The sequence below is a fragment of the Pseudomonas sp. GD04158 genome, assembly GCF_029834875.1.
GTDB lineage: Bacteria > Pseudomonadota > Gammaproteobacteria > Pseudomonadales > Pseudomonadaceae > Aquipseudomonas > Aquipseudomonas hydrolytica.
The window spans coordinates 1-93,483 of the sequence record NZ_JAODYT010000010.1 but is presented as its reverse complement, the minus strand read 5'-3'; the positions used below and the strand labels follow the sequence as shown (position 1 = coordinate 93,483).

The following is a 93,483-nucleotide window of genomic DNA, read 5'->3' as shown; positions in this document are numbered from 1 at the left end:
GGGCCGACCGTGCGAGTGGCATCGGCCGCCGGCTGGCAGCGGCAACGTGCTGCTCTACCTGCATGGCGGGGCCTTCATGATCGGCGGGCCGGAGACCCATCGTGGCATCTGTGCCAGCCTGGCCAAGCGTGCCGGCATCGATGTCTGTGCGCTGGATTATCGACTGGCGCCGGAGCACCCCTATCCGGCCGCACGCGATGACGTGGTGGCGGCCTATCGGGCGCTGCTGGACGCGGGCTACCGGGCCGAGCAGATCGCCATTGGCGGCGACTCGGCCGGCGGCAATCTGAGCCTGGTCGGCAGCCTGCGCATTCGTGAACTGGGCCTGCCGACACCAGCGGCACTGGTGTGCTTTTCCCCGGCCACCGATTTTACCGGCGAGCAGATGCACCAGCCGCCGGCTGGCGATCCGCTGATCCACCCCTGCTGGATCGAGCAGGCCGCCGAGCTGTATTGCCCGGCCGACCTGCCGCGTGATGACCCGGGTCTCTCTCCCGTATTCGCCGACCTCAGCCAGCTACCGCCAACGCTGATCCAGGTCGGTGAGGACGAGCTGCTGCTGAACGACAGCCTGCGTCTGGCCGAGCGCGCCCAGGCCGCCGGCGCCAGCGTGCGCCTGGAGCGCTATCCCGGGCTGTGGCACGTGTTCCAGGCCCATGTCGGCATGCTGCGCGCGGCAGACTATGCCATCGCGCGGGTAGCGGCCTTTCTCCGTGAACGGGGGTTGTGATGGACAACATCCTCATCAGCGGCGCGGCCTCGGGGATCGGCGCGGCCACCGCGCGCCTGTTTCATGCCCGCGGTTGGCGCGTCGGCCTGCTCGACATCGATGCTTCGGCCCTGCGCGCGCTGGCCGACGAGCTCGGCGGCGTCTGGCATGCGCGGCTGGACGTGACCGACGCGCAGGCGGTGCAGGCGGCCCTGGCCGAGTTCTGCGGCCTGCACGACGGCCAGCTGCGCCTGCTGTTCAACGGAGCCGGCATCCTGCGTACCGGTGACTTCGAGTCGATCGAGCTGGAGCAGCACGCGCGGCTGGTGCAGATCAACGTGCTGGGCGTGCTCAATCTCTGCCACGCCGCCTTTCCCTATCTGCGGGTAACCGCTGGCGCGCAGGTGATCAACATGGGGTCGGCGTCGGCCGTCTACGGTGTGCCGCAGCTGGCCAGCTACTCGGCCAGCAAATTTGCCGTGCGCGGCCTGACCGAGGCGTTGGAGCTGGAGTGGCGCCGTCAAGGCATTCGTGTCGGCGACCTGATGCCGCCGTTCGTCAACACGCCGATGGTCGCCAGCCAGGCCGAGCCACCGCCGGTGATGCGCCGCCTCGGCGTGCATCTGCAGGCCGAACAGATCGCCGCAGCCGCCTGGCAGCAGGCGCAGGGCGCTGCGCTACATCGCCCGGTAGGTCTGCAGTTCGGCCTGCTGTATGCCTTGGGACAGGTCACGCCCGGCTGGATCAACAGGCTGCTGATGAACTGGCTGAGCCGGCCGTAGCGGCCTTGCTGGCAATGGCCGCTGGTCGTCGCCTTTGTCACAAAGGCTTTCCAGGCCGGGCGAATTCTCCCGCCAGCGGCTAACCTGCAAGGGACGGTTTTCAGTTCGGCGTTCTGCCGGATAGTCGTCGATGCGCTTGAAGTAGACACATCAAGCATCTGCTTGATTCTCGGGGCGGCGCCTTCGGGGGCCGCGACGCCGCCAGTTTCTGGCGGCCGCAATGGGAAAGCGGTCAATCCATCCATCGCCTGAGAGGAGGTCGTTTATGAGCACAGCCTTCCACGAAGATTCCAGCACCTCGGTGCTGCGCCGGATGAAAGAAGGGGGCTTCGACTTCGCCCAGTTCCACCCGATCGAGTTCTACGCCATCTTCCCCGATGAGGAGCGGGCCCGAATGGCGGCCAGAAATTTTCGCGGCGAGTCGCTCAACGCTCAGGTATCCGCCCGCGAGGACGGGGCCTGGCACCTGCAAATCAGCAAAGTGATGTACGCCACCCATGCCGGTATCGGCGCCTTCGAACATGACCTCGAGTCCATCGTCGTCCCGCTGGGCGGCATTCTGGATGGCTGGGGGGTCACCCAGGAGGTAAAGGCGTCGGTCGCTCGGTAGAGCCTTTCTGCATCGCCCATCGACCGGCCTGCTGGCCGGCCGATGGCGCCAAGCGTCGGCGCATCTCGACTTGCCCGACTGCCTCGCGCAGACTGCGCGGCATGAGCGATGTCCTGATTCTGACCCATATCGATTACTGTCCGCCCGCGCACCTGGCGCAGGTGCTGCAGGCACATGGCTGCCGCTTCGATGTGCTGCGGGCCGATCTCGGCGAGCTGAGTGGCTACGACCTGGAGCGTCCCCGGGCGGTCGCGCTGATGGGCGGGCCAATGAGCGTGAACGACCCCTTGCCCTGGATCGCCGAGGAAGTGGCGGCGCTGCAGCGTTTCATCGCCCGCGACCTTCCCATCATCGGCCATTGCCTGGGTGGTCAGTTGCTCGCCAGGGCTCTGGGGGCCGATGTGCGCCGCATGCCTTATACCGAGGCCGGCTGGCAGCCCATGCAGCGTTGCAGTGGCGCGGCCGCCAGTCCATGGCTGGCGCATTTGCCGGAAGCGTTCAGCATCTTCCAGTGGCACGGCGACACCTTCGCGCTGCCCGAAGGCGCCCAGCCCCTGCTGAGCAGCCGCTGGTGCGACAACCAGGCCTTCGCCTGGGGCGACAAGGTGCTGGCGCTGCAGGGCCATCCGGAGATGACCGAAGAGCTGATCGCGCTCTGGCTAGACGACTGGGCGCATCTGCTCGATGCCAGCCAACCCAGCCAGCAGAGCCTCGCCGAAATGCGCGAGAGGTTGGGCGAGAAGGTCAGGTTACTGAATCAGGTGGCCGAGGGTTTCTACGCGCACTGGCTGAAACTGGCGGGCCTTTGAACCTGGAGAAGGGCGAGGCGCCATCGGCGCCTGGTCGCTGATCAAAGCTCGTCAGGGATCAGCGCCAGCAGATCGGTCACACCCACATCCACACCCGCCTGGGTTAGTAGCGTCGTAGCCTGACCGCGGTGATGCGTCTGGTGGTTGAACAGGTGCATCAGCAGGGCGAAGAAGTGCTTTTGCGCGGCCACACCCTTCATGTTGCGGTAGATCAGTGGCTGATCCAGCTGCTCTTCGCCCATCTCGGCGGCCAGGGCCTCGATGCAACTGTCCAGCAGTTTGCGTAGCGCAGCCAGTTCGCGGATATCTGCCGCCATCGGCTGATCCAGGCGCGTCGGCACTTCCAGCCCTGCGAGCGCTTGCAATGCCTGAAAGTTTGCCGGATGCGCGGTGTAGCGCCCCAGCCAGATACGGTCAGCCACCAGCAGATGGTTGAGCGTGCCGAGGATCGAACCGAAGAACGCGCCACGCTCGGCGCTCAACGCCTCGTCGGACAAGCTGGACGCGGCTGTGTAGAGCCGTTCGTTCATCCAGCTGTTGTAGCGCGCCATCAGGCGGATATGGTCGATTCTCTGCATGGTTACACCTTTCGTTCACGACTCATCAGTGATCATGTCTGCTGCGCCACTCTTCGCTCAGCAGCCCGAAGAGTGCCGAGTCCGACACCTGTCCGTCGATGATCCAACGCTGACGTAGCAATCCTTCCTGGCTGAAGCCCAGGCGCTCCAGAGCACGACCGGAGGCGCTGTTGGTTGGGTCGATTTCAGCCTCGACACGATTCAGCCCCAGAGCTTCGAAACCATGGCGCAGTAGCTCGCCAGCCGCTTCCTGAACGTAACCCTTGCCCCAGGCAGACGACGCAATGCCAAAACCGATCTCCGCACGACGCGACTCCGGCTCATAGTTGAACAGCAGGCATTTGCCGATCAGCTCGGCGCTTTCCCTGTCGACGATGGCCAGGGTCAGGCGTTGGCCATCGTGCATGGCCTGTTGCTCGGCGCGGATGAAATCCTGCGCTACGACTTCTGAGTTCCAGGGTGGCGTGTTCCAGTACTGCATGACCTGCGGATCGGAAAAAATCGCGAACAGCGCCGCCGCATCCGCTGCTTGTAGAGGGCGCAGTACAAGACGTGGCGTCGTCAGAGTGACGGAAAGATCGGGCATCGTATTTCCTCGCGTGCTCAGGTGTTCAAAAGCGCTCGTCGGCGATGGCCGGTAGCACCAGCTCACGCACGTAACTGGCATCGGACAGGCTCAGCAGCGTTCGTACCAGGGCGACGACATCGTGCAACGGGATCAGCTGACCTTCGCCATTTCGCGCCGCCTGCTCAACCGGTGTTTGCAGGCCATCCTGGGTATTGAGGTAGCCCAGTTGCAGGCAGGTGACGGCCAGGCGCTGATCGCGAAAGCCTTCCCGCAGGCTGTCGGCGATGCCCTTGAGGGCAAACTTGCTGGCGCCAAACGTCACCTCCGGGCGCCCGCTCTGCGGTAAGCCCGAGGTCGAGCCGGTGAGAAGCACCTGCGGCTTGGCGGCGCCCAGCATGCGCGGCAGCAGGCGCTTGAGCAGCAGCAGGGTGGCTGCGACGTTGACGTTGATCATCTGGAGAATCTGCGCGTCGCTGTCTTCGAGAAAGCTGTAGCCGTCCTCGAAGGCGCGCGTTTCCCAGATGCCCAGATTGTAGAGAACCGCATCCAGGTGTTGCGGGGCCTGACGTTCGATGACCTCAACGGCTCGTAGCGGCTCGCTCATATCCGCCTCGATCCAGTGAACGTGCTGATCGAGATCGCTGGGGCGGCTACGCGACACGCCGATCAGTTCATTGCCCTCGGACAGACCATCGACCAGCGCGCGTCCCAGCCCCTTGCTGGCGCCTATGACCATGATGCGCATTCGCTTCTCTCCCTGACCGCCTGCCGGCGGATCTCCGTGATTAGGTGACATTGCCTGGTTCGCACAGACAGGCTGGACGCTAGGGTCGCAGAGGGACCGCGTCAACCGCCCGGGTGGTAAGGCGATATGTCAGAGGGGAGGGCGAGCAGCGGATGACTACAGATGAAATCTGTTTGCATGCCTTGGCGCACTGGCAGTGCTTGGCCTGGCGCTCGTTTTCATGGCGAGCCAAGGATGTCGACGCCTTTATGGTCCTGTGCAACACCTTCGACCAGAAAGACCTCGCCGACGCTGTGCTCGGTGCGTAGCGGTCGAATGGCGCGGTAGGCGGCCGACTCGTACCAATCCCTGGCCAACTGCATGGAAGGAAACTCGATCATGATCAGGTCCGCGGACCAGGCACCCTCCAGCGGGACGTAGGGGCCGCCGTGGATGCGGTACACGCCGGAAAAAGGGGCAAGCGTCGCATCGATACGTTGCAGATATTCCCTTATCTCCGGGCCGAATTGCGTCTCTCGAACGATGGCAACGGCATATGCGGTCATGCTCAGGTTCGTCCTGCATCAGTGGATGAGTCGAGGATCAGGCGGCGAGGAGCGCCAGATCATTCACCCGTGACACAGTAGCGGGTGAGGAGGGGCGGTCAAGGGAGCCGGTGGCGAGGCGCGAAGCGGTTCGCTTGTGAAGAGCGCGAGGGGAGATGGGGCAGGGCGCAGCGGCTGAACCGCTGCGCCCTTTGCTTCAGCGGTTGAAGCGCTCGACCAGGGCGTATTGGCCCTGTGCGGTGGTGGTGAGCGCCTCGCTGAGCTTGGCGGTGCTTTTGGCTTCGCCTGCGGTCTGGTCGGCCAGTTGGGCGATGGTGGTGATGTTCTGGTTGATCTCGTCGGCCACGGCGCTCTGCTCTTCGGCCGCGGCCGCGATCTGGTTGGCCATGTCGGCGATGTTGGCCACCGAGTCGCTGATGCCGGCCAGGGCCTGGTCGGCCTTGAGCACTCGCTCCACGCCTTCGTCGGCCTGCTTGCGGCCGATTTCCATGGTCATCACGGCCTCTTCGGCGGTGCGCTGCAGTTTGGCGATCAGGGTGTGGATCTGTTCGGTGGATTCCGCGGTGCGCTGGGCCAGGGAGCGAACCTCGTCGGCCACCACGGCGAAGCCGCGGCCCATTTCGCCGGCACGCGCGGCTTCGATGGCGGCGTTGAGGGCCAGCAGGTTGGTCTGGTCGGCGATGCCCTTGATCACGTCGACCACGCCGCCGATCTCATTGCTGTCCTGGGCCAGGCGGGTGACGGTCTCGCCGGTGTCGCCCACCGATTGCGACAGGCGCTGGATGGCTTCGCGGGTTTCCGCGGCAATGCTGCGCCCTTCGCTGGTCAGACGGTTGGCTTCCTGAGTGGCGATGGCGGTACGGGCGACGTTGCTGGCGACTTCCAGAGTGGTGGCGGCCATCTCGTTGACGGCGGTGGCGACCTGTTCGGTCTCGCTGCGCTGGCGCTCGAGACCGGCCGAGCTGTTGTGCGCCAGCTTGTCGGCTTCACGCGCCTGCTGGGTGAGCTGTTCGGCGGTGTCCTGCAGGCGGGTCAGGCAGGTTTTCAGGCGCGCATCCTGGCTGAGCATGGCCATTTCCAGGCGCGCTTCGGCGCCGCGGCTGTCGGTGTACATCTGCGCGATCAGCGGGTCGGAGGTGGTCTGATCGGCGATGCGCAGTAGGCGCTTGATGCCACGGGTCTGCCAGGCGATGCCGGCCAGGCCCAGAGGAACGGAGAGCAGGGCGGCGAGGATGAACCCCCAGTTGCTGCCGATCCAGTGGCCGATCAGAAAACCGATCTGGCTGACCAGAATGAAGGGCATCCAGGCCTGTACGATGGGCAGCCACTGGTTACTGGCGGGGACGGCCGATTTGCCGGCGTTGACCCGCGCATACAGCGCTTCGGCGCGGCGTACCTGTTCGGCAGTGGGTTTGACCCGTACCGATTCGTAACCGACGACCTGGTTGTTCTCGGTCATCGGGGTGACGTAGGCGTTGACCCAGTAATGGTCGCCATTCTTGCTGCGGTTCTTGACGATGCCCATCCACGGCCGGCCCTTCTTCAGGGTCGTCCACATGTGGTCGAACACCGCTGGCGGCACGTCCGGGTGACGCACGATGTTGTGCGGCGCGCGCAGCAGTTCCTCGCGGGAGAAACCGCTGATCTCGACGAAGGCATCGTTGCAGTAGGTGATCTGGCCCTTGAGGTCGGTGGTGGAAATCAGGCGCTGCTGAGCGGGGAAGGTGCGTTCGCGCTGAGTGACCGGCTGGTTGTTACGCATGGCAGGTATCCGTCGTTGTAATGCCCTGTCATCGGCCGCGAAGCGGCAAAGTTGAGGGCTGAATCCGTTTTGGCGAGTGTAATCGCTTTATGACTGACGTCACATTTCTGTCGTGACATTGGCCATCCGTGACCCGACGGGAAAGCCCTGCCGCCTGGGGCGGCAGGGCTGCTGCATCAGCTGGCGATCATCTGGCGCAGCACGTAGTGCAGAATGCCGCCAGCCTTGAAGTACTCGACCTCGTTGAGGGTGTCGATGCGGCACAGCACTTCGACTTCCTCATGCGCGCCGTCTTCACGGGTGATGATCAGCGTCAGTGGCATCTGCGGGCGCAGTTCCACGCCTTCCAGCCCTTCGATAGCCAGTACTTCCTTGCCGGTCAGTTTGAGGCTGTTGCGGTCGGTGCCGGGCTTGAACTGCAGTGGCAGCACGCCCATGCCCACCAGGTTGGAGCGGTGGATGCGCTCGAAGCTTTCCGCGATCACCGCCTTGACCCCCAGCAGGTTGGTGCCCTTGGCCGCCCAGTCGCGGCTGGAGCCGGTGCCGTATTCCTTGCCGGCGATGATCAGCAGCGGCGTGCCCTCGGCCTGGTAGCGCATGGCCGCGTCATAGATCGCCAGCTTCTCGCCGCTGGGCACGTGCAGGGTGTTGCCGCCTTCCTCGCCGCCGAGCATTTCGTTGCGGATGCGGATATTGGCGAAGGTGCCGCGCATCATCACTTCGTGGTTGCCGCGGCGCGAGCCATAGGAGTTGAAGTCGGCCTTGTCCACGCCATGCTCGCGCAGATAGCGCCCGGCCGGGCTGTCGGCCTTGATGTTGCCGGCCGGCGAGATGTGGTCGGTGGTCACCGAATCGCCGAGCAGGGCGAGGATGCGCGCCTGGCGGATATCGGTGATACGTGGCGGATCGCCAGCGATGTCCTCGAAGAACGGCGGATGCTGGATGTAGGTGGAGTCGCCCTGCCAGGCGTAAGTGTCGGCCTTGGGCACGTCGATGGCCTGCCATTTCTCGTCGCCGGCGAAGACCTCTGCGTATTCCTTGCGGAACATGGCGGTGTCGACCTGGGCGATGGCCTGGGTGATCTCGGCCTGGGTCGGCCAGATGTCCTTGAGGTAGACCGGCTGGCCGTCCTTGCCGGTGCCGAGGGCGTCGCGGGTCAGGTCGAGGCGCACGCTGCCGGCCAGGGCATAGGCCACCACCAGGGGTGGCGAGGCCAGCCAGTTGGTTTTCACCAGCGGGTGCACGCGGCCCTCGAAGTTGCGGTTGCCGGAGAGCACCGAGGCGACGGTCAGGTCGGCCTGGGTGATGGCCTTCTCGATGGGCTCGCGCAGCGGGCCGGAGTTGCCGATGCAGGTGGTGCAGCCGTAGCCCACCAGGTCGAAACCGAGCTTCTCCAGATAGGGCGTCAGGCCGGCGGCATTGAAGTACTCGGTGACCACCTTGGAGCCGGGGGCCAGCGAGCTCTTCACCCAGGGCTGACGCTGCAGGCCTTTTTCCACCGCCTTCTTGGCCAGCAGGCCGGCGGCCATCATCACGCTGGGGTTGGAGGTGTTGGTGCAGGAGGTGATGGCTGCGATCACCACCGCGCCGTCTTTCAGGCGATGGGTATGGCCCTCGTCCTCATAGTCGATTTCGCCGCTCTGCTTGTCGCCGCCGACGGCGGTACCGCCGCCGCCTTCGCTGAGCAGGCGGCCCTCTTCCTTGGCGCTCGGCTTGAGCTGCAGGCCGACGAAGTCGTCGAAGGCCTGGCTGACCTGGCCCAGCGAGACGCGATCCTGCGGGCGCTTGGGTCCGGCCAGGCTGGCTTCGACGCTGCCCAGGTCCAGGCTCAGGCTGTCGGTGAACAGCGGCTCGGCGCCTGGCTCGCGCCACAGGCCCTGGGCCTTGCTGTAGGCCTCGACCAGTTGCACGGTGGCATCCGGGCGGCCGGACAGACGCAGGTAGCCGAGGGTGATCTCGTCCACCGGGAAGAAACCGCAGGTGGCGCCGTATTCCGGGGCCATGTTGGCGATGGTGGCGCGGTCGGCCAGCGGCAGGTCGGCCAGGCCGTCGCCGTAGAACTCGACGAATTTGCCCACCACGCCCTTCTTGCGCAGCATCTGGGTGACGGTGAGCACCAGGTCGGTGGCGGTGATGCCTTCCTTGAGCTTGCCGCTGAGCTTGAAGCCGATGACTTCCGGAATCAGCATCGACACCGGCTGGCCGAGCATGGCCGCTTCCGCCTCGATGCCGCCGACGCCCCAGCCGAGCACGCCGAGACCGTTGATCATGGTGGTGTGTGAGTCGGTGCCGACCAGGGTGTCGGGGAAGGCGAGGGTGACGCCGTCTTCTTCCTTCGTCCACACGGTGCGCGCCAGGTATTCGAGATTGACTTGGTGACAGATGCCGGTGCCCGGCGGCACCACGCTGAAGTTGTCGAAGGCGTGCTGGCCCCAGCGCAGGAAGGCGTAGCGCTCGCCGTTGCGCTGCATTTCCAGTTCGACGTTGTCGTGGAAGGCGCTGGAGGAGGCGTAGCGGTCGACCATCACCGAGTGGTCGATGACCAGATCCACCGGCGACAGCGGGTTGATGCGCTGCGGGTCGCCGCCGGCCTTGGCCATGGCGTCGCGCATGGCGGCCAGGTCGACCACCGCCGGCACGCCGGTGAAGTCCTGCATCAGCACGCGCGCGGGGCGGTACTGGATCTCGCGGTCGGAGGCGCGCTGGTCGAGCCAGTCGACCATGGCCTGCAGGTCCTGCGGCTGTACGGTCTTGCCGTCTTCGTTGCGCAGCAGGTTTTCCAACAGCACCTTGAGCGACTTGGGCAGGCGGTCGATGTTGCCGAGGCGCTGGGCGGCTTCGGGCAGGCTGAAGTAGTGGTAGGTGGCGTCGCCGACTTTCAGTTCGCGGCGGCAGTTCAGGCTATCGAGGGAGGGCATTGCACATCTCCTTGGGCCCGCACGGTTCGGGCTGTGTCTGATGGCGGCAGACCTTCAAGCTAGTTCGGCTTGGGCGGTCTGGCTAGCGCATATCCTTTCGGTTGCTATGCGCTGCCTGTCTGTTGCGACGAGGCGGGGCGGCCAGCTTGCCGGTCCGTAGCTGCAGACAGCGCATAAGTAGCTGGACAGGTTTACCGGCTCGGGGTTCCGGTCTCGGGTATCATGCGCGCCTCAAGGAGACCCGTTGATGAATATCCTGTTTCTGCATTGCCGCCCCGGTTTCGAGGGGGAGGTTTGCGCCGAGATCACCGACCTTGCGGCGCGTCTGGATGTGCCGGGCTACTCCAGGGCCAAGCCCGGTAGCGCGTGCGCCGAGTTCGTCTGCAGCGAAGCGGCCGATGGCGAACGCATGATGCGCAGTGTGCGCTTCAACAGCCTGATTTTCCCCAGGCAATGGGCACGCGGTGGTTTCGTAATGTTGCCGGAGAGCGATCGCATCAGTGTGCTGCTCGAGGCTCTGGCCGACTATCCGGTGTGCGGCAGCCTGTGGCTGGAAGTGGTGGATACCAACGACGGCAAGGAGCTCTCGACCTTCTGCAAGAAGTTCGAGGCGCCGCTGCGCAAGGCGCTGCTCAAGGCCGGCAAGCTGGTGGACGACGCCAGGAAGCCGCGCCTGCTGCTGACCTTCAAGAGCGGCCGCGAGGTGTTCGCCGGCATCGCCGAGGCGGACAACCAGGCGATGTGGCCCATGGGCATTCCACGTCTGAAGTTTCCCCGCGAGGCGCCAAGCCGTTCCACGCTTAAGCTGGAGGAGGCCTGGCACCATTTCATTCCGCGCGAGCAGTGGGATCAGCGCCTGGCGCCGGGCATGACCGCCGTCGACCTGGGCGCGGCCCCCGGTGGCTGGACCTGGCAGCTGGTCAATCGGGAGATTCGCGTCACCGCCGTGGACAACGGGCCGATGGCCGAAAGCCTGATGTATTCCGGCTTCGTCGTGCACCAGCGCGCCGATGGCTTTACCTTCCGCCCGCGCCATCCGGTGCACTGGATGGTCTGCGACATCGTCGAGAAGCCGGCGCGCACGGCGGCGATGATCGAGACCTGGCTGGGTGAAGGGCTGTGCCGCGAGGCGGTGGTCAACCTGAAGCTGCCGATGAAGCAGCGTTACGCCGAAGTGCGGCGCCTGCTCGATCGCATCGAGTCGGGGCTGGCGGAGCGGGGGCTGAAGGTCAGCATTGGCTGCAAGCAGCTGTATCACGACCGTGAGGAGGTGACCTGCCATCTGCGCCGTCACGGCAAATGATGATGTGAACCGGACGCGGGCCGGTCAGGCCCGGCCCGGACTCCCGCGTCGCCCCGGGCTCCACCCGAAGCTGGCGTGCGTGCCATCCATGACCCGCCAGAGCGCAGGCACTTTGCCGCAGTCGGCAGGCATGCGCTGCCCATCCAAGGTTGTGCGCGCAGGGTGACCTGGAGGTCAGCTTTGCGCGACAATGCGCGCCTGCCTGTGGAGCCTCCTATGTCCGAAGCCCTGACCCTCAACCACGATGACCTGCTCGACGCCAGCGGCCTGAATTGCCCCGAGCCGGTGATGATGCTGCACAACAAGGTGCGCGACCTGTCGCCGGGCGGCTTGCTCAAGGTGATCGCCACCGACCCCTCGACCCGCCGTGACATTCCCAAGTTCTGCGTGTTTCTCGGCCACGAGCTGCTCGGTCAGGCCGAGGAAGACGGTACCTATCTGTACTGGATTCGCAAGAAGGCCGATTAGGCTGGGGTTGAACGTGCGGCCCCTTAAGGCTCCACGTCGCGTTCCGCGCTATTCCATCCCGCCTGTCCCGGCGCCAGACCGCAACTGTTCAGGAGCTTCTGCCAGGCCCTGACGTGACGCGCCGTGGCCGCGCGGAAATCCTGCCATAACGAATCCTGCTCGCCAGCCAGCCGCTGCAGATGTTCGCCGGTAGCTGGCGGAATGCCTTCTAGACGCTGCAGTTGCAGCAGCACCGCCTGCCATTGCTGGCCGCGCTGGTCGACCTGTGCCAGATAAGGCTGCAGGCCGCCGGCGTAGAACTTGATGAAGATGTTCTGCAGGATGCGCCCGCGCGGGGTCGCCTGGCCCAGTGGGCAAAGCGGGCGATTTTGTTGGCGTTGCTCGAGCATTTCGCTGCCGGCGTCGAGCGTGTGGCGCAGGCTGGCCAGGCTGGTGATCAACTGGCTGCCCTGTTCGCTGGCATAGAGGGCGAAGAACAGTGGTTCCAACTCCCCGGCGCTCGGTGGTAGCTGTGCCGGTATGCCGGCGCCGATGCTGGCCAGCCGCTGCAATGCGTCCAGTGCCGCGCTGTCTTCCTGGCTGTCGACCGGCAATGCCTGGTCGGCAAAGCGCAGGTAGTTCTCGAACTCCGGGCTGCCGTTCAGGGCATTCCAGAACACCGCTGGCAGTTGCTGGCGCTTGTCGCTGGCCAGGCGCTGCAGAGTGGCCTTGAGGCTGGAGTCGTCCTGCAGATGCGGCAGGCAGTCATCGATGGCGCGCAGCAGGTCGCCTTCGTAGCCCAGGCGCTGGCTGGGCATCAGCTGCTTGCCCAGGCTGCTGTTGCGCTGGCTGATCAACTGCTGCAGATGCGGACAGCGCCGCGCATCGATGACCAGATCGAGCAGGCCGATGCGCAGTTCCGGCAATGCCAGCAGGCGCTCGCGGCGTGGCGGTAAACGAAATTGGCTGGCGCTGCGGCTGTCGAAAGTGGGTACGTCGGCCGCATCGAGCGAGCGCTGCAGACGTGCGAGGTAATCGTTCTGCAGGGCCAGGCCGTCATTGGCCGGGCCGCAGCCAGCGATCAGAAGGAAGCAGAGGAGCAGGGCAGGTCGGATCATCTGCTCAGTCTAGAGAGGATGCCCGACCTATCCAATCTCAACCGGCCCGGCGAATGCGCTTGCGCGCGCTGCGTGCCAGGCGCACGGTGAGCATCGCTGCGGCGCAGGTCAGGCCCACCACCAAACCTTGCCACAGGCCGCTGGGGCCGCTCGGCTCGCCCAGCCAGTCGGACAGCCCGAGCGCATAGCCCACCGGCAGACCGATGCCCCAGTAGGCGAACAGGGTCAGCAGCATGGTGATGCGGGTGTCCTGGTAGCCGCGCAGGGCGCCGGCGGCGGTGACCTGGATGGCGTCGGAGAACTGGAACAGGGCCGAGTACACGATCAACGTCGCTGCCACCGTGATTACCGCCTGGTCCGGGGTATAGATCTGCGCGATCTGCTCGCGCAGCAGGAGCATCAGGCTGGCCGATATGCAGGCATAACCCAGTGCCACGCCCATGCTCACCCCGGCGGCGAAGCGCGCCTCGCGCGGCTGGCCGCGGCCCAGTGCCTGGCCGACGCGCACCGTCGCGGCCATGGCCAGCGAGTAGGGAATCATGAACACCATGGAACTGAAGTTCAGGGCGATCTGATGCCCGGCGACCACGGTGGCGCCGAGGCCGCCGATCAGCAGGGCGATCACCGAGAAGATGCTCGATTCGGCGAATACCGCGATGCCGATCGGTACGCCAATGCTCAGCAGGCGCTTGATCACCGGCCACTGTGGCCACTCGAAATGGGTGAACAACGCGCTGGCACGGTAGTAGGGCGCCCACTTCACCCAGACCAGCATGCCGATCAGCATGAAGCCCATCACCAACGCCGTTGCCCAGCCGCAGCCGACACCGCCCATGGCCGGCAGGCCGAACTTGCCGTAGATGAAGATGTAGTTGGCCGGAATGTTGAGCAACAGGCCGAGGATGCCCAGCACCATGGCCGGACGGGTATGGCCGAGGCCATCGCTGAAGCAGCGCAGCACGTGATACAGCGCCACCGCCGGGAAGCCGCAGGCCACGGCGCGCAGGTAGCCCATGGCCGGGGTGATCAGCGCCGGGTCGACGTTCATGATGCGCAGGATGAACTCGGCGTTCCACAGCAGCGTCGCCGCGCCGCCGCCCACGGTCAGAGCCAGCCACAGGGCCTGACGCACCAGCGGGCCGATGTCTGCCTCTTCGCCGGCACCGAAGCGCTGCGCCACCTTGGGGGTGGTGGCCAGCAGGATGCCGGTCATCAGCAGGAACACCGGTACCCAGATCGAGTTGCCCAACGCCACGGCGGCCAGGTCCTGCGGGCTGACGCGCCCGGCCATCAGCGTATCGACGAAGCCCATGGCGGTATGCGCCAGCTGGGCGATGATGATGGGCGTGGCCAGGATGAGCAGGCTGCGCAGTTCCGTGCGCACGCGGCCAAGGCGAGTGTCGGTGGACATTTCGATTCTTCGGGAAGGCAGAAAACCGCGTAGTCTACGCCTTGACGTATCGGTCAGGAAAGCACGATCTGCCGCTCTGCCTGGCGGCTCACGGGGCGACGCTGGCGCTCGTGCTGGCTTAGAATGGCCGCCTGTTCGATGGAGCCCGCCATGCACATAGTCGCCGACGAAAACATTCCCCTGCTCGATGAGTTCTTCGCCGCGTTCGGCAGCATCCGCCGTCTGCCGGGGCGGGGCATCAGCGCAGCTGACGTGCGCGACGCCGATCTCTTGCTGGTGCGTTCGGTGACTCAGGTGAACCGGGCATTGCTCGAAAGCAGCCGCGTGCGTTTCGTCGGCACCTGCACCATTGGCACCGATCACCTGGATCTCGATTACTTCGCCGAGGCCGGCATCGCCTGGAGCAGCGCGCCGGGCTGCAACGCCCGGGGCGTGGTGGATTACGTGCTGGGCAGCGTGCTGACCCTGGCCGAGCGCGAGGGCGTCGACCCGGCTGCGCGCGTCTATGGCGTGGTCGGCGCAGGGCAGGTCGGCGGGCGTCTGGTCCATCTGCTGCGCGGCCTTGGCTGGCAGGTGCGGGTGTGCGACCCGCCACGGCAGGCCGCCGAGGGCGGCGATTTCGTCAGCCTGGAGCGGATCATCGAAGAATGCGACGTGATCAGCCTGCACACGCCGCTGGACGCCTCGACGCGCCATCTGTTCGATGCGACTCGCCTGGCGGCATTGCAGCCGGGCGCCTGGCTGATCAATGCCAGTCGTGGCGCCGTGGTGGACAACGCCGCGCTGCGCACGTTACTGCCGCAGCGCCCCGACCTGAAAGCGGTGCTGGACGTCTGGGAAGGCGAGCCGCAGGCCGATGTCGAACTGGCCGCCCTGTGCCAGTTGGCCACACCGCATATCGCCGGTTACAGCCTGGACGGCAAGCTGCGCGGCACCGCGCAGATCTACCAGGCCTGCTGCCGCGTGCTGGGCGTTGCCGAACAGGTGAGTCTGGACGATCTGCTGCCGGCCCCTTGGCTCAGCGAGATGAACATCGACGGCCGCGCGGACCCGGCCTGGGTCCTGGCCAGTCTGTGCCGCGCGGTATACGACCCACGCCGCGACGATGCGGATTTCCGCCGTAGCCTGGTCGGCGACGCCGACGCCCGTCGTGCGGCGTTCGACCGCTTGCGCAAGCACTACCCGATGCGCCGCGAGATCGATGGCTTGCGCGTACGAATCCAGGGCGATGCGCCACAGTTGGCAGCGCTGGTCCGGGCGTTGGGCGCCAAACTGCTGGACTGACCCTACCGCGGCTGTCATTGCTCCTACCTAGGAAGGCCTAACCCAATACTCAAGTAGCATGGGGCGCGGGCCGCTCGCTTCGTAGAATTTCCCCATATCCAGCAGGTGTATTGGGGCGTCTTATGGCCTTGGAACAGTCGGAGGGCGTGCTCAGCGCCGTTTCCAGCACGAAGGACGTGGAACAGGCCGCCCAGGAGCTGGCGCGCCAGCTGATCCATCCTTATCTCGGCTTCGTGCTGTTCTTCTGCTCGGCCGAGTACGACCTCGAAGCCCTCGGCCGGGCCCTGGAGCAGCATTTCGGCGGCGTCAGCCTGGTTGGCTGTACCAGCGCCGGCGAGATCACCCCGCAGGGCTACGGCCGCGGCTGCGTGGTGGCGCTGGGCTTCGACCTGCGCTGCTTCTCCATCGCCAGCGCGCTGATCGACGAGATGGAGCGCTTTAACCTGCTCGATGCGCAGCAGCTGGTGGATGGCCTGGTGCGCGACTGTCGCAGCAACGAGCTGGCCTCGATCAAGGGTCACAGCTTCGCCCTGACCCTGCTCGACGGCCTGTCCAGCCGCGAGGAGCTGGTGCTCGGCGCGCTCAGCGCGGCGCTGGGCAGCATCCCGCATTTCGGCGGTTCGGCCGGCGACGACAACCACCTGACCCACACCCACGTCTACCACGGCGGGCGCTTTCACAGCGGCGCGGCGGTGGTGGTGCTGTTCAATACCTGGCTCGACTTCGAGGTCTTCAGCACTCACCACATCCAGCCCAGCGGCGAGAAACTGGTGGTGACCCGCGCCGACAGCTCCAGCCGCCGCGTCTACGAGCTCAACGCCGCGCCGGCCGCGCAGGAATACGCCGAGCTGATCGGCGTGCCGCTCGATGCCCTGGACCACCGGGTGTTCGCCGCCTATCCGCTGGCGGTGCGCATCAGCGATCACTACTACGTGCGCTCGATCCAGCAGGTGCACGACGACCTCAGCCTGAGCTTCTACTGCGCGGTGGAGAACGGCATCGTTCTCACCGCGATGCGTCCCGGGCCGCTGCTGCCGAATCTCGCGCAGCTGTTCGCCGGCCTCGAGCAGCGCCTCGGTCCGTTGCTGCTGACCATCGGCTGCGACTGTTTCCTGCGCCGCCTGGAGATCGAGAACGACGGCGGCAGCCTGCCGGTGTCGGCCTTCCTGCGTCAGCAGCGGGTGATCGGCTTCAATTCCTACGGGGAGCAGTTCAATGGCATGCACATCAACCAGACCTTCACCGGAGTCGCCATTGGCCGCCCTGGTCGCGGCTGATGGCGCCGAGCTGCAGGCGCGCCTGGCCGCGCTGGAAGGCGAGAACGCCAAGCTCAAGCGGATCAACGCCGCGCTGATCGAGCGGGTGGAGTCGATCCACTCGCGTGGTGACGATGCCTACGCCGCCTTCCAGCACTCGGTGGTACTGGCCGAGCAGGTGCGCGAGCGCACCGACGCGCTGAACCAGGCGATGGCCGAACTGAAATCCAGCAACCAGCTGCTCAGTGATGCGCGGCTGCGTGCCGAGACCGCCCACCAGCACCTGATCGACGCCATCGAGAGCATCTCCGACGCCTTCGTGCTGTTCGACGATCGCCAGCGCATCGTCCTGTTCAACAGCCGCTTCAAGGCGCTGTGGGCGCGCAGCAGGGCGCGCATCGGCACCGGTACGCGCCTGGAGGAGATCAGGCGCCTGAGTCGCAGCACCGGCCTGGTGGTGGAGGCGCAGCTGGGCAAGGAGGGCGAGCCGAGCCTGTTCCGCCTGCAGGATGGGCGCTGGGTGCAGGTCAGCGAGCGGCCGACCAGTGAGGGTGGGCTGGTGATCCTTTACACCGACATCACCGAGGTCAAGCAGAGCGAAGCACTGCGCCGTGAGCAGGCGCTGGCGCAGAAATCGCGGCTGCTGCAGCGTGCGGTGGACAACCTGTCCCAGGGCATGGCCATGGTCAACGCCGAGGGCGCACTGGAGCTGTGGAACCACCGCTTCCTCGAACTCTGCGGCCTGGCGCCGATCAGCGCGCATCGGCCCTTCGCCGAGGTGATGGCCGAAAGCGAGCTGGAGCCGCTGACCCCGGCCAGCCGCGACATCGCCGGCAAGCCGCTACGCCAGGTGGAGGTGCGCCTGTTCGACGGGCGCATGCTCGAAGTGCGTACGCATCCGCTGCCCACCGGCGGCTTCGTCAACACCTTCACCGACATCACCGAGCGCCATCGCCAGGCCCAGGCGCTGAGCGACAGCGAGCGCTGGATCCGCCTGATCACCGACCATGTGCCGGCGCTGATCGCCTACCTGTCGGCCGATCTGGTCTACGAGTTCACCAACAAGGTCTACGAGGAGTGGTACTGCTGGCCGCGTGGCGCCATGCTCGGCCAGAGCCTGCGCGAGGTGCACAGCGAGGAGCACTGCCGGCGTCTGGAGCCCTACGTCGAGCGGGCGCTGTCCGGCGAAAGCGTGACCTTCGAGTTCGCCGAGACCAACCACAGCGGCCAGGAGCGCTACATGCTGCGTTCCTACGTGCCCAACCGCCAGGCCAGCGGCGAGGTGGTCGGCATCTTCGTGCTGATCCGCGATATCACCGAGCGCCGGCGCACCGCCGAGGCGCTGCACCAGGCCTACCAGCATCTGGAGCAGCGCGTGCGCGAGCGCACCGCCGAGCTGACCACGGTCAACGAGCAGCTGCGCCGCGAGATCGACGAGCGCACGCAGATGGAGGCGCGCCTGCGCGAGGCCAAGGGCGAGGCGGAGCAGGCCAACCTGTCCAAGACCAAGTTCCTCGCCGCCGTCAGCCACGATCTGCTGCAGCCGCTCAACGCCGCGCGGCTGTTCACCAGCGCGCTGCTGGAGAAGAAGGACCTGTCCGGCTGCGCGCCGCTGGTGCGCAACGTCAGCAACTCGCTGGAGGACGTCGAGAGCCTGCTCGGCACCCTGGTGGACATCTCCAAGCTCGACGCCGGGGTGATCAAGCCGGATATCGCGCCGTTCGCCGTCAGCGAGCTGCTGGAGAACCTTGCCGCCGAGTACCACCAGATCGCTGGTAGCGAAGGCCTGCGCCTGGACTACCTGCCCAGCTCGGCGCTGGTACGCAGCGACGTGCAGCTGCTGGCGCGGATCCTGCGCAACTTCTTGAGCAACGCCATTCGCTACACCGCCAGCGGGCGCATTCTGCTGGGCTGTCGGCGGCGCGGCCACAGCCTGTCCATCGAGGTCTGGGACACCGGCATCGGCATCGCCCAGGACAAGCTGGTGGAGATTTTCCAGGAGTTCAAACGCGGCGATAACGTGCAGCGCAAGCAGGATCGCGGCCTCGGCCTGGGTCTGGCCATCGTCGACAAGATCGCGCGCATGCTCGGCCACCGCATTCGTGTGGCGTCGCAGCCGGGCAGGGGCTCGATGTTCGCCGTGGAGGTGCCGCTGACCCGTCGCGCGCCCAGAGCGCGGGCGCTGCAGGACAGCCCGGATCAGTTGCTCGAACGCCTTGCCGGTGCGCGGGTATGGGTGCTGGACAACGACGCGGCGATCTGCGCCGGCATGCGCACCCTGCTCGAAGGCTGGGGCTGCCGCGTGGTCACGGCATTGAGCGAAGAAGACCTGGCGCGACAGGTGGACAACTACCACGCCGAGGCCGACCTGCTGATCGCCGACTATCACCTCGACGACGAGCGCAATGGCGTCGATGCCGTGGCGCAGATCAACGCCCGACGCAGCGCGCCGCTGCCGGCGCTGATGATCACCGCCAACTACAGCAACGAACTCAAGCTGCAGATGCGCGAGCTGGGCCACAGCCTGCTGCACAAGCCGGTGCGGCCGATGAAGCTGAAGACGGCGATGAGCCACCTGATGGAGCGTGGGGCGGGGTGTGAAACCAGCTCCTCTGCGGGTGCATAAAGAAAAGGCGACCCGAAGGTCGCCTTTTCTTTGTGTGGACGATCAGCCCAGGCGGCGCAGCGCCTCGATGCGGTCTTCCAGGGGCGGGTGGGTCATCAGCAGGCCGGCCAGGCCGTTCTTCAGGCCACCGTTGATGCCGAAGGCAGTCAGGCTGTCGGGCATCTGCACCGGCACGCCCTGTTCGGCGCGCAGGCGCTGCAGCGCGGCGATCATCGCGCCGGTGCCGGCCAGGCGGGCGCCGGCTTCGTCGGCCTTGAACTCGCGTTTGCGCGAGAACCACATGACGATAATGCTGGCCAGGATGCCCAGCACCAGCTCGGCGAAGATGGTGGCGATGAAGTAGCCGATGCCGTGGCCGTCCTCGTTCTTGAAGATGGCCTTGTCGACGAAACTGCCGAAGATGCGGGCGAAGAACATCACGAAGGTGTTCACCACGCCCTGGATCAGCGCCAGGGTGACCATGTCGCCGTTGGCCACGTGGCCGATTTCGTGGGCCAGTACCGCGCGCACCTCATCCGGCGAGAAGCGCTCCAGCAGCCCCTGGCTGACGGCTACCAGTGCGTCGTTCTTGTTCCAGCCGGTGGCGAAGGCATTGGACTCGTAAGCCGGGAAAATGCCCACTTCCGGCATCTTGATACCGGCCTCGCGCGACAGCTCCTCGACGGTCTGCAGCAGCCACTGCTCATGGCGGGTGCGCGGCTGGGTGATGATCTGGGTGCCGGTGCTCATCTTCGCCATCCACTTGGAGATGAACAGCGAAACCAGCGAGCCGGCGAAACCGAACACGGCGCAGAAGATCAGCAGGCTGCCATGGTTCTGGCCGGTGAAGCGATCGACCCCCAGCAGTTTGAGGGTGATGCTGGCGATGATCAGCACCGCCAGGTTGGTGGCCAGGAACAACATAATGCGCATCATGGTGTGAACGGACTCCTCAAGGGAAAGACGTACGAGTAATGCGGGCTATATAAGGGCGCGCCCCTGGGGGTTTCAACCAGCGACTATTTCAAACTATGTCCCCTGGAACAGACAGGCTGCTTTCGAACAGCAGGCGGGTCAGGCGAGCGGTGCGTTCGCCGTGCTGCTGGGCCAGCGCCTCGCGCAGCTGGAAGGCCAGCGTGGCGTGGACGCGGCGCACGCTCGGCGGCAGTACTTCGCCTTCGCGCAGGGCATGGGGAATGGCCCGTGACAGGCGCAGAAAACCCTTTTCGGTCAGCACGGCCTGATCCAGCGCGTCATAGGCGATGGTCGATTCGAAACGCAGATAGCCTTCCTCGGCCAGCCACAGCAGGGCGCCGAGGCAGGCCTGGTGGCGCTTGCTGGGCAGGCCGAATTCGTCGGGCTCCTCGCGGCCGATCAGGTCTTCCACGTACAAGGCCATCTTGCGCGGGAAGGCCTGGTAAAGCATCAGAAGGCCGCTGGCCGCATCCTTGTAGAAGTCGTCGATCTGCAGGTCCATATAGGCTTACTGGCTGTAGCCCTTGAGGAAGTTGCCGATGCGGCCGATGGCCTGCTCCAGGTCGTCGACGCGGGGCAGGGTGACCACGCGGAAGTGATCCGGCCACGGCCAGTTGAAGGCGGTGCCCTGGACGATCAGCAGTTTCTCCGACAGCAGCAGGTCGAGGACGAACTTCTCGTCGTTGTGGATCGGGCAGACCTTCGGGTCGATCCGCGGAAAGGCGTACAGCGCGCCCATGGGCTTGACGCAGCTCACTCCGGGGATGTCGTTGAGCAGCTCCCAGGCGCGGTTGCGCTGCTCCAGCAGGCGGCCGTTGGGCAGTACCAGGTCGTTGATGCTCTGGTAGCCGCCCAGCGCGGTCTGGATCGCGTGCTGGCTCGGCACGTTGGCGCACAGGCGCATGTTGGCCAGGATATCCAGGCCTTCGATGTAGCTCTGCGCCTTGTGTTTGGGCCCGGAAATGGCCACCCAGCCGGAACGGAAGCCGGCCACGCGGTAGCTCTTGGACAGGCCGTTGAAGGTCAGGCAGAGCACGTCCGGCGCCAGCGAGGCGGTGCTGATGTGCACGGCTTCGTCGTAGAGGATCTTGTCGTAGATCTCGTCGGAGAAGATCACCAGGTTGTGCTGGCGCGCCAGTTCGACGATGTCCTGCAGTACTTCCTTGGAATACACCGCCCCAGTGGGGTTGTTCGGGTTGATCAGTACCAGCGCCTTGGTGTTCGGCGTGATCTTGGCGCGCATGTCGGCGATGTCGGGGAACCAGCCGGCCTGCTCGTCGCACAGGTAGTGCACCGGCTTGCCGCCGGACAACGCCACGGCAGCGGTCCACAGCGGATAGTCGGGCGCCGGGATGAGCACCTCGTCACCGTTGTTGAGCAGCGCCTGCATGGCCATGACGATCAGTTCGGACACGCCGTTGCCGAGGTAGATATCCTCGATGGTGACGCCTTCGACCTGCTTCTGCTGGTAGTACTGCATCACCGCCTTGCGCGCGCTGAACAGCCCCTTGGAGTCACTGTAACCCTGGGCGGTAGGCAGGTTGCGGATTACGTCCTGAAGAATTTCTTCCGGTGCCTCGAAACCGAACGGCGCCGGATTGCCGATGTTCAGCTTGAGGATGCGATGGCCTTCCTCCTCCAGACGCTTGGCGTGCTTGAGCACCGGCCCGCGAATGTCGTAGCAGACGTTGGCGAGCTTGTTCGATTTGCTGACCTGCATGTAAGGAATCCCGAGCTAAGGAAAACCCACTGAAGCACGCTGCAAAATTCTCCCGACGGGGAATCTTGGCAGCCCGTAACGTGGGTGACAGACTGGGGTCGAATCATACGTGGCGACCTGGGCGCGGCAAAGGTGCCAGCCCTGCTTTTTTCTGGCCTGCCACGCGCCGCACACTCATGCCGCGGCCCGGAAACTTCTCAGTCGAGGCTTCCGCGGTCGAATGCGCGAAACCCCGTGCTGCCCACTACCGAGGAGGAAACCCGCTCGTGGACAAAGTCGACAAGTCGTTGGACACCTGGCGTGAAGAGCTGACCGACGAGCAGTTCCATGTCTGTCGCCTGGGAGGGACGGAGCGACCATTCACCGGTGCCTACCACGACAGCAAGACCCCAGGCATCTACCACTGCGCCTGCTGTGGCGAAGCCCTGTTCGATTCGGACGCCAAGTACGATTCCGGCAGCGGCTGGCCAAGCTATTTCCAGCCGATCAACGACGAGGTGATCGCCAGCCTCGACGATTACAGCCATGGCATGCATCGCATCGAGGTCAAATGCGCCAAGTGCGATGCCCATCTGGGGCACGTGTTCCCGGATGGCCCGCGGCCAACCGGGCTGCGTTACTGCATCAATTCGCTGTCGCTGAAACTTGTGCCGCGAGATTGATCAGGACGCGCCAGGCGCCTTGCGTGCCTGGCGCCCAAGGTTCAGCCCTGCTGATGCGCGCGCTGGCGGCTTTCTTCCAGGGCGTTGCAGGCCTGCTGGATCATGTCTTCGGTAATCGGCACTTCGCGGCCCTGGCCATCGATGATAAAACCGCCCACCGGCATCTGCGGCTGCTTGACCGGGGTGTTGGGGCGTTGGGCGACATTGTCTTGCAAGCTCATGGCCTGTCTCCTCATCAGTGATGCGCGCCAGTCTAGGGGGGCTAGATGAAGGCGCGGTGACAACAAGAAACCTGCTCAAAGTCTGCTGCGCGTCGGCCATGCTGCGTTGAAATCGGGCTCAGAATGCTCATTTACAATTCGTAAACTGCGCTTCTTCGCCCGCTTTCGCCTTGCCTGGCTCTAGCTCGCGATACTTTAAACAGATTCCATGACGGCGGAACTCCGTCACAAAACACATTGCGAAAGTCGTATTGCAGGCTGCGTGCCAGCCTGTGTGAAACGAGGATTACATGGCGCGTTTTCATATCGGTCTGATCATCAATCCGCTGGCCGGGCTGGGTGGCCCAGCTGCCTTCAAGGGCAGCGACGGCATGGCCGAGCAGGCGTTGGCCCTGGGCGTCGAGGCAAAAGCCGCGCAGCGCACACGCACTGCCCTGGAACAGCTGCTGGCTCTGCGCGAGCGCATCGAATTCGTCGGCTACCCGGGGGCGATGGGTGGCGAGCTATTGGCGCAGATGGGCTTCGAGCATCGTTTGCTGGGTGAGTTGGGTGAGGGCGCGACCACCGCCGAAGATACCCGCCGTGCGGTGCGGCAACTGCAGGACGCCGGTGTGGCGTTGATTCTGTTCGCTGGCGGTGACGGCACGGCACGCGACGTGTGCGCCGTGGTCAGGGAAGGGCAGCCGGTTCTGGGCATTCCGGCCGGGGTGAAGATCCAGTCCGGCGTCTATGCCATCAGCCCGCGGGCGGCGGGCGAGCTCACCGCGCGCCTGGTCGAGGGCGGCCTGGTGCGTCTGGCCAGCGGCGAGGTGCGCGACATCGACGAGGCGGCCCTGCGCGAAGGCCGCGTGACCGCGCGCTGGTACGGCGAGCTGTGCGTGCCGCAGGAGGGCGGCTACGTGCAGGCGGTCAAGCAGGGTGGAATGGAGTCCGAAGAGCTGGTGCTGGCCGATCTGGCCGCCTGGCTGGAGGGCGATTGGGAGCCGGGCGTTCGCTACGTGTTCGGTCCCGGCTCGACTTTGCACGGCCTGGCGCAGAATCTGGGGCTGGAGACCACCTTGCTCGGTGTCGACGTGATCGAGGACGGCCAGGTGATCGCTCGCGACGTCAATGAAGCCGAGCTGTTCGCTCTCGTCGATGGGCATCCGACTTACCTGCTGGTCACCGCCATTGGCGGCCAGGGGCATATCATCGGCCGCGGCAATCAGCAGATCAGCCCGCGGGTGTTGCGCGCCGTCGGCCTGGAGCGCCTGCGGGTGGTGGCGACCAAGCGCAAGCTGGCGACGCTGGAAGGGCGGCCGCTGCTGGTGGACAGTGGCGACGTGACGCTGGACGATGCCTTTCCCGATGCCGTGCGGGTCTGGGCAGGTTACAAGGAAGAGTTGCTGTATCCCTTGGCTCGATAGGAGATCGCAATGCGGATGCTGGTTGTACTGCTGGCCTGGGCGCTGGCCCTGGCTGCGCAGGCCATCGAGGCTGACAGGCTGGTGCTGGATGCGCGCAAGCAGGTCGGCGTGACCCTGAGCTATGACCCGGCCTACCGCCAGTTGAGCTATCCGGGCGGCGACGTGCCCATGGCCACCGGTGTGTGCACCGACGTGGTGATCCGCGCGCTGCGCCAGCAGGGGCTGGACCTGCAGGAGGCGGTGCATCGCGACATGCGCGGCAATTTTGCCCTTTACCCCAGAAACTGGGGCCTGAGCCGGCCGGACAGCAATATCGACCACCGTCGTGTGCCCAATCTGATGACCTGGTTCAAGCGTCAGGGCTGGTCGCTGCCGATCAGTCAGGACCCTGCGGCTTACCAGGCCGGCGATATCGTCACCTGGGATCTGGGACGCGGCCTGACTCATATCGGCATCGTCAGCGATCGCCGGGCGTCAGATGGTGCGCCGCTGATCCTGCATAACATCGGCCGCGGCACGCAGGAGGAAGACATCCTCTTCGCCTACCGCATCACTGGGCACTATCGCCCGCTCACCCAGCAGGCGAGTGCCAGTCAATGACTGAAGCCAGGTTGCCGCCCGGTCTCGCGGCTGGCGAGCGCGTCGTGCTGTTCGACGGCGTCTGCAAACTGTGCAACGGCTGGGCGAAGTTTCTTATCCGCCATGACCCTGCGCGGCAGTTTCGCCTGGCGTCCGTGCAGTCCGCCCAGGGCCAGGCATTGCTGGCCTGGTATGGGCTGCCGACCGATCGTTTCGACACCATGGCGCTGATCGACGAGGCGGGGCTGCATGTGCGCTCCACGGCGCTGCTGCGCATTCTCTCGCGCTTGCCGCAACCCTGGCGTGCGCTGCGATTGCTGCGCCTGCTGCCCCGGCCGCTGCGGGATTGGTGTTATGACCGCATTGCGCTGAATCGCTATCGCCTGTTCGGCCGGCATGCCGTCTGCCTGCTGCCCACGGCCGACCACGCCGAGCGCTTTCTGCATGACTGAACGCCGGCTGGCGCAGATCGCCTGGCTCGCCCGGCTGGCATTGGCGGCGGTATTCGTCTGGCATGGTCTGGCGCCGAAGATTCTCTGGCTGAGCCCTGACGAGGTGGCGATGATCGGTGCGCACGGCTTGCCCGATCACGCGTTGTTCGCGCCGGAGCTGATCGCTCGTATCGGCGGCGTTGCCGAGGTATTGCTAGGCATTGCGCTGCTGACCATTCGCCGCCAGCGCTGGCCGTTGCTGGTGGCCGCTGCGGTCTTGCTGGTGCTGCTGCTTGATGTTGCGCTACTGAGCCCCCATCTGTTGATTCAGGCGTTCAATCCGCTGTCCACCAACCTGGCGGCGCTAGCCCTCTGCGCGGTGGCCTGGCTGGCCGAAGCGCCTGCCACCGCCAACTCCTGAGGCCCCTCATGACTTCTCTGCTTTCCTCCCGCCAGCGTGGTGCAATACGCCTGGCCTGGCGCTTTATCGCGCCTTATCGCGGGCGGGTGCTGGGCGCCTTGCTGGCGCTGCTGTTTACCGCCGCCATTACCCTGTCCATGGGCCAGGGCATCAAGCTGCTGGTGGATCAGGGCCTGGCCACGCAATCGCCGGCTGCGCTGCGTCAGTCCCTGCTGCTGTTTTTCGTGCTGGTGCTGGCTTTGGCGTTCGGCACCTACACGCGCTTCTACCTGGTCTCCTGGCTGGGCGAGCGGGTGGTGGCCGATATTCGCCGGCGGGTGTTCGATCACCTGATCGAGCTGCATCCCGGCTTCTATGAAAGCAATCGCAGCTCGGAGATCCAGTCGCGGCTGACCGCCGATACCACCTTGCTGCAGTCGGTGATCGGTTCGTCGCTATCCATGGCCCTGCGCAATCTGATCATGCTGGTCGGCGGTAGTGTGCTGCTGGTGGTCACCAACCCCAAATTGAGCGGTATCGTGCTGGCCGCGCTGCCGCTGGTGGTGGCGCCGATCCTGCTGTTCGGCCGCCGTGTGCGGGCGCTGTCGCGGCAGAGCCAGGACCGTGTGGCCGACGTGGGCAGCTATGTCGGCGAGGTGCTGGGGCAGGTCAAGACGGTGCAGGCCTACAACCATCAGGACGAGGACAAGCGCCGTTTCGGGCTGTCCGCCGAGGCGGCGTTTGCCGTCGCGCGCAAGCGTGTCGCCCAGCGTGCCTGGCTGATCACCGTGGTCATCGTGCTGGTGCTCGGGGCGGTGGGCGTGATGCTCTGGGTCGGCGGCATGGACGTGATCGCCGGGCGCATTTCCGGCGGCGAGCTGGCGGCCTTCGTCTTCTACGCCCTGATCGTCGGCTCGTCGTTCGGTACCCTGAGCGAGGTGATCGGTGAGCTGCAGCGCGCAGCCGGGGCGGCCGAGCGCATTGGCGAACTGTTACGGGCGCGCAGTCAGATCGTCGCCCCCGCACAGCCGCAGCATCTGGCGCAGCCGGTGCGTGGGCGTATCGAGTTGCAGGGTGTGCGCTTCGCCTACCCGTCGCGGCCCGACAGCTATGCCATCGATGGTATCGATCTGCAGGTGGCAGCGGGCGAGACCCTGGCGCTGGTCGGGCCATCGGGGGCGGGCAAGTCGACGCTGTTCGATCTGCTGCTGCGCTTTTTCGACCCGCAGGCCGGGCGCATCCTCATTGACGGCGTGCCGATCGATCAGCTCGATCCGCGCGAGCTGCGCGCCTGCTTCGCTCTGGTGTCGCAGAATCCGGCGCTGTTCTTCGGCACGGTGGAGGACAACATTCGCTACGGCCGGCTCGACGCCAGCCAGACCGAGGTGGAGGCTGCCGCGCGTGCGGCGCATGCCCATGAGTTCATCGAGCGTCTGCCGCAGGGTTATCAGACCCATCTCGGTGAGGCGGGGCTGGGGCTTTCCGGCGGGCAGCGTCAGCGTCTGGCCATCGCCCGCGCCCTGCTGGCCGATGCGCCGATCCTGCTGCTCGACGAGGCCACCAGCGCCCTGGATGCCGAAAGCGAGCACCTGATCCAGCAGGCGCTTCCTGCGCTGATGAGCGGGCGTACCACGCTGGTGATCGCGCACCGGCTGGCCACCGTCAAGCAGGCTGAACGCATCGCGGTGATCGAGCGCGGTCGTCTGGCGGCCATCGGCAGCCATGCCCAGTTGCTCGCCGGCAGCCCGCTCTATGCGCGCCTGGCGCAGCTGCAATTCGGCGAGGCCGGCTAACTCTTGGGCCGGATCGTCGCCGCCGCTCCGGCCGAGGCGAGAATGATCGCGCCAATGGCCAGCCACTGGTTCCAGCTCAGCTTCTCGCTGAGGAACAATAGGCCGGAGAGCGCGGCGATGGCCGGCTCCAGGCTCATCAGGATGCTGAAGGTGCGCGCCGGCAGACGGGTCAGGGCGACCATTTCCAGGCTGTAGGGCAGCGCCGAGGAGAGCACCGCCACGCCCAGGGCGATGGGCAGCAGATCGACCGAGAACAGGCTGCCTCCGGCCTGCCACAGGCCGATGGGCAGCACCAGCAGTGCGGCAACCCAGGTGCCCAGGGCCACGGTCTGGCGGCCATGGGCGGCGCCGGCTTTCTGTCCGAAGACGATGTACAGCGCCCAGCACAGGCCGGCAGCGAGCGCCAAGGCCATGCCCAGCGGGTCGAGCTGGGTCTGCGCCAGGCCGCTGGGCAGCAGCAGCCACAGGCCGAAGACGGCCAGGGCGACCCAGACGAAATCCAGCAGGCGCCGCGACGACAGCAGCGCCAGGCCCAGCGGGCCGGTGAACTCCAGGGCCACGGCAATGCCCAGGGGGATGCTCTGCAGCGACATGTAGAACAGCAGGTTCATCCCGCCGAGGGCCAGGCCATAGGCCAGCAGCGAGCGATAGGCGGCCAGGTTCAGGCGCGTGCGCCAGGGCTGCATCACCAGCGACAGTATGCTCGCGCCCAGCACCAGGCGCAGCGCCGTGGTGCCTTCGGCGCCCACCAGCGGGAACAGGCTCTTGGCCAGCGAGGCGCCGCTCTGGATCGAGATCATGGCCACCAGCAGCAGGCCGATGGGGGCGAGTAGGGCGGTGCGTGGCATGGGGCTGTCCTGGCCTGGGGATCAAAGAAAAAACCGGCCGCGAGGGCCGGTTCTTCGGAGCGCGCGTCTGCTTAGCGATATTCGCAGAGGTAGGCGGTATCCACCGCGACCTTCAGCTGGAACTTGCTGTTGGCCGGTACGGTGAAGTTGCTGCCGGCTTCGAAGGTGCTCCAGCTGTCGCTGCCCGGCAGTTTCACGGTCAGGGCGCCGGCCACCACGTGCATCACTTCCAGCTGGCTGGTGCCGAACTCGTATTCGCCCGGGGCCATCACGCCGATGGTGGCAGGGCCTTCGGCCATGGCGAAGCCGATGGATTTGACGGTGCCGTCGAAGTACTCGTTGACCTTGAACATCTGCGATTCCTCGGGAAGGGTTACAAAAGGGGGCGCCAGTATGCCCAAGCGCCTTTTTTTCGTCATCAGTCTTTGAGCGGCAGCACCAGCGGCAGCAGGCGAGCGGTGTTGCGGGCGTCGGTCAGGGCGCGATGTTGCGCGCCCTGAAATTGCAGGCCGGCCAGTTGCAATGCACTGTGCAGGCCGACTGGGCGTGGCAGCTGGCGGGCCTTGGCGAAAGCCTGCTTGAGGTTGAGATGAGGTGTCCCTTGCAGCAGGCTGGTCAACTGGTGCTGACGCCACTCCTGCTCCAGCTGGCGGCGATCGTAATCGCCCCAGCTGCTCCAGCCGACCAGGCGCGGGGCGTGTTGCTCCAGCCAGCGCTCGAGCTGTGCCCAGACCTGCGGCAGAGACCCGGCACCGTCGACGTCGGCCTGGGCGATATGGGTCAGTTCCCGGCAGAAATCGGTCAGGCAGGGGCGCCGCTGCGGTTTGACGAAACGCTGGAAGTGGTCGCGCTCGTGGCCATCGGCCCCCACCAGGCTGGCGCCGATCTCGATGATTTCCATTTCTTCCAGTGGCCAGCCGCCTTCGTCGGTGGTGGCTTCCAGGTCGATGACCAACCAATGCCCCATGGGCGCTCCTTTGCATGAGGGCCAGGCTTGCGAGACCTGGCCTGAACGGGTCCGCCCGCAGTATGGAAGGCCTTTTCGGCCAGGGCAAACCCCTGATGCGAGGTTGTGCGGCGGCGATTTCTGCTGTCCTGGTGCCGCCGAGCGCTGCATGAGAGGCGAGTCTGTTGCAAAAGCTTTGATGATTCGCGGCATGCCCGTTAGGCTCTGCCGCCTGTGTCTGGAGGAGCTTGCTATGGCAAAGGTCGCGTTTATCGGTTTGGGTGTGATGGGTTATCCGATGGCCGGGCATCTGGCCCGTAATGGCCATCAGGTGACGGTATACAACCGCTCGCCGGGCAAAGCCGAGCAGTGGATGGGCGAGTACGCCGGCGCCAGCGCGCCGACGCCGCGCGAGGCGGTGCAGGGTGCCGAGCTGGTGATGTGCTGCGTGGGCAACGACGATGACCTGCGCAGCGTGATACTGGGCGAGCAGGGCGCGTTCGCCGGCATGGCGCCGGGCGCCATTCTGGTCGACCACACCACGGCCTCCGCCGACGTCGCGCGCGAGCTGGCGGCCATTGCTGCCGAGCGTGGTCTGGGGTTTCTCGACGCGCCGGTGTCCGGCGGCCAGGCTGGTGCGGTCAATGGCGTGCTGACGGTCATGGTGGGCGGCGAGCAGGCGGCCTATGCCGCGGCCGAGCCGGTGATCCAGAGCTACGCGCGGATGATCCGCCTGATGGGGCCGGCCGGCAGCGGCCAGCTGAGCAAGATGGTCAACCAGATCTGCATTGCCGGCCTGGTCCAGGGCCTGGCCGAGGGGCTCAACTTCGCCCAGCACGCCGGCCTGGACGCTCATGCCGTCGTCGATGTGATCAGCAAGGGCGCGGCCCAGTCCTGGCAGATGGAAAACCGCTACAAGACCATGCTGGCCGGCGAATTCGACTTCGGTTTCGCCGTCGACTGGATGCGCAAGGACCTTTCCATTCTGCTCGAAGAGGCGCGGCGCAACGGCGCGCAGCTGCCGGTGACGGCGCTGGTCGACCAGTTCTACGCCGACGTGCAGGCCATGGGCGGCGGGCGCTGGGATACGTCCAGCCTGCTGGCGCGTTTGCAGCGTAACCGCTGAGCGGAAGGCCTCGACTGGCGAGGCGCGCGTCATTAGGATCGCCGCCGTTCGTTTCGCTTCGTTGAGGTCGCCCATGGAGTGTCGTGCCGGGTGCGGTGCCTGCTGCATCGCGCCTTCCATCAGTTCGCCGATTCCCGGCATGCCTGAAGGCAAGCCGGCCGGCGTGCGCTGTATCCATCTGTCCGCTGAGTTTCTTTGCGCATTGTTCGGGCGCGCCGAGCGTCCGGCAGTCTGCGTCGGTTTCAAGGCCGACGAACAGGTTTGCGGGAATGACCGGGAAAGCGCGATTCGCTTGCTTGGCTGGCTGGAGCAGGCGACGGCCTGACCGGCTGAACCCGCCTCGCCCGGACGCGGTCGAAGCTTCAGTGGTTCTCGGGAGTAGCTCGATGCAGATAGTGCGTTTTTCCGCTTTGCTCATGACGCTCTGTGCGGTCAGCGTCCAGGCGGCCGACAGGCAATGGCAGCTGGCGCGCGAGGAGGACGGTATACGGGTGTATCTGGCCGATGTGCCGGGCTCCAAGTACAAGGCCTACCGTGGCGTGGTCACGGTGAAGAGCGATCTGCCCGGTTTGCTGGCCGTGCAGGAAGACGTCGCCGGGTCCTGCGCCTGGATCTACAGCTGCCAGCAGCAGCGGCTTTTGAAAAGCGAGGGCGAGGTCAGCGAGCTGTACACCCGTTTCGAGATGCCCTGGCCGGTCAAGGCGCGGGATTCGATAATCGAAGTCACCACCCATACCGAATCCGATGGCAGCGTCACGCGCCAGCTCAAGGCCGTGCCAGGGCGCTTGCCGGAGGAGGGCGGCTTCGTGCGGGTGCAGCGCGTCGATGGCCAGTGGCGTCTTAAGCCGCTGGAGGGTGATCGCGTGGAAGTCACCTACGAGGCGCATACCGAGCCGGGCGGCAGCGTGCCTTCATGGCTGGCCAACAGTTTTGTCGTCGATGCCCCGCTGCAGACCCTCAAGGGGTTGCGTGCGCAGGTCGAGGGTGGCTGAGCGGCGGTTAAAACGCGGGAATCATCGAGCGCAAACGAAAAAAAGGCTGCCAGTTGGCAGCCTTTTGCGTAGTGCGCGAGGACCTCAGCCGCGGTCGGCCGGCAGGTCACGCTGCTCGTAGCCGGTGTACAGCTGGCGCGGACGGCCGATCTTGTACGGGCCGGAGAGCATTTCCTTCCAGTGCGAGATCCAGCCCACGGTGCGTGCCAGGGCGAAGATCACGGTGAACATCGAGGTCGGAATGCCGATGGCCTTGAGGATGATGCCCGAGTAGAAGTCCACGTTCGGGTAGAGGTTGCGCTCCTTGAAGTAAGGATCGTTGCGCGCGATCTCTTCCAGCTTCATCGCCAGTTCCAGCTGCGGGTCGTTGATGCCCAGCTCGGCCAGTACCTCGTCGCAGGTCTGCTTCATCACCTTGGCGCGCGGGTCGAAGTTCTTGTACACGCGGTGGCCGAAGCCCATCAGCTTGAACGGATCGTTCTTGTCCTTGGCCTTGGCCACGTACTTGTCGATGTTGTCCACGCTACCGATCTCGTCGAGCATGGTCAGCACCGCTTCGTTGGCGCCGCCGTGCGCCGGGCCCCAGAGGGCGGCGATGCCGGCTGCGATGCAGGCGAACGGGTTGGCGCCCGAAGAGCCAGCCAGACGTACGGTGGAGGTGGAGGCGTTCTGCTCGTGGTCGGCGTGGAGGATGAAGATCTTGTCCATCGCCTTGGCCAGTACCGGGCTGATCGGTTTGATCTCGCACGGGGTGTTGAACATCATGTGCAGGAAGTTTTCCGCGTAGTTCAGGTCGTTACGCGGGTACATCATGGGCTGGCCCATGGAGTACTTGTAGGTCATGGCGGCGATGGTCGGCATCTTGGCCACCAGGCGCATGGCCGAGACTTCGCGGTGCTGCGGGTTATTGATGTCCAGCGAGTCGTGATAGAAGGCGGACAGGGCGCCGACCACGCCACACATGATGGCCATCGGGTGGGCGTCACGGCGGAAGCCGTTGAAGAAGGTCTTCAGCTGCTCGTGAACCATGGTGTGGTTCTTGATGGTGCTGACGAACTTGGCCTTCTCTTCCTTGCTCGGCAGTTCGCCATTGAGCAGCAGGTAGCAGGTTTCCAGGTAGTCGGATTGCTCGGCGAGCTGCTCGATGGGGTAGCCGCGGTGAAGCAGGATGCCCTTGTCGCCGTCGATATAGGTGATCTTCGACTCGCAAGAGGCGGTCGACATGAAACCAGGATCAAAGGTGAACCGACCCGTGGCGGTCAGGCTCCGCACATCTATTACATCGGGACCAACAGTGCCGGTCAGAACGGGCAGTTCGACGGGGGCATTGCCCTCGATGATCAACTGCGCTTTTTTGTCAGCCATATGTGGCCTCCTAGTTATGCTTGAAATCATCAGACAGCCCCCCACGCAGGGCCCGCACCACTATAGTGGGATAAATCCGAAAGTCAATTTGCGAGAACCCAGGCAGCAGAAGGGTTTGGGCGGGATTTTCAACGAAAAAAGGCCGCTATTTACGCCATTTATTTGAAGGCTGCAATGCGCTTTTTGGGGGAGGGCATTGCATTGTCATTAGTCTGCTAACTGTCTATACTCTGCGCCCGACCGCCAGGGGCTTTGCGGCCATATCATGGCGGTCGTCACTCCTTGGGTGATGGGTACCTGACCAGTGCACTTCCCAACAACTTTGCCCTGATAGTTAGGGGCTCTCAGTGTGATAAAAGCCGTGAATAGCCAACGACCTGTAAACCTAGACCTTAGGACTATCAAGCTCCCGATCACCGCTTACACGTCCATTCTTCACCGTATCTCCGGTGTCATCCTCTTTGTCGGTATCGCCATCCTGCTGTTCGGCCTCGACAAGTCGCTGACCTCCGAAGAGGGCTTCGCCCAGGTGAAGGAATGCCTGACCAGCCCGCTGGCCAAGTTCGTGATCTGGGGTCTGCTGTCCGCTCTGCTGTACCACCTGGTGGCCGGTGTGCGCCATCTGATCATGGACATGGGCATCGGTGAGACGCTGGAAGGCGGCAAGCTGGGCTCGAAAATCGTCATCGCCGTCGCGGCGATCGTGATCGTGCTGCTGGGGGTGTGGATATGGTAACTAATGTCACGAATTTCTCGCGTTCGGGCCTCTATGACTGGATGGCGCAACGCGTTTCTGCGGTCGTTCTCGCGGCTTACACGCTGTTTCTGCTGGGCTATGTGATCTGCAATCCGGGTATGGGTTATGCCGAATGGCACGGCCTGTTCTCCAATACCGCGATGCGCATCTTCAGCCTGCTGGCACTGGTAGCACTGAGCGTGCACGCCTGGGTCGGCATGTGGACCATCTCCACCGACTACCTGACGCCGATGGCGCTGGGCAAGTGGGCGACTGGTGTGCGTTTCCTGTTCCAGGCCGTGTGCGGCATCGCGATGTTCGCGATGTTCGTCTGGGGCGTGCAGATTCTGTGGGGTTTCTGATTCATGGCTAGCATCCGTACTCTTTCCTATGACGCCATCATCGTAGGTGGCGGCGGCGCCGGCATGCGTGCTGCGCTGCAACTGGCCCAGGGCGGCCACAAGACTGCCGTGGTCACCAAGGTGTTCCCGACTCGTTCGCACACCGTTTCCGCTCAGGGTGGCATCACCTGCGCCATCGCTTCGGCCGACCCGAACGACGATTGGCGCTGGCACATGTACGATACCGTCAAGGGTTCCGACTACATCGGCGACCAGGACGCTATCGAATACATGTGTTCCGTCGGCCCGGAGGCCGTGTTCGAGCTCGAGCACATGGGGCTGCCGTTCTCCCGTACCGAGCAGGGCCGCATCTATCAGCGCCCGTTCGGCGGCCAGTCCAAGGGTCCGGACAATCCGACCCAGGCTGCCCGTACCTGCGCCGCTGCCGACCGTACCGGTCACGCGCTGCTGCACACCCTGTACCAGGCGAACCTGAAGGCTGGCACCTCGTTCCTCAACGAGTGGTATGCCGTTGACCTGGTGAAGAACCAGGACGGCGCCATCGTCGGCATCATCGCCATCTGCATCGAGACTGGCGAAACCGTCTACATCCGTTCCAAGGCCGTGGTGCTGGCCACTGGCGGTGCCGGTCGTATCTACGCCTCCACCACCAACGCCCTGATCAACACCGGCGACGGCGTGGGCATGGCCCTGCGTGCCGGCGTGCCGGTGCAGGACATCGAAATGTGGCAGTTCCACCCGACCGGTATCGCCGGCGCCGGTGTTCTGGTTACCGAAGGCTGCCGTGGCGAGGGTGGTTACCTGATCAACGCCCATGGCGAGCGCTTCATGGAGCGTTACGCCCCTAACGCCAAAGACCTGGCCGGCCGCGACGTGGTCGCCCGCTCCATGGTCAAGGAAGTGATCGCCGGCAACGGCTGTGGCCCGAACAAGGACCACGTACTGCTCAAGCTCGATCACCTCGGCGAAGAAGTGCTGCACAGCCGCCTGCCGGGCATCTGCGAACTGTCCAAGACCTTTGCCCACGTCGACCCTGTGGTCGCGCCGGTTCCGGTCATCCCGACCTGCCACTACATGATGGGCGGCGTTGCCACCAATATTCATGGTCAGGCCATCACCCAGGACGCCAACGGCAACGACAAGATCATCGAAGGTCTGTTCGCCGTGGGTGAAGTCGCCTGCGTATCGGTGCACGGTGCCAACCGTCTGGGCGGCAACTCGCTGCTGGACCTAGTGGTATTCGGCCGCGCTGCCGGTCTGCACCTGGAAAAAGCGCTCAAGGAAGGTGTCGAGGTGCGTGGCGCCAGCGAAACCGACATCGAGCAGTCGCTGGCCCGCCTGGCTGGCGTCAACGAGCGCAGCACCGGCGAAGAAGTCGCGCCGCTCAAGCGCGAGCTGCAACAGTGCATGCAGAACTACTTCGGTGTATTCCGTACCGGCGAATACATGCAGAAGGGCATCCAACAACTGGCCGACCTGCGCGAGCGTATCGCCAAGGTGAAGATCTCCGACAAGAGCCAGGCGTTCAACACTGCGCGTATCGAAGCGCTGGAACTGCAAAACCTGCTCGAAGTCGCCGAAGCGACCGCGGTCGCGGCCGAGGCTCGTAAAGAGTCCCGTGGCGCCCACGCTCGTGAAGACTTCGAAGAGCGCGATGACCAGAACTGGCTGTGCCACTCCCTGTACTTCCCAGGCGAGAAGCGCGTGGCCAAGCGTGCTGTCAACTTCGCGCCGAAGACCGTTCCGGCGTTTGAACCCAAGGTTCGGACTTATTAAGGGTGACTGATATGTTGCAAGTCAGTGTTTATCGCTACAACCCGGAGAAGGACGCGGCTCCGTTCATGCAGGACTTCCAGATCGACACCGGCGGCAAGGACATCATGGTCCTGGACGTGCTGGCGCTGATCAAGGAGCAGGACGAAGGTTTCTCCTATCGTCGCTCCTGCCGCGAGGGCGTATGCGGCTCCGACGGCATGAACATCAACGGCAAGAACGGCCTGGCCTGCATCACCCCGCTGTCTGCAGCGGGGCTGAAAGGTGGCAAGCTGGTGATTCGTCCGCTGCCGGGTCTGCCGGTCATTCGTGACCTGGTCGTCGACATGAGCATCTTCTACAAGCAGTACGAGAAGGTGCAGCCGTTCCTGCAGAACGACACGCCGGCTCCGGCCATCGAGCGTCTGCAGTCGCCGGAAGAGCGCGAGAAGCTCGACGGTCTGTACGAGTGCATCCTGTGCGCCTGCTGCTCGACCAGCTGCCCGTCGTTCTGGTGGAACCCGGACAAGTTCCTCGGTCCCGCTGCGCTGCTGCAGGCCTATCGTTTCCTGGCCGACAGCCGCGACACCAAGACCGCCGAGCGTCTGGCTTCGCTGGACGATCCGTTCAGCGTGTTCCGCTGCCGCGGCATCATGAACTGCGTCAACGTGTGCCCGAAGGGTCTGAACCCGACCAAGGCAATCGGCCACGTGCGCAACATGCTGCTGCAGAGCGGTACCTGATTCGCAAGTTGCTGTACCCGTAACACCTGCATTGCCGGCTCCGGCCGGTAATGCAGCAAAAGCCAGAGCCGCAGCCCACAAAGCCGCGGCTCATACTCGAAAAATATGACGACCAGCAGGGGCATCCGGGCTGGTACCCGGACTATCTGCGGGAACCCAAGTGGCTTGATCCGAGTCGCAGCAAGATGACTTTGATTGGAGCCATGCGGTATTCACGCCGGTGGTGTCCCCTTACCGAGGGTGACCAAGCATGCAAGAAAGCGTGATGCAGCGCATGTGGGACAGTGCCCACCTATCCGGTGGCAACGCTGCCTACGTGGAAGAGCTCTACGAGCTCTACCTGCACGATCCCAACGCTGTGCCAGAAGAATGGCGCACTTACTTCCAGAAGTTGCCGACCGACGGCAGCGCTGCAACGGACGTATCGCATTCGACCATTCGCGATCATTTCGTCCTGCTCGCCAAGAATTCGCGTCGTGCCCAGCCGGTTTCCGCCGGGGCCGTCAGCAGCGAGCACGAAAAGAAGCAGGTGGAAGTGCTGCGCCTGATCCAGGCCTACCGCATGCGTGGCCATCAGGCCGCCCAGCTCGACCCTCTGGGTCTGTGGGTGCGCACTGCGCCGTCTGATCTGTCGATCAATCACTACGGCCTGACCGACGCAGACCTGGACACCACGTTCCGTACCGGCGAGCTGTACATCGGCAAGGAAGAGGCAACGCTACGTGAAATCCGCGACGCGCTGCAGCAGACATATTGTCGCACCATCGGCGCCGAGTTCACCCACATCGTCGACTCCGGCCAGCGCAACTGGTTCGCCCAGCGCCTGGAGAGCGTGCGCGGTCGTCCGCAGTTCTCTCCCGAGGTGCGCGCCCACATCCTCGAGCGCGTCACCGCTGCCGAAGGCCTGGAGAAGTACCTGGGCACCAAGTACCCGGGCACCAAGCGTTTCGGTCTGGAAGGTGGCGAGAGTCTGATCCCGCTGCTGGACGAGATCATCCAGCGCTCGGGTTCCTACGGCACCAAGGAAGTGGTCATCGGCATGGCCCACCGCGGCCGTCTGAACGTTCTGGTCAACACCTTCGGCAAGAACCCGCGCGACCTGTTCGACGAGTTCGAAGGCAAGAAGACCGAAGGCCTGTCGTCCGGCGACGTGAAGTACCACCAGGGCTTCTCCTCCAACGTCATGACCCCGGGTGGCGAAGTGCACCTGGCGCTGGCGTTCAACCCCTCGCACCTGGAAATCGTTTCCCCGGTGGTCGAGGGTTCCGTGCGTGCCCGTCAGGATCGTCGCAACGACGCCACCGGCGACAAGGTGCTGCCGATTTCCATCCACGGTGACGCGGCATTCGCCGGTCAGGGCGTGGTCATGGAAACCTTCCAGATGTCGCAGACCCGTGGCTACAAGACGGGCGGCACCATCCACATCGTGATCAACAACCAGGTTGGCTTCACCACCAGCCGTCCGGAAGATGCGCGCTCGACCGAATACGCCACCGACGTGGCGAAGATGATCCAGGCGCCGATCTTCCACGTGAATGGCGATGATCCGGAAGCCGTGCTGTTCGTCACCCAGCTGGCCGTCGACTACCGCATGCAGTACAAGCGCGACGTGGTCATCGACCTGGTCTGCTACCGCCGCCGCGGCCACAACGAGGCCGACGAGCCGAACGGCACCCAGCCGCTGATGTATCAGCAGATCGCCAAGCAGCGCACCACCCGTGAGCTCTACGCCGACGCCCTGGTTGCCGCTGGCGTGCAGAGCAGCGACGACGTGCAGGCCAAGATCGACGACTACCGTACCGCGCTGGACAACGGCCAGCACGTGGTCAAGAGCCTGGTCAAGGAGCCGAACAAGGAGCTGTTCGTCGACTGGCGTCCGTATCTGGGCCACGCCTGGACCGCGCGTCACGACACCCGTTTCGATCTGAAGACCCTGCAGGATCTGTCCGCCAAGCTGCTGGAAATTCCGGAAGGCTTCCTGGTTCAGCGTCAGGTCGCGAAGATCCTCGAAGACCGTCAGAAGATGGGCGCGGGCGGCTTGCCGATCAACTGGGGCTTCGCCGAGACCATGGCTTACGCCACGCTGCTGGTCGAAGGTCACCCGATCCGCATGACCGGTCAGGACATCGGCCGCGGTACCTTCTCGCACCGTCATGCGGTGCTGCACAACCAGAAGGACGCCTCCACCTACGTTCCGCTGAAGAACCTGTACGAAGGTCAGCCGAAGTTCGAGCTGTACGATTCGTACCTCTCCGAGGAAGCGGTTCTGGCCTTCGAATACGGCTATGCCACCACCACGCCGAACGCGCTGGTGATCTGGGAAGCTCAGTTCGGCGACTTCGCCAACGGCGCCCAGGTGGTATTCGACCAGTTCATCTCCAGTGGCGAGCACAAGTGGGGCCGTCTCTGCGGTCTGACCGTTCTGCTGCCGCACGGCTATGAAGGGCAGGGGCCTGAGCACAGCTCGGCACGTCTGGAGCGCTATCTGCAGCTGTGCGCCGAGCACAACATGCAGGTCTGCGTACCGACCACGCCGGCGCAGGTCTACCACATGCTGCGTCGTCAGGTGATCCGTCCGCTGCGCAAGCCGCTGGTGGTGCTGACGCCGAAGTCGCTGCTGCGTCACAAGCTGGCCATCTCGACCCTGGAAGATCTGGCCGAAGGCTCCTTCCAGACCGTCATCGGCGAGATCGATTCGCTGGACCCGAAAAAGGTCGAGCGCATGATCCTGTGCAGCGGCAAGGTCTACTACGACCTGCTGGAGAAGCGTCGTGCCGAGGGTCGCGAGGACATCGCCATCATCCGTATCGAGCAGCTCTATCCGTTCCCGGAAGAGGATCTGGCCGAGGCACTGGCGCCGTACAAGAACCTCAAGCACATCGTCTGGTGTCAGGAAGAGCCGATGAACCAGGGCGCCTGGTACTGCAGTCAGCATCACATGCGTCGCGTCGCCACTGCGCACAAGAAGGGCCTGTTCCTCGAATACGCGGGCCGTGAGGCTTCGGCTGCGCCGGCTTGCGGTTATGCCTCGATGCATGCCGAGCAGCAGGAAAAACTGCTGCAGGACGCCTTTACTGTTTAACGCCTTCATCCGCCAGGTGGCAGGTGCCACCTGGCGGTAAAACCGAATTTAAGGAAACGCATACAATGGCTATCGAGATCAAAGCCCCAACCTTCCCGGAATCGGTTGCCGACGGCACCGTCGCTACCTGGCACAAGAAGCCGGGCGAAGCGGTCAAGCGCGATGAGCTGATCGTCGACATCGAAACCGACAAGGTGGTGATCGAAGTCCTGGCCGAGGCCGACGGCGTCCTGGCTGAAATCATCAAGAACGAAGGCGACACCGTTCTTTCCAACGAACTGCTGGGCAAGCTGACCGAAGGTGGCGCTGCCGCCGCTGCTCCGGCTGCCGCTCCGGCCGCTGCCGCCGCCCCGGCTCAGGCTGCTGCTCCGGCCGCCGCCGCTGGTGACGACGCCATCCTCTCGCCGGCCGCGCGCAAGCTGGCCGAAGAGAACGGCATCGACCCGAACAGCATCGCCGGCACCGGCAAGGGCGGCCGTGTGACCAAGGAAGACGTGGTCGCTGCCGTCGAAGCCAAGAAGAACGCTCCGGCTGCCGCACCGGCCAAGCCGGCCGCTGCTCCTGCCGCCGAAGCTCCGGTAATCGCCACCGGCGACCGTACCGAGAAGCGCGTGCCGATGACCCGCCTGCGCGCCAAGATCGCCGAGCGTCTGGTCGAGGCGCAGTCCTCCATGGCCATGCTGACCACCTTCAACGAAGTGGACATGACCGAAGTCATGGCCCTGCGCTCGAAGTACAAGGACCTGTTCGAGAAGTCCCACAATGGCGTGCGCCTGGGCTTCATGTCGTTCTTCGTCAAGGCCGCTACCGAGGCGCTGAAGCGCTTCCCGGCAGTCAACGCCTCGATCGACGGCAACGACATCGTTTACCACGGCTACGCCGACATCGGTGTTGCCGTGTCCAGCGACCGTGGCCTGGTGGTTCCGGTGCTGCGCAACGCCGAGCTGATGAGCCTGGCTGAAATCGAGAGCGGCATTGCCACCTTCGGCAAGAAGGCGCGCGACGGCAAGCTGTCGATCGAAGAAATGACTGGCGGTACCTTCACCATTACCAACGGCGGTACTTTCGGTTCGATGATGTCGACCCCGATCGTCAACCCGCCGCAGGCCGCGATCCTGGGTATGCACAACATCATCCAGCGCCCGATGGCGATCAATGGTCAGGTGGTGATCCGTCCGATGATGTATCTGGCGCTGTCTTACGACCACCGCCTGATCGATGGTAAGGAAGCCGTGACCTTCCTGGTGACCATCAAGAACTTGCTTGAAGATCCGGCTCGCCTGCTGCTGGAAATCTAAAAGCCAGTCTCCTCCACGGCGGCCCTGTTCACAGGGCCGTCCGGTTTATTCGAGAAGGAATACGTTATGACCCAGAAATTCGACGTGGTAGTCATCGGTGCCGGCCCTGGTGGCTACGTAGCCGCCATCAAAGCAGCGCAACTCGGTCTGAAGACTGCCTGCATCGAGAAGTACCAGGGCAAGGACGGCAAGATCGCCCTCGGCGGTACCTGCCTGAACGTCGGTTGCATTCCCTCCAAGGCGCTGCTGGACAGCTCCTGGAAGTACCATGAAGCGAAAGAAGGCTTCGCCGTACACGGTATCGAAGCCAAGGGCGTGACCATCGACGTGCCGGCGATGATCGGTCGCAAGGCCAACATCGTTAAGAACCTGACCGGCGGCATCGGCGCGCTGTTCAAGGCCAACGGTGTGACCCTGCTGGAAGGCCACGGCAAGCTGCTGGCCGGCAAGCAGGTTGAAGTCACCGGTATCGACGGCAAGACCCAGGTGGTCGAAGGCGCTCATGTGATCATCGCCTCCGGCTCCAAGCCGGTCGAGATCCCGCCGGCACCGGTCGATCAGGACGTGATCGTCGACTCCACCGGCGCCCTGGAATTCCAGAGCGTACCGAAGAAGCTGGGCGTCATCGGCGCGGGCGTGATCGGTCTGGAACTGGGCTCGGTATGGGCTCGCCTGGGCTCGGAAGTGACCGTGCTGGAAGCCATGGACAAGTTCCTTGCCGCTGCCGATGAGCAGATCGCCAAGGAAGCCCAGAAGACCCTGACCAAGCAGGGCCTGGACATCCGCCTGGGCGCGCGCGTCACCGCCAGCGAAGTCAAGAAGAAGCAGGTTACCGTCACCTTCACCGACGCCAATGGCGAGCAGAAGATGACCTTCGACAAGCTGATCGTGGCCGTTGGCCGTCGCCCGGTGACCACCGATCTGCTGGCTGCCGACAGCGGCGTGGATCTGGACGAGCGTGGCTTCATCTTCGTCAACGACCAGTGCGAAACCAGCGTTCCGGGCGTATACGCCATCGGTGACGTGGTTCGCGGCGCCATGCTCGCGCACAAGGCCTCGGAAGAGGGCGTGATGGTTGCCGAGCGCATCGCCGGCCACAAGGCGCAGATGAACTACGACCTGATCCCGTCCGTGATCTACACCCACCCGGAAATCGCATGGGTCGGCAAGACCGAGCAGCAACTGAAGGCCGAAGGCGTTGCCGTCAACGTCGGTACCTTCCCGTTCGCCGCCAGCGGCCGCGCCATGGCTGCCAACGACACCGGTGGTCTGGTCAAGGTCATCGCTGACGCCAACACCGACCGCGTACTGGGCGTTCACGTGATCGGCCCAAGCGCTGCCGAACTGGTGCAGCAGGGCGCGATCGGCATGGAATTCGGCACCAGCGCCGAAGACCTGGGCATGATGGTCTTCTCCCACCCGACCCTGTCCGAGGCGCTGCACGAAGCGGCCCTGGCGGTCAACGGTGGCGCGATCCACATCGCCAACCGCAAGAAGCGCTAAGCGTCACAAGTGGCCGCCTCGTGCGGCCACGCAAATTGTTGTAAGCCGCCGGGTAGGCGGGGCGTCGTGCAATCGCCCCATCGCTGCGGCGGTGTTTGCAAGCAGAACCACGTCGGATGGCCCGCGTCGAGTTCGTCTCGCGGCGGAAAGCCCGACGGACTGCTTCGGCAGTCACAGGTGGCGCGGTATCACAAGTACAGCGCCGAATGCGCAATACCTAAACGAAGACGGTAGACAAGCATGAATCTTCACGAGTATCAGGGTAAGCAGCTGTTCGCTGAATACGGCCTGCCCGTATCCAAGGGCTTCGCGGTAGACACCCCCGAAGAAGCCGCAGAAGCCTGCGAAAAAATCGGCGGCAGCGAGTGGGTCGTCAAGGCTCAGGTCCACGCTGGTGGCCGCGGCAAAGCCGGTGGCGTAAAGCTGGTCAAGAGCAAAGAAGACGCCAAGGCCTTCGCCGCCAACTGGCTGGGCAAGCGTCTGGTGACCTACCAGACTGACGCCAACGGTCAGCCGGTCAGCAAAATCCTGGTCGAATCCTGCACCGACATCGCCAAGGAGCTGTACCTGGGCGCCGTCGTGGACCGCTCCAGCCGTCGCATCGTGTTCATGGCTTCCACCGAAGGTGGCGTGGACATCGAGAAAGTGGCCCACGAAACCCCTGAGAAGATCCTCAAGGCCACCATCGATCCGCTGGTCGGCGCTCAGCCGTACCAGGGCCGCGAGCTGGCTTTCCAGCTGGGTCTGGAAGGCGATCAGGTCAAGCAGTTCACCCACATCTTCGTTGGCCTGGCCAAGCTGTTCCAGGACTACGACCTGGCTCTGCTGGAAGTGAACCCGCTGGTGATCAAGGCTGACGGCAACCTGCACTGCCTGGACGCCAAGATCAACATCGACTCCAACGCCATGTACCGTCAGCCCAAGCTGCGCGCCATGCACGACCCGTCCCAGGACGATCCGCGTGAAGCCCATGCGCAGAAGTGGGAACTGAACTACGTCGCGCTGGAAGGCAACATCGGTTGCATGGTCAACGGTGCCGGCCTGGCCATGGGCACCATGGACATCGTCAACCTGCACGGCGGTCAGCCGGCCAACTTCCTCGACGTAGGTGGTGGCGCGACCAAAGAGCGCGTGACCGAAGCGTTCAAGATCATCCTCTCCGATGACAACGTCAAAGCCGTTCTGGTGAACATCTTCGGCGGTATCGTTCGTTGCGACATGATTGCCGAAGGCATCATCGGCGCCGTGAAGGAAGTCGGCGTGAAGATCCCGGTGGTCGTCCGCCTGGAAGGTAACAACGCCGAGCTGGGCGCCAAGGTCCTGGCTGACAGCGGTCTGAACATCATCGCGGCAACCAGCCTGACCGACGCTGCCCAGCAGGTCGTCAAGGCCGCGGAGGGTAAGTAATGAGCATCCTGATCAACAAAGACACCAAGGTCATCTGCCAGGGCTTCACCGGCTCGCAGGGCACCTTCCACAGCGAACAAGCCATCGCCTACGGCACCAAGATGGTCGGCGGCGTGACTCCGGGCAAGGGTGGTAGCACTCACCTGGGCCTGCCGGTGTTCAACACCGTCAAGGAAGCCGTGGAAGCCACTGGCGCTGAAGCGTCGGTGATCTACGTTCCGGCTCCGTTCTGCAAGGACTCGATCCTGGAAGCGGCCAACGGCGGCATCAAGCTGATCGTCTGCATCACCGAAGGCATCCCGACCATCGACATGCTGGAAGCCAAGGTCAAGTGCGACGAGCTGGGCGTACGCCTGATCGGCCCGAACTGCCCGGGCGTGATCACTCCCGGCGAGTGCAAGATCGGCATCATGCCGGGTCACATCCACCTGCCGGGCAAAGTAGGCATCGTGTCGCGTTCCGGCACCCTGACCTATGAAGCCGTGAAGCAGACCACCGACGCCGGCTTCGGCCAGTCCACCTGCGTGGGCATCGGCGGTGACCCCATCCCGGGCTCCAACTTCATCGATATCCTGAAGCTGTTCCAGGAAGATCCGAAGACCGAAGCGATCGTCATGATCGGTGAGATCGGCGGTTCGGCCGAGGAAGAAGCGGCTGCCTTCATCAAGGCCAACGTCACCAAGCCGGTGGTTTCCTACATCGCTGGTGTGACCGCTCCTCCCGGCAAGCGCATGGGCCACGCTGGCGCCATCATCTCCGGCGGCAAGGGCACTGCAGACGAGAAGTTCGCTGCGCTGCAGGACGCCGGTGTGAAAACCGTGCGTTCCCTGGCTGACATCGGCAAGGCCCTGGCCGAGCTGACCGGTTGGGAAGTCAAGAACGCCTAAGCGTTTCTGACCCTCGCAAAAAGGCCACCTTCGGGTGGCCTTTTTGTTTGTCTGCAGAGCAGTTGCCGCGTTACCTGTACCGACGGTCCGTAGGGTGCGCTGTGCGCACCAGATGGCATATGCAAAGGGACCGAGCCCCCTACAGGCTGGATCTATCAGCATATGCGTAAGCCCGGGGCGGGCAGGGCAGTTGCTGCCAAAGCCGCGTGACTGTCGAGCATGCGACAGCCAGTTGCGCCAGTTCGACAGCTCGTCCGCCAACTGTGCTGCTGACCGGCAGTTTTCGTTAGTATCCGCGCCTTACCGTGTCCGTGGCGTCACAAGCGCCTGGCGATGCCTTTAGTGGTTCGAGCCAAACGCTCGGGCGACGTTTCCCCGATCCCTCAAGGAAACCCCGCAACTCTTCGATTTCCTGTTCGTGGTATTTCCCTTTATGACTCGTTTGCAAGGCTCGGACCTCCTGGCCCTCGGCTTCATGACTTTTGCGCTGTTCCTCGGCGCCGGCAACATCATCTTCCCGCCCAGCGCGGGCCTGGCGGCGGGGGATAACCTGCTGCCGGCGGCACTGGGCTTTCTCCTGACCGGCGTCGGCCTGCCGTTGCTGACGGTGGTCGCCCTGGCTCGTGTCGGTGGCGGTATGGATCTGCTCACCGCGCCGCTGGGCAAGATCGCCGGCGCAACCCTGGCGGTGGCGGTGTACCTGGCCATCGGCCCGCTGTTCGCCACCCCGCGTACCGCCGTGGTGTCGTTCGAGATGGGCATCGCGCCATTCACCGGTAACGAAGGCGCGCCGCTGCTGATCTACACCCTGGTGTATTTCGCGGCCGTGCTGTTCCTTTCGCTCAATCCGGGACAACTGGTCGATCGCATCGGCAAGTTCATCACCCCGGTACTGCTGGCGGCGCTGCTGGTGCTGGGCGGCGCGGCCCTGTTCGCACCGGCCGGCGAGATCGGCACGGCTGCCGAGAGCTATCGCGAGACGCCGCTGGTGCAAGGCTTCCTGCAGGGCTACCTGACCATGGATACCCTGGGCGCGCTGGTCTTCGGTATCGTCATCGCCAGTGCCATTCGTGACCGCGGTGTCAGCGACGCCGGCCTGGTGACCCGTTATTCGGTGATCGCCGGCATCATCGCCGCCATCGGCCTGTCGCTGGTGTACCTGGCGCTGTTCTACCTCGGCGCCACCAGCCAGGGCATCGCGGGCGATGCGCAGAACGGCGTGCAGGTGCTGACCACCTACGTACAGCACACCTTCGGCACCACCGGCAGCCTGTTGCTGGCCGTGGTCATCACCCTGGCGTGCCTGACCACGGCGGTAGGCCTGTTGACCGCTTGCGGCGAGTTCTTCAGCAAGCTGCTGCCGGTTTCCTATCGCAGCGTGGTGATCGCCTTCGGTCTGTTCAGTCTGGTGGTGGCCAACCAGGGCCTGACCCAGCTGATCAGCTTCTCCATCCCGGTGCTGGTCGGTCTGTATCCGCTGGCCATCGTGCTGGTCGCCCTGAGCCTGGCCAATCGCCTGTGGGTTTCCCAGTCGCTGGTCTTCGTGCCGGTGATGGCCGTTACGCTGATCTTCGGTGTGGCTGACGGTGTTGCCGCGACCCCCTGGGCCGACAAGGTTCCCGCCTGGTTCGGGCAGCTGCCGCTGGCCGGTCAGAGCCTGGGCTGGCTGCTGCCGGTGGCGGTGACGCTGGTGCTGGTCGTGGCGCTGGATCGCATCCTCGCGCTGCGTCAGAGCGCAACCGCCTGAGTCGCGCTTCCAACACAAGGGCCGCCCACAAGGCGGCCTTTTTTGTCGACCCCGAAGCAAGGTGCCTGGCTATAATTCGCGGCAGTCCTACAAGGAGTTGGCATGCCCATCAGCGATCAATACCTGCCGCATTTTCTGGCCGCACTCTGGTTCATCTTCTGCTGGGGCGGCTATACCCGCTACGCCTCCTGGAAGGGGCAAACCACACCCTGTCTGGCCAGCGTCCTGCATCTGTACCGTGAGGACTGGATGCGCCGCATGCTGCTGCGCGACAACCGCATCGCCGACGCCAACGTGATCGGCAACCTCGAGCGCAACGCGTCCTTCTTCGCCTCCAGCACCCTGATCATCCTGGCCGGTATCCTCACCGTCCTGGGCGCCTCCGACCGCGCCCTGTCGCTGCTGGCCGACATTCCGTTCGTGCAGCAGGCCAGTCGCGGACTGTCGGAAATCAAGCTCCTGTGCCTGGGCATCATCTTCGTCTACGCCTTCTTCACCTTCAGCTGGTGCATGCGCCAGTACAACTTCGCCGCCGTGCTGGTGGGCTCGGCGCCGATGGTGGGCGAGCGGCATGTCACCGAGCAGGAACGCAAGGCCTTCGCCGAGCGCACCGCGCGGGTGATCTCGATGGCCGCCAACCAGTTCAACTTCGGCCTGCGCGCCTACTATTTCGGCATGGCGACCCTGGCCTGGTTCATCAACCCCTGGTTCTTCATGCTGGTCACCGCCGGTGTGGTCGTGGTGCTGTATCGCCGTGAGTTCCACTCGGACGTTCTGGAAGTAATGGTCTATACCCCAACGCCGGCCGCCGAGGTGGCCAAGGAGAAGAGTGAATGAGCATTCCGTTCTGGTGCGTCTTCATCAGCGCCTTGCTGATCTTCATCGCCAAGGCGCCGGTGGCCAAGGCCATGGCCGAGGAGGGCGGCGGTCGTTACGACAATCACCATCCACGCGCGCAACAGGCACGCCTGACCGGCTTCGGTGCCCGTGCGCTGGCCGCGCATCTGAACAGCATCGAAGCGTTTCCCCTATTCGCCGTCGGCGTGCTGATGGCGCATGTCACCCAGACCTACGGCTTTCTGATCGACCTGCTGGCCATCGTCTTCGTGGTCAGCCGGGTGCTGTATCTGCTGTTCTACTGGTACGACCTGCACTGGCAGCGCAGCCTGGTCTGGGTTGTCGGCCTGCTCTGCAGCCTCTTGCTGATGCTCAGCCCGGCGCTGTGATGCGACAAGGCCCGCGCTAGGCGGGCCTTGTCGTTTGCTCGGGTGCTGAACCTTTATTGGTTCTGCTCGGGCTGACCTTCCGGGGAGCTCAGCGGAGCGTTGGCGCCCGGCTCGTCGGTGCCCGGCATGTCGTCCTGCGGGACCGGCTCATTGGTTTCCGGCAGCGGCGGTTCCGGGGCGGGGGCGGGAGCTGCTGGCTGCGCTTCCGTCGCGGGCGCCGCTGGAGCCTGAGATCTCTCCTCTTCCTTCTTGTCGCAAGCGGCGAGTCCGAGGCCTGCAACCAGGAGCAGGGCGAACGGCAGAGTCTTTTTCATCGTTGAGCCTCCATGTATGGCTTTCGTCATTCATAGGGCTTTGAACTTCAGGTTTTACATTAAGTTCAACTGCACCTGCAGGCGCGACAGGCTGCACGCTGGGCCACGCCGGGGCTGAAGCGCGGCCTGGCGCAAGGTATCATGCGCGGCCTTATCGCATTTACCCCCGTCCAGGTCGCCGTCATGTCGGAAAACACCATCCTCGAGCGCGCCCAGCGCTTTCTTTCTGCCCTGCGCCATTGCCAGGTGCTGGGCATGAGCGTGCAGGGGGCCGACAGTCGCGGCCTGACCCTGCGTCTGCCCTATGCCGCGCACATCGTCGGCAACCCGGACACCGGGGTGATCCACGGTGGCGCCATCACCACGCTGATGGACACCACCTGCGGCATCTCCACCGTCTGCGTGCTGCCGGAGTTCGAGATCTGCCCGACCCTGGATCTGCGCATCGACTACATGCACCCGGCCGAGCCCGGCAAGGATGTGTTCGGCTTTGCCGAGTGCTACCGCGTCACCCCCAACGTGATCTTCACCCGCGGCTATGCCTATCAGGACGATCCCGAGCAGCCGATCGCCCATGTGGTTGGGACCTTCATGCGCATGGGCAAGGCAGCGCAGGGCGCCGGTGGGCTCAAGCAGAACATTCAGCAGGGCGGTGCGGCATGAGCGAACTGAATCTGGAACAACTGGTGGCGCGCGCGCACCAGCAGAACGACTACGACCCGCTGATCAACCTGATCCCCTACGCCAAGCTGCTGGGCATCGAATGCCTGCGCCTGGGCGATGACATGGTCTTTCGCCTGCCGGCCAACCGCGACTGCATCGGCAACCCGGTGCTGCCGGCCCTGCACGGCGGGGTGATCGCCGGTTTCATGGAGCATGCGGCCATGCTTCATCTGCTGATGTTCATGGGCATTCCACATTTGCCGAAAATCATCGACTTCTCGATAGATTACCTGCGCGCCGGCCATTATCGTGACACCTACGCGCAATGCCAGGTCTGGCGCCAGGGGCGACGCGTCGCCAACGTGGCGATCACCGCCTGGCAGACCACCCAGACCGAACCTATCGCCACCGCTCGCGCCCACTTCAAGGTCGATGAGCCTTAAGCAGGCCGGTGGGCCGGGCAGCGCGCGGCAATAATCACAAGGAAACTCTGGATGGATGCGTTGCTGATAATCGGTGGCCTGCTGTTGATGCTGGCCGGGCTGGTCTGGCTGGTCATGCGGGCCTTCGGTACCAGCCTGCTGTGGGGCTGGGGCAGTCTGATTCCACCGATCACCCTGATCTATATCCTGCGTCACTGGGCGCGGGCACGCAGCGCGATGATGCTGGTGGGGCTGGGGGTGATCCCCCTAGTGGTGGGTCTGACCCTGCTGGCCAGCAAGGACGCCGAGCGTCTGGCGGCCATCGTGCGTCTCGACTGGCTCAAGCCCGAGGTGCAGGAGCCGGCCGAGCTGGCCATCGAGCTTTCCGGCCAGCTCAACGGGCAGCCCTTCCGTCCGCAGCAGGGCGAGTTGATCGATGGCGTGCTGAGCCTGCGTGAAGGCCTGGATTTCTTCGCCCAGCGCGAACTGAGCATTCGTCTGCCGCAGCCGGCAAGCGGTGCGGTGCGCGTCGACGTGTTGCCGCAGGACGAAGGCCAGTTGCCGGAGGTGGAACTGAGCTGGCTGCTGCCGGAGCAGGATCTGCCCGAGGCACGGCGCCTGAGCCGCGGCTATACCCTGCATCTGGATCTGCGGCCGCAGGCGCCCAATCGTCTGGTGGGCGACTTCCATCTGGTCCTGCCGCCGCGGTTCAAGACCAGCCTGAGCGGCCGTGTGGAGCTGTACAGCGATCGGCTGCGTTATGTGGGCGACGACGTGGATCGCAGTTTCGACTCGCGCGACACCATCGCCCACGTGCTGCAGGACTACCTGCAGAGGCGCTTCGCCAGCCGTGACGTGCGTGAGCTGAAAGTGCCACCGTTCACCTTCGAAGGCGACAGTCTGGAGCTGCAGGTCGAAGCGCTGATCGACCAGCGCAGTGAACGCCTGCCGATTCGTCTGCACAAGCGCCCGGCACAGGGCTGGGCGGTCGAGGGCGATCGCTTCGCGCCGCTGCCGGCCGTGGCCGAGGCGCCGCCTGCGTCGCAGATTGAAGCTGCGCCTGCAGAGGAGCGCGTCAGTCGCCCGGCAGACCGACGCCAGCGCTTCAGCCTGGCGCGTCTGCAACGCAATCCCGAGCAGTACCGTAACCTCAGCATGCGCCTGAGCCGCGCCAGTGGCGGCACCGTTGAGGGGCGTTTCGTCGGCATCGATGCCGACGGCAGCATTCGTCTGGCCCAGCAGATGGGCAGTGGCGGCGGGCAGGCCAGCTTCAGTTTCCAACCGGAAGAAATCGGCCGTCTGGAGCTGCTCGAACCCTAAGCCCTTGAAATTGATCGTACTGCCCCCATCTGCAGGACATCCGCCGCTCGCGCGGCATAGTCCTGCATGTGGAGTTAGACGACCATGAGTGTGGAAACTCAAAAAGAGACCCTGGGCTTCCAGACCGAGGTGAAGCAGCTGCTGCACCTGATGATCCATTCGCTGTACTCGAACAAGGAAATCTTCCTGCGCGAGTTGATCTCCAACGCCTCCGACGCCGCCGACAAGCTGCGTTTCGAGGCGCTGGCCAAGCCCGAGCTGCTCGAAGGCGGCGCCGAGCTGAAAATTCGCCTGAGCTTCGACAAGGACGCCAAGACCGTCACCCTCGAAGACAACGGCATCGGCATGAGCCGCGATGAAGTCATCGCGCATCTGGGCACCATCGCCAAGTCCGGTACCGCCGACTTCCTCAAGAACCTCTCCGGCGATCAGAAGAAGGATTCGCACCTTATCGGTCAGTTCGGTGTGGGCTTCTACTCGGCCTTTATCGTCGCCGACAAGGTGGACGTCTTCACCCGTCGTGCCGGCCTGTCGGCCGCCGAGGGCGTGCACTGGGCGTCGCAAGGCGAGGGCGAGTTCGAGGTCGCCACCGTCGACAAGGCCGAGCGCGGTACTCGCATCGTCCTGCACCTGAAAGCTGGCGAAGAAGAGTTCGCCGACGGCTGGCGCCTGCGCAACATCGTCAAGAAGTACTCCGACCATATCGCGCTGCCCATCGAACTGCCGAAAGAGCACTACGGTGAGGAGAAGGACAAGCCGGCCGAGGTCGAGTGGGAAACCGTCAACCGCGCCAGTGCCCTGTGGACCCGCCCGCGTGCCGAGGTCAAGGACGAGGAATACCAGGAGTTCTACAAGCACGTCGCCCATGACTTCGAGAACCCGCTGACCTGGAGCCACAACAAGGTCGAGGGCAAGCTGGAATACACCTCGCTGCTCTATGTGCCGAGTCGCGCTCCGTTCGATCTGTACCATCGCGAAGCGCCCAAGGGCCTCAAGCTCTACGTGCAGCGCGTGTTCATCATGGACCAGGCCGACGAGTTCCTGCCGCTGTACCTGCGCTTCATCAAGGGCGTGGTGGATTCCAACGACCTGTCGCTGAACGTTTCCCGCGAGATCCTGCAGAAGGACCCGGTGATCGACTCGATGAAGTCGGCGCTGACCAAGCGCGTACTGGACATGCTGGAGAAGCTGGCCAAGGACAAGCCCGAAGAATACAAGGCGTTCTGGAAGGCCTTCGGCCAGGTGCTCAAGGAAGGCCCGGCGGAAGACTTCGCCAACAAGGAGAAGATCGCCGGTCTCTTGCGCTTCGCCTCCACCGCCGGCGAGGGCGACGAGCAGTCGGTGTCGCTGGCCGACTACCTGGGCCGGGTCAAGGACGGTCAGGACAAGATCTACTACCTCACCGGCGAATCCTACGCGCAGATCAAGAACAGCCCGCACCTGGAAGTCTTCCGCAAGAAGGGCATCGAAGTGCTGCTGCTCACCGACCGCATCGACGAGTGGCTGATGAGCTACCTGACCGAGTTCGACGGCAAGCAGTTCGTCGACGTGGCCCGTGGCGACCTGGACCTGGGAAAGCTGGACTCGGAAGAGGACAAGAAGGCCCAGGAAGAGGTGGCCAAGGCCAAGGAAGGGTTGATCGAGCGTCTTAAAGGCGCGCTGGGTGAACAGGTCAAGGAGGTGCGCGTGTCGCATCGCCTGACCGATTCGCCGGCGATCCTCGCCATCGGCGATCAGGACCTGGGTCTGCAGATGCGCCAGATTCTCGAGGCCAGCGGACAGAAGGTGCCCGAGTCCAAGCCGATCTTCGAGTTCAACCCGAGCCACCCGCTGATCGAGCGACTGGATGCCGAGGCCGACGAAGACCGTTTCGTCGACCTGACACACATCCTCTTCGATCAGGCCGCGCTGGCCGCCGGCGACAGCTTGAAGGACCCGGCCGCTTATGTGCAGCGCTTGAACAAACTGCTGGTGGAACTGTCCGCCTGACTGGCCACGCTGTAGAAAAGCCCGCTTCGGCGGGCTTTTTTATGGCTCTGCGCACTCTTGCAGGACAAACGAGCCAGTGCCGCAGATGGCGCAAGCGTTCGCCAGGCGCTTGCCCTGGCTAGTGCGGAAATACACTGGACCGGGCTTGGGGGTACTCTGACACGTCCTGTGTCAAACCCGTGCCCCCGCGGCTTGGTCATCGCCGGTTGCAGGGCTATGTTTAGGGGCCAACCCTTGCGAAGGAAGGCCTCTCCATGCAGAAGAAGACACTGGTTCCCCTGTTATGCGCCGCATTCGCCGGTCTTGCCGACGCGGCTGTCGTGACCAAGACGATTGCCTACGAGATCGAGGGCGAAGCTTTCGAAGGCGTGCTGGTATACGACGACTCGGTGACCACGCCGCGCCCGGGGCTGCTCGCCGTGCCCAACTGGATGGGGGTGAACGAGGACACCGTGGCCAAGGCTGCCCGTGCGGCGGGCGACAAGTACGTGGTGTTCGTCGCCGACATGTACGGCAAGTCGATTCGTCCGAGCAACGCCGAAGAAGCGGGGGCCGCGGCCACTGCCGTGCGCGCCGATCGTCCGCTGATGCGCAAGCGTGCTCAGGCGGCGGTCGAGGTGCTCAAGGCGCAGAGCGGCGAGGTGGCGCTGGATCTCGACAGGCTCGGCGCCATCGGCTTCTGCTTCGGCGGCGGCACGGTGCTGGAACTCGCGCGTTCAGGCGCGCCGCTCAAGGGCTTCGTGTCCTTCCACGGCAATCTGGACACGCCCAACCCGAGTGATGCGAAGAACATTCAGGCGCCGGTGCTGGTGCTGCACGGTGCCGATGATCCGGCCGTGCCGCAGGAGCAGGTCGACGGCTTCATCGCCGAAATGAAGGCGGCCAAGACCGACTGGCAACTGGTCAGCTACGGCGGCGCGGTGCACTCGTTCACCAACCCCAAGGCCAACGTGCCGGGGCGCAACGAATACCACCCGGTGGTGGCCGCGCGGGCCTTCAAGGCGATGAACGATCTGTTCGACGAGGTCTTCGCCAAGCAGTGAGGGCGGGTTGCAGCCAGGGCCTGAACGAAAGGCTGCGCTCATCGGGCGCAGCCTTTTTTCATGCTCACTGCGCCGGCAGTACGGCGATGTCGATGATGCCGTCCGGCAGCTCGGCCACCTCTCCCAGGGTGGTGGGCTTGCCGCTGGCCAGATCGAGCTGATGCAGGGTCTTGCCGGTCAGCACGTAGGCGGTGTTGCCACCCTTGCCATCGCTGGCGATATCCATGGCGGCCGCCTCTAGGCCATCGGCGACCTTGCCGACCAGTTGCTGCACGCCGTCGTTTGGCGGGTTCTGCAGCATCAGGCCGGCGCTGGCCAGGTCGATGTTGTACAGCGCGGTGCTTTGCGTGCCGGCATAGGCATTGGTGTAGGCGCCGGCGACCACCTTGGGCTGCTGACCGGCGTAAGGGCCGTCGGCGGCGTAGGCGAGCTTGCCGTCCACGGCCACTTCACCGGTATCGACATTCACCCGCAGGCTGGTGCCGTCCGGGCCGAGCAGGCGCAGGCGGTCGGCCACCGGGTTGAAGTCGACCACGGCCTGGCCGCTGCCTGACAGCGCGGTTTGCAGTTTGCTGCCTGCGGTCGCCTGACCGCTGGCGGCGTCGAGGGTGTAGAGCTGATCGGTGCCGCTCAGGGCATAGAGCTGACCGTTGGCGGGGCGCACATCCAGGCCGCGCAGGTCGCTGGCGCCGCTGACCGCCATGCTGGCAGTGACCTTGAGGCTGGCGACATCGACCTTGTACAGCGTGCCATCGGCGCTCAGTGCGAGCAGTTCGGTGGCGCCGGCGGCACCTGCGCCCAGAGTCAGCAGGCCGGCGGTGCAGAGGGAAGTGATGCGTTTCATGTGGGTTCCTCGTGAAGATTTCAGCATCGAGACGAAGCCGGCTGGCCGGTTTCGCAGGTGCCTCGACGAAACACCTGTGAGCTATACCCGCGAGGAATGGAGCTGGATGTCGGCGGCTGAAAATTTTTTCAAGCGGCTTGCCGGCCGAGCGGCCGGCAAGCGCTATCAATTGGCGCTGGCCAGCACGGCTCGACCGATATAGAGCACCGGGCCACTGGGGCGGTCGTAGGGCGAGCCACCGGCCGGCTCCAGCGTCAGCTCGAACAGCTGGCCCGCCTGCACCGCGCCGATCTGCTCGGCAGGCAGGCGCAGCGGCTTGCCGGCCTCGACCAGGCCCAGCGAGCGCGGGCCTTCGGCCGGATCGACCAGCGTCCAGAACTGCAGGGCGCGGCCTTCCGGCACCTGGTCGGCGACCAGCGGATCGAGCAGCAGCGTGCCATCGCTGCCAACCTGGATGACCCAGCCTGGCTGGGCCGCCTCGCCGGGCTGCTGCAGCACCACGGTGTAGCGTTCGCCCACGCTGTCCGGGCTGCGCAGGATCGGCAGCAGCACGGCGACCAGCAGGGCAACGGCCAGTGTGGCGGCGGTCAGGCGCCAGGCCGGCAGGCTGTTCCACCAGTTGGCCAGGGCGCCCGGGCGTGGCTCATCCTGCAGGCCCAGGCTGCGGCGGATTCGCATCCAGAGTGCCGGGGAGGGGGCCTGTGCCGGCAACCGGTCGCTCAGTTCGAGAAAGTGGCGCTCCCAATCCAGGGCCATGCGGGCGGCCTTCTCATCCTCTTCGAGCAACTGGCGCACCTCGGCGGCTTCAGGTTCGTCGAGCAGGCCGAGCAGGTATTCGCCGATCAGGGCGCGGCGTTCTTCGGGGTCATGCGGAATCATGCTTGCAGACACTCCTGCAGCGCGCGCAGGCCGGCGCGGATACGGCCCTTGATGGTGCCCAGCGGTGTGCTCAGGCGGCGGGCGATCTGCTCGTGGGTCAGGCCACGGTAGAAGGCCAGCAGAATCGGATGGCGGCGCGGCCTTTCCAGGCGCTGCAGGCAACTGCGCAGCAGGCGCTGCTCGGATTGCTGCAGCGCCTGTGCCTCGGCCTGCGGGCTGTCGTCCAGCATGCGCTCGATGAAGTCATCGTCCACCTCGATCTGATGCCCGCCGCTGCGCAGGGCGTTGAGCACGCGGTAGCGCAGGATGCTGTGCACCCAGGCGCGACCGCTGCCCAGATCGCGTCGATAGCGCGCGGCGTGCTGCCAGATGCGTACGAACGCGTCGTGCAGACAATCCTCGGCCATATCGCGGCGGCCCAGCATGCTGATGGCCAGGCCGAGCAGTTGCCCGGCCTCCTGCCGGTAGAGCGCCTGGAAGGCGCGCTCGTCGCCACGCGCGCAGGCTTCCAGGGTGCTTTCGTAATCGAAGTCGCGATCTGCCATGGGTCATCCGTTGGCCTGAGAAATCCGCCTGCAGCTTATACCCGCGAGCGGGCGTGCTGGATCACGCAGGCGTAACAAAAAACGGCGGAGATGATGGCCGTTCAGGGACGCGCCAGCCCATAAGCCTCATCGAGAGAAACCCAGCGCTGCAGCGGCCCCTTGCGCGAGGCGTAGCGGATCAGCAGCCAGTTTCCTTGCTGCTCCAGCACCTCGCAGACGTCACCCTCGATCAGGTAGGCCCTGGTCCGGCTCGCCGAGGAGGGGCGATACGAAAGCAAGTTTGTGACAGGCGCCGCCTGGCGCCTGTGTTCGATGGTCGGTTCAGCGCGGCAGTTCGATGCGCGTGGTTTCGCCGGGGACCTGCGGCCAGTCGCCTGCGGCCCAGCGCTGGCGGGCCTGGTCGATCAGTTCGGGGGTGCTGGCGACGAAGTTCCAGTTCATTCGCCGTGGGCCGATGGGTTCGCCGCCGATCAGCGCCAGGTGGCATTCGCCGCAGGCGCTGAGCAGTGGCGTTTCACCCGCCGGGATCACCGCCATGGTGTGGCGGGGCAGGGTTTCGCCATCGAGCTCGGCTTCGCCGTCGATCAGATACAGGGCGCGTTCGCTGTGCTCGGCCGGGATCAGCAGGCTGGCGCCGGCGCTCAGGCGCAGCTCGGCGTAGAGCGTCGGCGAACGTACCGGTACCGGCGACTCGAGACAGAAGCCACTGCCGGCGATCAGGGTGATCTGCACGCCCATGGCATCGCTGCGTGGCAGCGACGCGGCAGGGTGGTAGCTGTAGGCCGGATCGCACTGTTCTTCGGCCTCCGGCAGCGCCAGCCAGACCTGCAGACCGTGGGCCCGCTTGTTCTGCCCGAGCTGTTCGGGCGGCGTGCGCTCGACATGGGCCACCGCGCGCCCTGCGGTCATCCAGCTGACGTCGCCGGGGCCGACCAGCTGATCGGAGCCCAGGCTGTCCTTGTGCTGCAGCTGGCCTTCGAACAGGTAGGTGAGGGTGGACAGGCCGATATGCGGATGCTGGGCGATGTTCAAGCCGCTGCCGGCGGGGTAGTCCTGCTCCAGCATGTGATCGAAGAACACGAAGGGGCCGATGCTGCGAAAGCGTGCCGAGGGCAGGGGGCGCAGGATCGGTTGGCCGGAAATGTCCTCGGCGCGCGGGCGGATCAGCTGCAGCTCGCTCATGCCGGGGCTCCCGCCAGGCGGGTTTCGACCTGGATGTCGGTGGTGGTCATCAGCTTGTGAATCGGGCATTTGTCCGCCACGCGCAACAGTTGCTGGCGCTGCGTCTCGTCCAGTGGCCCCTGGAGCGCCAGGTCGACGACCAGACGGTAGTTGCCCTGGCGCTCCTCGCTGTCGTCACGCTCGATCTGCACGTCGATGCCCTCCAGCGGCAGGCCGCGCTGGCGTGCATACAGCAGCAGGGTCAGGGCCTTGCAGGTGCCGAGGGCAGCGTCGAACAGATCGTGCGGCTCCGGGCCGGCGCCATCCCCGCCCAGCTCGGGCGAGACGTCGCCGATGAGCTGGTGCGAGCCGATTTCGATCTGCTGCTGCAGGCCCTTGTTGTTGTGAATGCGGATCATGGCGCTTCCCTTGAGGTGTGACGAATCGACAATGGCCAGCCTAGCCCAGCCGGCACCGATCACACCAGCGCCGAGAGCCTCACGTCCGCTCCGAGTACACGCAGCAGTTGCCCGCGCTCATCGACGATGGGCACCGAGACGGTAAAGCAGAAATCGTCTGTGGCCGAGGATCGGTAGACTTCGGTGATATGACTTTCCATGCGCTCTGCCACGGCGCGGAACCAGGGCCGCTGGCTCCAGTCGCGGCCGCGGCAGCTGGTGCTTTCGATTTGCGCCACATCGGCGGCGAACAGGTTCTCGGAAAGCTGCACGCCGCGCTTGTCCACCAGATAGAACAGCTCGAAGCGGCCGTCACGGGAAAGGGCGTTTGTCAGCAGGCGTTCGGCTGCCGGCACGTCTTCCTTCAGCGCCGGCTGGTTGGCCAGTTGCTCGACACTGCTGCGCACGGCGCGGTGAATCTCCAGGCGGAAATCTCCCAGCCCGGCGAGCAGACGATCGCCGTCTTCGCGCACCGCCTTGCTGTGGTGCAGCACTTGCCCGGCCTTGCCCAGCAGCTCGCCGGCGACCTGGGCGATGCTTTGCACGTCCCCGTTGATCGAGCGCACGGCCTGGCCGATCTGCTCGGTGCCGGCGGCGATCTGGCCGACCTGGGCGTCGAGGCGATCCATGGCCTGGCGCGTGCTGTCCAGCCCGTCGCTGACGGCAAGGATGCCGCTGCGGCCGTCGGCCACCGCCTGGTTCATCTGCAGACCGGCAGCACCCAGCTGCTGCATGCCTTCGCGAAAGCGCTCGATGATGCTGCCGACCTGGCCGGTGGCGTCGGTGGTATGGCCGGCCAGCCGCCGCACCTCCTCGGCGACCACGGCGAAGCCGCGACCATGCTCCCCGGCGCGTGCGGCCTCGATGGCGGCATTGAGCGCGAGCAGATTGGTCTGCTGGGAAATGCTGGCGATCACGCCGATGACCTTGCTCACTTCATCGAGCTGCCCAACCAGCTGTTCGATGACCTGTGCCAGTTGGGCTTCACTGAGGTCGATCACCTCGACCTGGCGCAAGACGGCCTGACCGCTGGCGTGGCACTGAGCGAGGGTGGCGGAGACCTCGGCGGACAGGCGTGCCACTTCTCCGGCACCGGGTACCAGCTCGGCATCCAGCGTGGTGGTGACCTGTTCGCTGGCGCTGGCGATGAGTTCCGAGGATTGCGCCAGGGTCTGGCCGCTCTGCTGGTTGGCGGCAGCGATTCTTGCCAGCTGCGGCGCGTGGGCCGCGATGCCGACGGCAGCCCCGAGGCTGGCGCGGATGCGCTGTTGTAGCACGGCGCTGAAATCGTTCAGGCGCGCCATCCATTGATAGTGCTCCGGCAGGCGGGTGGTCAGATCGTGGTCGTTGAACAGGGCCTCCAATGCAGCCTCTTCCTGGGCTTTGCGGGCTGGCTTGCGCAGCATCTGCAACATGGTGATTCTCCTCGATGATGTGCATCGAGTGTTGCAAGCCAAGTGCCATCATTGGCTCGACGATTTCGCTGCGCCGCGTCTGCGCATGCCCGGCGGCGGTGAGCGAACCTGGTGCAGGGGCGATCGCTCCGTTCCACGACGAGGCGCTGCAAGCGTCCGAACTTGCGCGCCTGGCTTGCGGTCTATGCTGCTCGTACCGTCAGGAGGACTCGTCTTGCCCATTCGCCGCCCAATGCCCTGGCTGCTGGCCTTAAGCGCAATGCTCGCCTGCAGCGTGCAGGCCCGTGAGTACCGCTACAGCGACGCCCATCTGCACTACGTCGACTTCTTTCAGGAAAGCGCCGGCATGGACGAGTTGCTGGAAAAGATGGCGCAGAACAATGTCGACCACGTGATGTTCTCCGGCATCCCGGTGGCCAAGAAGTGGGACGAGGACGAGCCCAAGCGCCCGCGCTACTACGCAGGCGATGACGCCAATGCCTACTGGTACAGCGCCACCGATGTGTTCATCGCCGCCGCCTACAAGCGTTTGCCGGCCGAGCAGCGCAAACGTTTTCATCCCTTTCTTTCCGGCTTCAACCCCAACGACAAGAACGCCGATGCGCATATCCGCCGCATGCTGGAGCTCGATCCTGGCCTGTGGCAGGGCATCGGCGAGGTCTTCACCCGTCACGATGACCTTACCGCGCTGATCCACGGCAGTGCGCCGCGCGCCAACAACGAAGCCCTGGCGCGGGTCTTTCATCTGGCTGCCGAGTACGACCTGCCGGTGATGCTGCATTCCAACATCACCTCCAAGCGTGAGCGCGAGCCGATCTATCTGCAGGAAATCGAGGCGCCGCTGCGCAATCATCCCCACGTACGTTTCATCTGGGCCCACGCCGGCACCAGTGCGGAAATTCATCGCCATCAGGAGAAGCTCGACTATCTGCTGGCGACCGTGGAGCGCATGCTCGGCCAGTACCCCAACCTCTACATCGACCTGTCCTGGACCATGCTGCGTCCCTATCTGCTGGATCAGGACGGCAAGCCCGATCCTGACTGGGTGCAGCTGGTCAGCAGTTACCCGGAACGTTTCATGATCGGCTCGGACGTGGTGGGGCGCTTTGGCAGCCTGGGCGATTACATGAAAGGCTTCGACCCCTTCCTCGACGCCTTGCCGGAAGCGGTCGCGCACAAGGTGGCACGGGACAATTTCCTCTCCGTGCTGCCGCGTCGGGTGCAGGCCGAGCTGGATCGCTAGCAGGACTGTCATCAGCCTGTCATTCGCGCGTCATAGGCTCGCGCTCATCTCAACGAGGAGCGCACCATGCATTACACCCGAGTGGCCGTGATGGCCGGTCTTTTCGCCTTTGCCGGCCTGACCCAGGCCGACGTCCGTGTGGAAGGGCCGGTGGAATACGGCATCTTCAGCAGCCAGTATCAGGACTACCAGCCCGGCGAGCGCGTGCTGACCCGCAGCAATCAGGAAATTCAGCGTACCGAACAGATTCCCGCCAAGCTGGGTACCAAGTTCGGCCTGCGCTACAGCCTCGCCGGCAAGCGCGAGGGTGATGCGCCGCTGACCCTGCTTTACCTCACTCCAGGCGTGGTCACGCCGGACGGCCAGCGCCACGACAAGTTCGAGGTGCAGCAGAAGCTGGTGGTCGGCGCGCCGCAGGACGTGATGGCCTTCGAATTCACCGAACACCACGAGGTGGTGCCCGGCGAATGGCACTTCATCGTCTATCAGGGCGACCGCAAGCTGGCCGAACAGCGTTTCACGGTGCGCTGATCAAAGCAGGATGATCGCCCAGGTCAGGGCGATCATCAGCAGCGCGACCATCTGCGCCGCGCTGCCCATGTCCTTGGCCTGCTTGGACAGCGGGTGCAGGTTCAGCGAGATGCGGTCGACCACCGCCTCGATGGCGGAATTGAGCAGCTCCACCACCAGTGCCACCAGCGGCGCGAGCACCAGCAACGCACGCTCGGCGCGGCTGACATCGACCAGTCCGGCCAGCGGCAGCAGCACCAGGTTCAGCCAGACCAGTTGACGAAAGGCCGCTTCGCCCTGATAGGCCGCACGTAGCCCGGCCAGCGAATAGCCGGTGGCATCGAGGATGCGCGCCAGGCCGCGGCGCCCCTTGAAGGACAGAGCGTCCAGATCGGAACTGTCATTCATCGCGGAAACCCGCCCCAGGGATCGTTCAGTGCCTGCTGGTAAACCTGGCGCAGGTAAGCCATGTCGGCGTCGGGCATGGCGCCACGGTGTCGATCCAGCTGGCCCAGGTCGCGCCGCGAGGCGCTGGCGACGCGCCAACGTCGCCGGCTCTTCTCCAGATCCAGCAGGGCGATGTCCACGTCGCCATCGCTACGGGCTTTGACGAACAGGTGCTTGGCATAGCAGCAGCCGTGCTGCCAACCGCCCAGGTGCAGGCGCGCCAGGGTCTGCGCCAAGCGCTGCAGCATGACCTGATTGAGCTGTGGCGCATGTGGCTCGCTGTACCATTGCTCCAGGCTGACGAAGCCCGGCAACGCTTCGGTGACCAGCAAGGCTTGCCAGTGCCCGCCTTGTTTGCGGGCTGCGCAGTAGACGATGTTCGGTGTACCAATGCTGAGGCGGGCGAGGGCACGATAGGCCTGCAGCTCACGCAGAATCGTCGGCCGACCCAATGGATGGCGCAGCGAGCGATAGGTGTGTCCGTTCTGGCGTTTGCAGTAGAGGTGCGGCGTGCTGCCGTCCCAGTGCTGCAGCAGGCGTACGCCGCTCTCGCCGCCGCGCCGCTGGTTGGCCGGCTCGACCCATTGACCAGGGCTGTGCCACCAGCGATCGAACTCGGTCGAGGGCAGAGCGGTCAGTGCTTGTTCGCTGAGAACCCCCATTTCAGGCCACCTTGCGCAGTACGTAGGTACGCCACATGGCGTAGCCGGGCAGGAAGCCCAGGTGGCCGAGTACGGCGAAGCCGGCTTGGTGGAACTCATCCTCCACGGTCTTGCGGGGAACGACGAAGCGGTTCTGGTTCTGCGCCGCACGGCCCTGAGCGGCACGCCTGGCCTCCAGGCGCCGACGCTTCCAGGCCTTGTAGTTGCCGTCGACCCACAGCGAGACGATCACCGTGTCGCGGCTGACGCGGTGGAACTCGCGAAGGATGGCCAGACGGTGCTCGGCCGACTCGATGTGATGCAGCAGGCGAATGCAGAAGATGCAGTCCACTGCATTGGCACTCAGGTCGATAGCGAAGGCCGAGGTGCGAAAGCTGTTGACCCTCGCCACCACCTCGGGCGCCTGCGCGGCACGCGCGGTGGCAAGCATGTCGGCGGAGTTGTCGGCGGCGAAGATCACCCGGTTTGGCTGTTCGCAGAGCATCGGCCAGAAGCGGCCGGCGCCGCAGGGCAGGTCGAGTACCAGGTTCGGCTGATCGGCCAGCTGCAGCGCGCGGCGCGCCACCTGCACGTCGCGCCAGTGGGACAGGCGCCGAAACAGGCCGTCCTGGTGCTTGTGGAGGTATTGCTGGGCGTGCTCGAAATCGTACTTGCGGGAAAAATCCAGTTCGATGGGGCTTGGCTTGGGCATGACGAACGTCCCTTGATGGTTACGTTCGCCACCTTAGAGAGCCGCGCATCAAGGTCCCGTCAAAGGGACGTGAAAATTTCGTCAAGCGCCATTGTTGAGTGTCACGCGAAAGCGCGTATGGCCCGGCTCACTCTCCAGGCTGACCTGCCAGCCCTGTTTGGCGCAGATGCGCTTGACCAGCGACAGGCCAAGGCCGAGGCCCTCGCCGCGGGCCTGGGCACCGCGTACGAATGGCTGGAAGATCCGCTCGTGCTGCTCGGCAGGAATGCCGGCACCACTGTCCTCGATGCGAAAGGCGCCGGATTCGAGAATCAGACGCACCTCGCCGTGCTCGGTGTAGTGCAGGGCGTTGCGCAGCAGGTTGCTCATCACCGTGGCGAGAAAGGTGGCGTTGTACAGACCAGCGTCCTGGCCTTCATCGATCATCCGGAAATCCAGCCCCTTTTCCTTGATCAGGTCGCCCCAGCGGCTGGCTTGTTCATTGGCGATGGCGGCCAGGCTGCGGTCGCCAACGAATGCCGCTTCGTTGCTCTTGTCCCGCGCCAGCTGCAGGAAGGTCTGTACCAGCTCACGCATCTCCTCGCTGGCGCGGGCAATGCGTGCCACCTGTTCCCTCTCGCGCGGGCCCAATGGCGCCTCGGCGAGCAGCTCGCAGGAGGTGGCGATGACCATCAGCGGCGTGCGCAGCTCATGGCTGACATCGCTGGTGAACAGGCGCTCGCGTTCCAGGGACTGGCGCACCTGGCCCAAGGTGCTGTCGAAGGCAGCTGCCAGCTGGCCGATCTCGTCGTTGGGGTAGTCCGGGGCCAAGGGCGGCGCCAGCGGGTGCAGCTGGTCGCGGTGGCGCACCTGCTGGGCCAGGCGGCTGACAGGGGCCATGACCTTGCGTGCGGTGATCAGGCCCAGGCCCCAGGCCGCTATCACGGTGAGCAGAAAACCAGCCAGGACCACACTGAAAAGAGCGCTCTCCCTGGCTTCGAACTCCTGTTGATCCTCCACCAGGAGGTAGGTTTCGCCATTGATGTTCTCCACGTACACGTAGAACGCCTGTTCGCCGCTGACCACCTCGTTGAATCCTTCCGACAACCCCTGATAGTCAGGCGGGATCGCATAGTCCGGGTATGCCGAGGAAAAGAAACGGGTGCTGCTGTCGAGCCGTGGCGAGCGCCCCTGACGGATATCCTCGTTCAATGTTTCGTGCAGCTCGCGGCTCAGCTCCTGCGATACCAGGTGTTCCTCGATGAAATGCACCACCGCGACGATGCTCAGGGAAAACAGCCCGCTGACCACCGTGGTCATCAGCACGAAGGCGATCAGGATGCGCCGCTCGAACGGCTGCTTAGACAGCATCGGTGCTCTCCGCGAGGCGATAACCGACGCCGTGAATGGTATGCAGCAGGGGCGTGGGGAAGGGTTTGTCGAGCACCTGGCGCAACTGGTGAATGTGGCTGCGCAGGCTGTCGCTGTCCGGGCAGTCGTCGCCCCACAGCGCTTCTTCCAGCGCCTCACGGCGCACCACGGCCGGGCTGCGCTGCATGAGAATGGCCAGCAGCTTGAGGCCCAGCGGGTTGAGTTTGAGCGCTTGGCCGGCGCGGCTGACGTGCAGGGTGTCGAGGTCGTAGTTGAGGTCGGCGACCTGCAGCTGGCGTTTGCGGCTGCCGCGGCTGCGGCGCAGGATCGCCTCGATGCGCGCCACCAGTTCGGACAGGGCGAAGGGCTTGATCAGGTAATCGTCGGCACCGGCATTGAGTCCTTTCAGGCGATCATCCAGGGCATCTCGCGCAGTGAGCATCAGGATCGGCACTTCGCTGCGACCATCCTCGCGCAGGCGCTTGCATACCTGATAGCCGTCGATGCCGGGCAGCATGATGTCCAGCACGATCAGGTCGTAATGACCGCTGCTGGCCAGGTGCAGGCCGCTCAGGCCGTCTTGCGCGCAGTCCACGGAGAAGCCCTTGAGCTGCAGATAGTCGAGCACGTTGGCGAGAATGTCTCGGTTGTCTTCGATGACCAGAATGCGCATCGCGGTTTATTCCTGGGTTTGACGATTTTTTCACACGGCTTTGACGAGAGGCTCACGGTGCGCCTCGCAGACTGCGGCTCGTTCATCCTGGAAGGATCATACGATGCCACGGCTTCATTACGCGCAACTTCGTTATCTGTCGATCATTCTGCTGGCCTGGCTGGCAGTGTTTTTCCTCACCCGCAGCGTATTGCTGCTCGGGCACCTGGGCGATGCCGGCGTGACGCTGGCGGGGCTGCTTGGCCTGTATGGTGTCGGCCTGGTGTACGACCTCAGCTTCCTGGTGTACGCCGCGCTGCCGCTGGCCCTGTACCTGATGCTCTGTCCGGCCTGGTTATGGCGCCGTCGCTGGCATCAGCGCCTGCTGGTCGCCCTGGTGGCCGTCAGCCTGTTCGCCATGCTCTTCACCGCAGTGGCCGAATGGCTGTTCTGGGACGAGTTCGGCGTGCGCTTCAACTTCATCGCCGTCGACTACCTCGTTTACTCCAAGGAGGTGGTGGACAACATCCTTGAGTCCTATCCGATCTATCCGTTGCTGGCCCTGCTGGCTGCCCTGGCCATAGGCCTGACGCTGGCGCTGCGACGGCCGCTGCGGGCCGCACTGGAGGCACCGCGCCTGCCTGCGCTGCAGGCTGTCAGTACGCTGGTCATGCTGGCGTTGCTGGCAGGCCTGTGCAGTGGCCTGGTCGGGCAGGACGCGCCGCGTGGCCTGGGTGGCAACACCTACCAGCGGGAGCTGGCCAGCAACGGCCCCTACCAGTTCTTCGCCGCATTCCGTAACAACGAACTGGATTATCAGCAGTTCTATGCCACCTTGCCTGATACGCTGGTGGCTGCGCAGCTGCGCGCTGAGGTGGCCGAGCCCAATGCCCGTTTCATCGGCAGCGATCCGCAGGACATCCGCCGGCTGATCGACAACCCCGGCTCGCCGCGCAAGCTCAATGTGGTGCTGGTGACCATCGAGAGCCTGAGTGCCAAGTATCTGGGCAGTTTCGGCGACACCCGCGGGCTGACCCCGAACCTTGACGAGCTGCGCAAGCACGCCCTGATTTTCACCAACTTCTACGCCACCGGCACGCGCACCGACCGCGGCCTTGAAGCGCTGACCCTGTCGGTACCGCCGACACCAGGGCGCTCCATCGTCAAGCGCATCGGCCGTGAGTCCGGTTACGCCAGCCTGGGCCAGCAACTGAGCGCCCAGGGCTACGACAGTGTCTTCGTCTACGGCGGCCGCGGCTACTTCGACAACATGAACGCCTTCTTCGGCGGCAACGGTTATCGCGTTGTCGACCAGAGCAGCGTCGACGAGGCCGAGATGAGCTTCCAGAACGCCTGGGGCATGGCCGACGAGGATCTCTATCGCCAGGCGATCAAGGTGGCCGACGCTGATCATGCCGCCGGCAAGCCGTTCCTCCTGCAACTGATGACTACCTCCAACCACCGTCCCTACACCTACCCGGACGGGCGCATCGACATTGCCGCCGGCGACGGTCGTGAAGGAGCGGTGAAGTACACCGATTACGCCATCGGCCAGTTCCTCGCCGAGGCGCGCAGCAAGCCCTGGTTCGATCAGACGCTATTCGTCTTCGTCGCCGACCATACCGCCGGCAGTGCCGGGCGTGAGGATCTGCCGGTGGCCAACTACCACATCCCCTTATTCATCTATGCCCCCAGCTACATCGAGCCGGGCGAGTACAGCGATGTGGCCAGCCAGATCGACGTGGCGCCGACGCTGCTCGGCCTGCTCAATCTGGATTACGTCTCCACCTTCTTCGGCCGCAACCTGCTCCGCGCGGATCATCCAGCAGGCCGCGCGCTGCTGGGCAACTACCAGCATCTTGGACTGTTCGACGGCAAGGACCTGGCGATTCTCAGCCCGCGTCGGGGCATGCGCCGCCATGACGACGCCCTGGGGCTGAGCCATGAGTCGCGCAGCGATGGCGACGATCCGCTGCTGCGTCGCGACATCGCTTACTACCAGGGCGCCAGCCATGCCTTCAGTAAACATCTGATGGCCTGGCATCCAGATAGCCAATCCAGCCAGCAACTCAGTGAGCGCTAAGGAGTGGAAATGTCGTCCCGTTATTTCGACTTTCGTCTGGCGCTCGGCATACCGCTGCTGCTCATGGCGCTGCTGCTGGCGTTCGATCCCAGTCCGGTGGATTTCGCCCTGGCGCGGCTGTTCTACGAACCCGGACAAGGTTTCATCGGGCGTAGCAGCTTCTGGCTCGAGGACATCCTGCATGACCGCGCCAAGCAGGCGCTGATCCTGCTCGGTGTGCTGGCTATCGCAGGCTTTGCGCTCAGCCTGCTGCCCACGCGACTACGCCACTGGCGCCGACAGCTTGGCTATCTGGTGCTGGCGCTGGGGCTGTCGACTTCGCTGGTCACCCCGTTGAAAACGCTCACCGGCATGCACTGTCCCTGGAGCCTGAGCGAGTTCGGCGGCCAGGAGCAATTCACGCCGCTGCTGGCCGAGCGCGCACCGACCGCCAATCCCGGCCGCTGCTGGCCGGGCGGTCACGCCTCGGCGGGGTTCTCGCTGCTGGCACTGTTCTTCGTCCTGCGTGACCGCAGACCGCGGATGGCACGTATTGCGCTGGTGGCGGCACTTGGGCTCGGCTCGCTGTTTTCCCTGGGGCGCATGCTGCAAGGGGCGCACTTTCTCTCGCACAACCTGTGGACGCTGCTGATCGATTGGACAATCTGCGTGCTGACCTACCGCTGGCTGCTCTATCGCCAACCTGTCGAACAGCCATCGCGCAACTCGCTTGAATGGGGAGAAACCTGCCGATGAACAGATTTCTACAGGGCCTGCGTCTGGCGTTGGCCTCGCTGGTGTTTTTGGGCGCGCTGTTGGCGCTGCCGTTGAGCATGGCCTGGGCTGCCACTACTGCGCCGGTACCCGGGCAGAGCACGCGTCCGGTCAACTGGGCGCAACCGCTGGACAGCCGCATCAATCTCTATCGCATGGCGCCTGATCTCTATCGCAGCGCCTTGCCGAGTGCCGGGGACTTGCCACAGCTGCAGGCCCTGGGCATCGCCACGGTGATCAACTTCTATCAGCGCGGCGATGAGCAGTGGCTGAAGGATCCCAAGGTTGTTCAGGTGCATCTGCCGCTGCGTACCGACCGTATCGACGATGCCGACGTCATCGAAGTGCTACGCAGCATTCGCCAGGCGCAAAGCCGTGGCCGCGTTCTGATTCACTGCAAGCACGGGCAGAATCGTACGGGGCTCATTGCCGCCATGTACCGGGTGATCTACCAGAACTGGAGCAAGGAGCAGGCGCTGGCGGAAATGCGTGGCGGTGGCTTTGGTGGCCAGGAGCGCATGGACGACGCCGAGCGTTACCTGCGCGAGTCCGACATACCGACGTTGCGTTCGGCCTTGGCTAATGGCGCCTGCAGCACCAGCCCCTGGGCGCTGTGCGCGCTCAAGGATCGTCTACTGGGCTCGGTCGAAGGCGCATGAAGCCATGCGCCTCGCACGCTTGCTGATCTGCGCTTTTGCGCTACTGAACCTGTTCGGTTGCCAAAGCCTTCGCGAGCAAATGTTGGCGGTGAATTATCCGCCGGCCTTCGTCGAGGGCTTCGAGGCCGGTTGCAGCAGCGGGCGCTCGGTGGCGGGACCACTGGGCCAGTTCGACAAGAACGTGCCGCGCTATATGTCAGAGCCGCTGTATGCCCAGGGCTGGGAGGACGGTTTCCGCCAGTGTCAGGGTGGGCAGCGCCTCGATGACTGGCAGGCTCGTCAGAGGGACCACTGGCGCGATGAAGAGTGGCGCCATCATGTCGGGCAGGCGATGGCCAAGGCACTACGTCGTTAGTATGTTCCTTTCTGCGATAGGTAATACGGAACCAGCACCGCACCGAGGCTGATGGACTCTGCTCAGAGTGGACTCCGTATCCACCTTCTCCGCTTGCGATCACGCTCTGTCCTGTAGACGCTGCGCGCGTCGCACCAAATCCTGATTTGCCGCCCTGGATCTTCTGGTATCGCTTGAGGATTCACCCGCCACTCGCCGTTTCTCTCAACTTCTCGTTAATTCTAATCAAGGCGATTTTGTCGCACTTTCTTATCTCGTATTCCTGAACGAGACGTATATGGACGCTTGCGCGCATCCGAACGCGCCTACCTGGAAGAACGTTCGCAAGTGCTTGAGCCAGCTCAGCGAGGTGATTTTGACGCGGCGTTGCAGCGCTTCCATACGGGGGCTTTGAATCGGCATTCCGACGATATATCGACGGCACTCGTCGAACTGACCGAAATCAACCGCAAGGGCGTCGACCAGGCCTCGGCCGAAATCGAAGGGGCCAATGTCAGTGCCCGCAACGGCATCTTCATTGCGGTAGCGTTGGCCATCCTTACCACCATCGGCCTGGCCGTGCTGCTGACGCGCAGTATCGTCGGCCCGCTGAACGAGGCGGTGCGGGTGGCCGAGGTGGTGGCGGGTGGAGACCTCACCCAGGAGATCCATATCGACGGCACCGACGAGCCTGCGCGTTTGCTGACTGCCCTGAAAAGCATGCAGCAGAGCTTGCGTACCACCATTCAGAGCATTTCCGACTCGTCCAATCAGCTGGCTTCCGCCTCCGAAGAGCTGCACGCGGTGACCGAGGATTCGACTCGCGGCCTGCATCAGCAGAACACCGAGATCGAACAGGCCGCAACGGCGGTCAACCAGATGACCGCGGCGGTTGAGGAAGTGGCGCGCAACGCCGTCAGCACCTCCGAGGCATCGCGCGAATCCAATGCCACGGCCCTGCAGGGGCGCGAGCAGGTGCGTCAGACCGTCAGCTCGATCAGCCAGCTGGCCGATGATGTCAACGGCACGGCAGGGGAGGTCGAGCAACTGGCCAACCGCGTGCGCGAGATCAGCAAGGTGCTCGACGTGATCCGCTCCATCGCCGAGCAGACCAATCTGCTGGCACTCAACGCCGCCATCGAGGCGGCTCGTGCCGGCGACGCGGGACGTGGCTTTGCCGTGGTGGCGGATGAGGTGCGGGCCCTGGCCCACCGTACCCAGCAGTCCACGCAGGAGATCGAGCAGATGATCGGCGCCATCCAGAGCGGTACCGATCAGGCCGTCGGCTCCATGCAGAGCAGCAACAGCCGGGCTCGCTCCACGCTGGAGGTGGCGCAGGCGGCCGGTTCGGCGCTGGAGCTGATCACCCAGGCGATTGCCTCGATCAACGAGCGCAACCTGGTGATAGCCAGCGCGTCGGAGGAACAGGCACAGGTGGCGCGCGAGGTGGATCGCAATCTGATGAACATTCGCGATCTGTCGCTGCAGACCTCGGCTGGTGCCAATCAGACCAGCGCAGCCAGCCAGGAGCTGTCGCGTCTGGCCGTGGACCTGAACAATCTGGTGGCACGCTTCAAGGTATGACGACGCGTGGAGGGCCGCATATGGTGCGGCCTTGATCGGCAAATGAAAACGGCGCCCGAAGGCGCCGTTCTCGTTACTGCGGCGTAGCGATCACTTGCCGGTCCAGCGCTTGAGCACCAGGGTGGCGTTGGTGCCGCCGAAGCCGAAGCTGTTGCTCATCACGGTGTCGAGCTTGGCGTTCTCCACGGTCTTGAGCTGGATCGGCAGATCGGCGACGTCCGGGTCGACTTCGTCGATGTTGGCCGAGGCGGCGATGAAGTTGCCTTCCATCATCAGCATGCAGTAGATCGCTTCCTGCACGCCGGCAGCGCCCAGGCTGTGGCCGGAGAGGCTCTTGGTCGAGCTGATGGCCGGCATCTTGTCGCCGAACACTTCACGTACCGCGCGGCTCTCGGCAACGTCGCCGACCGGGGTGGAGGTGCCGTGGGTGTTGAGGTAGTCGATCGGCGTGTCGACGGTGGCCAGGGCCTGCTGCATGCAGCGCACCGCACCTTCGCCGCTCGGCGCGACCATGTCGTAGCCATCGCTGGTGGCGCCGTAGCCGACGATTTCAGCGTAGATCTTGGCGCCGCGGGCCAGGGCGTGCTCCAGCTCCTCGACCACCACCATGCCGCCGCCACCGGCGATGACGAAACCGTCACGCTTGGCGTCGTAGGCGCGCGAGGCCTTGTCCGGGGTTTCGTTGTACTGGGTGGAGAGGGCGCCCATGGCATCGAACAGGAAGCTCTGGCTCCAGTGTTCTTCTTCACCGCCGCCGGCGAAGACCATGTCCTGCTTGCCCATCTGGATCTGCTCCATGGCGTGGCCGATGCAATGAGCACTGGTGGCGCAGGCCGAGGAGATCGAGTAGTTCACGCCCTTGATCTTGAACGGCGTGGCCAGGCAGGCGGACACGGTGCTGCCCATGGTACGCGGTACGCGGTACGGGCCGACACGCTTGACGCCTTTCTCGCGCAGGGTATCGAGGGCTTCCATCTGGTTGAAGGTGGAGGCGCCGCCGCTGCCGGCGATCAGGCCGGTGCGCGGGTTGGAAACCTGCTCTTCGCTGAGGCCGGCATCCTTGATCGCCTGCTCCATGGACAGGTAGGCAAAGGCGGCGGCGTCGCCCATGAAACGGTAGACCTTGCGGTCGATCAGCTCTTCCAGGTTCAGGTCGACCGAGCCGGAGACCTGGCTGCGCAGGCCCATCTCGGCATAGGACGGGTTGAAGCGGATGCCCGACTTGCCGGCGCGCAGGCTGGCGGCTACGGCTTCTTTGTCAGTGCCCAGGCAGGAAACGATGCCCAGACCGGTGATCACTACACGACGCATGTGCAAGTCCTTCAGAAACTGTCGGTGGAGGTGAACAGGCCCACGCGCAGGCCTTCGGCGCTATAGATCTCGCGGCCGTCGACGCTGACGCTGCCGTCGGCGATGCCGAGGATCAGCGAGCGGTTGATGGTGCGCTTGATGTGGATGTTGTAGGTGACCTTCTTGGCGGTCGGCAGGACCTGGCCGAAGAATTTCACCTCACCGCTGCCCAGGGCGCGGCCGCGGCCCGGGTTGCCCTGCCAGCCGAGGTAGAAACCGACCAGCTGCCACATGGCGTCGAGGCCGAGGCAGCCGGGCATGACCGGGTCGCCTTCGAAATGGCAGCCGAAGAACCACAGGTCCGGATTGATATCGAGCTCAGCGACGATTTCGCCCTTGCCGTGCTTGCCGCCGGTCTCGCTGATGTGAACGATGCGATCGATCATCAGCATGTTCGGGGCGGGCAGTTGCGCGTTCCCCGGACCGAACAGTTCGCCGCGGCTGCAGGCGAGCAGGTCTTCCCGGGTGTAGGCGTTTTGTCTTGTCATGCGAGCTCCTCAATTGTCCCCACGCTTCTAAGGCTGGGCGAATCGTCCTGGCCGGCCACACCTGGGTAGGCGTCTGCCGGCAGCCTAGTCATAGACTGTTGCGTTGTGGTGAAAGTCACAGCGCAGTGAGTACAGTTGTACTCTGCTGTACTGGCATTGTCACAGCCACAGCAGTTTCTCCTTGTAACCCTGCACCGTCACGGAAGCCACTCGCCTATGGTCGGGCTGGCAGCCAGCGCTCCAGGATGCGTTGCAGGTCTGCTCTTTTGAATGGTTTGGCCAGGTAATCGTTCATTCCCGCCGCCAGGCAGGCCTCCCGGTCGCCCTGCAGGGCATTGGCGGTGAGGGCGATGATGGGTATCTGCTGGCCGCCGGCCTGCTGGCGGATGCGCCGCGTCGCTTCATAGCCGTCCATCAGCGGCAGGCGGCAATCCATGAGAATGGCTGCATAGGCATGCTGGGCGACGCTCTGCAGCGCCTGCTGGCCGTCGCCGACCAGGCTGACCTGATAGCCCAGGCTGCGCAACATGGCCTCGATCACGGTCTGGTTGACCGGGTTGTCCTCCACCAGCAGCACGGCCTGGCCGTCACCGCTGGCGGGGGCGGGGTGGGCGCCGCTCTGCACCTGTCTGCTTTGCTCGCAGAACGGTAGCGGAATCTCCAGGGTGAACACCGAGCCCTTGCCCAGCTGGCTTTCCGCCTGCAGGGTGCCCCCCATGCGTTCGGCCAGCGTGCGAGCGATGGGCAGGCCGAGACCGGTGCCGCCATAGCGACGCGAAATCGAGGTGTCGGCCTGCTGGAAGGCGTCGAACATGTGCTCCAGGCGCTCGGCATCGATGCCGATGCCGCTGTCGTGCACGGCGCAGGTGAACCACAGCACCTGGTCGTCCAGTGGTTGCCAGCGGGTCTCGACGCGAATCTGTCCTTCCTCGGTGAACTTCAGCGCATTGCCGATCAGGTTGACCAGGATCTGGCGGATGCGGGTGGGGTCGCCGCGCACTTCGAGCTGCTGCAGGCCCGGCTGGGTTTCCAGCAGCAGTTGCAGGCCCCGCTGCTGGGCGCTGTGCTGGAACACCTGCACCGAGCCCTGCAGCAGCTCCAGCAGGTTGAAGGGGATGGCTTCGAGCTCCAGCGCGCCGCGTTCAATGCGCGAGAAGTCGAGGATGTCGTTGATAACCTTGAGCAGATGCTCGGTGGATTCGGTGGCCAGGGCGGCGTACTCGGTCTGCTCGTCGTTGAGGCTGGTGGTTTCCAGCAACTGCAGCATGCCCAGCACGCCGTTCATCGGTGTGCGCAGTTCGTGGCTCATCATCGCCAGAAAGTCGGACTTGGCACGGTTGGCCTGTTCCGATTCCTCGCGGGCCTGGATCAGTTCGGCAATCGCCTGTTGCTGCTCGCGGCCGCTCTGCTCCAGGGCGCAGGCGAGGTTGTTGATATGCCGGGCGAGATCGGTCAGCTCGTCGTTGCCGCGTTCGATCAGCGAGGGCCGGTAATCGCCGCTCTGGATGCGCTCCAGCGCCTGGCCCATGGCGCTCAGGGGCTGCGCCAGGCGCCGGGCCAGGCGTCTGGCGAGAAGAAAGGTCAGCAGCAGGGCGAACAGCGACAGAACCCCGGCCTTGAGCAGGATTTCCTGCTGGCGGGTGCTGAAGGTGTCATTGGATATGCCTACGATCACCCGACCCAGGTAGCCGTCGCCGAGTGACCTGCCCGGCGGCAATGGCCATTCACGGCCTGGCGGACCTTGCAAGTGAATCGGTGCCTGAAATACCTCCACCTGCGCTGTGCTGTGCCCCTGCTCCTTGGGGCGTTCGACGTAGACCAGGATGTTGTCGTCGCGGTCGCGCACCTCGGCAAAGCGCACGTCGGGAGTGCTCAAGGTGGCCCGTAGCAGGTTTTCCAGGGTGTTCAGATTGTCATTGAGCACGCCGTACTGGGTGGCGGGCGCGAGCTGGTTGGCAATCAATTGACCGGTATGACCCTGTTCCAGGCGCAGATCCTGCAGGCGGGTGAAGGTGAGAAAACCGGTCAGCAGCAGCGTCAGCAGCAGGGCGGGGCCCACGCTGATCAACTGGGTGCGGGTGTGAATGTTCCAGCCGCGACGCTGGTTCATGGTTGTACCGTCCCTGGAAAGTGGCGCTACTGCCTGGCGAGAGGCGCAGGGCGGGGGCAAGGGGCTGCCTGTGGGCACGAATCGTCCTTGGCAATTGACGTCAGGCTGGCATGTTAACCGACCCGCCATTGTTTGCCAGCTTCCGGCGCTTGCAGTCTGCGGTAATTCGCGTTTGCCGTCCGGCACGCTGAACTTTTGCCCTGGCCGGTCACTCTCGGCTCCGTATAATGCCTGCAGACCGCCATCGCGCATGGCTTCATTCGGAAGAGATATGACAGAGCTCCAACCCATTGCCGTACTCGGCGGCGGCAGCTTCGGCACCGCCCTGGCCAATCTGCTGGCGGAAAACGGCCAGCGCGTCCTGCAATGGATGCGCGACCCCGAGCAGGCCGAGCAGATGCGCCGCAGTGGCGAGAATCCGCGCTACCTCAAGGGCGTCAAGCTGCATCCGGGCATCGAGCCGACCAGCGACCTTGGCGCCGCGCTGCAGCAGGCCGAGCTGGTTTTTGTCGCGCTGCCGTCCAGCGCGTTGCGCGATGCCTTGCAGCCGGTGGCGGCGCAGCTGTCCGGCAAGATGCTGGTCAGCACCACCAAGGGCATCGAAGCCAGGACCTTCAAGCTGATGAGCGAGATTCTCGAGGAGATCGCTCCCGATGCCCGCATTGGTGTGCTGTCCGGGCCGAACCTGGCCAAGGAGGTGGCCGACCATGCGCTGACCGCCACGGTGATCGCCAGCGAGGACGAAGAGCTGTGCCTGTGTGTCCAGCAGGCGCTGCATGGGCGAACCTTCCGCGTCTATGCCAGTGCCGACCGCTTTGGCGTCGAGCTCGGCGGCGCGCTGAAGAATGTCTACGCCATCATGTCCGGCATGGCCGCGGCGCTCGGCATGGGCGAGAACACCAAGAGCATGCTGATCACCCGTGCGCTGGCGGAGATGACCCGCTTCGCCGTCAAGCTGGGCGCCAACCCCATGACCTTCCTCGGCCTGGCCGGCGTGGGCGATCTGATCGTTACCTGTTCTTCGCCGAAAAGCCGCAACTATCAGGTCGGCTTCGCCCTGGGCGAGGGGCTGAGCCTGGACGAGGCGGTGCAACGCCTCGGCGAGGTCGCCGAAGGGGTCAATACTCTGAAGGTCCTCAAGGCGCGTGCCGAGGAACTGGAGGTGTACATGCCGCTGGTCGCGGGGCTGCATGCCGTGCTGTTCGAGGGGCGTACGCTGGCTCAGGTGATCGAGCTGCTGATGCGCGGCGAGCCCAAGACCGATGTCGATTTCATCCCCACAGCCGGTTTCTGAACCGGCAGCCAATCAAGGAGAGTGAGTCATGAGCGATGAAAAGCGGGAACTGGAACGCGAGTCGATTCTGCTGCGCATTCTGTGGATGGTGATCTTCGTCATCGTCTGGCAGCTGGCCGAGCTGCTGCTCGGTGCCGTGGTTCTGCTGCAGCTGGGCTACCGCCTGTTCTACGGCGCACCGAATGCCGGTCTGCTGGGCTTTGGCGACAGCCTCAGCCAGTACCTGGCGCAGATCGGTCGTTTCGGTACCTTCAACACCGATGAAAAACCCTGGCCGTTCGCCGACTGGCCGATGCCTCGCGCTCCGGAAGGCGAGGCCGCGCACAGCGTTCCCCCGGCGCCGCATCCGGTGCGTGACGAGGAGCCGAAGCTGTGAGGCTTTGGCTGCTGCGTCACGGCCAGGCCGAGCCGCAGGCAGCCAGCGACGCGGCGCGCGAGCTCACTGCCCATGGCCGCGAGGAGGTGCGCCAGGCCGCCGCCCAGTTGGCCGGGCGCCCCCTCACGGCGATTCTTGCCAGCCCCTACGTACGCGCTCAGCAAACCGCCGAACTGGTGCGGGGCGCGCTGGGCTTTGCCGGCAAGGTGGGCACCGTGGCCTGGCTGACGCCGGACAGCGACCCGCGCGAAGTGCTCAAGTACCTCGACGAGCGTGCCGGTGCCGAGGTGCTGCTGGTCAGCCATCAACCCCTGATCGGCGCCCTCGGTGGTTTGCTGGTGCACGGTCACCGCCAGGATCCGTTGCCGATGCGCACCGCCAGCCTGGCCGAGCTGGAGGGTGACATACCCGCCGCCGGGCTGATGGAGCTGCTGGCGTTGATTCATCCGCGCTGAGCGCGCTGCCTGCGGCTTTGGCCGGAAAACCGGGCTGCCGAGGAAACATTTCTTAACTTGCACCTCCCCTGTCTGCGTGGAATAGTCGACCAAGCAAGTGCTTGGTCGATTCCTACAAAAACAACAAAGGAGGAAGCCCTGTGGCTGATGCAATCCGTTTGCCGCTCGAGCTGTTCTACGAACGTGAAGCAAGGCACCCGAACAAACGCTACATGGTGCAACCCCTGGGCGGCGGAAAGCTGCTGGAGCTGAGCTGGGGCGATGTGGGGGAGCAGGCGCGCCGAGCCGCCAACTGGCTGCGTAGCCGCGAATTGCCGCAGGGCAGCCGTATCGCCATCGTCTCGAAGAACTGCGCGCACTGGATCATCGCCGACCTGGCGATCTGGATGGCCGGCCACGTATCGGTGCCGCTCTATCCCAACCTGACCGCCGACTCCATGCGGCAGGTGCTGGAGCATTCCGAGGCGGCGCTGGCATTCATCGGCAAGCTCGACGACTGGCAGGCCATGGCCCCGGGGCTGCCACAAGGGCTGCCGACCGTCAGCCTGCCGCTGCATCCTCAGGGCCAGTTCGACTTCAGCTGGGACGATCTGCAGCGCTGCGCGCCGATCCAGGACGACCCCAAGCCCGCGGCCGATCAGCTGGCCACCATCATCTACACCTCCGGCACCACCGGTGCGCCGAAAGGGGTGATGCACAACTTCTCCAACTTCGGCTTCGCCGCCAGCAACGCCATCGCGCTGTTCGGCGTGGGCGAGGATGACCGCCTGATCTCGTATCTGCCGTTGTGCCACGTGGCCGAGCGCATGTTCGTCGAGCTGGCGTCGCTGTATGCCGGGCAGACGATCTTTTTCGCCGAAAGCCTGGACACCTTCCTCGACGACCTCAAGCGTGCCCGGCCGACGGTCATGTTCGGCGTGCCGCGGATCTGGACCAAGTTCCAGATGGGGGTGTACGGCAAGATGCCGGCGCACAAGCTCGACCGTCTGCTCAAGCTGCCGATCATCGGCCGCATCGTCGGGCGCAAGGTGCTGGCCGGCCTCGGGCTGGACGCCATTCGCTATGCGCTGTCCGGCGCCGCCCCGGTGCCCGAGGCGTTGCTTAACTGGTACCGGCGCCTGGGCATGGAGATCCAGGAGGTCTATGGCATGACCGAGAACTGCGGTTACTCCCATGTCTGCCGGCCCGGCAAGTTCAAGCAGGGCTGGATCGGCCAGAACAACCCCGGTGTCGAGGTGCGTATCGCCGAGGATGGCGAGGTGCAGGTGCGCAGTGGCGCCACCATGCAGGGCTACTACAAGGACCCGGTCAAGACCGCCGAGGCGCTGACCGCCGACGGCTTCCTGCGCACCGGCGACAAGGGCGAGCAGGACGCCGAAGGCAATCTGCGTCTGACCGGACGGATCAAGGAAATCTTCAAGACCAGCAAGGGCAAGTACGTGGCGCCGGCGCCGATCGAGAACCGCATCGGCGAGCATTCGCGCATCGAGCAGGTCTGCGTGGTGGGCGACGGCTTGCCCCAGCCGATCGCGCTGTGCGTGCTGTCCGACGTGGGGCGCCAGGAAGCGGCCAACGACGGTCGTGCCGAGCTGGAGAGCAGCCTCAAGGCGCTGGTGGAGCAGGTCAATGACCGCCTCGATCATCATGAGCGTCTGCAGGGGCTGGTGCTGGTCCGCGAGGTCTGGGCGGTGGAAAATGGCTTTCTCACACCCACGCTGAAGATCAAGCGCGCCGTGATCGAAGGTACCTACGGCGAGCGTTTCGCCGAATGGCAGCAGCGCAGCGAAGTGGTGCTCTGGCACGATTGAGCAGCGCCGGGCCGGCGCCGCCGGCCCTGTTTTCCCTCCGCACAAGGAAAGGTCCATGGCTCTCTGGCAACGAACTCCCGACATCGAGGCGCTCAACGCCACCCTCAGAAACAGCATCGGCGAGGTGCTGGACATCCGTTTCGAAACCTTCGACGACCAGTCGCTCAGCGCCAGCATGGTGGTCGATGCGCGTACCCACCAACCCTATGGCCTGCTGCATGGCGGCGCCTCGGTGGTGCTGGCGGAAACGCTGGGCTCCACCGCCAGCTACCTGTGCATCGACAGCAGCCGCTTCTATTGCGTGGGCCTCGAGGTCAACGCCAACCACCTGCGCGGCCTGCGCAGCGGGCGTGTGCATGCGGTGGCGCGGCCCGTGCACCTGGGCCGTACCACCCATGTCTGGGACATCCGCCTCAGTGGCGATGACGGCAAGCCCAGCTGCATCTCGCGCCTGACCATGGCCATAGTGCCGCTGGGCGAGCAGCCGCCGAAGCTTTGAGTTTCTGCCTGCAATTTCATCCAAGATTTGCCCGGTTCATGGCGCTACAGTAGGCGCCATGGACCAGATCACTCACATCCAGAGCAGCCTGCCCGGCGTTCGTCTGATCGACGCGCAGTACAGCCGCTTCGCCTTTCCCCGGCACTTTCACCTGGAGTACCACGTCGGCCTGCTGATCCAGGGGCAGCATCGCTACGCCTATGGCGGCGAGCGTCGGCATGTCGGGGCAGGGGACGTGCTGCTGATGGCGCCGGAAGGGATTCATGACGGCGCCTGCCTGGAGGGGCAGAGCTATCGCATCCGGGTGATGGCCTTCGATCCCTTCTGGCTGGACGAGGCCAGTCGTACCCTGAGTGACGGGCGTCAGGGGGCACCGAGACTGACCTGCAGCAGTTTGCGCCATCCCGCGCTGTCGCAGCATCTGCAGCGTTTTCATGCGGCGATGTTGGGCGGGTCACGTCTGGCGCAGGAAGAGTCTCTCTGGCAGGCGCTGGCCCATCTGCTGGAGATGGGCTCGACCTTGCGCGTCAGCGAGGCGGATCGGGTCTTCGACCCGCGCACCTGGCAGCGCCTGCGCGACTGGCTGGAAAGCCGTCTGGACGCTCCGCCCTCGCTGGAGGAGATCGCCACCTTCTGCGCCATGAGCCCCTGGCAGGCATTGCGCCGCTTCCGCCAGCACACCGGCTTGCCGCCGCATCAGTGGCTCACCCAGCTGCGCCTGCAGCGAGCGTTGCCGCTGGTGCTGGCAGGGGAGCCCCTGAGCGAGATCGCACTGCGCCTGGGGTTCTATGACCAGGCGCATTTCTCCCGGCTGTTCCGCCGCACCTACGGTCTGCCTCCGGCGCGCCTGCGCCAGGGCTGATTCAGCCGCACATCCCTCTTATCCATTTCCTGGAGATCACCATGCAGGAGACGTCCGTCTTGCTGTCGCTGGCTGCCGTGTTCGCGGTGGCCCTTATCAGCCCCGGCCCCGATGTGGCGCTGGTGGTGCGAACCGCCCTGCATCAGGGCCAGCGTGCGGGTCTGCTCAGCGCCCTGGGGCTGGCCTGCGGCATTCTTCTGCATGGCACGCTGGTGCTCAGCGGCGTGGCCTTGCTGCTCAGCCGTACCCAGTGGCTGTTCGATCTGGTGCAGGTCGGCGGCGCGCTCTATCTGGGCTGGCTGGGTGTCGGCGCGGTGCGGGCCTGGTGGCGGGGCAGTGCCGGCCCCAGGCGTCTGGATGGCGAACTGGCGCCGTCGCTGTTCGGTCCCTGGTTGCGCGGCGTATTCACCAATCTGGGCAACCCCAAGGCGCTGGTGTTCTTCCTCGCCCTGCTCAGCAGCCTGGTGCCGGCCGACATGTCGCTGCCCGGCAAGGTGGCCTGCGCCGCGCTGCTGTTCGTCCTGAGCCTGTTCTGGTTCAGCCTGCTGGGGCTGACCCTGAGTCGGCCGCTGATGCGTCAGCGCCTGCTGCAGGTGGCGCCGACCATCGACTTCGTCTGCGGCATGGTGTTTCTGCTGGTGGCGCTGAGCATCGTCGGCAGGCTTCTGTTATAGCCCTGACCATTGCGCCGCCATCAATGGCAGTTACGGTCATTGCCGCGCGCCGGCGGCTGCCGGAGAATCTCGGGGTATTCGCCTTTTCGAGTTCGACGCATGTCGCAGCCGATCTTCTTCGCTCATGCCAACGGCTTTCCCTCGGCCACCTACAGCAAGCTGTTCGCCGCCCTGGCGCCGGACTATCAGGTACGCCATCTGGAGCAGCATGGCCACGATCCGCGCTTTCCCGTGGACGACAACTGGGCGAACCTGGTCGCCGAACTGATCCACCACCTGGAAGGCGGCGACGAGCCGGTCTGGGGCGTCGGTCATTCCCTCGGTGGCGTGCTGCACTACCACGCGGCCTTGCTCCGCCCCGAGCTGTACCGCGGCGTGGTGATGCTCGACTCGCCGGTACTGACCCTGGCCGACCGCATGGTGATCCGCGCCGCCAAGCGCTTTGGCTTCATCGACCGCATCACGCCGGCCGGGCGTACCCTGGGACGGCGCGAGGCGTTCAGCGATCCGGTCGAAGCACGTAACTATTTCGCCGGCAAGAGCCTGTTCCGCCGTTTCGACCCCGAATGCCTCGACGCCTATGTGCACCACGGTCTGCGGCCGGCCGAGCAGGGCCTGCGCCTGCGTTTCGATCCGGCCACCGAGATCAGCATCTATCGCAGCGTGCCGCACACCGCGCCGGGGCGACCGCAGCAGCTGGCAGTGCCGCTGGCCATGGTGCGCGGCCGCCACAGCCGCGTGGTGCTGCCGCATCATGCCCGTTTGCTGCGGCGCATGCCGCGCGCGGAATATCACCACCTGCCGGGCGGCCACATGTTTCCGCTGGAGCGTCCCCAGGCCACCGCCGAGCTGCTGCGCCAGCTGTTCAGTCGCTGGGCCGGCGCTCAGGAGGCGAGTGCATGAGCAAGGGGTTCGAGGAAGTCCGCCTGAGCCTGCCGCATATCGAACTGGCGGCGCACCTGTACGGCCCGGAAGACGGCCAGCCGCTGCTGGCACTGCACGGCTGGCTGGACAACGCGGCCAGCTTCGCGCGCCTTGCACCGAAGCTCGAAGGCGTGCGTATCGTCGCCCTGGATTTCGCCGGGCATGGCCATTCCGAGCATCGCCCGGCGGGCGCCGGCTATGCCTTGTGGGACTACGCCTACGATGTGCTGCAGGTCGCCGAGCAGTTCGGCTGGTCGCGCTTTTCCATCCTGGGGCATTCCATGGGGGCGATCACGGCGGTGCTGCTGGCTGGCGCCATGCCCGAGCGGGTGGCGCGTCTGGCTCTGATCGACGGCCTGGTGCCCTTTACCGGCGAAGCCGAGCAGGCTCCGGAGAAACTCGGCGAGGCGCTGCGTGCCAAGCTTGCCCTGAATCACAAGCGCAAACCGGTCTATGCCGAAATGGCGCGTGCGGTGCAGGCGCGCATGAAAGGTGTTGGCGCGGTGAGCCAGGAGGCCGCCGAGTTGCTGGCGCAACGCGGACTGATGCCGGTGCCCGGCGGTTACACCTGGCGTACCGATAGCCGTCTGACGCTGCCTTCGCCCCTGCGCCTGAGCTGGGCGCATGCCCAGGCCTTCCTGCGGGCGCTGCAATGTCCGGTCAGCCTGGTGCTGGCGGAGCAGGGCATGATGGGCGCACAGCCGGCCGTGCAGGCGCTGCTGGCAGAGTTGCCGTTCCAGGTCCACCGACTGCCGGGCGGTCACCATCTGCACCTGGACGATGAGGCCGGCGCACAACGTGTAGCGGATTGTTTCAATCCATTCTTGCGCTTGCCTTGACTTGCCGGCGGCACCTGGGGAAAGGTGTGGCGGTCTGCCATGGAGGATCGCATGATCGACCCGCTCAATCTCGTCACCCCCTGTTCCCTTTCCGGGCTTGCCGTCTCGGGCCCGCTGCCCGCCTGCCAACCGATGTCGACTCGATGAGGGCGCGTATGAGGCTGTTTCCTCTGCTGGGCGCCATGCTGTGCAGCGCTGGCGTGCTGGCGGCCGATGTGCCCGGCAGCCGCGATCTCGAGGTACTGCCGCGGTTTCCCGCCAGCCATATCGTCGCCTTCAGGGAGGCGCCCGACATCGAGCGCATCTACCCGCAGGGCTCGATTCGCCGCATCAGCGGGCGGCTGCGTTACGAGCGGGAGATTCTGGTGCAGGGACGTCACAGCGCGGTGACCTACGAGCTGCCGCGCACCCACAGCGCCGACCAGGTGTTCAATGCCTCGCGCGAGGCCTTGCTGGAGCAGGGCGCCGAGCTGCTGTACTGGTGCCAGGGGCGCGAGTGCGGCGCCAGCAACCTGTGGGCCAACGCGGTGTTCGGCAACGCCACGTTGTATGGCTCGGACGATCAGCAGGCCTACGCGCTGCTGCGTCTGGCCGAACCGAATCACGAGAGCCTGCTGGCCCTGTACAGCATCACCCGCGGCAATCGCCGCGCCTATCTGCATGTCGAGCAGCTGGATGCCGGCGCGCCGCTGGGTGAGCTGCTGCCGACGCCGGCGACGTTGCTGCGCCAGCTGCGCACCGACGGCCAGCTGCAGCTGCCGGCCGAGGTCCGGGCCGACAGTGCCTGGGCCGAAGTCCTGGCACGCAGCCTGAATCTGGACAGCACCCTGCGCGTCACGCTCTCCGGCAGCCAGGCGCAGGACTGGCGCGAGGCCTTGATCGCGCAACGCGTTCGCGAGGCGCGCCTGGAACTGGGCGAAGGTCAGGATGATGCCCTGACGGTGCGTTTGTTGCGTTAAGCTTCAACGTGCATCGGTTATTCAGAGCGCCCGTCATGGGCGCTTTGTCGTTCTGTCGAAGGGAGTCTCGATTCATGGCCACAAATGATCGTCTGCTGGTGCAGATTCTCCTGCTCGGTCTGCTGGCTGCCAGCCTCTGGGTGCTGGCGCCGTTCTGGTCCGCGCTGTTCTGGGCTGCGGTGCTGGCTTTCGCCAGCTGGCCGCTGATGCGTCTGTTGACCCAACTGCTCAAGGGGCGTCTGTCGCTGGCGGCGGGCATCCTCACCTGCGGCTGGGTGATCCTGGTGGCGGGGCCGCTGATCTGGCTGGGCTTCAACCTGGCCGATCACATCAAGGACGCCAACGCGCTGATCAAGGATCTGCAGGTCGAAGGCTTGCCGCCACCGCCGGCCTGGCTGACAGGTCTGCCGCTGGTGGGCGAGCGGCTGGCTGCACTGTGGATGACCATCGACCAGCAGGGCGCGGCCTTCTTCGCCTCCCTGCGGCCCTATCTCGGCCAGGTCGGCAACTGGCTGCTGGCGCGTAGCGCGCAACTCGGCGGCGGCATGCTGGAGCTGGGCCTGAGCCTGGTGCTGGTGTTCTTCTTCTACCGTGACGGCCCGCGTCTGGCGGTGTTCGTTCACGGCCTGCTGGAGCGCCTGATCGGTGAGCGCGCCGACCACTACCTGGAACTGGTGGCCGGCACCGTGCAGCGCGTGGTCAACGGGGTGATCGGTACGGCCGCCGCCCAGGGCCTGCTGGCGCTGATCGGCTTCTGGATCGCCGGGGTGCCGGGGGCGATCGTGCTGGGCATTCTCACCTTCGTCCTCAGCCTGGTGCCGATGGGCCCGCCGCTGGTGTGGATTCCCGCCACCGCCTGGCTGGTGTGGCAGGGCGACTACGGCTTCGCCCTGTTCCTCGGCGTCTGGGGCATGTTCGTCATCAGCGGCGTGGACAACATTCTCAAGCCTTACCTGATCAGCCGCGGCGGCAACCTGCCGCTGGTGGTGGTGCTGCTCGGCGTGTTCGGCGGCCTGCTGGCGTTCGGTTTCATGGGGCTGTTCCTTGGCCCGACCCTGCTGGCAGTGGCCTACAGCCTGCTCAGCGACTGGGTGGCGGACAAGGCGCCGCCGGCCGAGGAGGTGGTGAACAAGCCGTTGCCGGGCGAGGAGGCGCGCGGCTGAGGCTGCTCAGCCGCGTTCGCGCTCGTACCTGTCCAGGGTGTCGCGGGCGATCTGCCGACCCAGCATGATCAGCTCCGGCGCCTTGTAGAACTCGAAGAAACGGCACGCCCGCTTGGGCACGTTGATCAGCACGTCCGGCGGATAGCCGGCGATCTTGTACTGCGCCAGCGAGGTCTGCATCACCTCGAAGCTCTGGTTGACCAGTTCCAGCAGCGAGGCCGGGCCGGTGAGCTCGGCCACCCGCGAGCCACTGGCGGACTTCGGCGCCGCCTCATCCTCCCAGGCGCGGCTCGGCGCGGCAGCCGGGCTGACGGCATCGGCGCGCTGCTGCTCCTCGGCCAGCAGCAGGGCATCGTCCTCGCCCTTGCGGCGGAAGTTGGGCAGGCGCGAGCCGAGGCTGCTCATCAACTGATCGATGCGGCCCTTGAGCGCCGCCGGCCGTTCGATCACCGGCAACTGGTAGTGATTCTGGTTGGTGGCGTTGAGGTTGACCGCGATGATCAGGTCGCAGTGGCTGGATACCACCGGCACGATCGGCAGCGGGTTGAGCAGGCCGCCGTCGACCAGCATGCGCTTGCCCTGCACCACCGGGGTGAACAGGCTGGGAATCGCCGCCGAGGCGCGCATGGCCTGATGCAGGCAGCCTTCCTGGAACCAGATTTCCTGCTGGTTGGTGAGGTCGGTGGCCACCGCGGTGAAGGGGATCGACAGATCCTCGATATTGATCTCGCCGACGATGTCGTGGATACGCCCGAACACCCGCTCGCCGCGGATGGCGCCGAGGCGGAAGCTGACGTCCAGCAGGCGCAGCACGTCCAGGTAATCCAGGCTTTCGGTCCATTCGCGGTACTCGCGCAGCTTGCCGGCGGCGAAGATGCCGCCGACCACCGCGCCCATCGAGCAGCCGGCGATGCAGCCGATTTCATAGCCGCGCGCCTGCAGTTCCTCGATCACGCCGATATGGGCGTAGCCGCGCGCGCCCCCCGAGCCCAGCACCAGCGCCACTTTCTTGCTCATAGCAATTCCCCCCACGATGCTTCGACCTTACTCGCGCAAAGGCGCTGCGCCAAGGCGGTCTTTGCTAGAATCCGCCGCCAGTCGTCGATGCAAGAGAGAGACATGAGCGAGCCAATCCGTTTGACCCAGTACAGCCATGGCGCCGGTTGCGGCTGCAAGATTTCCCCCAAGGTGCTGGAGGTGATTCTCGCCGGCAGCGGCGCGCAGAATCTCGACCCGCGCCTGTGGGTAGGCAACGCCTCGCGCGACGATGCCGCGGTCTACGCCATCGACGAGGAACGCGGGGTGGTCTCGACCACCGATTTCTTCATGCCCATCGTCGACGATCCCTATGATTTCGGCCGTATCGCCGCCACCAATGCCATCAGCGACATCTACGCCATGGGCGGCGATCCGCTGATGGCCATCGCCATTCTTGGCTGGCCGGTCAATGTGCTGGCGCCGGAAGTTGCCCGCGAAGTGATCCGCGGCGGTCGCGCGGTGTGCGACGAGGCCGGCATCCCGCTGGCCGGGGGGCACTCCATCGACGCGCCCGAGCCGATCTTCGGCCTGGCCGTGACCGGCCTGGTGAGCAAGGCCGACATGAAACGCAACGACACCGCCACGGCCGGCTGCAGGCTGTACCTGACCAAGCCGCTGGGCATCGGCATTCTCACCACCGCCGAGAAGAAGGCCAAACTGCGCAGCGAGGACGTCGGCCTGGCGCGTGACTGGATGTGCACCCTGAACAAGCCTGGCAGCCGTTTCGGCAAGCTGGCCGGGGTCAGGGCGATGACCGACGTGACCGGTTTCGGCCTGCTCGGCCATCTGGTGGAGATGGCCGACGGCAGCGGCCTCAGCGCGCGCGTCGAGTTCGCCAGGGTGCCGCGTCTGGCCAGCGTCGAGCATTACCTGGAGCAGGGCTGCGTACCCGGCGGTACGCTGCGCAACTTCGACAGCTACGGCGAGAAGATCGCGCCGCTGCCGGAGCTGGCCAAGCTGCTGCTGTGCGACCCGCAGACCAGCGGTGGCCTGCTGATCGCCGTGGCGCCGGAAGGCGAGGCCGAGTTCCTCGCCGTGGCCGCCGAGCTGGGGCTGAGCCTGGCGCCCATCGGTGAGATGGTCGAGCGACAGCGCTACGCGGTCGAGGTGCTCTGATGCGCGAGAACTGCACCGATTACCGCGATCTCTTTCTCAACGACCGGCCGATGATGGATGCCCGCGCGCCGGTGGAATTTCACAAGGGAGCCTTTCCCGGCGTCATCAACCTGCCGCTGATGAACGACATCGAGCGGCAGAAGGTCGGCACCTGCTACAAGCAGCACGGCCAGCAGGCCGCCATCGAGTTCGGGCATCAGCTGGTCAGCGGCCGTACCAAGACCGAACGCATCGAGGCCTGGGCGAGCTTTGCCAAGGCCAATCCCGATGGCTACCTGTACTGCTTTCGCGGTGGCCTGCGCTCGCAGATCGTGCAGCAATGGCTGAAAAGCGAGGCGGGCATCGATTACCCGCGGGTGATCGGGGGCTACAAGGCCATGCGCGGCTTTCTCCTGGAGACCACCGAGCAGTCGGTGGCCGAGTGCGATTTCGTCCTGGTCGGCGGCATGACCGGCACCGGCAAGACCGAGGTGCTCGCCCAGCTGCACAACGCCGTGGATCTGGAGGCGCATGCCAACCATCGCGGCTCCAGCTTCGGCAAGCGCGCCAGTGGGCAGCCGGCGCAGATCGATTTCGAGAATGCCCTGGCCATCGACCTGCTCAAGCGCCGTGCCGCCGGGCAGCGACAGTTCGTTCTGGAGGACGAGGCGCGTCTGATCGGTCGTTGCTCCTTGCCGCTGCCGCTCTATCAGGGCATGCAGCACTATCCGCTGGTCTGGCTGGAGGACAGCCTGGGCGATCGCGTCGAGCGCATCCTGCAGGCCTACGTGGTCGAGCTGTGCGCCGAGTTCGTCGCGGTGGAGGGGGCAGAGGCCGGTTTCGCCGCCTTCGCCGCACGCCTGCGCGAAAGTCTGGCCAATATCACCCGGCGTCTTGGCGGCGAGCGTTATCAGCGGCTGGCGGCGATCATGGATCAGGCGCTGGAGGAGCAGGCGCGCGACGGCCAGGTCGATACCCATCGCGGCTGGATCGAAGCCCTGCTGGTGGAGTACTACGATCCCATGTACGTATTCCAGCGCGAGAGCAAGGCCGGACGCATCGAGTTCGCCGGCGAGCAGCAGGCGGTGGTGGAGTACCTGCGCCAGCGAAGCGGGCACTTTCCCGAGGCACCGGCGTCCTAAGCTTCAATCCGTAGTCATATCCGTTCGAGGAGTGTGGTCGATGAAACACTGGATCTGTTTGCCGCTGCTGGCCTTGGTGCTGACCGGCTGCGCCGGCAAGACCGTTTACCGCGAAACCTGCGCCAATCAGCTGGACGCAGCCTGGAAGGAGCTGAGCATCGCCGAGGCCGAAGGCTTCGCCGGTACCGTGAGCTACTCCAAGGCGCTGTCGCTTTTGACCGCGGCCAAGACGCAGCAGCAGTTCGAAGCCTACGAAGGCTGCACCAGCAAGGCGGAGCGGGCACGCTTCTACATCCGTGAATCGCGAGCGGGGCGTTGATGCAGCTCGACTTCGCCACGCTGAGCCCGCTGGAGGCATACCGTTGGTTGGCTGCCAGCATCACACCGCGGCCGATCGCCTGGGTCTCCACCCGCTCCCCGAGCGGGGTGGCCAATCTGGCGCCGTTCAGTTTCTTCCAGGTGATCAGTGACAGCCCGCCGACCCTGCTGGTCAACGTCAACACCCGCGACGACGGCAGCCTCAAGGACACCCTGCGCAATGCCCAGGCCAGCGGTGAGCTGGCGATTCAGCTGGTCAGCTTCGCCCAGGTCGAGGCGATGAACGCCAGTGCGGCCATATTGCCGCACGAGGTCAGCGAGTTCGCCCACTGCGACATCGCCAGCCTGCCATGCGAGCGCATCGACGTGCCGCGGGTTGCCGGCGCGCCTGTGACCTTCGAATGCCGCGTGGCGCAGATCCAGCCCTATCCGGCGCAGCGTCCCACCTGCCACCTGATCTTCGCCGAGGTGGTGCTGGCGCATATCGACGAAGCCGTACTGAGCGAGCAGGGCCGTCTCGATCCGCTCAAGCTCGATCTGGTCGGCCGGCTCGGTGGCAGTGCCTATTGCCGAACCAGCGAGCTGTTCCAGATGCAACGCCCCTAAACGCGTTCTGAAAACGACCTCCAGTTAACTGTTCCGGCCATCCTGGCCTTTGCTGGCTTGTCGCCAGCACCGCCGCACTCCTATGTTCCAGAATTCGGGGAGCAGTAGGCAGGGGAATGTCATGGGTGGCTCGTTGGCGAATCGCTTGGCCAGTCTCAGTACGGCCAGCAAGTTGATGCTGGGTTTTGCGCTGGTGCTCGGTCTGACCGCTCTGATGGCCGTGACCGGCCTGCTGGCGTTGCGTGAAGTCAGCGCCGGCGCCGAAGTGCAGCAGCGCATGAGCGCTCTGGGCGAGCAGGTGCTGCGCATGCGCCATAGCGAGCTGGCCTTTGCCTCGAGCGGCGACAAGCAGCATGCCGAACGCCTCTCCGAGCAGGCCGAGGCCATCGTGCAGGCCGCTGCGGCGCTGCAGGAAGTACTGGATGCCGAAACCGCCGCTGCCCTCGCGCAGGTCGAGCCGGCGCTGGCCGAGTACCGCACGGCCTTTGCTCGTTACGTCGACCTGACCGACACCATGCAGCTGTCGCTGCAGGCCGCCGACTGGCTGGTGGTCAGCGCTGCCAACAGCCTCGACCTGCTGCAGGAAGGGCTGGCCGAGGATGGGGTCGAGCTGCTCAAGCGCAGCCAGGGCGAACAGGGCGGCGAGGCGGTGTTGCAGGCCGGGCAGGTCGGCAAGATTCACCAGCTGCTGTTGCAGGCGCTGGATCAGGCGCGGCAGCGACTGGAGGCCAGCCGTCGGGAGGATGCCGGCGAGCAGGCCGAGATCGCCCAGGCCGGCCAGGCGCAGGCGCTGGCCGCGGAATTGCGCGATACGCTGGATGACCCCGGCTACGCCGCGGTGCTCGGCGAGGTGGTGGTCAATGTCGACTCCTTCAACGAGCGCCTCAGGGAATACGCCGGCCAGTTGCAGCAGCAGAAGCAGGTCTACGTGCAACTGGTGGCGCAGGTCGAGCGGCTCCTGGCCCAGGTCGAGCAGGCGCTGGCTGCTCAGCGCAGGGCCATGCAGGCCGAGCGTCAGGCCAGCAGCGGTCTGATCATGTTGGCGGCGGCGCTGGCCCTGCTGTTCGGGCTGGGCGCGGCAGTGACGATCAGCTTGGCCATCGTGCGCCCGCTCAAGCGCGTGATCGCTCTGGCCGAGCGCATTGCCAGTGGCGATCTGAGCACCCATATCGAGGTCGACCGGCGCGACGAGATCGGGCAGTTGCTCGCCGCCATGCAGGCCATGGCCGGCAACCTGCGCGACATGGTCGGCCGCCTGCAGGGCGGGGTGGCGCAGATTTCCAACTCGGCGCAATCCTTGTCGAGCACCGCGGAGCAGACTCGCCAGGGTGTCAACGGACAGAAGCTGGAAACCGACCAGGTCGCCACGGCCATGAGCCAGATGACCGCCACCGTGCATGAGGTGGCGCGCAATGCCGAGGCCGCCGCGGCCTCCACCGCGCAGGCCGACCGGCGTGTCGATACCGGCAGCCAGGTGGTGCGCCAGACCCTGCAGCGCATCGAGCAACTGGCGCAGGCGATGAATGCCACCACCGCCAGCATCCAGCGTCTGAGCCAGGACACCCAGCGCATCGATGCGGTGCTGGAGGTGATCAAGAGCGTGGCCGAGCAGACCAACCTGCTGGCGCTCAATGCCGCCATCGAAGCGGCGCGTGCCGGTGAGCAGGGACGCGGTTTCGCCGTGGTGGCCGACGAGGTTCGGGCATTGGCCAAGCGTACGCAGCAATCCACCGCGGAGATCGAGGCGCTGATCGCCGCCCTGCGCGAGGGCAGTCGCCGTGCAGTCGCGGACATGGAGCAAAGCGAGAGCCTGGTGAGCCTGACGGTGGCCGACGCCAACCAGACCGAAGGGGCGCTGACCGCCATCGCCGAGGCGGTGGCGCAGATCTTCGAGATGAATCAGCAGATCGCCGCAGCCGCCGAGCAGCAGACGGCAGTGGCCGAGGAAATCAACCGCAGTGTCACCTCCATCCGCGATATCGCCGACCAGTCGGCCACCGCGATGGATCAGACCGCGGCCTCGAGCATCGAGCTGGCCGAGCTGGGGCGCGAGCTGCAGGGCATGGCCGGGCATTTCCGGCTGACATAGCGGTTGTCCTCACAGTTTCGTCAGCAAAGTTTGCATGGAGCTATGCCGCACCCGAGTGGCCCAGTAGCATCGGCGTTCTGCATAAGGAGCCGATGATGCGAAGTAAACTCGATGCCTGCCTGGACTCGGTCAATCAGATCCTGCTGGGCAAGGAGGCGCAGGTGCGTCTGGCGCTCACCTGTCTGCTGGCGCGCGGTCACCTGCTGATCGAAGACCTGCCCGGCATGGGCAAGACCACCTTGAGCCACGCCCTGGCGCGCGTGCTGGGGCTGAGCTTCCAGCGCATCCAGTTCACCTCCGACCTGTTGCCCGGCGACATTCTCGGCACCTCGGTGTTCGACAAGGACACCGGGCAGTTCGTCTTTCACCCCGGGCCGATCTTCGCCGAGCTGGTGTTGGCGGACGAGATCAATCGCGCCACGCCGAAAAGCCAGAGCGCGCTGCTCGAGGCCATGGAGGAGGGCCAGGTGACCATCGAGGGCGCGACCCGGCCGCTGCCGGAACCGTTCTTCGTCATCGCCACGCAGAACCCGGTCAGCAGTGGCGGCACCTTCGCCCTGCCGGAATCGCAGCTCGATCGCTTCCTCATGCGCCTGTCGCTGGGCTATCCGGCGCAGGCCGCCGAGCGCGCGTTGCTGCTGGGCGATGCGCGGCGCGATCTGCTGCCGCGCATCGAGCCGATTCTCGACCACGCCGAACTGGCCCGTCTGCAGGCGGAGGTGCCCAAGGTGCGCGCCAGCGATGCGCTGGTCGATTACGTGCTGCGCCTGGTGGAGGCGACGCGCAGTCAGCCGCAGTTCGCCTGGGGCCTGTCGCCGCGCGCCAGCCTGGCGCTGCTGGCTGCCGCCAGGGCCTGGGCGCTGTTGGCCGAGCGCGACTATGTCATCCCTGAGGATGTGCAGGCGGTACTGCCATCGGTGGTCGGCCATCGCCTGCGCGAGCGCGCCGATCCCACCGGCCATGGCGGCGGCAGCCTGGTGCAGTGGCTGCTGCGCGAAGTGCCGGCACTCTGATGCGCGCCGCGCTCAAACCGTTGTGGGGACGCTGGCTGGCCAGGCGCATTCCTCCGGCGGCCAGCGTGCGCCTGAATCAGCGGCGCATCTTCATTCTGCCCAGCCGGGTGGGCGCGGCCTTCGCCGTGGCCCTGCTGCTGATGCTGCTGGTGGGCATCAACTACCAGAACAGTCTGGCCTATGGCCTGACGTTCCTGCTGATGTCGGTGTTCGTCGTCGCCATCCTGCATACCTATCGCAACCTGGCCGGGCTGGTGCTCAAGGCTGGTGGCGGCGGTGCGGTGTTCGTCGGCGAGCAGGCGCGCTTTCGCGTGCGCCTGGAAAGCCGTGAGCGCGAGCATCAGGCCGTGGCGCTGGGCTGGCCGCCGAACGAGCTGATGCTGCGCGACGTACCGCGCCTGGGTCAGGCCGAGGTGGACCTGAGCCTGCCGGCCGTGCGGCGCGGCTGGCTGCGGCCCGGACGTTTGCGCGTCGAGAGTCGCTTCCCCCTGGGGCTGCTGGTGGCCTGGAGCTGGGTCGATCTGGATCAGGCTCTGCTGATCTACCCGCGCCCGCTGGAGGGTGACCTGCCGCTGTCTGCCGGCCTGGGCGCCGAGGACGAGGAGGAGGGCATGCGCGCGCGCGGGCGGGGCGCCGACGATTTTCAGGGCCTGCGTGATTACCAGCCAGGGGACTCCAAGCGGCGCCTGGACTGGAAGGCCTATTCCCGCGGCCAGGGCCTGCTGGTGAAGGACTTCGCCATGCTCAGCGGGCGCGACCTGTGGCTGGATTACGACAGCCTGGGCGGCGACAGCGAAATGCGCCTGTCACTGCTGTGCCACTGGGTGTTGCAGCTGTCCGAGCGGCAGCAGCCCTTCGGCCTGCAGCTGCCGGGGCAGGTCATCGCCCCGGACCAGGGCGAAGGCCATCGCGACGCCTGCCTGCGTGCCCTGGCACTGTTCGGAGAGCGTTCATGAGCGCATTGCCGGGCATTCCGCGTATCGCCCTGACCTGGCTGCTGGTGGCCCAGCTGCTGGTGATCCTGCCGCACCTGCTGCATTTGCCGCTGTGGGTGATCGCCCTCTGGCTGGGCGCTGCCGGCTGGCGCGTGCAGATCTTCCGCATGCGTGCGCGCTATCCCAACGGCTGGGCCAAGGGTGGCCTGATGCTGGTGGTGCTGGCGGGTGTCCTGCTGTCGCGAGGGACGCTGGTCGGTCTCGACGCCGCGGTGGTCCTGCTGATCGCCACCTTCATCCTCAAGCTGCTGGAAATGCGGACCCGGCGTGATGCGCTGGTGCTGATCTTCCTCGGCTTCTTCTGCGTGGTGACCGCCTACCTGTTCGAGGACGGCATCGTCGCGGCGCTGTACAGCCTGTTGCCGGTGACGGCGCTGCTCGCCGCGCTGGTGGGCCTGCAGCACAGTGGCTTCGCCGAACGCCCCTGGCCCACTCTGCGCCTGGCCGGCGGTCTGCTGTTGCAGGCCTTGCCGCTGATGCTGCTGCTGTTCGTGTTCTTTCCGCGCATGGGGCCGCTGTGGTCGCTGCCGATGCCCAGCGACAAGGGCGTGACCGGCCTGTCGGACAGCATGGAGCCGGCGGATATCGCCGAGCTGAGCCGCTCCTCGGCCCTGGCCTTTCGTGCCAGCTTCGAAGGGCCGGTGCCACCGCGCGATCAGCTGTACTGGCGGGCGCTGACGCTGGAGCGTTTCGATGGCCGGCGCTGGTCGCAGTCCAACTACGCCGAATTGCCGTCGGCGCCGCAATGGCGCAAGGCGGGCGAGCCGCTGGATTACAGCATCGTCATGCAGCCCAGCGGCAAGCCCTGGCTGTTCGCCCTGGATGTCGGCGAGGTGGCGCAGAACGAAAGCCGCATGATGACCGACTTCCGCTGGCAACGGCGGCGCCCGGTGGATCGCCCCTTGCTCTATCAGGCGCGCTCCTGGCCGCAGGCGCTGCGTGAGGCGGATGCCGAGCCGCCTGCACTGCGCCGCGCGCTGCAGCTGCCCGAGCAGGGCGACCCGCGCAGCCGAGCCTGGGCGGCCGAACTGCAGCGCGAGCACCCGCAGGCCGAGGCGCTGGTCGCCGCGCTGCTGCAGCATTTCAATCGCGAACCCTACGTCTACACCCTGCGTCCGCAGCCGCTGGGACGCGACAGCATCGACGAATTCCTGTTCGACACCCGCCGTGGATTTTGCGCGCACTACGCCGGCGCCATGACCTTCGTGCTGCGCGCCGCCGGCATTCCCGCGCGTGTGGTGACCGGTTACCAGGGCGGCGAGCTCAATCCCGGCGGCAACTATATCCAGGTGCGTCAGTTCGACGCCCATGCCTGGGTGGAGTACTGGCTGCCCGAGCAGGGCTGGCGCAGCGTCGACCCCACCTATCAGGTGGCGCCGCAGCGTATCGAGCTGGGGCTGGAAGACGCATTGGGCGAAGAAGACGGCTTTCTCGACGATCAGCCGTTCTCGCCGCTGCGATACCGCGAACTGGCCTGGCTCAACCAGCTGCGTCTGGGCTGGGAGAACCTCAATTACGGCTGGCAGCGCTGGGTGCTCGGTTATCAGGGCGAGCAGCAGCTGAAGCTGCTGCACAACTGGTTCGGCAGCCTCGACTGGCAGCGCCTGGCCTTGGCGCTGGTGGGCAGCGGGACCTTACTGATCGGCTTGCTCGCGCTGTGGCTGCTCAAGCCCTGGCAGCAGCGGGCGGACCCGCAACGCCAGGCCTT

Annotated in this window: 92 protein-coding genes and 2 pseudogenes; 61 read left to right on the top strand and 33 right to left on the bottom strand. The window is 65.1% G+C overall.

Features of this window, described 5'->3' with window-relative positions:
• The 4 genes from N7333_RS06655 to N7333_RS06640 form a co-directional block, all read left to right on the top strand.
• The coding region (locus N7333_RS06655; RefSeq protein ID WP_279858603.1) for an alpha/beta hydrolase at window positions 1-730 on the top strand (730 nt) is incomplete at its 5' end.
• Window positions 730-1,491 (top strand): SDR family oxidoreductase, encoded by a 762-nt coding sequence (locus tag N7333_RS06650; protein ID WP_129483419.1) that lies wholly within the window; start codon window positions 730-732, stop codon window positions 1,489-1,491. The genes N7333_RS06655 and N7333_RS06650, both read left to right, overlap by 1 nt.
• Window positions 1,492-1,756: 265 nt before the next feature.
• A complete protein-coding gene (locus tag N7333_RS06645; RefSeq protein ID WP_003240918.1) occupies window positions 1,757-2,101 on the top strand; it encodes a ribonuclease E inhibitor RraB in 345 nt (114 codons plus the stop codon).
• A gap of 101 nt (window positions 2,102-2,202) precedes the next feature.
• Window positions 2,203-2,910: a type 1 glutamine amidotransferase gene (locus N7333_RS06640; protein ID WP_129483420.1), complete on the top strand. Its 708-nt coding sequence runs from the start codon at window positions 2,203-2,205 to the stop codon at window positions 2,908-2,910.
• A 41-nt stretch (window positions 2,911-2,951) separates the two neighbouring features.
• On the opposite strand, the gene N7333_RS06635 is transcribed toward N7333_RS06640, so the two are convergent.
• The 6 genes from N7333_RS06635 to acnA all read right to left on the bottom strand — a co-directional run bounded on the left by N7333_RS06635 (window position 2,952) and on the right by acnA (window position 10,026).
• Complete coding sequence (locus tag N7333_RS06635; protein WP_129483421.1) at window positions 2,952-3,488, bottom strand: DinB family protein; 537 nt, start codon at window positions 3,486-3,488, stop codon at window positions 2,952-2,954.
• A 25-nt stretch (window positions 3,489-3,513) separates the two neighbouring features.
• Complete coding sequence (locus tag N7333_RS06630) at window positions 3,514-4,074, bottom strand: GNAT family protein (RefSeq protein WP_129483422.1); 561 nt, start codon at window positions 4,072-4,074, stop codon at window positions 3,514-3,516.
• 25 nt (window positions 4,075-4,099) lie between these two features.
• The gene (locus N7333_RS06625) at window positions 4,100-4,801 is read right to left on the bottom strand and encodes an SDR family oxidoreductase (protein ID WP_003240910.1); all 702 of its coding nucleotides are present in this window, start codon (window positions 4,799-4,801) and stop codon (window positions 4,100-4,102) included.
• A gap of 218 nt (window positions 4,802-5,019) precedes the next feature.
• Complete coding sequence (locus tag N7333_RS06620) at window positions 5,020-5,346, bottom strand: DUF1330 domain-containing protein (RefSeq protein ID WP_129483423.1); 327 nt, start codon at window positions 5,344-5,346, stop codon at window positions 5,020-5,022.
• A 196-nt stretch (window positions 5,347-5,542) separates the two neighbouring features.
• Window positions 5,543-7,108 carry a PAS domain-containing methyl-accepting chemotaxis protein gene (locus tag N7333_RS06615; protein WP_003240907.1) on the bottom strand — a complete coding sequence of 522 codons (1,566 nt, stop codon included), beginning with the start codon at window positions 7,106-7,108 and terminating at the stop codon, window positions 5,543-5,545.
• Between the two features lie 176 nt (window positions 7,109-7,284).
• Complete coding sequence (gene acnA, locus N7333_RS06610; protein ID WP_129483424.1) at window positions 7,285-10,026, bottom strand: aconitate hydratase AcnA; 2,742 nt, start codon at window positions 10,024-10,026, stop codon at window positions 7,285-7,287.
• A gap of 247 nt (window positions 10,027-10,273) precedes the next feature.
• On the opposite strand from acnA, the gene rlmM reads away from it, so the two are divergent.
• Window positions 10,274-11,329, top strand: a complete 1,056-nt coding sequence (gene rlmM / locus N7333_RS06605; protein WP_129483425.1) for a 23S rRNA (cytidine(2498)-2'-O)-methyltransferase RlmM — start codon at window positions 10,274-10,276, stop codon at window positions 11,327-11,329.
• A 228-nt stretch (window positions 11,330-11,557) separates the two neighbouring features.
• Complete coding sequence (gene tusA / locus N7333_RS06600; RefSeq protein WP_024307805.1) at window positions 11,558-11,797, top strand: sulfurtransferase TusA; 240 nt, start codon at window positions 11,558-11,560, stop codon at window positions 11,795-11,797.
• 23 nt (window positions 11,798-11,820) lie between these two features.
• Here tusA and N7333_RS06595 read toward each other — a convergent pair whose 3' ends face one another.
• A complete protein-coding gene (locus N7333_RS06595; RefSeq protein WP_129483426.1) occupies window positions 11,821-12,894 on the bottom strand; it encodes a DUF3080 domain-containing protein in 1,074 nt (357 codons plus the stop codon).
• Window positions 12,895-12,931: 37 nt separating this feature from the next.
• Window positions 12,932-14,305, bottom strand: a complete 1,374-nt coding sequence (locus tag N7333_RS06590) for an MATE family efflux transporter (protein WP_129483427.1) — start codon at window positions 14,303-14,305, stop codon at window positions 12,932-12,934.
• 150 nt (window positions 14,306-14,455) lie between these two features.
• Between N7333_RS06590 and pdxB the strand changes: the two genes are divergently transcribed.
• The 3 genes from pdxB to nahK all read left to right on the top strand — a co-directional run bounded on the left by pdxB (window position 14,456) and on the right by nahK (window position 19,471).
• Window positions 14,456-15,589 carry a 4-phosphoerythronate dehydrogenase PdxB gene (pdxB, locus tag N7333_RS06585; protein ID WP_129483428.1) on the top strand — a complete coding sequence of 378 codons (1,134 nt, stop codon included), beginning with the start codon at window positions 14,456-14,458 and terminating at the stop codon, window positions 15,587-15,589.
• 122 nt (window positions 15,590-15,711) lie between these two features.
• Window positions 15,712-16,866 (top strand): nitric oxide-sensing protein NosP, encoded by a 1,155-nt coding sequence (gene nosP, locus N7333_RS06580; protein ID WP_129483429.1) that lies wholly within the window; start codon window positions 15,712-15,714, stop codon window positions 16,864-16,866.
• A complete protein-coding gene (gene nahK / locus N7333_RS06575; RefSeq protein ID WP_279858602.1) occupies window positions 16,805-19,471 on the top strand; it encodes a hybrid sensor histidine kinase/response regulator NahK/ErcS' in 2,667 nt (888 codons plus the stop codon). The genes nosP and nahK overlap by 62 nt, the downstream gene beginning before the upstream one ends.
• Before the next feature lie 42 nt (window positions 19,472-19,513).
• Here the strand turns inward: nahK and htpX are convergent, their stop codons facing one another.
• The 3 genes from htpX to N7333_RS06560 form a co-directional block, all read right to left on the bottom strand.
• Window positions 19,514-20,386 carry a protease HtpX gene (gene htpX, locus N7333_RS06570; protein ID WP_003240885.1) on the bottom strand — a complete coding sequence of 291 codons (873 nt, stop codon included), beginning with the start codon at window positions 20,384-20,386 and terminating at the stop codon, window positions 19,514-19,516.
• 88 nt (window positions 20,387-20,474) lie between these two features.
• Complete coding sequence (locus tag N7333_RS06565) at window positions 20,475-20,927, bottom strand: hypothetical protein (protein ID WP_003240883.1); 453 nt, start codon at window positions 20,925-20,927, stop codon at window positions 20,475-20,477.
• Window positions 20,928-20,933: 6 nt separating this feature from the next.
• Window positions 20,934-22,145, bottom strand: coding sequence for a pyridoxal phosphate-dependent aminotransferase (locus N7333_RS06560; RefSeq protein ID WP_003240881.1), 1,212 nt, complete (start codon window positions 22,143-22,145; stop codon window positions 20,934-20,936).
• A gap of 266 nt (window positions 22,146-22,411) precedes the next feature.
• Here N7333_RS06560 and msrB point away from each other — a divergent pair, with 266 nt between their 5' ends.
• Window positions 22,412-22,807 carry a peptide-methionine (R)-S-oxide reductase MsrB gene (gene msrB, locus N7333_RS06555; protein WP_003240879.1) on the top strand — a complete coding sequence of 132 codons (396 nt, stop codon included), beginning with the start codon at window positions 22,412-22,414 and terminating at the stop codon, window positions 22,805-22,807.
• Between the two features lie 41 nt (window positions 22,808-22,848).
• Here the strand turns inward: msrB and N7333_RS06550 are convergent, their stop codons facing one another.
• Window positions 22,849-23,028 (bottom strand): PA1571 family protein, encoded by a 180-nt coding sequence (locus N7333_RS06550; RefSeq protein WP_012018807.1) that lies wholly within the window; start codon window positions 23,026-23,028, stop codon window positions 22,849-22,851.
• A 290-nt stretch (window positions 23,029-23,318) separates the two neighbouring features.
• Here N7333_RS06550 and N7333_RS06545 point away from each other — a divergent pair.
• The 5 genes and pseudogenes from N7333_RS06545 to N7333_RS06525 all read left to right on the top strand — a co-directional run bounded on the left by N7333_RS06545 (window position 23,319) and on the right by N7333_RS06525 (window position 27,637).
• Window positions 23,319-24,508, top strand: a pseudogene (locus N7333_RS06545) (ATP-NAD kinase family protein).
• Window positions 24,444-25,034: a DUF1287 domain-containing protein gene (locus tag N7333_RS06540; RefSeq protein WP_129483432.1), complete on the top strand. Its 591-nt coding sequence runs from the start codon at window positions 24,444-24,446 to the stop codon at window positions 25,032-25,034. Before N7333_RS06545 ends, N7333_RS06540 begins: the two are co-directional and overlap by 65 nt.
• Window positions 25,031-25,465: a thiol-disulfide oxidoreductase DCC family protein gene (locus N7333_RS06535; protein WP_129483433.1), complete on the top strand. Its 435-nt coding sequence runs from the start codon at window positions 25,031-25,033 to the stop codon at window positions 25,463-25,465. The genes N7333_RS06540 and N7333_RS06535 overlap by 4 nt, the downstream gene beginning before the upstream one ends.
• Entirely contained in the window at window positions 25,458-25,865 is a 408-nt protein-coding gene (locus N7333_RS06530; protein WP_012018803.1) for a DoxX-like family protein, read from the top strand. Before N7333_RS06535 ends, N7333_RS06530 begins: the two co-directional genes overlap by 8 nt.
• Before the next feature lie 8 nt (window positions 25,866-25,873).
• Window positions 25,874-27,637, top strand: a complete 1,764-nt coding sequence (locus N7333_RS06525) for an ABC transporter transmembrane domain-containing protein (RefSeq protein WP_129483434.1) — start codon at window positions 25,874-25,876, stop codon at window positions 27,635-27,637.
• On the opposite strand, the gene rhtA is transcribed toward N7333_RS06525, so the two are convergent.
• From rhtA to N7333_RS06510, 3 genes are all read right to left on the bottom strand, one after another.
• On the bottom strand, window positions 27,634-28,485 hold the full coding sequence (gene rhtA / locus N7333_RS06520) for a threonine/homoserine exporter RhtA (RefSeq protein ID WP_129483435.1): 852 nt from the start codon (window positions 28,483-28,485) through the stop codon (window positions 27,634-27,636). The genes N7333_RS06525 and rhtA overlap by 4 nt on opposite strands.
• Before the next feature lie 71 nt (window positions 28,486-28,556).
• Window positions 28,557-28,838 carry a pyrimidine/purine nucleoside phosphorylase gene (locus N7333_RS06515; protein WP_003240864.1) on the bottom strand — a complete coding sequence of 94 codons (282 nt, stop codon included), beginning with the start codon at window positions 28,836-28,838 and terminating at the stop codon, window positions 28,557-28,559.
• A gap of 65 nt (window positions 28,839-28,903) precedes the next feature.
• Window positions 28,904-29,452: an exonuclease domain-containing protein gene (locus N7333_RS06510; RefSeq protein WP_129483436.1), complete on the bottom strand. Its 549-nt coding sequence runs from the start codon at window positions 29,450-29,452 to the stop codon at window positions 28,904-28,906.
• A gap of 190 nt (window positions 29,453-29,642) precedes the next feature.
• Here N7333_RS06510 and N7333_RS06505 point away from each other — a divergent pair, with 190 nt between their 5' ends.
• The 3 genes from N7333_RS06505 (at window position 29,643) to N7333_RS06495 (ending at window position 31,549) form a co-directional block, all read left to right on the top strand.
• Window positions 29,643-30,557, top strand: coding sequence for an NAD(P)-dependent oxidoreductase (locus tag N7333_RS06505; protein WP_129483437.1), 915 nt, complete (start codon window positions 29,643-29,645; stop codon window positions 30,555-30,557).
• 73 nt (window positions 30,558-30,630) lie between these two features.
• Window positions 30,631-30,882: a YkgJ family cysteine cluster protein gene (locus N7333_RS06500; RefSeq protein ID WP_003240861.1), complete on the top strand. Its 252-nt coding sequence runs from the start codon at window positions 30,631-30,633 to the stop codon at window positions 30,880-30,882.
• 61 nt (window positions 30,883-30,943) lie between these two features.
• Window positions 30,944-31,549 (top strand): START domain-containing protein, encoded by a 606-nt coding sequence (locus N7333_RS06495; RefSeq protein WP_129483438.1) that lies wholly within the window; start codon window positions 30,944-30,946, stop codon window positions 31,547-31,549.
• A gap of 84 nt (window positions 31,550-31,633) precedes the next feature.
• On the opposite strand, the gene gltA is transcribed toward N7333_RS06495, so the two are convergent.
• The gene (gltA, locus tag N7333_RS06490) at window positions 31,634-32,914 is read right to left on the bottom strand and encodes a citrate synthase (protein WP_129483439.1); all 1,281 of its coding nucleotides are present in this window, start codon (window positions 32,912-32,914) and stop codon (window positions 31,634-31,636) included.
• Between the two features lie 349 nt (window positions 32,915-33,263).
• Here gltA and sdhC point away from each other — a divergent pair, with 349 nt between their 5' ends.
• From sdhC to N7333_RS06430, 12 genes are all read left to right on the top strand, one after another.
• Complete coding sequence (gene sdhC, locus N7333_RS06485) at window positions 33,264-33,650, top strand: succinate dehydrogenase, cytochrome b556 subunit (protein WP_012018796.1); 387 nt, start codon at window positions 33,264-33,266, stop codon at window positions 33,648-33,650.
• Entirely contained in the window at window positions 33,644-34,012 is a 369-nt protein-coding gene (gene sdhD / locus N7333_RS06480) for a succinate dehydrogenase, hydrophobic membrane anchor protein (protein WP_003240851.1), read from the top strand. Before sdhC ends, sdhD begins: the two co-directional genes overlap by 7 nt.
• A 3-nt stretch (window positions 34,013-34,015) precedes the next feature.
• Window positions 34,016-35,788 (top strand): succinate dehydrogenase flavoprotein subunit, encoded by a 1,773-nt coding sequence (sdhA, locus tag N7333_RS06475; RefSeq protein ID WP_003240849.1) that lies wholly within the window; start codon window positions 34,016-34,018, stop codon window positions 35,786-35,788.
• Between the two features lie 11 nt (window positions 35,789-35,799).
• Window positions 35,800-36,507, top strand: coding sequence for a succinate dehydrogenase iron-sulfur subunit (locus tag N7333_RS06470; protein ID WP_003240848.1), 708 nt, complete (start codon window positions 35,800-35,802; stop codon window positions 36,505-36,507).
• Between the two features lie 250 nt (window positions 36,508-36,757).
• Window positions 36,758-39,589: a 2-oxoglutarate dehydrogenase E1 component gene (locus tag N7333_RS06465; RefSeq protein ID WP_003240847.1), complete on the top strand. Its 2,832-nt coding sequence runs from the start codon at window positions 36,758-36,760 to the stop codon at window positions 39,587-39,589.
• 65 nt (window positions 39,590-39,654) lie between these two features.
• A complete protein-coding gene (gene odhB, locus N7333_RS06460) occupies window positions 39,655-40,887 on the top strand; it encodes a 2-oxoglutarate dehydrogenase complex dihydrolipoyllysine-residue succinyltransferase (RefSeq protein ID WP_003240846.1) in 1,233 nt (410 codons plus the stop codon).
• A gap of 66 nt (window positions 40,888-40,953) precedes the next feature.
• Window positions 40,954-42,390, top strand: a complete 1,437-nt coding sequence (lpdA, locus tag N7333_RS06455; RefSeq protein ID WP_003240845.1) for a dihydrolipoyl dehydrogenase — start codon at window positions 40,954-40,956, stop codon at window positions 42,388-42,390.
• Between the two features lie 240 nt (window positions 42,391-42,630).
• Window positions 42,631-43,797 (top strand): ADP-forming succinate--CoA ligase subunit beta, encoded by a 1,167-nt coding sequence (gene sucC, locus N7333_RS06450; protein WP_003240844.1) that lies wholly within the window; start codon window positions 42,631-42,633, stop codon window positions 43,795-43,797.
• Window positions 43,797-44,684 carry a succinate--CoA ligase subunit alpha gene (gene sucD, locus N7333_RS06445; RefSeq protein WP_003240843.1) on the top strand — a complete coding sequence of 296 codons (888 nt, stop codon included), beginning with the start codon at window positions 43,797-43,799 and terminating at the stop codon, window positions 44,682-44,684. Before sucC ends, sucD begins: the two co-directional genes overlap by 1 nt.
• Before the next feature lie 433 nt (window positions 44,685-45,117).
• A complete protein-coding gene (brnQ, locus tag N7333_RS06440; protein ID WP_129483635.1) occupies window positions 45,118-46,431 on the top strand; it encodes a branched-chain amino acid transport system II carrier protein in 1,314 nt (437 codons plus the stop codon).
• A gap of 102 nt (window positions 46,432-46,533) precedes the next feature.
• Window positions 46,534-47,268, top strand: a complete 735-nt coding sequence (locus N7333_RS06435) for a DUF599 family protein (RefSeq protein WP_012018793.1) — start codon at window positions 46,534-46,536, stop codon at window positions 47,266-47,268.
• Window positions 47,265-47,657: an MAPEG family protein gene (locus tag N7333_RS06430; protein ID WP_003240840.1), complete on the top strand. Its 393-nt coding sequence runs from the start codon at window positions 47,265-47,267 to the stop codon at window positions 47,655-47,657. Before N7333_RS06435 ends, N7333_RS06430 begins: the two co-directional genes overlap by 4 nt.
• A gap of 53 nt (window positions 47,658-47,710) precedes the next feature.
• Here N7333_RS06430 and N7333_RS06425 read toward each other — a convergent pair whose 3' ends face one another.
• Window positions 47,711-47,971 carry a hypothetical protein gene (locus tag N7333_RS06425; RefSeq protein WP_003240838.1) on the bottom strand — a complete coding sequence of 87 codons (261 nt, stop codon included), beginning with the start codon at window positions 47,969-47,971 and terminating at the stop codon, window positions 47,711-47,713.
• Window positions 47,972-48,154: 183 nt separating this feature from the next.
• Here N7333_RS06425 and N7333_RS06420 point away from each other — a divergent pair, with 183 nt between their 5' ends.
• The 5 genes from N7333_RS06420 to N7333_RS06400 all read left to right on the top strand — a co-directional run bounded on the left by N7333_RS06420 (window position 48,155) and on the right by N7333_RS06400 (window position 53,408).
• Window positions 48,155-48,634 carry a PaaI family thioesterase gene (locus N7333_RS06420; RefSeq protein ID WP_012018791.1) on the top strand — a complete coding sequence of 160 codons (480 nt, stop codon included), beginning with the start codon at window positions 48,155-48,157 and terminating at the stop codon, window positions 48,632-48,634.
• Window positions 48,631-49,077: a PaaI family thioesterase gene (locus N7333_RS06415; RefSeq protein WP_003240834.1), complete on the top strand. Its 447-nt coding sequence runs from the start codon at window positions 48,631-48,633 to the stop codon at window positions 49,075-49,077. Before N7333_RS06420 ends, N7333_RS06415 begins: the two co-directional genes overlap by 4 nt.
• A gap of 51 nt (window positions 49,078-49,128) precedes the next feature.
• On the top strand, window positions 49,129-50,376 hold the full coding sequence (locus N7333_RS06410) for an MFS transporter (protein WP_129483634.1): 1,248 nt from the start codon (window positions 49,129-49,131) through the stop codon (window positions 50,374-50,376).
• Between the two features lie 84 nt (window positions 50,377-50,460).
• Window positions 50,461-52,365: a molecular chaperone HtpG gene (htpG, locus tag N7333_RS06405; protein ID WP_129483633.1), complete on the top strand. Its 1,905-nt coding sequence runs from the start codon at window positions 50,461-50,463 to the stop codon at window positions 52,363-52,365.
• A 254-nt stretch (window positions 52,366-52,619) separates the two neighbouring features.
• Window positions 52,620-53,408 (top strand): dienelactone hydrolase family protein, encoded by a 789-nt coding sequence (locus N7333_RS06400; RefSeq protein ID WP_096826593.1) that lies wholly within the window; start codon window positions 52,620-52,622, stop codon window positions 53,406-53,408.
• Window positions 53,409-53,472: 64 nt separating this feature from the next.
• Here N7333_RS06400 and N7333_RS06395 read toward each other — a convergent pair whose 3' ends face one another.
• The 7 genes from N7333_RS06395 to N7333_RS06365 all read right to left on the bottom strand — a co-directional run bounded on the left by N7333_RS06395 (window position 53,473) and on the right by N7333_RS06365 (window position 58,710).
• Complete coding sequence (locus N7333_RS06395) at window positions 53,473-54,252, bottom strand: DUF4394 domain-containing protein (RefSeq protein WP_129483632.1); 780 nt, start codon at window positions 54,250-54,252, stop codon at window positions 53,473-53,475.
• A gap of 165 nt (window positions 54,253-54,417) precedes the next feature.
• Window positions 54,418-55,131, bottom strand: coding sequence for an anti-sigma factor (locus N7333_RS06390; protein ID WP_129483631.1), 714 nt, complete (start codon window positions 55,129-55,131; stop codon window positions 54,418-54,420).
• Window positions 55,128-55,676, bottom strand: a complete 549-nt coding sequence (locus N7333_RS06385) for a sigma-70 family RNA polymerase sigma factor (RefSeq protein WP_129483630.1) — start codon at window positions 55,674-55,676, stop codon at window positions 55,128-55,130. The genes N7333_RS06390 and N7333_RS06385 overlap by 4 nt, the downstream gene beginning before the upstream one ends.
• Window positions 55,677-55,777: 101 nt before the next feature.
• On the bottom strand, window positions 55,778-55,954 hold the full coding sequence (locus tag N7333_RS06380) for a hypothetical protein (RefSeq protein WP_177491257.1): 177 nt from the start codon (window positions 55,952-55,954) through the stop codon (window positions 55,778-55,780).
• Window positions 55,955-55,997: 43 nt separating this feature from the next.
• Window positions 55,998-56,858, bottom strand: coding sequence for a pirin family protein (locus N7333_RS06375; RefSeq protein WP_129483629.1), 861 nt, complete (start codon window positions 56,856-56,858; stop codon window positions 55,998-56,000).
• A complete protein-coding gene (locus tag N7333_RS06370; RefSeq protein WP_129483628.1) occupies window positions 56,855-57,256 on the bottom strand; it encodes an OsmC family protein in 402 nt (133 codons plus the stop codon). The genes N7333_RS06375 and N7333_RS06370 overlap by 4 nt, the downstream gene beginning before the upstream one ends.
• Before the next feature lie 59 nt (window positions 57,257-57,315).
• Window positions 57,316-58,710, bottom strand: coding sequence for a methyl-accepting chemotaxis protein (locus N7333_RS06365; RefSeq protein ID WP_129483627.1), 1,395 nt, complete (start codon window positions 58,708-58,710; stop codon window positions 57,316-57,318).
• 232 nt (window positions 58,711-58,942) lie between these two features.
• Here N7333_RS06365 and N7333_RS06360 point away from each other — a divergent pair, with 232 nt between their 5' ends.
• Window positions 58,943-59,953, top strand: a complete 1,011-nt coding sequence (locus tag N7333_RS06360) for an amidohydrolase family protein (protein WP_012018780.1) — start codon at window positions 58,943-58,945, stop codon at window positions 59,951-59,953.
• A gap of 66 nt (window positions 59,954-60,019) precedes the next feature.
• A complete protein-coding gene (locus N7333_RS06355) occupies window positions 60,020-60,484 on the top strand; it encodes a DUF3859 domain-containing protein (protein WP_096826589.1) in 465 nt (154 codons plus the stop codon).
• On the opposite strand, the gene N7333_RS06350 is transcribed toward N7333_RS06355, so the two are convergent.
• The 5 genes from N7333_RS06350 to N7333_RS06330 all read right to left on the bottom strand — a co-directional run bounded on the left by N7333_RS06350 (window position 60,485) and on the right by N7333_RS06330 (window position 64,286).
• Entirely contained in the window at window positions 60,485-60,871 is a 387-nt protein-coding gene (locus N7333_RS06350; protein ID WP_096826588.1) for a diacylglycerol kinase, read from the bottom strand.
• Window positions 60,868-61,572, bottom strand: a complete 705-nt coding sequence (locus N7333_RS06345; protein ID WP_096826587.1) for a lipopolysaccharide kinase InaA family protein — start codon at window positions 61,570-61,572, stop codon at window positions 60,868-60,870. Before N7333_RS06345 ends, N7333_RS06350 begins: the two co-directional genes overlap by 4 nt.
• A 1-nt stretch (window position 61,573) precedes the next feature.
• Complete coding sequence (locus N7333_RS06340) at window positions 61,574-62,263, bottom strand: class I SAM-dependent methyltransferase (RefSeq protein WP_148118029.1); 690 nt, start codon at window positions 62,261-62,263, stop codon at window positions 61,574-61,576.
• An 81-nt stretch (window positions 62,264-62,344) separates the two neighbouring features.
• Window positions 62,345-63,613 carry a HAMP domain-containing sensor histidine kinase gene (locus N7333_RS06335; RefSeq protein ID WP_279858600.1) on the bottom strand — a complete coding sequence of 423 codons (1,269 nt, stop codon included), beginning with the start codon at window positions 63,611-63,613 and terminating at the stop codon, window positions 62,345-62,347.
• On the bottom strand, window positions 63,603-64,286 hold the full coding sequence (locus N7333_RS06330) for a response regulator transcription factor (RefSeq protein WP_148118031.1): 684 nt from the start codon (window positions 64,284-64,286) through the stop codon (window positions 63,603-63,605). The genes N7333_RS06335 and N7333_RS06330 overlap by 11 nt, the downstream gene beginning before the upstream one ends.
• Before the next feature lie 103 nt (window positions 64,287-64,389).
• Here N7333_RS06330 and N7333_RS06325 point away from each other — a divergent pair, with 103 nt between their 5' ends.
• From N7333_RS06325 to N7333_RS06305, 5 genes and pseudogenes are all read left to right on the top strand, one after another.
• A complete protein-coding gene (locus N7333_RS06325) occupies window positions 64,390-66,348 on the top strand; it encodes an LTA synthase family protein (RefSeq protein WP_148118032.1) in 1,959 nt (652 codons plus the stop codon).
• A gap of 9 nt (window positions 66,349-66,357) precedes the next feature.
• Entirely contained in the window at window positions 66,358-67,083 is a 726-nt protein-coding gene (locus N7333_RS06320) for a phosphatase PAP2 family protein (RefSeq protein ID WP_279858596.1), read from the top strand.
• Window positions 67,080-67,760 (top strand): dual specificity protein phosphatase family protein, encoded by a 681-nt coding sequence (locus N7333_RS06315; protein WP_148118034.1) that lies wholly within the window; start codon window positions 67,080-67,082, stop codon window positions 67,758-67,760. Before N7333_RS06320 ends, N7333_RS06315 begins: the two co-directional genes overlap by 4 nt.
• A 4-nt stretch (window positions 67,761-67,764) precedes the next feature.
• Window positions 67,765-68,115: a hypothetical protein gene (locus N7333_RS06310; protein ID WP_279858595.1), complete on the top strand. Its 351-nt coding sequence runs from the start codon at window positions 67,765-67,767 to the stop codon at window positions 68,113-68,115.
• Window positions 68,116-68,379: 264 nt separating this feature from the next.
• Window positions 68,380-69,678 (top strand): annotated as a pseudogene (locus N7333_RS06305) (methyl-accepting chemotaxis protein); the annotation flags it as partial.
• Between the two features lie 90 nt (window positions 69,679-69,768).
• On the opposite strand, the gene fabB reads toward N7333_RS06305, so the two are convergent.
• The 3 genes from fabB to N7333_RS06290 form a co-directional block, all read right to left on the bottom strand.
• Window positions 69,769-70,989, bottom strand: coding sequence for a beta-ketoacyl-ACP synthase I (gene fabB / locus N7333_RS06300; protein ID WP_096826585.1), 1,221 nt, complete (start codon window positions 70,987-70,989; stop codon window positions 69,769-69,771).
• Between the two features lie 11 nt (window positions 70,990-71,000).
• Entirely contained in the window at window positions 71,001-71,516 is a 516-nt protein-coding gene (gene fabA, locus N7333_RS06295) for a 3-hydroxyacyl-[acyl-carrier-protein] dehydratase FabA (RefSeq protein ID WP_148118036.1), read from the bottom strand.
• 214 nt (window positions 71,517-71,730) lie between these two features.
• Window positions 71,731-73,626, bottom strand: a complete 1,896-nt coding sequence (locus tag N7333_RS06290) for an ATP-binding protein (protein ID WP_279858593.1) — start codon at window positions 73,624-73,626, stop codon at window positions 71,731-71,733.
• 271 nt (window positions 73,627-73,897) lie between these two features.
• Between N7333_RS06290 and N7333_RS06285 the strand changes: the two genes are divergently transcribed.
• From N7333_RS06285 to N7333_RS06235, 11 genes are all read left to right on the top strand, one after another.
• Window positions 73,898-74,920 carry an NAD(P)H-dependent glycerol-3-phosphate dehydrogenase gene (locus N7333_RS06285; RefSeq protein WP_279858592.1) on the top strand — a complete coding sequence of 341 codons (1,023 nt, stop codon included), beginning with the start codon at window positions 73,898-73,900 and terminating at the stop codon, window positions 74,918-74,920.
• Between the two features lie 28 nt (window positions 74,921-74,948).
• Complete coding sequence (locus N7333_RS06280; protein ID WP_279858591.1) at window positions 74,949-75,296, top strand: DUF4389 domain-containing protein; 348 nt, start codon at window positions 74,949-74,951, stop codon at window positions 75,294-75,296.
• Window positions 75,293-75,751 (top strand): phosphohistidine phosphatase SixA, encoded by a 459-nt coding sequence (gene sixA / locus N7333_RS06275; RefSeq protein WP_279858589.1) that lies wholly within the window; start codon window positions 75,293-75,295, stop codon window positions 75,749-75,751. The genes N7333_RS06280 and sixA overlap by 4 nt, the downstream gene beginning before the upstream one ends.
• Before the next feature lie 140 nt (window positions 75,752-75,891).
• Complete coding sequence (locus N7333_RS06270; RefSeq protein WP_012018762.1) at window positions 75,892-77,559, top strand: AMP-binding protein; 1,668 nt, start codon at window positions 75,892-75,894, stop codon at window positions 77,557-77,559.
• A 55-nt stretch (window positions 77,560-77,614) separates the two neighbouring features.
• Complete coding sequence (locus N7333_RS06265; protein ID WP_003240781.1) at window positions 77,615-78,058, top strand: hotdog fold thioesterase; 444 nt, start codon at window positions 77,615-77,617, stop codon at window positions 78,056-78,058.
• 58 nt (window positions 78,059-78,116) lie between these two features.
• Complete coding sequence (locus N7333_RS06260) at window positions 78,117-78,920, top strand: AraC family transcriptional regulator (protein ID WP_129483615.1); 804 nt, start codon at window positions 78,117-78,119, stop codon at window positions 78,918-78,920.
• A 41-nt stretch (window positions 78,921-78,961) separates the two neighbouring features.
• Window positions 78,962-79,594: a LysE family transporter gene (locus N7333_RS06255; RefSeq protein WP_129483614.1), complete on the top strand. Its 633-nt coding sequence runs from the start codon at window positions 78,962-78,964 to the stop codon at window positions 79,592-79,594.
• Between the two features lie 99 nt (window positions 79,595-79,693).
• Window positions 79,694-80,497, top strand: coding sequence for an alpha/beta hydrolase (locus N7333_RS06250; protein ID WP_129483613.1), 804 nt, complete (start codon window positions 79,694-79,696; stop codon window positions 80,495-80,497).
• The gene (locus N7333_RS06245) at window positions 80,494-81,357 is read left to right on the top strand and encodes an alpha/beta hydrolase (RefSeq protein ID WP_279858587.1); all 864 of its coding nucleotides are present in this window, start codon (window positions 80,494-80,496) and stop codon (window positions 81,355-81,357) included. The genes N7333_RS06250 and N7333_RS06245 overlap by 4 nt, the downstream gene beginning before the upstream one ends.
• A 155-nt stretch (window positions 81,358-81,512) precedes the next feature.
• Window positions 81,513-82,316: a DUF4892 domain-containing protein gene (locus tag N7333_RS06240; protein WP_003240769.1), complete on the top strand. Its 804-nt coding sequence runs from the start codon at window positions 81,513-81,515 to the stop codon at window positions 82,314-82,316.
• 74 nt (window positions 82,317-82,390) lie between these two features.
• A complete protein-coding gene (locus tag N7333_RS06235) occupies window positions 82,391-83,479 on the top strand; it encodes an AI-2E family transporter (RefSeq protein ID WP_003240767.1) in 1,089 nt (362 codons plus the stop codon).
• Window positions 83,480-83,485: 6 nt separating this feature from the next.
• Here N7333_RS06235 and N7333_RS06230 read toward each other — a convergent pair whose 3' ends face one another.
• Window positions 83,486-84,496, bottom strand: coding sequence for a patatin-like phospholipase family protein (locus N7333_RS06230; RefSeq protein WP_003240765.1), 1,011 nt, complete (start codon window positions 84,494-84,496; stop codon window positions 83,486-83,488).
• 102 nt (window positions 84,497-84,598) lie between these two features.
• Here N7333_RS06230 and selD point away from each other — a divergent pair, with 102 nt between their 5' ends.
• The 8 genes from selD to N7333_RS06190 form a co-directional block, all read left to right on the top strand.
• Window positions 84,599-85,633, top strand: a complete 1,035-nt coding sequence (gene selD / locus N7333_RS06225; protein ID WP_096826583.1) for a selenide, water dikinase SelD — start codon at window positions 84,599-84,601, stop codon at window positions 85,631-85,633.
• Window positions 85,633-86,754: a tRNA 2-selenouridine(34) synthase MnmH gene (gene mnmH / locus N7333_RS06220; protein ID WP_279858586.1), complete on the top strand. Its 1,122-nt coding sequence runs from the start codon at window positions 85,633-85,635 to the stop codon at window positions 86,752-86,754. Before selD ends, mnmH begins: the two co-directional genes overlap by 1 nt.
• Before the next feature lie 40 nt (window positions 86,755-86,794).
• Window positions 86,795-87,073, top strand: coding sequence for a hypothetical protein (locus N7333_RS06215; protein ID WP_003240752.1), 279 nt, complete (start codon window positions 86,795-86,797; stop codon window positions 87,071-87,073).
• Window positions 87,073-87,678, top strand: coding sequence for a flavin reductase family protein (locus N7333_RS06210; protein ID WP_012018758.1), 606 nt, complete (start codon window positions 87,073-87,075; stop codon window positions 87,676-87,678). The genes N7333_RS06215 and N7333_RS06210 overlap by 1 nt, the downstream gene beginning before the upstream one ends.
• Window positions 87,679-87,799: 121 nt before the next feature.
• Window positions 87,800-89,767 (top strand): methyl-accepting chemotaxis protein, encoded by a 1,968-nt coding sequence (locus tag N7333_RS06205; protein WP_279858585.1) that lies wholly within the window; start codon window positions 87,800-87,802, stop codon window positions 89,765-89,767.
• A gap of 95 nt (window positions 89,768-89,862) precedes the next feature.
• On the top strand, window positions 89,863-90,780 hold the full coding sequence (locus N7333_RS06200) for an AAA family ATPase (protein ID WP_003240746.1): 918 nt from the start codon (window positions 89,863-89,865) through the stop codon (window positions 90,778-90,780).
• Window positions 90,780-91,736, top strand: a complete 957-nt coding sequence (locus N7333_RS06195; RefSeq protein ID WP_279858584.1) for a DUF58 domain-containing protein — start codon at window positions 90,780-90,782, stop codon at window positions 91,734-91,736. The genes N7333_RS06200 and N7333_RS06195 overlap by 1 nt, the downstream gene beginning before the upstream one ends.
• The coding region (locus tag N7333_RS06190) for a DUF3488 and transglutaminase-like domain-containing protein (protein WP_279858582.1) at window positions 91,733-93,483 on the top strand (1,751 nt) is incomplete at its 3' end. The genes N7333_RS06195 and N7333_RS06190, both read left to right, overlap by 4 nt.

Coding starts and splice junctions, on each gene's coding strand:
- N7333_RS06465 (WP_003240847.1), top strand. CDS start 36,758: ATGCAAGAAAGCGTGATGCAGCGCATGTGGGACAGTGCCCACCTATCC.
- N7333_RS06350 (WP_096826588.1), bottom strand. CDS start 60,871: ATGAATGACAGTTCCGATCTGGACGCTCTGTCCTTCAAGGGGCGCCGC.
- gltA (WP_129483439.1), bottom strand. CDS start 32,914: ATGGCTGACAAAAAAGCGCAGTTGATCATCGAGGGCAATGCCCCCGTC.
- N7333_RS06345 (WP_096826587.1), bottom strand. CDS start 61,572: ATGGGGGTTCTCAGCGAACAAGCACTGACCGCTCTGCCCTCGACCGAG.
- N7333_RS06205 (WP_279858585.1), top strand. CDS start 87,800: ATGGGTGGCTCGTTGGCGAATCGCTTGGCCAGTCTCAGTACGGCCAGC.
- N7333_RS06500 (WP_003240861.1), top strand. CDS start 30,631: ATGGAGTGTCGTGCCGGGTGCGGTGCCTGCTGCATCGCGCCTTCCATC.
- N7333_RS06215 (WP_003240752.1), top strand. CDS start 86,795: ATGAAACACTGGATCTGTTTGCCGCTGCTGGCCTTGGTGCTGACCGGC.
- N7333_RS06430 (WP_003240840.1), top strand. CDS start 47,265: ATGAGCATTCCGTTCTGGTGCGTCTTCATCAGCGCCTTGCTGATCTTC.
- N7333_RS06395 (WP_129483632.1), bottom strand. CDS start 54,252: ATGAAACGCATCACTTCCCTCTGCACCGCCGGCCTGCTGACTCTGGGC.
- N7333_RS06510 (WP_129483436.1), bottom strand. CDS start 29,452: ATGGGGCATTGGTTGGTCATCGACCTGGAAGCCACCACCGACGAAGGC.
- N7333_RS06260 (WP_129483615.1), top strand. CDS start 78,117: ATGGACCAGATCACTCACATCCAGAGCAGCCTGCCCGGCGTTCGTCTG.
- N7333_RS06340 (WP_148118029.1), bottom strand. CDS start 62,263: ATGCCCAAGCCAAGCCCCATCGAACTGGATTTTTCCCGCAAGTACGAT.
- sdhD (WP_003240851.1), top strand. CDS start 33,644: ATGGTAACTAATGTCACGAATTTCTCGCGTTCGGGCCTCTATGACTGG.
- N7333_RS06650 (WP_129483419.1), top strand. CDS start 730: ATGGACAACATCCTCATCAGCGGCGCGGCCTCGGGGATCGGCGCGGCC.
- N7333_RS06595 (WP_129483426.1), bottom strand. CDS start 12,894: ATGATCCGACCTGCCCTGCTCCTCTGCTTCCTTCTGATCGCTGGCTGC.
- N7333_RS06620 (WP_129483423.1), bottom strand. CDS start 5,346: ATGACCGCATATGCCGTTGCCATCGTTCGAGAGACGCAATTCGGCCCG.
- N7333_RS06400 (WP_096826593.1), top strand. CDS start 52,620: ATGCAGAAGAAGACACTGGTTCCCCTGTTATGCGCCGCATTCGCCGGT.
- N7333_RS06590 (WP_129483427.1), bottom strand. CDS start 14,305: ATGTCCACCGACACTCGCCTTGGCCGCGTGCGCACGGAACTGCGCAGC.
- htpG (WP_129483633.1), top strand. CDS start 50,461: ATGAGTGTGGAAACTCAAAAAGAGACCCTGGGCTTCCAGACCGAGGTG.
- N7333_RS06265 (WP_003240781.1), top strand. CDS start 77,615: ATGGCTCTCTGGCAACGAACTCCCGACATCGAGGCGCTCAACGCCACC.
- N7333_RS06320 (WP_279858596.1), top strand. CDS start 66,358: ATGTCGTCCCGTTATTTCGACTTTCGTCTGGCGCTCGGCATACCGCTG.
- sucC (WP_003240844.1), top strand. CDS start 42,631: ATGAATCTTCACGAGTATCAGGGTAAGCAGCTGTTCGCTGAATACGGC.
- N7333_RS06615 (WP_003240907.1), bottom strand. CDS start 7,108: ATGCGTAACAACCAGCCGGTCACTCAGCGCGAACGCACCTTCCCCGCT.
- pdxB (WP_129483428.1), top strand. CDS start 14,456: ATGCACATAGTCGCCGACGAAAACATTCCCCTGCTCGATGAGTTCTTC.
- N7333_RS06280 (WP_279858591.1), top strand. CDS start 74,949: ATGAGCGATGAAAAGCGGGAACTGGAACGCGAGTCGATTCTGCTGCGC.
- N7333_RS06315 (WP_148118034.1), top strand. CDS start 67,080: ATGAACAGATTTCTACAGGGCCTGCGTCTGGCGTTGGCCTCGCTGGTG.
- N7333_RS06415 (WP_003240834.1), top strand. CDS start 48,631: ATGAGCGAACTGAATCTGGAACAACTGGTGGCGCGCGCGCACCAGCAG.
- N7333_RS06530 (WP_012018803.1), top strand. CDS start 25,458: ATGACTGAACGCCGGCTGGCGCAGATCGCCTGGCTCGCCCGGCTGGCA.
- N7333_RS06240 (WP_003240769.1), top strand. CDS start 81,513: ATGAGGCTGTTTCCTCTGCTGGGCGCCATGCTGTGCAGCGCTGGCGTG.
- N7333_RS06255 (WP_129483614.1), top strand. CDS start 78,962: ATGCAGGAGACGTCCGTCTTGCTGTCGCTGGCTGCCGTGTTCGCGGTG.
- fabB (WP_096826585.1), bottom strand. CDS start 70,989: ATGCGTCGTGTAGTGATCACCGGTCTGGGCATCGTTTCCTGCCTGGGC.
- N7333_RS06210 (WP_012018758.1), top strand. CDS start 87,073: ATGCAGCTCGACTTCGCCACGCTGAGCCCGCTGGAGGCATACCGTTGG.
- N7333_RS06435 (WP_012018793.1), top strand. CDS start 46,534: ATGCCCATCAGCGATCAATACCTGCCGCATTTTCTGGCCGCACTCTGG.
- N7333_RS06370 (WP_129483628.1), bottom strand. CDS start 57,256: ATGATCCGCATTCACAACAACAAGGGCCTGCAGCAGCAGATCGAAATC.
- acnA (WP_129483424.1), bottom strand. CDS start 10,026: ATGCCCTCCCTCGATAGCCTGAACTGCCGCCGCGAACTGAAAGTCGGC.
- N7333_RS06515 (WP_003240864.1), bottom strand. CDS start 28,838: ATGTTCAAGGTCAACGAGTACTTCGACGGCACCGTCAAATCCATCGGC.
- N7333_RS06385 (WP_129483630.1), bottom strand. CDS start 55,676: ATGGCAGATCGCGACTTCGATTACGAAAGCACCCTGGAAGCCTGCGCG.
- N7333_RS06645 (WP_003240918.1), top strand. CDS start 1,757: ATGAGCACAGCCTTCCACGAAGATTCCAGCACCTCGGTGCTGCGCCGG.
- N7333_RS06360 (WP_012018780.1), top strand. CDS start 58,943: ATGCCCTGGCTGCTGGCCTTAAGCGCAATGCTCGCCTGCAGCGTGCAG.
- N7333_RS06630 (WP_129483422.1), bottom strand. CDS start 4,074: ATGCCCGATCTTTCCGTCACTCTGACGACGCCACGTCTTGTACTGCGC.
- odhB (WP_003240846.1), top strand. CDS start 39,655: ATGGCTATCGAGATCAAAGCCCCAACCTTCCCGGAATCGGTTGCCGAC.
- N7333_RS06200 (WP_003240746.1), top strand. CDS start 89,863: ATGCGAAGTAAACTCGATGCCTGCCTGGACTCGGTCAATCAGATCCTG.
- N7333_RS06355 (WP_096826589.1), top strand. CDS start 60,020: ATGCATTACACCCGAGTGGCCGTGATGGCCGGTCTTTTCGCCTTTGCC.
- N7333_RS06195 (WP_279858584.1), top strand. CDS start 90,780: ATGCGCGCCGCGCTCAAACCGTTGTGGGGACGCTGGCTGGCCAGGCGC.
- N7333_RS06560 (WP_003240881.1), bottom strand. CDS start 22,145: ATGCAGGTCAGCAAATCGAACAAGCTCGCCAACGTCTGCTACGACATT.
- N7333_RS06390 (WP_129483631.1), bottom strand. CDS start 55,131: ATGATTCCGCATGACCCCGAAGAACGCCGCGCCCTGATCGGCGAATAC.
- N7333_RS06420 (WP_012018791.1), top strand. CDS start 48,155: ATGTCGGAAAACACCATCCTCGAGCGCGCCCAGCGCTTTCTTTCTGCC.
- fabA (WP_148118036.1), bottom strand. CDS start 71,516: ATGACAAGACAAAACGCCTACACCCGGGAAGACCTGCTCGCCTGCAGC.
- N7333_RS06310 (WP_279858595.1), top strand. CDS start 67,765: ATGCGCCTCGCACGCTTGCTGATCTGCGCTTTTGCGCTACTGAACCTG.
- N7333_RS06565 (WP_003240883.1), bottom strand. CDS start 20,927: ATGGACCTGCAGATCGACGACTTCTACAAGGATGCGGCCAGCGGCCTT.
- N7333_RS06230 (WP_003240765.1), bottom strand. CDS start 84,496: ATGAGCAAGAAAGTGGCGCTGGTGCTGGGCTCGGGGGGCGCGCGCGGC.
- N7333_RS06425 (WP_003240838.1), bottom strand. CDS start 47,971: ATGAAAAAGACTCTGCCGTTCGCCCTGCTCCTGGTTGCAGGCCTCGGA.
- N7333_RS06250 (WP_129483613.1), top strand. CDS start 79,694: ATGTCGCAGCCGATCTTCTTCGCTCATGCCAACGGCTTTCCCTCGGCC.
- nosP (WP_129483429.1), top strand. CDS start 15,712: ATGGCCTTGGAACAGTCGGAGGGCGTGCTCAGCGCCGTTTCCAGCACG.
- N7333_RS06235 (WP_003240767.1), top strand. CDS start 82,391: ATGGCCACAAATGATCGTCTGCTGGTGCAGATTCTCCTGCTCGGTCTG.
- rlmM (WP_129483425.1), top strand. CDS start 10,274: ATGAATATCCTGTTTCTGCATTGCCGCCCCGGTTTCGAGGGGGAGGTT.
- brnQ (WP_129483635.1), top strand. CDS start 45,118: ATGACTCGTTTGCAAGGCTCGGACCTCCTGGCCCTCGGCTTCATGACT.
- N7333_RS06470 (WP_003240848.1), top strand. CDS start 35,800: ATGTTGCAAGTCAGTGTTTATCGCTACAACCCGGAGAAGGACGCGGCT.
- sucD (WP_003240843.1), top strand. CDS start 43,797: ATGAGCATCCTGATCAACAAAGACACCAAGGTCATCTGCCAGGGCTTC.
- nahK (WP_279858602.1), top strand. CDS start 16,805: ATGGCATGCACATCAACCAGACCTTCACCGGAGTCGCCATTGGCCGCC.
- rhtA (WP_129483435.1), bottom strand. CDS start 28,485: ATGCCACGCACCGCCCTACTCGCCCCCATCGGCCTGCTGCTGGTGGCC.
- mnmH (WP_279858586.1), top strand. CDS start 85,633: ATGCGCGAGAACTGCACCGATTACCGCGATCTCTTTCTCAACGACCGG.
- lpdA (WP_003240845.1), top strand. CDS start 40,954: ATGACCCAGAAATTCGACGTGGTAGTCATCGGTGCCGGCCCTGGTGGC.
- N7333_RS06365 (WP_129483627.1), bottom strand. CDS start 58,710: ATGTTGCAGATGCTGCGCAAGCCAGCCCGCAAAGCCCAGGAAGAGGCT.
- N7333_RS06410 (WP_129483634.1), top strand. CDS start 49,129: ATGGATGCGTTGCTGATAATCGGTGGCCTGCTGTTGATGCTGGCCGGG.
- N7333_RS06550 (WP_012018807.1), bottom strand. CDS start 23,028: ATGAGCTTGCAAGACAATGTCGCCCAACGCCCCAACACCCCGGTCAAG.
- sdhA (WP_003240849.1), top strand. CDS start 34,016: ATGGCTAGCATCCGTACTCTTTCCTATGACGCCATCATCGTAGGTGGC.
- N7333_RS06285 (WP_279858592.1), top strand. CDS start 73,898: ATGACAGAGCTCCAACCCATTGCCGTACTCGGCGGCGGCAGCTTCGGC.
- N7333_RS06540 (WP_129483432.1), top strand. CDS start 24,444: ATGCGGATGCTGGTTGTACTGCTGGCCTGGGCGCTGGCCCTGGCTGCG.
- N7333_RS06325 (WP_148118032.1), top strand. CDS start 64,390: ATGCCACGGCTTCATTACGCGCAACTTCGTTATCTGTCGATCATTCTG.
- N7333_RS06525 (WP_129483434.1), top strand. CDS start 25,874: ATGACTTCTCTGCTTTCCTCCCGCCAGCGTGGTGCAATACGCCTGGCC.
- htpX (WP_003240885.1), bottom strand. CDS start 20,386: ATGATGCGCATTATGTTGTTCCTGGCCACCAACCTGGCGGTGCTGATC.
- N7333_RS06505 (WP_129483437.1), top strand. CDS start 29,643: ATGCCCGTTAGGCTCTGCCGCCTGTGTCTGGAGGAGCTTGCTATGGCA.
- N7333_RS06625 (WP_003240910.1), bottom strand. CDS start 4,801: ATGCGCATCATGGTCATAGGCGCCAGCAAGGGGCTGGGACGCGCGCTG.
- N7333_RS06640 (WP_129483420.1), top strand. CDS start 2,203: ATGAGCGATGTCCTGATTCTGACCCATATCGATTACTGTCCGCCCGCG.
- N7333_RS06635 (WP_129483421.1), bottom strand. CDS start 3,488: ATGCAGAGAATCGACCATATCCGCCTGATGGCGCGCTACAACAGCTGG.
- N7333_RS06535 (WP_129483433.1), top strand. CDS start 25,031: ATGACTGAAGCCAGGTTGCCGCCCGGTCTCGCGGCTGGCGAGCGCGTC.
- N7333_RS06290 (WP_279858593.1), bottom strand. CDS start 73,626: ATGAACCAGCGTCGCGGCTGGAACATTCACACCCGCACCCAGTTGATC.
- N7333_RS06330 (WP_148118031.1), bottom strand. CDS start 64,286: ATGCGCATTCTGGTCATCGAAGACAACCGAGACATTCTCGCCAACGTG.
- N7333_RS06335 (WP_279858600.1), bottom strand. CDS start 63,613: ATGCTGTCTAAGCAGCCGTTCGAGCGGCGCATCCTGATCGCCTTCGTG.
- selD (WP_096826583.1), top strand. CDS start 84,599: ATGAGCGAGCCAATCCGTTTGACCCAGTACAGCCATGGCGCCGGTTGC.
- N7333_RS06495 (WP_129483438.1), top strand. CDS start 30,944: ATGCAGATAGTGCGTTTTTCCGCTTTGCTCATGACGCTCTGTGCGGTC.
- N7333_RS06245 (WP_279858587.1), top strand. CDS start 80,494: ATGAGCAAGGGGTTCGAGGAAGTCCGCCTGAGCCTGCCGCATATCGAA.
- N7333_RS06375 (WP_129483629.1), bottom strand. CDS start 56,858: ATGAGCGAGCTGCAGCTGATCCGCCCGCGCGCCGAGGACATTTCCGGC.